A 115343-nucleotide genomic window follows, 5' to 3' on the forward strand; every position below is an offset into this window, starting at 1 on the left:
TCTTGGACATCGCAAAGGAGTAAACGGAACAGAACTGCTCGGATATATTGAGGCTCGAAAGCAGATTTATATTCCTACTTACAAGTGGGTTCTTGAACATAAGGTTCAAAGTATTATCGAAAGATTGCGAGAGGCTAGCCAGACTAAGACCATCGTACTTTTGGATTATAATACAAATTGTGATGTGGATGACCCGAAGAAGCCTCTTTCGCATGCCTTTCTAATCAAGGCATACGTAGAAGGTCTATATCCTTTTGGTGATAAAAAGTGGAAACCGCAGACAATAGAACCAAAGCAACTAACGTTATTCTAACATACATATATTATTGGAGGATAAAAACAATGAATAGAAGAAGTAACTGGGAGGATTTTAAGAATATTCTCGAACAAAATCATATCACCAAGCTCTATCACTTCACAGACCGTGATAACTTGGAGAATATTATCAAGAATGGAGGACTCTATTCTTGGAAGGATTGTGAGGAACGTGGCATCAATATTCCTAAACCAGGAGGTGGAGGACCAGGTTCTCCATCCTGGTCGTTGGATAAGCGTGATAATCTGGAACATTATGTTCGTGTCAGCTTTACCATGAACCATCCAATGATGTATGTGGCAATGAATGAGGATAGAATTTCTAACCCTGTCATTCTGGAGATAGACCCTGAGGTGATTTATGATGAGAATACTAAATATGCAGACAGGAATGCTGTGCGAAATGGTGCTCATGTGGGTGGAAGTCTGGAGGATTTCAAGAAGATTCACTTCCAAACTGTCAAGGCTCGTAATCACTTCGATTTCGATGTGGATGAGCAGCCATTCTATCAGGCGGAGATATTGGTAAAGAACACCATTCCTCTGAAGTATATCAAGAACATTGGCAACTTTGGTATTCCAATTCCAAGCCAACCACAGATGTTGCAGAGCAAGAATGCATATACGGCTCGTGTTGACCGTGAGCATCCTACGGCATTCATCTTCTTGGTGGACCAGAGTGTTTCTATGCGTAGAATTACCACCTTTAATGGTGAGGATATGACTTTATCTGAGGCCGTAGCCCGTATCGTAAATGCCCAAATCAACGAGTTGGTGGAGCGATGTGTGAAGAATAATGAGACTCGCCATTACTTTGATATTGCCATGATAGGTTATGGCACTGAGGCTTATAGCGCTTGGAATGGTAGCTTGGAGGGAAAAGACTTCGTTACTCCAGAAGAGATTCGTGATAATCCTTACCAAAAGAAAATGGTGAAGGAAGAGGTGCGTACTCGTAAAGGTATAACCGTCAAAGAAGTAGAGAAGAAACAATGGATGGTAGCTCGCCATGATGGTAGTTGGACACACATGGATAAAGCTTTCAAACGTGCAGAAGGTTTGCTCGAAAGCTGGATGAAAGACCATCACGACAAGGATTGTTATCCTCCTACAATTATCAATATCACAGATGGTGAGTATAATGGCACCTCACATGATGAAATGCAACAACTTGCTAATCAGTTGAAGTCGATGTTTACCAATGATGGTAATGTATTATTCTTCAATATTCACGTTATACCTGGACATGCAGAATCAGTAGTGTTCCCTGCAACTGTAGATGAACTGAACGGAAATGGATATGGTGAGAAACTTTATAATATGTCGAGTCTCTTGCCACTAAATTATAATGAGCAGATTCGTGCCATCTTTGGTGATAAGCAAACGGACATCCGTTATCATGCCATGGGTGTGAATACCGGTATGGAGCGATTGGTCAAGATGATGAAGATTGGTACGTTGTCGAGTATGCTTGTTAATCAAAACCTATAATATATATGAATAGAGGCGTAAGCATAGCAAAATGGAATGACCATGTAGCAAACGAAGATTCCTTCTTCTCATCTGATACTTGCATAGCGGTATCGGATGGGGCAGGAGGCTGTGGCTTGTTTGCTGATGAATGGTCGCAATATCTCATAGAGCAGTTACCAAAGAATAAACCTATCACGTCTTTTACAGAACTTGACGAATGGGTGGATAGCATCTGGGAATCATTTTATAATGAGCATGAGGAAAAGGCAAAGCAAGGGGATGGCATTCTTCTGAATAAGTTCTATAACGAAGGTTCGTGCGCTACTATTGCTGCAGCATGGAAGATTCAGGAAAAGGTCGCAAAATGGATGGCTTATGGTGATAGTGTTGTTTTCCATTATAGTTTTCAAACTGGTATTTTGGAACATAGTTTTACGAAATTGGCAGATTTCTGTAATCCTCCAAGATTGGTTAGTTGTAAAGACCCGTTGGAAGAAGAAGGCTTTAAACATGGTGAATTTGTGTTAGATGATTCGTCTGTAGTCTTTGCTGCCAGCGATGCTTTATCTCATTATATTTTAATGATGTATGAGTTAGCTCATTGTAAGGAATTTTGCGAAGAACTTGCAGAGGAATATCTAAAGCAGTCTGGTAATTCTCAATTACTAAAAACGGCAGAAACATTGAGATTTAATTTTAAGAACGACGTTATCGAAAAAATACTTCAAGCATCAGATAATCAATTAACTTTTGAGGAATATCTAAAAGGATTATATCACCAAGGAGTGATTGATATGGATGATTTTACGATTTGTTGGTTGTGTAAACAATAAAATATGGAAAATGAAATTATAAATGAACGATTCCTTGGCACAATCTTCGGGCAAGCTGTAGGAGATGCCTTGGGACTGAGCACGGAGTTTATGTCCAAGCAAGAGATGGATCGTTTTTATCCTAATGGGATAGAGGACTATTCACAAATCGTGCAGGATGATCATCGTCGTCGTTGGCAAAGAGGCGATTGGACTGATGATACCGACATGATGCTATGCATCTTAGATTCTTTTGTGGCTTGTCAAAAGGTAGATATTCTTGATATTGCCAGAAGGTTTAAGGAATGGATGATGAATGGAGGCATGGGAATTGGCCGGCATACTTATAATGTAATGGCTCTTGGTGATTATACTTCGAATCCACAGAAGGCTGCAGAGATTATCTGGAAGATGGGAAAGAAAAAAGCTGCAGCTAATGGAGCCGTCATGAGAACTTCGGTGGTAGGACTTTTGAAGGACAATGTAGCTAATAATGCAGAGAATATCTGTAAGCTAACTCATTATGATCCTCGCTGTGTGGGCTCTTGCGTTATCGTTTCTTCTATCATACATGCTCTTGTCTTTGAAGACAGAATATTGGATTATGAAGATGTGATTGGCATTGCCAAACAATATGATGAACGAATCGTTCCATTTATTGACTTGGCATATCATGAAGGTCTGGATTCTTTGTGCCTGGATGATGAAAAGAGTATGGGATATACGCTCAGAACTTTAGGGGCAGCCCTATGGGCTTATTGGCATGCAACCTCGTATAAGGAGGGTATCCTGAAGATTGTTTTATCAGGAGGAGATGCGGATACAAATGCAGCTGTAGCTGGTGCTATCCTGGGTGCTAAATTTGGAATAAACCAAATTCCTGAAGAATGGAAAAGTGGTCTTCTCCATGCTTCTATGCTTCATGATAAGGTGCAGAATTTATATGCAATGCTCCGATGAGAATTTCATCTCTGCTGTTCATAAAATATAATAGCGCTGTATCGGTGTTCGGTACAGCGCCATCAAAAAGTTCGTTTGTTGATTTAGTTTCTATAGTTGTACTCATATCAATAACTCTAGAATAAATCAGCCAATACTATGGAGATGATTCCTGATGCAACAGCACTTAAAATCCATAGTAAGACTTGTAAAGCACGTCTTACTGTAAAATGTACACGAGCCCAGTGAACATCGGGAGCTGTTGTATCTATGAGAAGTTCCAATTCACTATATTTATTGTAGGCCTGCTGATAGATATCTAACGCTTCGCTAGTATTGATACTTTCTAAAATCTTAGCTTTACGTACAGCTCTTACTGCATCAGAGCGTAGAGATTTATATTTTGGATAAAAAGTGCCGTTTTGCAGCACAGTCAAATCCACATGTCTTGTTTGTTTTTCAAATAATAAAACCGAATCGTGAATAGATAAGTTCAAACACTTATAGCAGTCAAGTATAATTCTAAGTACATGACGTTCTGCTTTATGAATTTCGGCAATTCTTTGCTCTGAAGTTAATCTTTAAAGTAGCATCGGGCAATATGGTCATGCAATGCACGTATTTCATTAAATAATGGTAACGGGAACTGTTCAGTCCTCGCTTCTACTTCTGCAATAAGCGGTTTGATAATCGTATTGTAGTCGTCATATAGTGTTATAATTTGCTTGCTATTATCCATTTTAAATTCGTGCTAAACGTTTGTCTATATCATTTTTTGAAACTAAACGTTTGAAAAACAAATAGACAGATCCTCTATTAACCATATTTTTGAGAGAGAATGCTGGAGTTAGTTTTTTGCCAATACGAGCCTCGACAAGTGCATCTAGCTCTTCCGCACTCATCTGCAATATCTCATCGTAAGTTTTTCCTAACTTCCGACTTAATGTTTCTCGTGTCTGTTCATTCAGTATATGCATAAAACTCATTCTTACATTAATTAATACAAAGGTAATCATTTTTCAGTTATCTTCCAAGTATTTTTTACGAATTTAACACAAAAATTTATCAATGCGTAATAATAACGCAGAATCCTGCTGGTATTACAGCCAGCAGGATTCTACGCTTTTCTTATATGTCGATTGCAAAATGAACTCAATTGAACTTAATAGAACTTTCTTGTGAATTCTTATTCAGCATTTGCCTGCTGCTCTGTCTCTGTAGACTCCTGCTGCTGAGTTGTCTCCTCTTGAGTATTCTCCTGTGGAGTCTCCTGAACAGTAGCTGGCTGCTCTGCTTGGGTGTTCTCTTCTGTTACTACAGGAGTATCTGTAGTAGTTTCGGCTGGTGTCTCCTGCTGGATAGAATCCTCAGTGGTAGCCTGTGGCTGGATAGGAGTACCTGTTGTCAATGTATCTGAAGGTGCTTCTGGAGCTACGGTATCAACTGGTGCTACCTCTGCGTTACTTACCATTCTGCTTGATGCAAAAACGTTGCTTACTGAAACCATTACCATAGCTGCGATAGCTGCAAACTACCCAAATATAACAAGTTTAAGTATTAATGTATTTATTTTAGGTACAAAGATACGATTTTTTAGGCTCAATCATCCTAAAAGTATAAGATTTAAGAAAGTTTTAGGATGAATCGTCCTAAAACTTTTTATCTATCCCCATATTTAGGTATTTCTGCGAAACCATCATTTTTAGGTATTGCAGATGATGGAAAAAGGATGTATCTTTGCACCCGAAAATAAATGTAACTAAAAGTAAGATAGACAAATGAAAACAACAATCGTAATTTATGGCTCTTCCACTGGCTCATGCCAGTCGATTGCCGAAACCATCGCCTCTAAGTTGGGCGTGGAAGCTGTAGATGTAGCTAACATCGATGACGCTACTATCGCAAGTCATGAGAATCTTCTTCTCGGTACTTCTACATGGGGTGCCGGCGAGATGCAGGATGACTGGTATGATGGCGTGAAGACATTGAAGAGTGCCGGCTTGGCTGGCAAGACCGTAGCCTTGTTTGGTTGTGGCGACAGCGAGTCTTACCCTGATACATTCTGTGGCGGCATGAAGGAACTCTACGATGCTGCCGTAGAGGCTGGTGCTACCGTATTGCCTGGTGTTTCTACAGACGGATACACCTATGATGACAGTGAGGCAATTGATGGCGAAAAGTTCCTGGGACTCGCACTCGACGAGGTGAACGAGGACGACAAGACAGAGGAGCGTATCGATGCCTGGCTCGAGGACATCAAGCCAGCGTTATAATTTTTTCTAAAATATATCTTTCAAGAATTAGAGAATGATGGAATTCTCTGATTCTTGGTTTAAAAACAGATAAATTCGGATAGTATGCAGCAGGAAATCGCAACACCAGTAGATTTGAAGGTTCTGATGAATCATATATATGAATATAAGAAGGGCGTGCGCTGCCTGGTGCTCTACACCTTCAACAAGAAATATGAGTCTTTTGCCATAACTAGATTAGAGCGTCAGAACATTGATTATATCATCCAGCCGGTTGGCAACGACCGTCTGAATCTCTTCTTTGGTAAGAAAGAATGTCTGGATGCTATCCGCATGATAATCACCAAACCGTTGTGCCAGCTTACGCCTGAGGAGGATTTCATCTTGGGTGCCATGCTGGGATATGACATCTGTGCCCAATGCGAACGCTATTGTGAGCGGAAGAAGAAGGTTTGCTAAGCTTTTCTTTCATCTTCGTAATGTTTTATGTTTATAAGTAGAAAGAGCGTGATTGCCGTAATGGTGATTACGCTCTTTCTGCATATTTCGGAATAATTCCTCTTTTTGATGCCTGTTCTGACGGAATAATTCCTCTTTTTGAGGGCTGAAATGAAAGAAAAGGTCTGAAAACGCTACTTATTTATTAGTACTGACTATATCAATGCGTTTAACCTGATACCTATTTTTAAGTATAAAAAATGTGAAAATCACAATTTCTCGGTATTGTACAATTTCTAAATAAGTCTTACCTTTGCAGCCCGAAAAAAGGAATAGATATGAAAAAAGGATTAGGAAAAATTAGAAAGATTAAAAAGAAACACATCTTCCTGGCCTTATTGGCTGTGATTGTTCTGGGAGGTTTGGCGAAGGCTTACTCTGCCTGGGTGGGTACTACCCGCATCGCTTTCCTCAACTATCAGGCTATTGCGCTGGGACAGATTTCGCATGCCAACGACAATGCGATGATTAAACTGAGTGAGATCACAACCGATGATTTCGATCATCTGGATGATTACGATATGATTATCGTGAATGGTATGGGACTCCGAATTGACGAGAACCAGCGCAAGCAGTTGGAAGAGGCTTCCTACAAGGTGCCAACCCTGACTCATGCTGCTACCAACCCAGCCAACAATATCGTATCGGTAGATAACTTCGATGCAGATTATCTGATGCAGTACATCGAGAATGGCAACAAGAAGAATTATCACAGTATGCTCGCTTACATCCGTAAGTTTATCGACGGAAAGAAGTTCATGGCTCCAGAACCGGAACGTGTGGATGAGCGACCAAACTATCTCCTGACTCATTTTGACCCGAAAGATGAGAAGGGTGATGAACTGGGTTTCAACAGCATCCGTGAGTACAATGCCTTCCTGGCGAAGAACGGATTATATAAGAAAGGTGCTCCTACCATCTTGCTCACCGGTTTTATGGGTGCGGCTCCTGATATGGAGAAGGCTTTCGAGAAGAAGGGATTCATGGTGTATCGCATCAACCAGCTGCAGAGCTTTATCGCCGGTCATCATGCCGACAGTATTCAGGCGAATGCCGTAGTAAATATGGCGCATGGCAGACTGGGCGATTACTTCGTAGAGTTCCTGAAGCAGAAGAATATTCCATTGTTCTCACCTCTTAATATCAACCGCTTGACCACCGATTGGGAGAACGACAAGCAGGGAATGAACGGCGGTTTCATGTCGCAGAGCATCGTGACTCCGGAGATTGATGGTGCCATCCGTCCATACGTAGTTTTCGGACAGCGCATCAACAAGGAGGGCTTGCAGGAGGTTTACGGCATCCCTGACAGAATGGAGAGCTTCGTGGAGAGCGTGCAGGGCTATGTGAATCTGAAGAACAAGAAGAACAGCAACAAGCGCATCGCCATCTTCTACTTCAAGGGTCCCGGTCAGAATGCACTCACCGCTTCGGGAATGGAAGTGGTTCCATCGCTCTACAATCTCCTGGTTCGCTTGAAGAATGAGGGATACAATGTAGGCAAGTTGCCAGCCAATCCTCAGGAACTGGCAAAGATGATCCAGGCTCAGGGTGCCGTCTTCGGAACCTATGCCGAGGGTGCCTATACCCAATTCCTGAAGTCTGGACATCCAGCCCTGGTTACCGCCCAGCAGTTTGCCGGATGGACACAGAAGGCTTTGTCTAAGAAGATGATTAAGGAGATGAACCAGCTCTATGGTTCCTTCCCTGGCAAATATATGGCTACCGATGATGGTAAGCTGGCGGTGGCAAGACTGCAGTTTGGCAATGTGGCTCTGCTTCCACAGGTGATGGCAGGTGTGGGAGGCGATTCTTTCAAGATAGTGCATGGCACCGACCAGGCACCTCCTTACACCTATGTTGCCTCTTACCTCTGGGCTCGTTATGGTTTCAGTGCCGATGCGCTCATCCATTTCGGAACCCACGGCTCGCTGGAATATACCCCGAGAAAGCAGGTGGCACTCGACAGCAACGACTGGAGTGACCGATTGGTTGGCGTGGTTCCACATCTTTATATATATACCATCGGCAATGTGGGCGAGGCGATGATTGCCAAGCGCCGTACCTACGCTCAGACCCAGAGCTATCTCACTCCTCCTTTCAAGGAGAGCGAGTTGCGACAGACTTATAAGAAACTGAGTGATGCCATTCAGGCATACGAGAAGAAGCCGTCTAATGAGCAGTCGCTGAAAGTAAAGGCGCTGACCGTGAAGATGGGAATCGCCCGTGAATTGGGACTCGATGCCAAGCTCATGACTAAGCCTTATTCTGCAGATGAAATTGCGAGAGTAGAGAACTTTGCGGAAGAGTTGGCAAACGAGAAGATTACCGGCAAGCTCTATACTCTGGGTGTGCCATACGATAATGATGATGTCCGCACCAGTGTCTATGCGATGGCTACAGATCCTATTGCCTACGGAATGCTGGCAGTAGATAAGTTGAAAGGTCGTGCCCAGGAGGGTGTGGAGAAGCACAAGCAGCTTTTCGACCGTCTCTATCTGAGCAAGGCTCGCAACACCGTGACCCAGCTTCTGGGTTCAGCCTCGGTTTCTGATGAATACATCTGCCGTTATGTAGGAATCACTCCTGCCGAACTCCAGATGGCCCGTAAGGTAGAGGCGATGCAGGCAGCTCCGGATCCTATCCAGATGATGATGCAGATGGCAGACCAGATGGGTGGAGCGAAGGAGGCGAAGCCAAAGAAGGTGGATCATCGTACAGTAAGCGAGCTCCGTGCCGCCAAGGTTTCTCATAAGAAGAAGATTCCGCAGATGAGTCGTGAGGCTTTCGAGAAGATGGAGCAGACCGGTCGCTTCCCTGACAAGATGATGGAAGCCATCAAGAAGGGACAGAAATGGTATCAGGAGGATTTGAAGAAGGCGAAGATGGCGAAAGCCGGCAAGGGCAAAGCATCTCAGAAATCTTCTAAAGATAAGGGTATGATGATGTCGAAAGCACCTAAATATACCCGTCAGCAGATTCATCTGGCTCAGGCGATTACTACCGTAGAGCATGCCTTGCAGAATGTGGGCAAGTATTCGGAGGCGCTCCGTCAGAGTCCGCTCAACGAGATGTCTTCTCTGATGAATGCCCTGAATGGCGGCTTTACCGCTCCATCTCCTGGTGGTGATCTGATTGTGAATCCGAACACCCTGCCTACCGGTAGAAATCTCTTCTCCATCAATGTGGAAAATACACCTTCGGAGGATGCCTGGGAGAAGGCAAAGGAACTTTGCGACAATACCATCAAGATGTATTGCGAGCGACATAAGGGTGAATATCCTCGTAAGGTGAGCTACACTCTCTGGAGCAGTGAGTTTATCGAAACAGAGGGTGCTACCATCGCTCAGATTCTCTATATGCTCGGTGTAGAACCGGTAAGAGATGCCTTCGGTCGTGTTACCGATCTGCGTCTCATCCCATCCAAGCAGTTGGGCCGTCCTCGCATCGATGTCGTGGTTCAGACTTCCGGTCAGCTCCGCGACCTGGCAGCATCCCGTCTCTTCCTCATCAACAAGGCGATAGAGATGGCGGCAAATGCCAAGGGTGATAAGTATGACAACCTTGTGAAAGCCGGTGTTACCGAATCGGAACGAGTGCTCGTAGAGAAGGGCATGTCGCCAAAGGAGGCACGCGAGGTAAGTATGTATCGAGTGTTTGGAGGCGTAAACGGCAACTATGGCACTGGTATCCAGGAGATGGTAACCGCAGGTGACCGCTGGGATAAGGAAAGTCAGATTGCTGAGGTCTATCTGAACAATATGGGTGCCTTCTATGGTGATGAGAAGAACTGGGAGACCGTTCGCAAGGCTGCTTTCGAGGCAGCGCTGACCCGTACCGATGTAGTGGTTCAGCCACGACAGAGCAACACTTGGGGTGCTTTGAGTCTGGACCACGTATATGAATTCATGGGAGGTATGAACCTCGCAGTGCGCAACGTAACCGGTAAGGATCCGGATGCTTATCTCGCCGACTATCGCAACCATAGCAATATGAGAATGCAGGAGGTGAAGGAGGCAATTGGCATCGAGGGCAGAACCACCATCTTCAATCCAGCCTATATCAAGGAGAAGATGAAGGGTGGAGCCAGCAGTGCCAGCACATTCGCCGAAATCGTAACCAATACCTACGGCTGGAATGTGATGAAGCCAAAGGCAATCGACAAGGAGATGTGGGACGAGATCTATAATGTATATGTCAAGGACAAGTACAATCTCGGCACCAAGGAGTTCTTCGACAAGCAGAATCCGGCAGCGCTGATGGAGATGACCGCCGTGATGATGGAGAGTGCCCGCAAGGGAATGTGGAAGGCTACTCCTCAGCAGCTCAAGGACATCGCCAAGCTTCATACCGAGACCGTGAACAAGTATAAGCCTTCATGCTCCGGTTTTGTCTGCGACAATGCCAAGCTGCGTAACTATATCGCCAGCAAGACCGATGCTGCTTCTGCCAAGGAATATCAGCAGAATGTAGAGCAGATCCGCGATGCTGAGGCTGCGAAGAACAGCAGCGACAAGGGTATGGTGATGGAGAAGGAGACGCTGAATGAGGATGCTCAGAAAACCACCACTGTGGTGAGCGGCATCGTAGTAGGTGTCATCGTCATTGTAGCTTTCGTGATGTTGGCTATCCTCATTCGCCGCAGACGGAGTCAAAGTGAAGAGTGAAGAACGAAGAGTGAAGAATTAAATAGTATTTATAAATAAAAATAGGTGAAGAATTATGAGTGATGAAGAATAACAATATAGCCAAAAGGACTATATGATTTTTCGCTCTTCACTCTTCGTTCTTCACTTTCAAAAATGGAGACATTAGTTTTAGTAATGATGATATTGGTTTGCTTCAGTTTTGTGCTGAAGCAGACCTTCCACGGAGTGAAGGAGATTATGATCATCTCGGTGCTTGTAGCCTTCTTCGTGGGAATGACCTGGCCATTCGCCATTGAGCAGTCGAAGATGCAGATTGCGGCTTGGATAGCCGACCAGAAGCTGATGCTCGATATGGCGGTGCTGCTGAGTATCGACGTGGCACTCACGATGCTTTTCTGTGTGCACCACGTAGATCTGAAGACTTCGGAACATGTGAGCCGCCGCAAATGGGTGTTCTTCATCTTCCTGAAGTATTTCCCGGGTTTGCTGGTTTTCCCAGTGCTGTTCAGTGTTCTGGTGATGACCATCTTCCTGCTTCCCGGCGTATCGTTCCAGGTAGTGGCATGGGTGCTTGCCGTAGTGCTGCTGGTCTTGATACCGGTATTCATCTACGGTTTGAGATGGCTCTTGCCGGAGCGACCAATCCGCTTGGAACTGCTTTTCCTGGTAGAGGTGCTGCTCGGATTGATGGGCATCATCGGTACGGTGAATGGCAGGACAGCGGTGGCAGGATTCAACAGTTTCGATGCCCTCTCGCTTCTCGGCGTCATCGCCATCGTCATCGTAGGAATGGCGATAGGATGGGCAATTTACAATTATCAAATTAAAAAATATAGAGTATAATGAATTACATATCAGACGTATTGTTTTGGATTTCCACAGGCATGCTGGTTCCTGTGATTATTTTGTTGATTTTCTTCTTCCTCATAGCCTTGTTGCTCCTCGGAGGTTTCTTCGGACAGTATCTTGTAAAACGCAAGTCGGGTGCGGAGATTCGTGAACAGATGAACACCCTGACACTCGATAACATCGATACCCTGGGCGATCGCTTGCCAAAGAACAAGCAGGCAGTCATCGTTTCCTATATGAAGAAACTCGTGGACAACCGTCAGAGCAAGGCGCAGATGAACCGCATCCTCGACCAGTATGCCCAGTTTGTTGAGAAGGATCTTTCTCTTCCTTCTACACTCCTGAAGATGGGTCCGATGCTCGGTTTGATGGGTACCTTGATTCCGATGGGTCCTGCCCTGGTTGGTCTTTCTACCGGTGATATTGCTTCGATGGCTTACAATATGCAGGTGGCTTTCGCTACTACCGTAGTGGGATTGTTCTCTGCAGCCATCGGTTTCGTAACCAAGCAGACCAAGAACCGCTGGTACACTGAGGATATGAGCAACCTCGAGTTTATGGCAGACCTTGTAAGTGAAGAGTGAATAACGAAGAGTGAAGAATTCAATAGTAATAATTTATGAGACAAAGACGTAGAAGTCGTCTCTCGCATGATGGCGAGGATGATGATCCGATGAGCGTAGTGAGCAACCTCTTCGATGTGGCGATGGTGTTTGCCCTTGCCCTGATGGTGGCACTCGTTTCGCGCTATAATATGACGGAAATGTTCAGCAAGGATAACTTCACGATGGTGAAGAACCCTGGCAAGGAGAATATGGAAATCATTACCAAGGATGGACAGAAGATCAATCGCTATACTCCTTCTGAAGACCAAAGTAAGAAGTCGGGCAACAAGGGAAAGAAGGTAGGCATTGCTTACCAGTTGGAGAATGGCGAAATCATCTATGTTCCGGAAGATAAATAATCGGGGATTGCAAATCCCCTCAAACAGAAAATATTATTGTAACTAAAAGAAAAATAAAGAAAAATGAAAAAGTTTAAGACAATGATGGCCATGATGTTGGCTTTGGTTTCTATGTGTGTAGCATTCAGCTCTTGCAGCAGTGATGATGATGACAATAATGGTGTTGGCTCTTCAGCAACAGCAGAACAGGTTGTTGGTACTTACGTTGGTGAAACAATGTCTATTGCTTTGGCAGGTCAGGGTGATATGGACCCATTGGAGAATGCAACTTTTAAGTTGGAAAAAGTTGATGATAGTCATGTAAATATCATCCTTCCTGCATTTGGATCTGCACCTATGGCTTTACCTTCAATTACAGTGAAGAATCTTGCTGTAACAGAGTCAAATGGTACTTATTCTATTCCTGAAACCAGTTTTGATCAAACATTGGAAAATGGCAAAGGTCTTTCTAAAACTGCTATAAAAGCAACTATAAAAGATGGTAAAATGCAGATTACTTTTGTTTTGAAGTATGGTAATATGCCTTTTGTTATGAACTGTTCTTCGAATGCAACAAAGAAGTAATTGTCGATGAAACAAAAGATATTCGCACTATTCCTGATCCTTTGCGGATTGTGCCTGAATCTGAAAGCCGAAACCCAGGGCGATGTCGTGGGTAGGGTGCTCGATGATTCGGGCGCACCTCTGGCGGGTGCTACCGTCCAGATTTTGCATGCAAAGAGTGGGGTAACAACTGATGAAGACGGATATTTCCGCATTCCTTACAGCAAGGATGGAGCGGTGAGAGTGAAGGTGAGCTTTGTGGGCTATCAGACTCAGACTTTCGTACTGAAAGCGGATGAGAGAAAAGGTGAGCAGCATGTGCTTCGCCTTCAGCCGGATGCTACTGCCCTCAATCAGGTGGTAGTTACCGCAACCCGAACTCCGAAGGCTTTGAAGGATGCTCCTGTGGTAACCCGTCTGATTACCGCCAATGATATCAAGATAGCTGATGCTACCAATATCCAGGACCTCCTCACCGAGCAGATGCCGGGTCTGGAATTCGGCTATGCCATGAATCAGGAGACTTCTCTCAACATGAATGGTTTCGGTGGAAACGCCGTGCTCTTCCTCGTAGATGGCGAGCGATTGGCTGGTGAAACCATGGATAATGTAGATTATAGTCGTCTGAACTTGGATAATGTAGGACGTATCGAGATAGTAAAGGGTGCTGCTTCGGCGCTCTATGGCGCCAATGCCGTAGCCGGAGTTGTCAACATCATCTCCCGTGAAAACAGCGAACCTTGGACTGCCAATGTCAATACCCGCTACAACGACTTCAACAAGGAGTGGCGCCACGGTGGAAGCTTCAGCTTCAATGCCGGAAAATGGAATTCGCAGACCAGCACCCAGCGCACTACATCGGATGAGGTTCAGCTCACCAGTCCTTTCGATACAGAATCCAACATCCTTCATATCTATGGTGGAGAGACCTTCAATGTGAAGGAGCGTCTTACCTACAAGCTTTCTGATAAGATAAAACTGATAGGTCGTGGCGGTTATTTCAATCGTATCAGCAAGCGCAGCAACTATGATGATCATTACATGGATTATTCTGCCGGACTGAAGACCGTAATGAATCTTTCGGAGAATGATAATCTGGAGATTTCTTACGGCTTCGACCAGTATGACAAGGCTCGATATGTGAATGATGAGCGTACTCACGACCACGATTATACCAACCGTCAGAACACCGTCCGTGCCCTCTATTCCCATATCTTCGGCAAGAATACATTGACGGTAGGTGCAGATTTCCTGAACGATTATCTTACCACCTATCAGTTTGAGGATAATGAATCAAAGAATCAGAATTCATGTGATGCCTTCGCCCAGTTCGATTACAATCCTTTGCAGTGGTTGAACATCGTGGCAAGTCTTCGTCATGATTACTTCTCTGCATCCAGCCAGCATGCCACTACCGGTCGTCTGGCTCTGATGACCAAGTGGAAGGGTTTCTCCATCCGTGCCAACTATGCTGGCGGATTCCGTGCCCCAACGCTCAAGGAGATGTATATGAACTTTGATATGGCGGGTATGCAGATGATTTATGGTAACCCGGATCTGAAGCCGGAGAAGAGCAACAACTACAACCTGGCGCTGGAGCATGCCGGAAGGGTGAAGAATGCTAGCTTCTTTACCGGTCAGTATAGTCTTACTCTCATGGGTTATTATAATAAGTATGATAAGCGTATCACTACCGAGGATTATGCCGATTATATCCCAGGAACCGGTCAGCCGGATGTGGCTTCGCGTTATTGCAACGAGGATGGAGTAGAGGTGAGCGGCATCGACTTCAGTGCCCAGTACCGTTCGGATATGGGTCTAGGTGTGAAACTCGACTACAGCTATCTCCATGTGGGTGGCAGAAGTGTAGATTCCCAGTTCTCCCAGCCTCGTCCGCATTCAGCAACCTGGCGTTTCGACTACGACCGTCAGCTCTGTTCGTTCTATCGCATCAATGCCGCTCTGTCAGGCAGATACCTGTCTGCTCCTGATACGAACATCAAGAAGCATGACAGCAGTTATCAGTTATGGAAGTTCACGCTTCAGCAGCGATTCCTGGATGCCGTCAATCTGAATTTCACGGTAGATAATCTTTTCGGTTATACGCCAAAGAACTATTATTGGAGTTCTGCGATGACCACCGGCCGCACCTTCTCAGTAGGCCTTTCCATTGACATCGACCGTTTCGTAAAGGTATTCTAATAAAATAGCAGGGTGGACCAGTCTTCCATCCTGCTTCTTTTCTGATAGCACCGCCCTAACTATATAAAAATAGGTAGTTAGGGCGGTGTTATCGTTTATAGGTTCGCCCTAACTATGTTAAAAAAGATAGTTAGGGCGGTACTATCCTTGCAGATTTCATTTTTTTTGTTTATCTTTGCACCGGTAAGATTTAGTATAAAAGAAATAAAATCAGAAAGTTATGGATGCAAACGGAATAATAGGACGTGAATATGAGCAGAAACTCATTCAGGAACGTTGTAAAAGCAACAAGGCAGAACTGATAGCTATCTATGGTCGTAGGCGTGTAGGAAAGACTTTTCTGGTTCGAAAAATGTTCAACGACCAGTTTGCCTTTTCGTTTATAGGTATGTATGAAGTGAGCCGTGCGGTACAGCTGGAGCAGTTTCGGATGGCGTTGGCACAGTATGCTAAGCAGACCGTGCCCAAGCTGAAAACCTGGTTTGAGGCTTTTGCTGCTTTGCGTGAATATCTGTCGGGCTTATCTCAGCAGGAACCGATTGTTCTGTTCTTCGATGAGTTGCCTTGGATGGATACGCCCAAAAGCAATTTTATCGCAGCTTTCAGTTATTTCTGGAATTCATGGGCGTCTATGGTCCCTCAACTGAAGCTTATCGTCTGTGGTTCTTCCACCACGTGGATGTTGTCTAAGTTTATAGGCGATAAGGGCGGATTGTATGGTCGCGTTACCCGCCAGATCTATCTGGCTCCATTCTCTCTGGGCGAGACAGAGCAGTTCTTAAACGAATTGAAAGGCCTTGCTCTTACCCGCCAGCAGGTATTGGATGTGTATATGATATTGGGTGGTATTCCTTATTATCTTGATATGCTGGAGCGTGGTGTGCCGTTAGACGTGTGCATCGACAGATTGTTTTTCTCGCAGGATTCGCCATTACGTGGAGAATTCGATTTCCTCTTCCGTTCCCTCTTTAATGACTCCAAGCATTATCGCAAGATAGTAGAGGTGCTTTCTGAAAAAATGAAGGGGATGACCCGTAAGGAATTGATGGATGAGTTGAAAATGAAAGGCGGTGGACTGTTATCTGAAATCCTGGAGAATCTGAAGAAATGCGATTTTATCAGGAAATATGCTACCATAGGAAAGAGTGAAAGGGATGCCCTATATCAGTTGACTGACTTATACTCATTGTTCTATACCCGTTTTGTGGCAAATAACAGTGGGCAGGATAAGAACTTCTGGAGTAATATGTGCAATTCGGGAAGTAGAACAGCCTGGAGCGGTTATGCTTTCGAACAGGTATGCCTACATCATATCCCACAGATCAAGAAGGCATTGGGTATTTCTGGTGTTTTGGCGAATGTTTATTCCTGGTCCTGCCGTCCTTTTGTAGATCCTACCGGTGCAGAATGGCGGGGAGGTCAGATAGATATGCTGATAGACCGTGCTGATGGAGCTATCAATATCTGTGAGATGAAATATGCCAAGGATGAGTTTGTGATAGATGCCAGCTATGAGCAGCGGCTGCGTGACAGGATGGCTTCCTTCTCTGTGGCGACGAAGACGAAGAAGGCATTGCTGCATACTTTCATCACGACTTATGGGGTGAAGCAGAATATGCATAGTGGATTGGTGAATAGTGAGGTAAGGATGAATGATCTCTTTGGATAAATGGTATTTTAATGTCCGTTTTCAAAACTGATACTGCCCCCATGAGATAGGGGGCAGGTCGGTGAAAAACGTTGAAAAATCGCCTAGAACCATCTCTTCTTCATTTTCTTCAAGAAATCCTTGGTGATAGGGAAGCCGGAGGCTTCACCTATTACGGAGTCGGTATGGCAGAAGGGACATTCGGCTGTAGGCGGCTCATCAGGAAGGTAATCCGTGATTTCGGATGGCGAGAAGATTTCGCCGCAGAAGAAACAGCCGCACTTTTCAGACTTTTCTATCTGTTCCTTGTTGCTGAAGCTGCAATCGTGAGCTTGGCGGAAGATCCTGTCTTTCTCCTCCTCTTCTTTCTGCTTTTTCTCAGCCTTCTCCAGATACCCCTTGAATCGTCTCTGAAGATAGAGCGGCACATGATAGTGAGGGGCGAAGACATACAGCGACGGAACGTGGTCGTGGTATTCGATCAGTTTTCCCTCACCGTCATACACTCTTTCAGAAAGACATTCGCGGTCGTAGTGCAACAGTCCCATCGGAATCTCCGAGATATAATAGCAGAAGGTATCCAGCGGATAGTCGTCTTCCTCCTTCATCTTCTTGCGGTAAAGGACATCCTGGTGCATCAGACTCTCAGCCTCCTCCAGAGTTGTGGTGAAGGCTTGTGGACAATAGGTGTTCACCTTATATTTCGGATAATGTGAACGCTTTTTCTCCTCCAGCTCTTCTGTTTCTAATACTTCGAGCAAGAAGATGGCAGGAACATCCCGAAGCTGTGGATGTTCAGCCAATTGCTTGAATTCTTCGTATGTCATGGGATGGTTATTTTAAGAATTGGTGTGTCTTCTTGTATTTTGTACCATCGCAGTTGGTGATGTCGATTTCCAAGACCAATCCTTCCAGCTGAAAGTCGAGCGGGATGTTGATGGCACGTCTTTGGATATCCATTTCGTAGAAAATGCTTCCGTCCTTTTTGCAGAGCACGATGTCCAGATAGTCTGGCATATCAGGTATAGTTCCAGGCTCTGACATTTGTGGTTGAAACTCCCCAAACTCTTCCTTCACATACTCGAATAGTCCCCGAGTATATTTTTCGATATCCACCCCTACATATCGAGTATAGGTGTATTTGATAATACATATAGACATTTTATTTGCCATTTTATTCTTTCTTTTTGGTTATACCTTTATAATATAGTAATATGAAGGGAAAATTTCAAGCTTGATTATTTAAATGATGTCAACCATTAGAATTTGGTAAGTTGTTCCACCTTGCCGAATTTGATGGTTGTTCCATCTATGATGACCTTTACTTTGTTTTGAGCCTTGTTACCCCTGTCGTAAATATTGATACCAGGAATTGCCGAGAGGTTTGATACTGATGATACCATGTTTTTTACTAGGTCCTTCTAGCGCACTACTTTGGAACAGCCAAGTGGCATAACCTTCTTCAACTAATTCAGAACTGCTCAGATACTCGAGAAGAAACTGCCCCCATGAGATAGGGGAGGAAGATAGATGAAAACGTTGAAAAATCGCCTAATCCCAAAAATCACTATGTTTTTTGGGATTGTAATCCTCAAAATAGGTATAAATTTAGGGATTAGGGCGATTTTCCTTATTTTGCCTAGAACCATCTCTTCTTCATTTTCTTCAAGAAATCCTTGGTGATAGGGAAGCTGAAGGCATCACCTATTACGGAGTCGGTATGGCAGAAGGGACATTCGGCAGTAGGGGGATTATCAGGCAGGTAGTCTGTGATTTCGGATGGCGTGAAGATTTCGCAGCAGAAGAGATTGTCCTATACAATACACAAAAGCCCAAATGCGACAATATCTTCATACTTTCTACCTCAAAAATTGAAAAGTAAAGTTCCATGTCTATGACTTTTGAAGAATGATAAATGTGATATTATAAGTGTTTTTGGTCCGAAACTATCATTCGGTCTAAAAACACTTTTCTTATTAATATTAAGTATTAGTGTTCCAATTTTAACTAGATACTAATGTCTTTATTTATTAATACCCTTCACCCAATCATCAGAATTCCCTATATATAGGTGATTGAAAAAATGTGGGTGAAGGGTAATTAGAATCGATTATCTTGCGTTCTTATTCGTTGGCTTAGAAGTTGAATCTCAGACCCGCATAGATGTTTAATCCATTTCGTTTGTAGCCTGTAGGATCAAAGAAGAAACGCTCTGCATTGCTCTTCGTGTTGTCATCATCCTTAATCTTGTTAAGATTGAAATTAAGGATGTATTCTGCACCAAGGGTCAACTGTAAAGGATAGACAATATTGACATTAAATTTTGCACCTATAGGAACTCGTACGGCATGATTCCATACATCCTTTCCATAGTTTGAAGAGTGATAATCCTTTGTCCCATCATTGTATGTTGCATTTGGTGACTCATACTTGTTGGCAAAGTAGAGACCTTCCCATTGTGCCATAAAATAAGGTACGAATTCCAAGCAATGAGCAAACTCGAATCCCAATCCATATCCTAATCCTGCGTTCATGTAGATTGGACTCTTTACGACATCGCCAGTGTTTGTGGCATAAAGGCGTTTATTATGATTCTCATAAATACCAGTACCAGCTTTCAGCATTATGTATTGTGAAATTCCACTACGGCTTAAGCCTATACGTTTGTCATAAGTAAGGCCAATGCCATAAGAGTGATCCATATATTCACCTGTTATGTAAATGCTCGTGTTTGAGCTAGGCTGATATACAGCTACGTCACCTTTCTTATATGAGGCTTGACCACCGGCAAAGGTGTAAAGATTTGCAGTGCTATCTGCCACATTGCAAGCTCTTGTGGTACTAACCTTTGAAGAATACATTTTACCATTTTTCTCTTTTGTGCGATAGATAGCCACCTTATCACAGTTTTTTAGTCCGTAGATTGTTCCAATGTTTGTAGCGAATGGATTTCTTCCTGTCACTTGTCCACGGATAGCGAAAGCTGGAACTTTAATGGCCATTTTTCTTTTGGTTTTGTTCTTCAGAATTTCTTGCTTGGTGTCTATATCTTTAATTAGCTTTGCTTTGTCAGATGAGACGAAGGATATAGGAACTTTTATTTGGTTATATTTGTCCATGTCATTCCAACTATTGAATACTTGATCAAGGACATCTTTGTTTATCATGACCTTATACACATTCCAACGTTTTTTTCCTTTCTTGGTATTAACGATAAATATGTAGTTGTTCTCTAAGATTGGCAGATAGTCCTCTTTGAGAATGTCGTCTTTTGATATAACTCCGATGGAGGCACGCTCGTCATCAGACTTCAGAACATTTTGCAGTGCTAAGTCTTTTAGACGGTCTTCTGACAATGATGAACCATTGTAGCTAAACAAATAATCAAGTATTTTCTTACCATAATTCTCGCTATTCAAAGTCTCCTCTATTTGCTTAGCCGTATATGTGCTATACGACTGTGGTATTGAGACTTCAACCTTTCTAAATTTGTTACCATATTCCAGCAACTCGTAATTTCCTGCAATACATACGATGTTGCTCTTAGAATCATAAAAAGTTTTCTCTTTTGCAGATAGTGGTGCCGCTAAAAGACAAGAGACAGTGGTAGCGAATATAAAACTTTTGATATTCATGTTATTTTTATTTTTTGATATTCGAGAATGTTATTTTGTATGGACGGCACGGATGTAGAATAAGTCCCTAAACCCACCGACTTTAAATTCCTTGGTATCATAGAGGGAGAAATTATAAACTTCTCTTCCTGTCTGTTCTGATGTATGATACCAAGCTGTAGGCAGAACAATTTGTTTTCCCGAAGGACCAGTCACAATATAATAGTTGTCATGCTTTTCCCATTTACATTTATCCATGAGTTCTTGCCATTGTGCCTTTGTTGGAATGCTCCATCCTTCACCCAAGATATGTGTTGCCACATCAAACTCAGCATTACCTGCAATATTCATAGGTGCTTCTTTTGTTCCGAGGTAGTCCCACATGCCCAGTCCTCCCCATGGATATCCGTCTCCATTAGCAAAAAGATACTGGTGATTCTCATATTGGGTGTTATTGTATCTTGTTATGGCGTTGTTGTGGGCGCTTGTCTTGTCAGAGCAATATTTGCTATATTTATTGTATGCGGAATAGAGTTCTTTGATATCCATGCTCTTTAGATATTCATCATATGTCATAATTGCAGGATAAGTACTATTCTCTTTGTTTGTGAATGAAGGCTTTTCCATAGGCTGCAGGTTCATCTCTTGTTCTAATTCCTGTAGCATTTCGTCAAGTGAAGTCTGTTTGTTCACGGGACTAACGGATCCGATATTAGATGCTGCCCATTTTACAGATAATCCTAAATCTACGTAGCCATAGTATCCTTCTAAACCTTTTCCTTCTGTCCTTTGTTTGCTAGAGTAGGTCTCGGGATCCATTTTCTTGTATTCTGGATGCTTGTCATCTGATTCTGTAAAACTTGTTGGAAAGTTTAGTGCATTTAATTCGTCAATAATTTTTTGTCTGTCAGTTGAAAAATTGTCTCCGACAAACACCTCCATGTCTTTATCTTCACTACAGGAAGACAAAGTTAAGATGCCTCCTAACATAAGGAGAGCGAATGTAAATCTCTTGTTCATAAAATGTTTTTTTTATTATTGAATTGTCTTTAATTACGATATAACCTATAAAGAGTCTTACCACCAATAGTAATGATACACAACCTTAGGGCGGCTTGCGACGTATGCTTTGGCTACCGATTCGGCTGCGCGGATGCCAGCCAACTTGACATCTTTCTCGTTTTGCTCTTTTTGGGCTTCTAACTTAAATTCTCTGTCGCTTATGGCTTTGATTCTAGCTCCCATCTCATTTTGCAAGCTCTTGGCTTCAGTTTGTACTTTGGTGGATGGAGCGTCAAGTTTTTCTAGAATTTCATTGGCTGCTGTGGCTCCTTCTTCTGTAGGATTGGCACTCCATGCCGCACGTGCTTGTCTGACAATTTCTAAGTTCTTGTTGTCAAGTGAAGTACTACCATACTGTGCGATGAGCGCTTGGGCGGTTTGGAAGTCCTTATTGTTCATCGGTATAGCAAAGAGCATGTTGATTGCATCGTCATACTTACCTGCTGCTGCCGTAGCTTTGGCTGTTTGGATGATGCTGCCCGACATCTTTTCGTAGTATTTCAATATCTGTTCTTTGCCTTTTAATATGGCTCTCTGCAAGTCTTCCTGGTTAGGATTCACCTTTCTGACTGCATTGGCTATGGCTTGATCTTCTGAGTCACCAATGCCCTTGGCTTCATAACTATAACTGGAGTAAAGCGTTCCGTCTAGCCCGTCCCCCACGTAGATGCCGATATTCACTTGCACAGCATTTTTCTGTGGAAAGGTTTGTGTTTGGCTGCTATTCAGTTTTTGTACATGCGCTGTAATGATAAAGCGATTGTCGAAACCTGCACCTGACATACCATTGGCGGTCGCTATTTGTTGCAACTTGGTAGTGAGCATTGAAGTGGCTTTTTTGCCAAGACCTTCAGTCTCAGAAATGTAAGGGTTCAAGCAAATCAACCCGATGTCCTTGGACGACTGAGCCATTGCCATAGCTGGAAAAGTAATGGCTACGGCAAGGTTGATCAGTATATGTTTGATTTTCATGTGATGAAACTTTTATTAAAACTTGTTTTGTATCGATTCGCCGATTGGCATTATTTTCCTCCTAACACTACGTATGCTTTGCCGATACCGACAGGTGTGGTAGATACGGAAAGTCCAAACTGGGATAGAAACTGGGTGATAGGCTTGATGAAACCATCCATGTTGATGGCTTTTGGCTTACCGCCAAACTTACCCTTACCGAAGAGAGGAAAACGTACCTGCTCATAAGAGAGACGATTGCGGGTCTTGCCATTTTGGGTAAAGGAGCCGTTCACGGTATGCTCGTTCATCCAATAGTCAATTACTTCATTCAGCTCGCCTGTATCTCCATTCAAGTTTACTTCCGACTCGAATGTGAGAGGACAGTCATTAGCAATCTTGAAGATAACAGAACCTTCACGACCATTTGCTACCAAATCTTCAAAGTGTCGCTGTATGCTACCTGTGAAATTGTCGATGAATCCCAAGACTGATTCTTCTAAAAGTGCAGATATCGGAGCTCCCGAGGCTGAGCTTCTTCCTGTCTCACCACCAATTTGCTTGCTGGTAGCCGCGTCTATGGATGTGACACGAAACTCTACCATATTGCGTGGACCGTATGTTGTACGTGTAAAGGCGATGTTAACCAAAATGTCGGCCTGTGCGACACGAGTCAGTTGGTCGAGCTCGTCCTCCACGATTTCACCGTCAGCCTTAGATACCAATGCCAAGTCCATGGCACTCTCATTTTTTAATTGATCGAGGGCACTCTGTAGGTTTTTCAGAGGATAACCACGTTCTTGCATGATGCCACCCATCTTGGTGATAACATTGAGAACATCGTTGTTGAGCAAGGCCTTCTCGTAATCTGGCGATTTCGGGTCGCCATCTTTGACAAACCCTTGGTTGATGCACCAAGCTTTTTCTGGAACCACCATGATGATAGGCTTCATTGCCTTAGGTTGGTTGATATTTTCCGCAGTCGACTGTGCAAAGGCACCTAATGTGCATAGCAATGCCATGAAAGAGATAAATAACTTTTTCATTCTGTTTGTTAATTTAATGATATTTACTAATAACTATAGAACTATGTTGGGAAAACGATTAAAAATAGCTGTTGAGTTTTTTAACAATACCTTCGTCTTCTAGACGCTTACGCAAGTTGTCATACATGACAACAACATAGATTCCCACTTTCCTTCCCTTATCTGTTTTAATGTTGTTCTCGCCTGTAGGGTAGCCTGTGTTGGCATTTTTTACATACTGCAAGAATTCACCTTTCTTGAAGAAGGTGTCAAAGAACTGTTTGTGTTGCTCGTATGCTTCTTTGCTAGGAACAAGTGCAGGTATCTTTCCGGCAATTTCATTTCCTTCCACTCCAGTGAAGATGCAAGCGGCTACAGCGTCTTGCATAGCCCTATCAATCGCCTTGTCGGGAGAACCGGCTATCCCCCATGCTTTCAAAAACTTGGAACCCTGTTGGGCAACTCTAACAATTTGTACTTCGTAACTATGTGTCATGTCGAAAGGATAACTTTTGGCATGGATAGATAGCATACACATAGCCATCATTGCAATTAATAATGTAATTCTCTTCATATTTTTGATTTCCTATTTTATTATTCTTGTTACGAAAACTACTGAAGCTTTAGTTTTCTTGCCCCCATCCATCCAAGTTTATTAATAGACTCGGAGGATAGACTGGAAGATTTGTAATCTTCAGTAACTTTACCTTGTAGTACTAAGTCTTTGGTGTAAATGGTAACATCGTAACCATTTGCTTCCCATTCACCACTCCAGACACAATCATCTTGTGCGACTTCCTTGATGTTGACTTTACCATTACTGTTAAAGGTAATGCGCAATGACTCAGTAAATGTGCTCTTATCCAAGTCTCTTTCGTCATCATATACGATGTCGTCTTCTACTTGGCGAGTTACCTTATATACCATTTTCCCTCTTAGTGCAACTGTGTCGCTAAAGATTTTTGTAGAGTCTACTTGTGGCTCTACTTTTTCGGAAACGATGGTGTCTTTTATAGCCGTACTGTCTACGGCTTTTGCATCTTTAGTCTGTTTGTTGCCACAGGCGGTAAATGATGCGACTAGGCAAACGCCTAATGCTGTGATAATAGAATGTCTCATGAGGCTTGTTATTTGATTTCCTTTACAATTTTTGCGGATGCAGCACAGTCCTTAGCTCTAACCAGAGTGATGTCACCTTCATAACTGTCTGGCAAAAGGTCAAAGTTGAGATGATCACATTCAGCAAAGCCGTTCTTCATGTGATAACTAACATTTGTGAGAAACTTCTTGCCGTTTTGTATCAAAACTAAGGCATCTCCTTGGTGTTGACCATCAAATGCATCTGCGCAATCTTTCTTGACGCCAGACTTCTGTAATGCCTCCTTTACAGACATTCCTACTGCCAAATTGTTTGATTTAGCAATACTGTCTGCTCTTGCAATACTATCAGCACGAACTATGCTGTCAACCCTCGCGATACTGTCAGCTTTAGCTTGTGCTATGGCAGCTGAATCAATTCCATTCTCCTCCTTGTTATTCTTGTTGTTTGAGCAACTTGTGATGCTTGTTGTGAAACATACAAACATCATGATTAAAAAATGTTTCTTTTTCATTGTCTTGTAATTTGAAATTTACACTTTATAGAAGCTACTTTCCCGTTTTGGGTATAGATCCTTATTGTAATCTAAAAACGACAGGTGTTGTACATTTGGTTCGTACAGGTATTCCTTTTAGTTTTGCTGGTGTCCATTTCGGCATAGCCTTAACAACACGCAGGGCTTCCCTGTCAAGTGACGGGTCAACACTTCTAATAACCTTAACGTCAGACATGGAGCCGTCTTTCTCTATGATACTCTCTACGATTACACGTCCTTGTACGCCATTTTCCTGTGCTACATCAGGATATTTTACATTGCTGTTCAGATAAGACTTCATTGCACTTTCACCACCAGGAAAAGATGGCTTTTCATCAACACTATCAATATTTTTGATAGTGTTGTCATTTGTAGTAGGGACAATCTCTGGCTCTTCGTTTGGATTCCAATTTACAAGTTCATCGTATTTAAGTGAGTCGCTCTGCAATTGGAAAAATAGATCTTCTAAAATGACCCCATCGGGATTAGTTTGCCATGTTATCTTCTCCTCCTTCATCTTGACGTTGTCAATCTTGATATAGATACTTCCGTTTGCAGTGATGTTGTATGAGAATGAGAGACCAAGTTTAGATATAGGTATCACGATATTTCCACCGCCTTTTCCTTCAGTATTAGCAGGTTTGAATACTATGTCCCACTCATTATTGTTCGACTTATTGTTGAAGAAATAATGGTTTTTGATTTTTTTGTTAAAGTCGTTCACCAAATTTGGGCTTGGCTTAGTGACAGTTGTTGTATTGGCTTTTTGTGTAGTGCCTCGTCTTGCTTGTCCGAAGGTTGGGCTTCCTGTTAGCATAACGAATATTGCTAAAATGATACTTTTTCCGATTTTAGAGGAAAAAGTGGTGCTTAATGTTTGTAAAAATGAATGCTTCATAATAAATGTAATGCTTTTATGAGTCCACTTAATAATGTTATTAATATATGACATTTGTAACCTTTCCATTTCTAACCTTTACGATTCTAGGGAATACCTGCCCAAGAAGATTGACCAGTCGGAGTGCATAGGAAGGGATATATTGTTTGTAAGTACCAACTAAGTCTCTGTAAGGACCATTGTACTTGTACATTTGATATCTGCTACCATCAGTCTCAAAAGTCTTGTATGCGGTAAGGATACCTTCTGGCATACCTATATAAACCTTTCCTTTTTTGATGTTGTCGTATGCTCTCTGTCCATATTTCGCTACAAGACTTTTTTCTTGTGCTATCATTGATTTTAAATTTGGTAAATTGGTCAGAAAAGTTTTCATGTTTTGATCTCCTTCTTCTGCGCCAATTTTTATATACTTAACAAAGTCAGCGTAAGAAAGATATTTGCTAATACCAAAATCATTCTCACCTGTCATTTTCGAGTAATAGGCACCAACCAATGAGTTTATTGCATCAAGGTTTTTTAGATCTGCTGCCTTGCGCAAATATTTGACACCTTCAGGTATGTTTTTTGTTATACCCTTTTGTTTGTTACCCTCTAAGAGCATTGCACCATAATAATAGGCTGCTTGTGGGTAATTGTTTTTTACCGCTTTGAGATACCATTTCATAGCTTCTGAATCATTCTTAGCTACACCTTCGCCTTTATCATAGGAAAGTGCCAGATTGTATTGAGCCTGCGCATATTCTTGGTTGGCTGCTTTTGTATACCATTTCACGGCTTCTTCAAAGTTCTTTTCTACCCCGTTGCCATATTTATAGCAGATTCCCAAGTTGCATTGTGCCATTGGTAGTCCTTGTTCTGCCGCTTTTGTATACCACTCTACGGCTTTTTTAGGGTTCAATTCGTTAATTTCATAATAGTATCCTAAGCTGTTTTGTGCTTCTGCATATCCTTGCTCTGCTGCTCTTGTATACCATTTTACGGCTTCTCTACGGTCCCTGTATTGTACTCCATAGCCATAGTAATAGCAGATGCCTAAGTTGTATTGTGCTTTAGCATTTTCTTGTTCTGCAGCTTTTGTGAACCATTTTACAGCTTCAGTTAAATTTTCCGTAACCCCTTTCCCATCATAATATGCTTCGCCCAGAGCATTCTGTGCTTCTGCTTCACCAGACTTGGCTTTTAGCGTGAGGGTGACAATGTTGGCAGTTTGTGCAAATACTCCCGATGCTGTCGCAAAGAAGAGTATCATGATTAGATAAATCTTTTTCATATTCTTCTTGTTTTTAATTGTTATTATTCCCAATATTGTTTACAAGTGTAAATGTATCATATCTAATAGCTGGTTTGCAAAAATTGCGTTCCAATAGTTTGCAATAGGTGAACCCTTAGTCAAAACAGGCATCTCTTGAAAATATGGATGCGTTACAACCATTGTATATTGATGAGTCATTGCAAATTTTTTGAGATAGGCGAATGTCCCATGTTTTGTACGACAACATCCAACAATGATTTTGATAGTTGGAATGCTTGCTACAATATTATACCAATCTTCAAATCTGCGACCTACTCCATCACCAATGGTAATATCTGCAATTTCTGCCGTTCCATTACGTTGTAGAATAGCCAGTTGCTCTTTCTTGAGAATGATGGAACGGCTATCATAAAGCCATCCTTCACGATGTGAAATTAAAAGTTCTATCAATCTGGTAGCACTTAGTGTCTTGCCATGATTGCCTAATGCGCTGATGGCTATCAGTAGCTTTTCTGGCTTTGTATTTTCTAATTTTTCCATAAGCTAATCATTTACTTTTTTGTTATTTCGTTCTTGGCATAAAAAAGGTGCGAACCAATTTCATTCTGTTCTGAAGGTTCTGGACTACCTGTACACAAAGAATGAAAATCAGCTCACACCAATGGGTATATGTTAATACCCATCCCGCCGAAGCGGAATGGATACAATAATACACGGTTGGGTGAACAACTTTTGTCTTCGTTCTTGTGTACAATGAATTGTCCAGATTCTCAGTACGAACCAAGCATGGTTGTTTCCTTAACATGTCTGCTGCTTGTTTAGAACAGCACTGCAAATATACCATTTTTTTTCTAAAGTTGTTCATTGTGAGCTGATTTTTTTGCAAAAATAGGTGTTTTTTCTGCTTTTTCAGCGTTCCATTCCGTTCCAAGTTCAAAATATAGGGCGTTTTTAGTCGAAATATTGGCTTTTTTGTGTGTGGGTTGGATTTGTTTCAGTATCTTTGCAGCATGGAACAGATATTACGTGAAATGATAGAAAAAATGGTGGGGCGCAAGATGGTTGTGCCCCGCGACTTCGCTTGGTTGAGCGAAAAGGTGGAGGAACGTACCCAGCAAAGGGTGAGTGCCTCTACGCTGCGACGGTTTTGGGGATACGTGAGCGAAGGGGTTTCTGCCAGTAAGTTTACCAAGAATGTGCTGGCTAATTTTCTCGGTTATGCAGACTTTGAGGAGTTCGGATTGTCGCAAGGGACGGGAGAACGGCAGAGCCAGATGGTTATCGGCAAGGAAATCTCATGCGATGATCTTTATGAGGGACAGATGCTCAAACTTTCCTGGCTGCCCGACAGAACCTGCATCATCAGGTATCAGGGAAACGGAAGATTCAGGGTCCTGGCATCAGAAAATACCAGATTGGCGAAAGATGATACTTTTGAGTGCCATCATTTTATCAATCATGAGCCTGCTTATCTTCATGCCTGGAAGCATGGAGTTGATGAACCGGTTACTTACGTCATAGGTAAGAAGAACGGTATCATCGTAGAGCATTATTTGGAAGATTGAAATCTCGACAAGGTGGGCTTCACATATCTTTCAGAGGTATAAGAGGACAGCTCATAGATGATATCTGTCTTCTTGCTGCCGGCGATGTCTTTAGAGAATGTCTGCGGATAAGTGGTCGTGATGAAATCATTGCTCTTATCTATAAACCGATAGAATGCCTCGCTCTTTTTCTCAACAGACCGGATGGTGTCTATGCCGGATTCCTTCCACATCTTGTCGATAGTCTTCTTTCCCTTGGATATGAGTTCGGCGCTTTGTAAATGGGATGCAGAAGATGGCTCGGTAGCTGTTGGCTGCAGGGATTTCCGGCCATTGGAAAGTGGGGCTGGATTCTTGGCTTGCTGGCGGATGACAGTATCCTTCTTGGCTTCGTGATGTGCCGGGGTGATGCTAATGCTCTTTTCCTGCTGATGCAGTAAAGGATAACTGATGAAACCTAATAAGATGATACAGACCAAAGCTGCGATTCCGATACGCTTGATACCGGATAGATGCCTGTTTCTGTGAGCCATGAAATCGGCTTTGAGTTCGTCAACATTGGCATATCGCTGGGCTATGGGAGCCTTACATCGTTTGATGATGGCAGTATACGGTTTGCTTGGCAGTATCTTTTCCAGGATACAACCGATGCTGAAGATGTCGTTGCGGATGTCTGCCTGTTGGGATACAATCTGTTCTGGTGAGATGTAGCCCTGTGTGCCGGCAGGCTGTTTGAGGATAGCAAAGTCATCGGTATCTGAAAGTCCGAAATCGATGAGTTTTACATGATTGCCGTTATGGGTAATCATGATATTTGAAGGTTTTAAGTCTCTGTGTACTACCTGCTTGGCGTGAATGTAATGCACGGCATCAAGCAACTGGAGGAAGATGCCTTCTCCCTCAGTCTTCCTACCGCTCCAGTGTTCCAGCGTGATACCATCTATCCATTCCATCACGATACAGGTACCCATTTCCGGTATTTCTTCCATACTGTAGGCTGACACGATGTTGGGATGCTGCAGGGATATGAGGATATCGAACTCTTTGTGCAGCAGGTTCTTGTAGTTTTCGTCTTGGCGATATGGCTTCTTCAGGCCTTTGAGCACCCACCATCTGCCATAGCGCTTTGCCTTGCAAAGAATGTTGAATCCTTTGCAAGGTATGGGAGTAAAGTCTGAAAATTGCTCAGACCTTCTGCTTTCTTCTATGATGATTCCAGAATATGAATCCATGTTACTCAGACTGGGTTGATAATTCGGTTGCAAAATTAACTAAATAGAGATACCCATCCCACAGAAGCGGGATGGATATGAGTATACATATTGGGGCAAACAACTGGAACTGTCATTCTTGTGTACTGCGAACTGTCCAGATTCTCAGTCCGAACTAAGCGTAGTTGCTACCTCTTTATGTCTGCCGCCATTACTAACGGCATTGCAAATATAGGCATTTTAAAAGAAATTTTCAAGCGGAAACGAAACTTTTAGTATTCTTTAAACTTTTACGATTGGTTCAAACTCATTCCTCCCCGAGCTTATATCTTATTTTATATAGGAACTGGTTGTCGCAAATCCACTCTCTTTTTAATACCTGGCTGGTTAGCTATCAAATCACTTCAAAGCGGTCTTTGCCATGGCTGTGCGGGATGGGACCGCCTGGGGATAGCTTGCTATGGGGACGCCTTACTATAGCTTGCTGATTGGAACCGCTGAGTATCTCTGAATCACAATGCAAAGATACGAAATCGGTGAGGAGGCAACTCACAGTTGCTCATACTTGCTCACAGTTGCTCATACTTTTTCATAGATTCTCTTTGCTCTGGTGTTTGTAAGCCCTTTTACATGCCTTGCTTGGTATCACTTCTAAATGCCTGGCTTGTTTGATTTTTAAGGGCTTTATGATTGGATTGCGGTTCGTAAGTCAGGGGATTACTGGGCGTAAGTCCCTGACTTTTGCGTCGTAAGTGACTGACTTTTGCACCGTAAGTCTTTGACTTTTGATTCGGAAGTAACCTGCTTCTGGATGACAGGGTGACACTTATGACAGTGATTTCTGAAGATTTACTCTCGCGCGGGCAGGCAGGAAAAATCAAGCCGAAAGTTCCTGCCTGCCCGCGTGCGAGGCGAAAAGTTGAAAAACTAGTGTCATCGTGTCACCGTGTCACCGTGAACAGAGCAGAAGATGTTTGGTATCGCTCTTTGGCTTCAGACACAAATTCCCCTGTCTCCGCCTCCGTTGGCTTTCGGAAGTAGAGATCCACAAATTACTGTTTTTGTCGTGGCGCCTCCAAAGTGGTAATCTTTTGCAAAAATAGAAAAAATAAAATAAATGAGAGTTCCCACTATGGGAACTCGTAATAATATTTATTGATTTTTAGAATTTTTTAAATAATAAAGGCTAGAATTTATACTCGATTCTCGCAAGTTGCAGAAGGAATTGGGGTGGTATCGCATTTGCAAATATATATGAAGTTTCGAAAAATGAAAATCCCCAACCTGCTATGGGAAAGCTGGTTGGGGAAATTATGATAGATTTTGCTTTCATCAGAAAATATCCGATTGTGAATTACAAAGGATACTCCTCGAAAGCGTAGAGTACAGTGCTTAAATAACGCTCACCAGTATCTGGCAAGAGGGCTACAATCTTCTTGCCCTTGTTCTCAGGACGCTTCGCAATCTCGGTGGCTGCAAAGGCGGCAGCACCTGATGAGATTCCTACCAAGAGGCCCTCGGTCTGAGCCAGGTCACGACCCGCCTTGATAGCATCATCGTTCTGAATATCCAATACCTCATCGATATATTCTGAAGAGTAAGTCTCTGGAATGAAACCGGCACCGATGCCCTGAATCTTGTGAGGACCGCTCTGTCCGCCGTTCAATACAGGCGATGTGGCAGGTTCTACGGCAATCACCTTCACGTTAGGATTCTGCTCCTTCAAGTACTTGGCGATACCCGAAATGGTTCCACCTGTTCCTACACCGGCTACGAAGATGTCAATCTCGCCATCGGTATCTGCCCAGATTTCTGGTCCAGTTGTGGCATAGTGCTTGGCAGGATTGGCTGGGTTGGTAAACTGTCCCAGAATCACAGAGCCTGGGATGGAATCGCGGAGTTCCTCGGCAGCCTTGATGGCACCAGGCATTCCGTCCTTACCGCTGGTCAATCTCACTTCAGCGCCGTAAGCCTTCACCAGGTTTCTGCGCTCCACGCTCATGGTTTCAGGCATGGTGAGGATGAGGTGGTAGCCCTTAACGGCTGATACCAGAGCCAAACCTACACCCGTGTTACCGCTGGTTGGTTCAATGATGGTGGCACCTGGTTTCAGGATGCCCTTCTGCTCAGCGTCTTCGATCATCGCAAGTGCGATACGATCCTTTACGCTTCCTCCAGGATTGAAGAATTCTACCTTAGCAATTACAGGAGTCTTCAAACCCTTGGATGCTGAATACTTACCCAATTCTACCAATGGGGTCTTACCGATTAAATCAGTAATCTGTTTATATATCTTTGCCATAACTGTACTCTAATTTAAATCATTAATATATTTTACTTTACGTAGGTAAATGCCTCATCGAGTGCCTCAATCAGGTCGTCGATGTTCTCGATACCGATGCTCAATCGAACAGTAGAAGGATAGATGTGCTGCTCCTCCAATTCCTCTGGGCTCAACTGAGAGTGGGTGGTTGTTGCTGGGTGGATAACCAGTGACTTCACGTCGGCTACGTTAGCCAGCAAAGAGAAGATGCGCAGGTGGTCGATGAACTCCCATGCCTCTTTCTCGCCGCCCTTGATATCGAAGGTGAAGATAGAACCACCGCCGTTAGGGAAAAGCTTCTTGTAAAGCTCGTGGTCTGGGTGAGAAGGAACGGCTGGGTGATTAACCTTAGCCACCTTAGGATTGTTCTCCAGATACTCTACTACCTTCAATGCATTCTGTACGTGACGCTCTACACGGAGGCTCAATGTCTCCAAGCCCTGAAGAAGAATCCAGGCATTGAATGGAGAGATGGTTGCACCGGTATCACGAAGGATGACCGCACGGATTCGGGTTACGAAGGCTGCTGCTCCGGCTACATCTGCAAATACCGCACCATGATATGATGGGTCTGGCTTAGCGAGAGTAGGGAACTTGTCGGCATTTGCCTTCCAGTCGAACTTACCGCCATCTACGATGACACCACCGAGAGATGAACCGTGACCGCCGATGAACTTGGTAGCAGAGTGAACCACGATATCTGCTCCGTGCTCGATAGGGCGGATGAGGTATGGAGTGCCGAAGGTGTTATCGATAATCAATGGGATGTTGTGGCGATGAGCAATCTCTGCCAATTTATCGATATCGGTTACATCAGAGTTAGGATTTCCGAAGGTCTCTGCATAGAGAGCCTTGGTATTGTCCTGGATAGCAGCCTCTACCTGCTCGAAGTTGCGAGGATCCACGATGGTGTAGCTGACACCCTGTGTGGATAATGTATGAGTGATGAGGTTATAAGTACCACCATAGATGTTGTCGGCAGCTACGATGTGGTCGCCATTCTGAAGAATGTTCTGCAGAGCGTAGGTAACGGCGGCAGCACCAGAAGCGACAGCCAAACCTGCTACACCACCCTCGAGGGCAGCCACACGGTCTTCGAATACACCCTGAGTAGAGTTGGTCAAGCGACCATAGATATTACCTGCGTCACGGAGTCCGAATCTATCGGCAGCGTGCTGAGAGTTGCGGAACACATAACTTGTGGTCTGGTAGATTGGCACCGCACGGGCGTCGGTAGCTGGATCTGGATTTTCCTGACCTACATGCAACTGAAGTGTCTCAAAGCGAAGTTTCTTTTCTGTACTCATAATCTATGTCCTTTCTTTAATTTTACGTTAATATTCAATCTTATTCATTTATATAAATTTGTCGCCCAGTTATCCAGTCATGATTGGCATCAGACTGTTTGTTCTGATTGACGCTGCAAAGGTACGGCGATTTTTTGGATTCTGAAATAGCATATGAGTAGTATTCCTGCTACCACGTTTGTGGTATTCGGGCATTTTTTTCGATTTTTTGAGAGAAATTACAGTCTAAATCCTAAGCCGATGGTCATCGGGTAACACTCGGGAGCCTTGGTCTTATTGAGCAGCGGGGTTATTCCGGCACGGGCGTAGAGCATTACTCCTGAGTAGCCGGCACGGGCCTCGAGGTTCAAGCCGATAGGGTTGAGGTTGATATCGCCCGTTTCGGTATGCTTGTGCTTTCCGATGAAGTAGCGGGAATGCTCGTGCCAGCGGTATTCTACTGATGGACCTAAAGCCAGGAAAGCATCATGGCATCCTATGCGCTTCTGCCACTCCAGCATGATAGGCAGGCGGAGCACATTGTAGCTGATATAGCTTTTCTTCAGCGTCTCGCCTTCTATCGGAGTCATTGCCGATACCCCGTTTTCGGTACTTAATACATAATTGTCCTTGAAATGGTGGTGTACCTGTCCGATGGAGAGAGAGGAGGTGAGCGCCATTTCGTTGGAAAGGCGGAAGCAGAGACTGGTGAGGGTGATGCCCCATTCCCACGACTTGGAGTCGCGACTGTGCATCTCGTTGTTGCCTCCCATGCTTCCCCTGCTGCCTGGCAACTGGCTGCAGCCGAAGAAGAAGGTTGGATAATGACTCTCCAGACTGCGCTTGCGCTTGCTCAAGGTCTGAGGGATGAAAGGCGAGGTGACAAATACCTTTTCTACTTCCTGACCATCTACGAATTGGGTTTCGGAAATCTTGGTCATCTCGTTGCCGTTCATCTTATATATCTTCACAGAAGTCTGTTCACCATCCTGCTTGATGACGATGTTCTGGTCGTTCACTCTGATTGTGGTGTCGTTAGCCTCTACCGAGGCTGGTGCACTGTTGCTGTTGGTTTCAGCAAGGGCGAAGGCTGGCATCATGGCAGCCATCATCATTACGTTTTTGATATTCATAATACAATATTTTATGTTGTTTCTTATTCTTATTGAGAGGATTCCTGTAGGAAAATGTTGTTTCTATCTTCTGGAATAGCAGAGTTTCATGATGTCTTCGGGCGACAGGTCGCCTTCTATATAAATCACGGTTCCCTTGCTTTCACTCGGATTGCTGAAGAGGATAAAGCGGTTGTTGCCATTACTCAAGGGTGCCATCATGTAATAGCCGCTCACCATCTTGCCATTCTCCACCACCTCTCTGATCTTTTTCGCAGCTTTGCGGTCGGACTTCAGATAGTGGGCTATTTCCGTGGCATGGTTCTTATATACCAGGCTCTTGTATATCTTGAGCTTGTAACCTTTGAGTTGCGCATTCTGCATCGTAACCATCTTGCATCCCTTGGCGTGCCCGAATCGTTGGAATATACTTTTTACGTATAGTCCCTCCTGGGCATTAGCCGAAATCGAGGCTACCACGATAAGAAGCAGTCCGATGAAGAAGCGTTTTATCAAGTTGCATCGTTTCATATTCTATACCTTATTATATATATATTATACTTTATAGTTTGATTGATTGTTTCATCTAAAAGATGAATTTATTGTTTCATCATATCCAGGGCACTGAATGGATCTTCGGAATCTGCCGAAACATCTTCCAGAGCATCCAGGGCTTCGTTATGAACGAACTCCTGGTCGGTATAAACCTTTCCATCGATAACCGCATAACATTCAGGCTGAGGCTGGGCTATCTTCTGGATGCCCACAATCAGGAATGCGATGATAGCGGCGGCTGCCACAGAAGTGCCGAAATATTTGAGCCATCTGCTGCGAGAAGCTTCCTCTTTCTTTTCTTCTTTCTTTGGGATATTCTTTTCTTCATCTTCTAGAATATCCTCCTTTTCTATCTCCTTCTCTTCTTCTTTTAGAATTTGAGAAAGATTCATCTGTTCGAATCCTATATAGCTGAAGAGGGCGCGATAGGATTCCCATTCTTCCGGAATATCATTGGCATGCTCTTCGAAATATTTTCTGAGCGTTGCCTCTTCCTCATTGGATGTGGCACCATCCATATACTTGTCGAGCAAGTCCTGTATTCTTTTTATTTCATCATTCATAACTTTTCCTCCTTCTTTATTTTGTTCTGTTTCACGATATTCATATAGGTCTCTCTGATTTTGAGTCGGGCTCTGGAGAGATTCTTTCGGAGATTATCGGCAGTGCATCCCGTTATCTGCATGATTTCATCGGCAGTATAGCCTTCTATCTCCTTCATGCGGAATATCTGCTGCTGCAAGGGCGGGAGCTGTGCCACTATCTGTCTGATGAGGTTTACCTCGTCCCGTTGCTCTGCCCGCCGGTCTTCTATGGGAACTTCCATCACCTTGTCGGTGGTGAAGTTCCGTTCCTCATGTCGGCACTGGTCATAAAACTTGTTGCGCATGATAGTGATGGCTAGCGCCTTGAGGTTGTCTTCTGCCTGGATGTTCTGGCGCATGTCCCACAGCCTGAGCATGACTTCCTGCACGAGGTCTTCGGCATTGTCGTCACTCTCAGTCAACCTTAGCGCATACGCTTTCAAGTTGCTGCGCATCGGTAGGATGATATGGTTGAATTCTTCTGTTCTCATAACCTTTACATTCTATAGACGTATGAAATTGAAAAATCGGACATCTAAGAAGAGATTTTTTTCAAAAAATGCTTTCTTTTTTCAAAGAAAAATGTTATTTTTGCAGTCATAAACATAAAATTTAGCAATCGAAAACATTAAAAAACTGAATGGCTTATGGCATCTGTAGTTTCTATTATTCCCATCGTGTTGCTGTTCATCCTGATGCTCGGCTTCAAGATGGCAGGTCATAAAAGCGCCTTGCTGACGCTCGTAATTACCGTGTTGCTTGCTCTCTTCGCTGCTTCGCCGCTGGGCATGATTGCCCCGGAACATGCGGAGGACAGCGTGATCGCCCTGACGGGATGGGCGGTGGTGGAAGGCATCCTGAAGGCGGTATTCCCGATTCTCATCATCATCCTGATGGCTATCTACAGCTATAATATCCTCGTGGAAAGCAAGCAGATAGAGGTGATCAAGAGGCAGTTTACATCGATTACCGATGATAAGGGACTGCTCGTGTTGCTCCTCGTATGGGGATTCGGCGGACTGCTCGAAGGTATGGCGGGCTTCGGAACGGCGGTGGCGATACCTGCTGCCATCCTCATCGGACTCGGCTTCAAACCGATGTTCTCGGCTCTGGTTTCCTTGATTGGTAATACCGTGGCTACAGGATTTGGTGCCGTGGGCGTGCCGGTTACTACGCTCTGTAACGAGGTGGCGGAAAGCGGATCGGCTTCGGCGGCACAGATTTGCGAGACTTCGGCCTTCGCCATTATCCAGCTGGCACCTCTCTTTATCATCCTGCCTTTCATCATCCTGACGCTTACCGATAAGCACAATCTTATCAAGAATCTCATCATCGCCCTCTGGGTGGGAGTGATTTCCGTGGTAGTGCAGTTTGTCTGCGGCTATTATCTCGGTTCGGAGACTCCAGCCATCATCGGTTCGCTGGCTGCCATTATCGCCATCATCGCATACGCCAAGGTATTTGCCAGAAAGAGCAAGGTGCAGGATAAGGAAACCTTTACGCTTGCCGAGAGTATGAAGGCATGGAGCGTTTACCTTTTTATATTGATATTTATCCTGGTTTCCGGAGCACTCTGTCCTCCGGTCAATGCTTTCCTCAAAAGTCATCTGGTGAGTGCGGTTCATCTGCCAGTGCTCGACAGCACTTTTAAGTTTGGCTGGATATCCAATGCGGGCCTGATGCTCTTCCTGGGTGCTACGATTGGTGGATTGATTCAGGGATTGAGCCTTAAGAGATTGATGGTGATTCTTGCCCGTACCACGGTGAATCTGCGTAAGACGGTGGTGACCATCTGTTCGCTGATAGCCCTGGCAAGTGTGATGAACTATTCGGGAATGATTACTGCCATCGCCTCCGGACTGGTGGCAGTAACGGGAGATTTCTATCCTCTGGTTGCGCCGATGATTGGTGCCATCGGAACCTTCGTAACGGGTTCTGATACCTCTTCGAATATCCTCTTTGCCAAGCTTCAGGCTCATGTTGCCAACCAGTTGGGTATGACGGGGCAGAGCACATTCTTCGGTATGGAGGGCGGTCAGGAAAACTGGCTGGTTGCTGCCAATACCACGGGAGCCACGGGTGGCAAGATGATCAGTCCGCAGAGTATCGCCATTGCTACTGCAGCCTGCGATATGGAGGGAAAGGATGGAGAGATTCTCCGTTCGGCCATCCCATACGCCCTGCTTTATATCGTATTGGGCGGACTGATGGTTTATTTCGGTTGCTGATCTTCTTTTCTTATATAAAAAAGAGGGTGTGTCATAAGTCTGTGACGCACCCTTTTTTTGTGTGTGTTTCTATATATTCTAGTTGAATCGTAGTCTTTCTTCACAAAGGGAATCTTATTATATTGTATAGAAACTTTACTTTTCTTGTTTTATCGATAACAAAACAGCCCCAAAGCCCACAAAAGGGCATAGTTATCCCTGACGATAAAACAACCAAAATTGAGTTTTATCGTTTTATACCCAAATATTTCTTCAAATTGAATCCCATTCCGAACAATCCTAGATCCATGTAAACCTTGTCCATTCCAAAATGCCTGAATCGCTTATAATGCATATCTGCCTTCATCTGCCCAAATACAGCTTCCGGCTCTATCGGTCGCTGGCTTCTGTGTTTCAAGCCCTCTTCAGACGTTAGTAGCAGGAAGGCTTCCTTTTTATATGCATTCAGTTTATGGTTGACATATATGGTTCTGTTGCCTTTGGATTTCTTGCAGAGACTTCCAAGCGGACATCCATCACATCGTTGTGCTCTATATAATGTAATGACAGACACATAGCCGGAGTCACTTTTCGTTTGCCGTTGTCCACAAGGTTCCATGTGTTGTCCCATGGGGCAGACATAATAGTCATCATCCCTGTTGTAGTAGAAGTTCGCTTGGTTGAAGGCATCCTCCTTGAAAGGCTTATGCTGTTCCTTGTGAAACCAGTTGTACTTTACATAACCCATCATTTCTTCCATCTCTAGGTACTCGTAGTTCTCCTCCGAGCCATACCCTGAGTCTGCGGTGACGCTCTTGGATTGCTTTCCATATCTTTTCTTGTACTTATCCAAAAAAGGCTTGAAGGTCAGGGTGTCTGTTGGATTGGGATAAAGGGCGAAATTCGTCCAATATTGATTCTCTGTCGCAATTTGAAGGTTATAGGCAGGCTTTGTCTGCCCATTGTTCATGGCATCTTCCTTGAGGCGCATGAAGGTCGCATCGGGATCAGTCTTGGAGTAACTGTTTCTCTCGCCCAGTATATCCAGTGATTTTTCATACTCGCACAGTTTGTCCGAGGCTTTGAACAAGTGATCTATCTGAGTATTTAGCTTTTGCTTCTCTCTTCCTGTAAGCTTTGCCTTAGGAAGGTTCTTAGCTTGCCTCTCACACAAACGTGCACTTCTCTCTACATCCTTGGCGGAAGTGGCTGGCTCGCTGTCTTCTTCCTTAATGTCACTCCCGCCATTCAGGCGAATTTGTTCTTTTATCTGAGCCAATGCAGCAGAGGTCTTTTCCAAGAGCTTAGCCCTGTTCTTTTCCACAGTCTTCTTCCATACAAACGTGTACTTGTTTGCTTTCGACTCTATCTTAGTGCCATCAACATATTGTTCCTCCAGACTAATCACGCCCTTTTCAACCAATATGGAGACGACTGCATCAAAATAAAAGTCGATGCATTTAATCATATGATTGGATCTAAAGCGGTTGATTGTTGCGAAAGATAATTGCTTACCTCCACAAATCCACATATAGCGAACATCGTATTTAAGTGCGTCCGCTATGCCACGACAGGAATAAACGCCATTGATATAGGCAAAAACAACTAAACTTAGAAGCATCTTCGGACTGTAAGGAGGAGCACCAATCCCATCATAGGTATCCATGAGAGGGTTGATGTCCATACTGCGAACAATACGATCCACCATACGAACTTTGCTGTCTTTTGGCACATAATCATCGAAAGAGTTAGGAAAAAAGCTCAATTCGTGCCGAGTTTCAGATTTTATTTGTATCTTTGCCATACTTAAAGAAGTTTTCTGCAAAGATACAAATCTTTTGCGGAAAGGCAAAGCCCGAGCTTGTGAAAGTTTGGGCTTTGTTGTAAATAAAAATGTTTTTTAAAGATTTCGTATCTGTGAAAAGGCAAAAAATAAAAAGGGGTGCGTCACAGACTTATGACACACCCTCTTTCAGTTTTATAAATCGACATTAATAAAGCTTTTGCCCTTTCTATTATATTTGCACTTGGAAAAATAAAGAGGTAAAAATCTTTATATCTGCAAACTTTTGTTAACTTTGCAGAAAATTAGATAAGTACAATAAAAAAAGAAGAATACTCCATATCCAGCGTTAACCCTGTGCCCTTTCTAGCATAGTAAAGGCTTAGCCCTGTTTGGGGAACTGGATATTTTCTGAACAGAAGCTTGAGAGTAAATTAGCCTGCTTGTGTAGAACAAGACAGGACTCGTAGTATAGTTGTAGCCGCTCAGAACGGAGCACCCTTCTTATTAAAAACTTTATTCAATATGCAAATATACGGAATAGATTTGGCAAAAGAGAAATTTGACGTAAGTTTTTTCGACTTGACATCAAAAAAAGTATCAAACCAACCTTCACATAAGGTTGTAAAGAACAATTTTAAGAGTATCGGAAGGTTTTTAGAAACCCTTCCAAGCGATGCTGTATTGGTTGCTGAGCATACCGGAGTTTATGGTGATACTCTCTTGAAGTGCTGCATGGATAGCAATGTGAAGATTGCCTTTGTGGGTGGATATGTCATCCATAGATACAGAGCTACACCTGACCGTGCCAAGACGGATGTCCTGGATTGTGCACTGCTCAGAGATTTTGGAGAGAGATATCCTGATAAGCTGAAATACAAGACGTTTCCAGAAGAGGCTCTATATGAGCTTCGTCAATTGGCACGCCACCGAGAAATGCTCGTAGAACAGCGTAAGCAGCTAATAACAGCCGACAAGAGCGAGGATTGTCGTCCTATCAGAAGTCTTGCCGTCAAGCGAAGCATGGACCGCATCAAAGAGATGTTGGACACGGAAATTGCAGAGACGGAAAAAGAAATGTTGAAAGTCATAAATGGACATGAGAGCATTCGCCACAACTATGAGCTTGTTAAAAGTGTCGATGGAGTTGGGCTGATTACCGCAGTAGAACTATTGGTAAAAACAGAGAATTTCACAAAAATAACTACAGCGCGCCAATATGCTGCTTATGCAGGAACTGCGCCATACGAAAAATCATCGGGGAAAATGGACAAGGGAGCACATATATCCAAGATTGGTAATAGACGGTCAAAGACCTTGTTGTACATCTGCGCAGAAAGCGCCAGATTGCACAACAAGGAGATTAAACTGTACTACGAGAGACGTACTTTAATAGATAAAAAGCCGCGTCATTATGTGCTAAATGCCATAGCAAACAAGTTGCTAAGGATCATATTCACCCTCGTGGAAAAAGGTGAATACTATGACGCAAACTTCATTAGGCAAGACCCAAGGGTCGTTAAATATAATTAACGTTAAAAAATACGCTCAAAGCTTGCTCAATTAGAGTAAAACAGGGCGTGTAGCGAATATGATAAGCTTTTTATCTTTTAAGCATGCCTTTTCTCGTAGGCCAGACTGTGATCGTGCTGGTCGATATCTCTCTTTGACTTGCTCTTTACCACGAGCCATACACCAGAGAAGATGAGGATGGCAGCAATCGCCTGCATACCCTTGAATACGGCGAGACCCACGATAACACTCACGGTGACTGATACCAACGGCTGCACATAATTATATACACTTACCACGGTAGGGCGCAACGTCTTCTGACCAATCATCATGCAGATGTACCCCAGATACGTACCGAAGAGAACCACGTAGCCCGTTTCCCACCAGGTGCTCATCGGAACATGGGCAAAGTCGATGCTCATCACGTGGCTGATGGTGAAAGGCCATATAATGATGGTGGCCCAGAGGAACATCCACTTGTTGATGGTGAAGAGCGAATACTTAGACAGCAGGTTCTTGAAGAGCGACAGGTAGAGGGCGAAGGAAAGCTGCGCCGACATACAGAGCAGGTCGCCCCAGATGTTTCCCACCTTGGCATTGCCAGCCGTAGCACTCGTCATGATGATGATGACGGCACCTGCGCATCCCATCAATACACCGAGTGCCTTCTTCCAGGTGATAGGCTCCTTCAATATCAGGAAGGAGAGAACCATGGCGAAGATAGGCATCGAGGTGGTCATAATGCTGGAATTGCTAGGCGAGGTCATATTCAGACCGATGGTGTAAGAACACTGGTTGAACACGAGGGCGAAGAGCCCGGCAGCAGCAAACTTGAAGATGTCTTTTACTGGAACATGCTCTTTCTTGGTGAAGAGCGAGGTGAGCCAGAAGAGGAGGGCACCACCCAATACACGGAAGCTCACCAGGTCGATGCCGTCGATGCCGTGAAGCATGGCATCCTTGCCTACGGGAGCCATCAGTCCCCAGAATGCGCCGGAACAGAAAAGGCACAGGTGGGCGATAAGAGGTCGTTTGTTATCCATTTTTTCCTTATTTCTATTTAAATCTTCCTATTTTTGAATAAAATCGAGTGCAAAGGTACAAAAATTCGAGGAATTTTGCTATATTTGCGGTATATTTTTTGAAACTTAAAGGAGTTAAGAAGTTAAGACCATAGTCTTTTTCCGTTCTTGACTATTAAAGATAGGAGATTATTCTTATGCAGAAATATGCTGATTATATCAAACAGATAGAGATTGAATCTCTCTGGAGCGGTACCAAACATATTCTTTGGAACCTCGACCGCCGTGTCAATATCCTGAGTGGTGTAAACGGCGTGGGCAAGAGTACTATATTAAATAAGGTGATAAAGGGTCTGGCGGCTGGCGGCGAATTCCCTAGTCACATGATCAAAGGTGTGCATCTGAAGGTGGAGCCGGAGGAGGCAAAGTGGATTAGATATGATGTAATCCGCTCGGTAGATAGACCATTGATGAATGCCGAGATGATCAACAAGATAGACCTTACCCTGGTTACCGAACTCGACTGGCAGCTCTTCCAGCTGCAGCGCAAGTATCTGGATTACCAGGTGAACATCGGCAACCGCATCATCGCTGTGCTTCAGAGCGGCGAACCGGATGCAGCCTTCAAGGCTCAGAAGCTGAGTGAACCGAAGAAGATGTTCCAGGATATGGTAGATAATCTTTTCAAGGATACCGGCAAGACCATCATCCGTACTGCCAACGAAATCCGCTTCAACCAGATAGGTGAGCAGCTCTCGCCTTATCAGCTCTCGGCTGGTGAGAAGCAGATTCTCGCCATCCTCCTTACCGTGCTGGTGGAGGACAACCAATCTTATGTCCTCTTTATGGATGAGCCGGAAATCAGCCTTCATTTTGAATGGCAGAAGCAGCTCATCGGTCTGGTGCTGCAGCTTAATCCGAATATCCAGATCATCATGACCACCCACAGTCCTGCTGTGGTCATGGATGGATGGACCGATAGGGTGACGGATGTGAGCGACATCACGATATAAGTGAAAAACGAATATTATGGCTAAACGTTTAACTGATAATATCAATTCCCAGTTCTTCGAGGCAGCCAACAGGATGACCTCGAAGAAGGCTCGGCGCAAGATTGTGGCTTACGTCGAGAGCTATGATGATGTCTTCTTCTGGCGTTCTGTACTGGGAAAGTTTGAGAATGAAAAACGCTATTTTGATATCATGCTGCCTACCCGTAACCAGCATTTAGACCGAGGCAAGAAGGCTGCTATCTCCAGTATGCTGAAGGGAGTAGGTAGGGATATGATAGCCTGTGTAGATGCCGATTACGATTATCTGCGTCAGGGCTCAACCGAGTCTTCCCAGCAGATGTTGGAGAATCCTTACATCTTCCATACCTATGCCTATGCCATTGAAAACTTCCAATGTTATGCCAGAGGATTGCACGAAACCTGTGTGATGGTGACGCTCAACGACCGTCGCATCTTCGATTTCGAGCGTTTCCTTGAGTCCTATTCCCGTACTATCTGGCCCCTCTTCTTATGGCACATGCTGTTCTATGTGCGTCATCGCAAGATGTCGATGCATTTTGATATGGCGGAGTTTGATAAGGTCATCATGCTGCCTTCTGTCCGAATCCAGGATCCTAAATGGGCGATAGATTATTTGGGAAAGAAGGTGCGGGCAAAGCTGTTCCAGCTGGAGCGCCGCTTCAAGAAGTTTAAGGATGAGTTGGATGAAATGGCTCTTTACCTCAACAATCTGGGTGTAAACGAGAGCAATACCTATTTATATATACAGGGTCATCATCTCTTCGACCTGGTAGTTAGTCCTATCGTCCAGAGCGTCTGCGATGCTTTGCGCAACGATAGGGAGAATGAAATCCGCGACCGTGCCCTCCATTCCGAGCAGGCCCGCACCGAAATGGCATGTTATGAGAATAGTCTGGGCAAGGTGAAGATGATGATGAAGAAGAACACCTTCTACCAGTTCTCTCCCGAATTCCAGAAGATTCAGGCGGATGTGGAAAAGTATTTGGAAAATTGATATGAGGAAGATTGCTAATATCGGTAGATGTTAACTGAATCAGGGCGAACGCATTTTGATGCGTCCGCCCTGGCTATATTGTCAACGACACATATTGCTTCTTCAACCGACTTCTGATGCTTGTTTCAAAGACTTCTAGCCTTTATTCGAAGAGGCTAAATATGGCTTGGATGATCCAGCCTATAATCATAAAGACAATTTGGAGGAGACTAATAATGATAAAGCCTCCAAGAATGATTATAATGAAACCTATTAAAAACCAAAACATGTCTTGTCTTATTTGTAAGGTTAACGATATTTGTTCGCCTTATACATTCGCTGTATCTCACATTGCTTTTTGATGTAGTCGGAAAATAATTCCATCTCAGCAGATACTTCCTGGATTTTCTTCATGATGTTGTGTTCGAAGTTGTCTTGGAAGTTGTCGTAGTTGTCATCATTCCATACACTGTTTACAGTTTGGAGCTGCTGTCCCAGTCGGGAGAAAATCTCTAATGTTTGTGCGCTCACGTTGGCGATGTTCTTACCGAATTGGTCAACCATGTCAATGTTGAGCATAGAACTGTCATTTGCCATAATTTCTTGTATTTTAATTGATTAATATTGCATTGAATAGATACTGTGCGTCAGGTAAGAGGAATGGTGTGAAGAGCATCGGTTGTTCGCCATCTGGATAATAGTAGGCACGTAAGTGCTCATTGTCATCGCTCAACGACTGTACGTCGATGTCTTCCCCGAAACGGAGTGGTGCAAGATGCTTGTTTTCACTCTTTAGGATAACTCTATGTTTGAACAATCCTATTGCCTCTTTTCCGAACTCATCGAAGAGAATGTTGCCTGGCTTGTCTACTTGCATCAACACGTGAACATGATGCTTCGGTCCTTCGTCTAAGATGTACTTCAGTGCCTCTTGGTATTTCTTGACCTTGCTTCCATCAGTTATGTTGTTTGCTCCCAAATCAGGTAATGGGTCGAAAGAAAGCATTTCCAAGCCGCCTACAGCCGGTTTAATCTCCGTGGCTTTCTTTTCTTCCACCAGCAAGCTGTTTCTCTTCATTTCACTGAAACGATCTTGTCCAAGAATGGTGAGAATCAAATTGGGTGCTGTGTCGCGGTAGATGTCGTCTGCTATCATTTTCAGATACTTGCCTCCTTCCGACTGCTGGATTATCTTGCAATATGCTCGCTTTTCGAGTTTTGCCAGCAATGGCTTGCATTGTGACATGGGATTGTTGGTGCAATCTAATACGATGAAATTGCAAGGTGCGTTGGACTGCTCATAATATGCCATGAGGGATACGAGCGCATTGATGGCTGTAGCGGTGGCTTGCTCCTGGCGATTTGCACCCCAAACAATGATGTTCTCGCTGAAGTCTTGTGTCAGTGTGATAGCTGTGCTTTGCTGGTTGAGCCCGATGCTGCGACCTATGGTTGCAACTGGTGCGCCATAACTCTGTGTCTTGGCAGACTGCAAATCTTCTGTTTGCAGGTGATAGATAGAAGAACCACTGAAATATGCCTCTCCATTGCTTTGCTTGGTAGTTGATTTCTCGCGAGCTTTCTCTATGGCATCGGCGAGTTCTTCGTCTGTGGCATAGAAGGTTTGTACCTTGCTCTGCAACTCACGCTTGTGGTAATAGCAGGCTTGACCTGTTGGTTGCTTATTGGTTAGCTTATCACTGTCTGGGACAAGTTTGTTTGAGTCGGATGCTGCACTCATCAGCAAGAAACATTCTGTGAGGTTCTTCAATATTTGTCCAGATATATCTGTCTCGTCGAGTTGTTGGGTCGCAAGAAGCATGTGGATACCTTGGCTACGTCCTTGTGTGGCGATGACATTGAGAATCTCGGAGATTTCTCTTTGGATAGCCATTCCATAGGAATTGGATGTTGGCTTGGCAAACATCACTTGGCATTCGTCTGCCACAAATAGAATCTGTGGAAGTCTGGATGTCGGATTTTTCTTGTTGTAACCATCGATGTTGTTGACTGCATTGTCTCGCCATAGTTTTACACGTCTTTTGTTCTCTTCCTGCAACTCTCGTAGAACTTCTAAAGTCATCTGAGGGTCAGAATTGTCAACCAGTAACGCCTTTACATGCTTTATACCACGATAGCGGTTGAATTCTACTCCCTTGAAGTCCATCAAGTAGAGCATCAAGTCTTCTGGTGCATATTTCAGAATGGCGGCACTGATGATGTTGTTCAGTAAGACAGACTTACCAGAACCTGACTGTCCAAGAATGAATCCATGGATATAGTCACCAGAGTTGAATCGCAAGGTAACAGGATGTTTGTCTTCTGTGTCGAGTCCTACGGTTATGCTGATTTCTGATGTTACATCCGTATATTCGCTATGAGATATAGAGGCATAGTCTGCCTTTAGCACCTGTCGTGTACCCTTTTCGTTGATACGTTTGTTGAAATCAACACGAAATGCATCTGCCAGTGCAGGATGCTCGGCGATAGGAGTGTGGCTTACCATCAGGTTGTTTCGAATTCCACGGAGAGTCTGTAAACTGATATTTGTTACAGTTTCACTGGTGAGAATGTCTACTGCATCCTCTTTTAATTTCGGAGCATCAGAGTTGTGCATCACAATAAAGTAGATGCCACCCTTTGCTCCATTTTCAAACAGAGGTTGTAGTTCTGCAGTCACATTTTCATAGCGTGCAGGATAGTCGTTCAATACGACAACTTCGTATGGCATGACGATTTCTTGGTGCTTTTCGTTATACCTTGCGATGTCACCATATTTGCCCATCACCATCTGCATACGTTCTCTTAGACGCTTGATGCAATCTCGTGCGGCAGCTTCGTCCATAATGACATTACCATTATAGACTGTTTCATCGTAGCCAACTGTAACAAAGTCTGCCATGCCACTCATCATCTGGTCGAAGATGTTGAATCTGATTTTTCCAGGAGCGAAGCATAGCAGCATATTCTGCATCAGTGCGGTCAGTTGTCTTTTAGCAACAGACTGTAGTTCACCGTTATAGTTGATGACAAAGTTTTGCTTTCTATATCCGTCGTTCTGCCACTTTACATAAGTTGGAGTAACAAATGGTTCTCCATTGATATAATCAATGGCAGCGATATTGTCTGGAATGATAGGGGCGGTATATCGTTTATTGGCATCTAATGCTATTCGGTTGATGGTTCTTCTTACCTCTTCGTCCGACATACTATCAGCAAAGTTGTATTGCAGAAGTTCTGGGGCAGAATCACGCATAGCATTAAATAAGGAAACTGTGCGTACTCTAACGGCTTTGGCACGCTCGTTGTATTCCGCCTCATTTTCAGTATCAATGCTTGAGAGGTCAAGAGCATAAGCTCCCATCAAAGCTTGTATGTAATTTAATGTCTCCATTGGGTCTTTCGTTATCTGTTCTTTACTGGTCGTATGACCATCTGCATAGCCTTGGCTATGCTATACAGGTTTCCTGTATATTGGCTAAACTCCAAATACATGGCACGGTCGGCATATTGTGCATCCGAAGTGTCGCTCCAATAGCGTCCAGCCATTCCATAAGAATCATATTGCTGAGCAACACACGAACCACCAGCTGGTAGGAATATGTTGTTGCCGTTGGCTGCCACTATTTGGAAACCTGGCATACCATTGATTACTGTCCATGTCCATTGGCAATTCTGCATCAGTTCGGTCATTTCCTGTTGGGTAGGAAGTCTCCAATCTTCCCCCCACATATTGATAGCTTCTTTCTTGCTTGTCCATGCAGCATAAACACCTGGTTGCTCACTGCTGCGAGCACCTATGTTGTGGGAAGCCCAGAGTACAGACAATCCGAGGTCTACAGGTTCTGCGGTTCCTCGTCTTATTCTTTCTTCTGCAAGTTCTTTGGCTTTACGTTCGGCTTCCTGTTGAAGTCTTGTGCGTTCGGTCTCTTCCTTAGCCTTTCGCTCTGCTTCTTGTTTTCGGATAAGCCACAATGGTGTTATGTTGACCTCTTTGTCAAAGACGCTTTTTTCGGTAGCGCAAGGCTTCAAGGCGAAGGACAATGATTGTCCCCCGCTTTGAGCATTGATGATTATGTTTTCTAAATCTGATAAATAGCTATTCATATCCTTGTATGTTTATAGCGTTGGTGGTACTCCTGGAGGTGTTGGTGGGGTAGGAGGTACGGCCGATGTTGGTGGAGGTGGTGTTTGGGGAGCATTCAAGATGGATGCTACCTCTGGAACTTGAATTGCAGGTGTCCAGTTGATACCTTCCTTCCACACCAAAGTCTGTGCGGTAAGTCCTCCTGTTCTCACCATTTCTTTCAGCATATTGTAGTCGAATGGTCCTTGTGTCTGACCACCGATGGCTACATAGATGCTCACCTGTGGTATCTGTGGTGGGACTTGTGGGGCAGGTGAAGGAGTAGGGGTGCCTGAGTTGATGCCACCACCCATGTTGATGCCAGAAGGTTGACCGATTTGTGTGGCAGGTTTAGGTCCGCCAATGCCATTGATTCCCGAAGGATTAAAGCCTCCTACAGGTTGTCCCATGTTAGGCATGCCACCCATTGCCATTCTGCCGCTTTTCTGCATCTCATCGATTTGAGCATTGTAAGCCTTTTCGCCTAGATCGCGCTGGATGCGCATCTTCTCACCTCGGTCTTTGATGTCCTGGGCACGCATCTGTCTATCCATGTCGAGGTTTGCACCACGGTTGTACAAGTCTTGCTTTTGGGTTTCTCGCATGGCGTCGATGTTGAGTTGTGACTGAGCTTTCATCTGGTCCATGTTAATCTTATGCTGGGTCTGAGACATTTCTGCAGCTTGTCCTTGTGTTAATGCTCGGAGTTGCTTGTAGCTTTCGTCATCTGCATCATACTCGATGGCATTGAGGTCTACAGCACGCACGTTGATAGCGAAATCTATAGCCAGTCTCTGTTTGAGATACTGATTCAGAATCTCTCCTATCTCCAGTATCTTCTTTTCCATCTGTACGACAGGGATGCTGTGGTCTGTTGGAATGTTGCTTACCACAGACTTTACATATTTTATTACAGCATCCTTTATCTTCTTCTGAAATGCTTCCATGTCAAAGCCTACAAGTCGATGCATCCGAATGAATCCTTTGTAGTCTTCTATATTGAAATTGATAGAACCACGTACAGCCACAGGTACATTGAGATCTGGATAACGTGGGTCGTTAACGCCAAAGTATGGAACGGCAAAGCGTACTACGTTACTGCCAGCAAGGTTGATGAAAAACACCTCGCTGAGGTCTTCGCTGGCTGTCGTGTTAGCCGGTCCTTCTATCGTAGTTTGGGTGGAACCGATAAGGGCGGCCACCTCGCCATCTTTTACGATGATGGAAGTGCCGCTCTTTACGGCACCTCCTTGATATTTCCAGATGAGGAACTTCGCCTCATCGCAGCGGACAATAGTCTGACTATCGTTACTGCCTAGTATTTTACTAAAGAATCCCATTGTTTACCACAGATTATACCATTTATTTTTATATTGTTGTAAGTCTGACCATTTAAACTTGATAGGTGCAGTTTTTCCTTGTGTGACTGTGTTCATTTTGGAATAGACACTTTTTGATAAGCTCACAAAATCAGCAGAGGTAAGGATGTAACACTCAATGTTGTCATCATCTAGCAAATGAACAAAGACATAAGGTTGAGTAATACTACCGATTAATTTGTTGAAATTGTCGGAGTTTAACCCTGTTAAGACAGTATACTTGTTTTGACCTGTTTTAACTTGTATCTCAGTTCTTTTATTATCTGTCGGATTATATCCCAGGATGTCTATGCCAGGATAATTCTTCAAGGTCATACTTGCCGTCCAACCTTTCAAGTGCATTTGTGCGCAAACATAATATTCGCCACACAAACCTATATCAATATTTGCTAATTTCCTCATTGTTTAACAAATTTATCATTACTCAGGCATATCGCCATCCTCAGAACTCACGTCACCCTCGGAACTTGCATCACCGTCGGTGACGTCGAGCGGTACATCATATTTCTCAGCATTAATAGCATCACCTTGGTTAAGGTAATAATCATACAGAGGTTTAGTGATATACGTATTCGGTGCTGCTAGTTTTACAGCATCGCCAAGTTCTTTAGCCTCTTTTATTTTGCCTTCATTAATAAGACGCTGCATATATATTTGTATTTCACCTTTATGTTCGATAACTGTTTTCTCAAATTTTTGTCCAATAAGGTTGATTACTTTGGGCGTATTTTGTTCTTTTATTGCGTCAGAAACATCGCCCCAATTTAGAGGGGCATCATGGTTATTAATAAATGTAATAAAACCTTGCAATAATGCTAAAACAATGACAATAATAAAGATTGTTTTTTTATGTTGAATAACAAAAGCCTTAATATTATATGCATAGTAACCTTTTTCTGTTTGGGCAAGCAAAGATGTAAAATCAGTATCCCCAGCGAACAAGGTCTTTGCTTTTGTAACACATTCTTGATATTTTGCATTGTATGCTTCTTGATAGTTAGACTTACTGCGGCGTCTAGCATCAAGACTTGCAATGAACTCTAACATATCTTCCTTTCCAGTTGGCAGAGGAAAATTCTTGATGAATTCATTGACTTTGTTGATGTTTGTCTTATCGCCATCATAACTAACTTTTTGAATTCTCTGTTCCAACATGATGGCAAACTCTTTGGCGGTGTTATTAGCCTTTACATTGGTAAAGACATAGCCACACTCCTTGCACTTTATTGCACCAGCCTCAATCGGAGCTCCGCAATTAGGGCATTTCACGATGTTCCCACGTTTTTCGGTAGCTGGAATTGCAGGACTAGCCCCCTTCTGCATTTTAGCAAGGCGTCCATCTACCACAATCATGACCTCATCTGGATCCTCTCCACAAGCGAGTGCTCGCTTGCGAAGCACGGCACGTTCTTGGTCAGTAATAACACCATCAGCAAGTACGCTGTCAATAAGTTCTTCTAATTCTTTTGAATACATAGCTGCAACAATATGTCCTATGGCTCCAATTCAGACGGTTATAATTAGGTTATGTGCCAATATGCACGAAAAAGCGTGAAGCCTACTGTTGCTCGCTCCACCTTTGAGGCCTTAGGACTTGCCCTTCACGTCAGAACAAGCAACGAGACCCCACGCCGATATGTGTAGGTACACTCCCATATAGACAGCTCTTTGGGAGCTGTCTAATGGAAGGTACATATATACATACCCATAGGCATCATCGTTGCATGGCTCTTTGACGTGAGATTTGGAGTGTCCTAAGTTCCAAAGGTCAAAAACCAAGCGCAATAACGCTTTTCTTATGTTTGCCCCCAACAAAGTGTCTCTCTTTTAAGCGACTTCTGTATAGGGCTGTTTGCTGTCATATCATACCGTAAGTACGAAACGGTACTGCAAAAATAATAAAAGTTACCGAAATAACCAAAAAAAAACGGAGAAATTTTGAAAATGAAGGTAAAATACAAACTTCTATGCATGTAGATGTACTTTTTATCTCGCATGCATTATTATATAAGGTGAATTTGTTTTATAATTTGTGTTTGGGCTAAATGTGAGTCACTCGAAAACCGGTTCCAACTCAATGAAACCGGCTTTCGAGTTCTCGTTTTTATAGTGCCTTCAGCGAGAAGGCATAGTCGTAGTCTATTCGTCCATGACTGCCTATGTTGTCGAGCCATGCTGCTTCTTGATGGCTGATTTCCGATATTGTGCTTGGCGTTTCATTCTTGAATGTTTCATAGACCTTAGCGAGACAACTTAGTTCTTCTTCACTGAGACTTGCTTCGTCAAATTCCAATGCTGACACAAGTTTTGTTCCACTGTTTCCATTCTTGCTTTCAATAGGCATTTGCTCTATATCATCCACGAGACTATACACCCGGTCCCATCGCTCTGGGACTGGTCCGTAAGGTACTGCCTTAAATACTAAGCCTGTCAATCCTAATCCTCTGCTCCTGTAGGCAAGAAAGTCGGCATAGAAGAGAAGTTTGTTCATTTGTGTAACGAAGACTCCGTTAAATTTCTCTATGAAGTACAGCATCGTGTTTTTTAATTTGCTTATTGAAGGCAGGGCATAGCCATTCCATTGATTTCTCCCATCGGTAGTAAAAATCAATTGTTTGATAAGTTTCGAGGTGTTTGATTCATTTTCTAATTCCTCGATACACAACATAATCTTGTCGTATTCCTCTGTATTCAGTAAGTTTTTGGCAGCTTCAACAAATGTGGCAAACACTGCAGGTACTTGTATGGTCTTCAGTATCCTTCCGTTTGTAAGACTTGGCATATCACCATTCTCGTACAGTCGATATTGGTTCTCACCGAATCCCAATATCACTGACATCTTGGTGGCCGACAGACCATATTTTCTGCGTATACTGCGTATCTCGTCAGGGAATGGAATTCCATACTTAGTACGATATTGATTATATATCTGCATTGTATTGGCGGTATCCAATTCTGTTGTTGTAAACAGTTCGCGTGTATCTACGCACTGATAGCTAAGAAAAGTGTATTCGAACTTTTCTTTTCTGAAAACTGCTGTTCGTTTCTCCGAATGCAGTACTACATTTCCTCCTGTAAATGGACTTTTCATCATTTCTTCTTTTATTTGAATTGATAAACCAGTTTATACTCTGCGACATGGAAAGAGATGCACACGGCGCTATTGTTAGCGATGCCCATCGAAATTTTGATATAGACATCCTGCGATTTTACTTTCTTTCCAAACACCCATAAATCTGCCACTTTGTTAAGCGTGTCTTCTAAGGGACCTTCTACGAAATCATCAACTTCTAGGTTCTTGATGATTTCGAGACGTTTGAGGGCTGTAATTTCCATGTCCAATAGGGCTTGAGTATTTTTTCCTCTATCGTCACGGAAGACTATGCCAAATATTTTAGCTTTGTCCTTGAAACGCTTTAGAAATAGCGAGACTTCATCTTCTTTATTCATTGTTTGATATTTATTTCGTGCCGCAAAGATACATTAATTAGTTGAAAAATACAAATTATTTTAGCTATTTTCAACTTTTTAGTTGAAATTGTTTGTTTTGGGATTTTTAAAAGTAAAAAGGTAAAAGGGTAAAAAGGTAAAAAGAAAGCAGGCAGATGATATCCCGCCAGGCTCTTTTTACCTTTAAATTTATACGTATGTCTCCAGGAACTTCAAGGTTCCTTCTACCTTCAATGTCTGGGTAGAGGCAGGAACTACGATGCTCTCGCCGCCTTGGAACGTAATCTCGTTACCCTCGTTGTCGGTAATCTTAGCCTCACCCTTCAAGCCAATCAGAATCACGAAGCTGTCCAACTCTGAATAATCCAGCGTTATTGGTTCATCGAGATCATAAACGGCTGTGGTGAAGTAAGGGCACTGCACCATGCTTACACCCTGGTTCTTGGCAGGAGTGTAGTGCTGGCGATAGTCTGGCAATACGGTGTAGTCGATGCACTCAGCAGCTTCCTTGGTGTGGAGCTGGCGATAGTTGCCATCCTTGTCCTTGCGCTTGAAGTCGTAGATGCGATAGGTAACATCGCTGGTCTGCTGAATCTCGACAACGAAACAGCCTGTTCCGATGGTGTGGATTCTGCCGGCTGGGATAAAGAAACAGTCACCTTCCTTCACGTTATACTGAGCCAGGGCATCGGTGATGGTATCGTTCTCTACCATCTCCTTGTACTGCTCAGGAGTAATCTGCATCTTCAAGCCGTTGTAGAGCTTGGCATCCGGCTCGCATGGCAGCGCATACCACATCTCGGTCTTGCCGCGTTCCTTACCTTGCTTCTTGGCAATTTCATCATTAGGATGCACCTGGATAGAGAGGTCGCGGTTGGCATCGATAAACTTGATGAGCAGTGGAAACTCATTGCCGAAACGCTTGTAGTTCTCTTCTCCGAGGAAGCTTCCCTTCCGTTCTGCAACAACCTCGTTGAGGCTCTTGCCCTGCATCTCGCCATCGGCTACGATGCTTTCATTTCCTGGTACTCCAGAGATTTCCCAGCTTTCTCCCACATTCTCTTGCTTTACGTCGAGATGCTTGAAAGTGATAATCTTACTGCCACCCCAGATGGTGGATTTTAATAGCGGTTGAAATTTTAATGGTTTCATTTTTACCTATATTTAGTTTATAAATGTACTCTTCAGTACGGTTTCTTACTCTCCGGTAAGGCACTTGCTGAACCTATACCTTATTATATATAACGCTTTTTGTGCGAAATATACTTAGTCTAGTAAGCGTATTTCTTACTTCAAATATCAACTTCTCTTTTATTTTCTAACTCCCCCTCTGGGTATGTTAGTTCTCTCTCCAGAATGCTGGCGTTAAGATAACCAGCACACTGAATATTTCCAGACGACCGATGAGCATCATCAGCGAGCAGAACCATTTTGCCACATCCGGCAGTTCGCTCCACGACATGGTTGGTCCGATTTCCGTACCCAGCGTAGGTCCCACATTACCCACACAACTCAGGGTGATAGTGATGGCATTGGTATTGTCGATGCCCATGGCTATCATCGTGAACGATATCACCAGACAGATGATGAGATAAGTGGTGAGGAAGGCAAGCAGCGTAACACGCTTCTGCATCGGTACGTTCACACCATCAATCTTCAATGGCAGCACGGCGTTAGGATGCAGAATCTGGCGGAATTCATTCTTCACCATTCTTACCAGCATCACGCCACGGATACATTTCAAACCTCCACTCGTACTGCCCGAGCAGGCTCCGAAGAACATGCAGGCTGCCAATACCACCCAGGTAACGTGAGGCCAGAGGGCTGCATCGTCGTTAAACAGACCGGTGGTAGTGATGAAAGAAACCACCTGGAAGATAGCACTTCTGAAGGCATGTTCCACATCGTAGTTGCGCATCGCTATCAGCTCTACCATGATGAAAGCCGTGAAGGCTGTAACGAGGAGCATATAGAACTTAAACTCTGAATTCTTGAACAGATCCTTGATCTTGAACTTGATGACGGCTGCATAGAGCAGGGTGAAGTTAACACCCGACAGGAAGCAGAAGAAGGCACAGATGTATTCCAGCGCCGGCGAATGGAAAAACGAGGTACTGCTGTTATGAGTAGAGAAACCTCCTGTAGCCGTAGTGGTCATCGCATAGTTGAAACTGTCGAAGAGATTCATTCCTGCCACATAGTAGGATGCGATGCAGGCAATGGTGAGCATCAGATAGATACTCCATATCCATTTAGCCGAAGTGGAAAGCCGGGGATGCAATTTCGTTTTGATAGGTCCTGTTGCCTCGGCAGCAAACACCTTGGTCTGTCCTCCTACAAGCGATGGCAGCAGGGCGATGGTGAAGAACACGATTCCCAGACCGCCTATCCATTGGGTGAGCGAACGCCAGAAGAGTAGTCCGTGGGGGAAACATTCTACATCGTCTAATATCGTGGCTCCCGTTGTCGTAAATCCCGACATGGTTTCAAAGTAGGCATCGGTAAAGTTGTTGATGTATCCACTTATCATGAAGGGGAGGGTTCCGAAGAAACTGAATACAATCCATGAGAGCGTTACCACGAGATAGGCATCACGGCGCGACATTGAGTTATCGGCTCCGTGTCCTCGCCATTTCAGCACCAGCCCGCCTCCGATGGTGGTAAGTGTTGCCACAATGAAGGCAAAGATGTCGTCCTGCTGGTAATAGAAAGCTACCAGCAGACTGACGAAGAGCAGGAATGCTTCTATGAAAAGCAGTTGCCCTAAAATCTTATATATTAATTTGCTGTTTATCATATATGAAGTATTTCTCTATCTCCTTCACGCTTAGATGAAGTATTTCTCAATTTTCTTCATGTTGATGTTGTGGCAGAAAACCATCACCGAGTCGCCCGGTTCTATCTGGGTATTACCCGAAACGAGCATTCCTTCTTCACCGCGAACCAGTCCACCGATGGTTACACCGATAGGCATGCCGAGTTCCTTCACCGGTTTCTTGGTTACCTTCGAACCTTCTTTGGCTATAAACTCAGCCACATCGGCGTTAGCGCTCATCAGGAATCTCACGTTCATCACGTCGGCATCGAGCATCATCTGGTAGATGTAGCTGGCGGCAATCATCTTCTTGTTGATAATGGTACCGATATCCAGACTCTCTGCCATGCTCACGTAGTCTACGTTTTCTACGGCAGCCACCGTCTTGCGCACACCCATTCTCTTGGCGGTAAGACAGGCCAGGATATTGGTTTCGGCGTTACCTGTCAGTGCCACGAAGGCTTGCGTACTGCGGATACCTTCTTCTACGAGTAGCGGAATGTCGCGTCCGTCACCATGAATGATGAGCGTTTTGTTCTCATCGAGAATATCGTTGAGATATTCGCAGCGCTCCTCGCTCATCTCGATAATCTTGCATTCCATATATTCCGGCATCTTCTTTACGGCTCTTACGGCTGTGCGTCCGCCACCCATGATCATCACGTTCTTCACATCCACATAGTGCTCCTTGCCCACAATCTTGCGGATATATGGAATATAGTTGCGGGTGGTCATGAAGTAGGCGAGGTCGTAGAGTTTCAGCTCGTCGTTACCGCCAGGGATGATGGTATCACTGCCTCGCTTGATGGCTACCACGTGGTATGGGTCGTTAGGACCGCTGATGTTCTTGAGCGGTTCGTTCAGTATCTCGCATCCTTCGCGCAGTTTGATGCCGAGCATGACGAGTGCGCCGTTGTGCACATCCCAGCGCTGACGTACCCAACTCATTTTCAGTCCGTTATTGATATCTACGGCTGCGAGCATCTCCGGATAAATCAGTTTGCTGATACCTAATTCTTTGAAGAATTCCTGAGCCTGCTGATCCATATATTCCGGATTATCCACGCGGGCCACCGTTCTTTTGGCACCCAGGTTCTTGGCAAGGATGCTAGCTGTGATGTTGGTACTTTCTACCGGAGTAACGGCGATGAAGAGGTTGGCATCTGCAACCCCCGCATCGCGTAAGATGTGAAGACAGGTAGGCTTGCCCAGCATGGTGAGCAGGTCGCAGTCGGAGCCAATGCTTGCCAGGCGCTCTTCGCTTTCATCGATGAGCGTAATCTCTTCATTGCTGCGTGACAGGAGTCTCGCCAGGTGAGTACCTATGGCATATGCGCCAGCTATGATTATTTTCATTTCTTAATTGCTTCTTTGATTGATTCTTTATCGAGATGCACGATTTCCCTGAGCTGTGTCACAGTTCCGTGCTCCACAAACTCATCTGGCAATCCCATTCGGGTCATCTTTGGCTGATAGTCATGGTCGTTCATCCATTCCAGTACGGCTGAGCCCATACCGCCCATACGAACGCCGTCTTCGATGGTGATGATGCGACTGAACTTTTCGCCCACCTCTTTCAGAATGTTTTCATCGAGTGGCTTGAGGAATCGCATATCGTAGTGGGCGATGCTCATTCCGGTTTCGGCTTCTACCTCAGCGATAGCCTGGGCTGCATCGTTTCCGATAGGACCGATGGTAAGAACGGCCACATCGGTGCCGTCTTTCAGCTTTCTACCGGTACCGGTCTTGATTTCCTCCATCGGGTTGCGCCAGTCTACGAGCACACCCTTGCCTCTCGGATAACGGATAACATAGCTGCCATGACCTGGCAACTGGGCTGAATACATCAGGTTGCGTAACTCATGTTCGTTCATCGGAGATGCGATGGTGAGATGCGGAATCGGACGGAGAGCCGCCATATCGAAGGCACCATGATGGGTTGGTCCGTCTTCACCTACCAGTCCGGCACGGTCAAGACACATGATAACCGGCAAGTTGAGCAGTGCCATGTCGTGGATGATGTTATCGTAGGCACGCTGTGCAAACGAACTGTAGATGTTGCAGAAAGGAATCAGTCCGTCTTTCGCCATACCTCCAGAGAAGGTGACGGCATGTCCCTCGGCAATACCTACATCGAAGGTACGGTTTTGCATCGCCTTCATCATGATGTTCATGGAGCATCCTGTAGGCATGGCTGGCGTCACACCTACAATCTTCGGGTTTTTCTGAGCCAGTTCAAGCAGCGTCTCACCGAAAACATCCTGATATTTAGGAGGCTGGTTGCTGGTATCGGCAATGATTCTCTCACCCGTTTCCGGATCGAATTTGCCTGGTGCGTGCCAGATGGTGGCACTCTTCTCGGCTGGTTCGTAACCCTTTCCCTTGGTGGTATGCAGATGTAGCAGCTTAGGACCCTTCATGTTCTTAAGCTGTTTGAGCACTCTCGCCACTTCCTTCACGTCATGACCGTCGAAAGGTCCGAAGTAGCGGATGTTCATACCCTCGAAGATGTTCTGCTGATGACTCAGTGCCGACTTCAGTGCATTGTTCAGGCGCAGGATGCCCTTCTTGCGTTCTTCGTTGAGATAACCTTTGGAGTGCAGCCACTGCGATGCCTTGAAACGGAGGCGGTTGTAGGTCTCGTTGGTATCGAGATTCAGGAGATATTTCTCCATACCTCCCACAGCCCGGTCGATGCTCATATCGTTGTCGTTCAGGATGATGAGCATGTCGTTAGGTGTACTTGATACGTTGTTCAGTCCCTCGAAAGCCAGTCCGCCGCTCATGGCTCCATCGCCAATGACGGCTACCACATGCCTGTCGGTATCTCCGTTTTCGCGTGCGGCAACGGCCATACCGAGTGCTGCGGAGATGGAATTGCTCGCATGTCCGCAGGCGAAGGTATCATATTCACTTTCTAAAGGTGTAGGGAATGGACGGATGCCGTGCAACTTGCGGTTGGTACAGAAGTTGTCGCGGCGTCCTGTTAATATCTTATGTCCGTAGGCCTGGTGTCCCACATCCCATACAATACGGTCGTATGGGGTGTTGTAGATATAATGTAGGGCTACGGTTATTTCCACCACGCCAAGAGAGGAGGCAAAATGACCGGGGTTGACGGCAACCTCGTCGATAATGTCTTCTCTTAACTCTTTGCAGACTTGTGGCAGCTGGTCAATGCTCAGCCGTCTCAAATCTTCCGGGTATTTTATACTATTTAATAGACTAAACTTGTTCTTGTCCATGTTTTCTTCGTGAAAATCTTGTGCAAAGATAATGCTTTTTTCCTATATAAAGCACTTTTGAGGCAATATTTTCGCTTTTTCCGATTATTCTTTGTATTTTTGCAAAGGAAATTTCTGAAAAAGGAATGAAATCCGGAATTAGTTATATAACAATAAGCAAATAAATACCTTTATCGTGATGAGAAAAAATGTATTACTTTTGGGAGCCATGATGATGGCTTCCATGTCTCTGATGGCGCAGACCAAGGGTGGCGGCATCAGTCAGTCTGCTCTCCAGCAGATGGAGAAAAGCCAGCAGGCAGGTGTAGCCAACAAGGCACTCTTCAATGCGATTGCCAACAACAGCATTGATGACCTTGTGAAGAATCATGCCAACGAGGCCCCGGTTGATACTCATTTCAGCATCGAGACTCCTTCGCAGAGCATTCACAACCAGAAGAGTTCGGGCCGCTGCTGGATGTTCAGCGGTTTTAACGTGCTCCGTTCCAACTTTGCTGTCAACGACAAGCAGGGTAGAGTGGTGGAGTATTCTCAGGATTATCTCTTCTTCTATGATCAGCTGGAGAAGGCTAACCTGATGCTTCAGGGTGTTATCGACCTTGGCAAGAAGAGCATCGAGGATCCTCAGGTGCAGTTCTTCTTCAAGAATCCGCTCAATGATGGTGGTACTTTCTGTGGTGTTGCCGATTTGGCAAGCAAGTATGGTCTCGTACCTATGAGTGCCCAGCCTGAGACTTACTCAAGCAACAATACTTCCAAGATGAGCCGTCTCGTAAGCAGCAAGCTCCGCGAGTATGGTCTGGAACTCCGCAAGATGGTGGCTCAGGGCAAGAAGTCGGCAGCTATCCAGGCTCGCAAGAACGAGATGCTCGGTCAGGTTTATCACATGCTGAGTCTTACTCTCGGCGAACCGGTAAAGGAATTTACCTATGCATTCCGCGACAAGGATGGCAAGCAGGTAGGCGAGGCGAAGAAGTATACTCCTAAGAGTTTCTATGAGGAAACCGTAGGCAAGGACCTGAACGGTACCTTCCTGATGGTGATGAACGATCCACGCCGTCCTTACCACAAGACATACGAGGTAGAGTACGACCGCCACACTTACGATGGTCATAACTGGAAGTATCTGAACTTGCCTATGGAGGAGATAGCCCAGCTCGCCATCGCCTCTCTGAAGGATGGTCATAAGATGTATTCAAGCTATGATGTGGGCAAGCAGCTTGATAGAAAGCGCGGCTATCTGGCACTCGACAACTTCGATTACGCCAGCCTCTTCAATACCTCATTCCCAATGAACAAGGCTGACCGCATCGCTACTTTCGATAGTGGTTCTACTCATGCCATGACGCTGACAGCTGTAGATCTCGATGCCAATGGCAAGCCTGTAAAGTGGAAGGTGGAGAACAGTTGGGGTGCCGACAATGGTTTTTCCGGTTGCTTCATCATGACCAACGATTGGTTCAACGAGTACATGTTCCGCCTGGTAGTAAACAAGAAGTATGCTTCTGAGCAGCTCTTGAAGGAATTCGACCAGAAGCCAACCATGCTGACTCCAGATGATCCTCTGTTCCAGTTGGAAGACTAATTCATCAAGAAATATAGATTTAAACCGTATTTTTCTCGAGAAAAGAGAAGAATACGGTTTATTTTTTGTATTTTTGTACCCGAAATAATGGTAAGAACGTTATTTATATAAAAGCTATATAGATTATGTTAGAGAAAAGTAAGCGTGAGCGCATCATTGCGCTCGTTAATAAAGAGGTGGTTCCAGCCATCGGCTGTACCGAACCGATGGCTGTGGCACTATGTACAGCCAAGGCTGCTACTACATTGGGCAAGCGCCCTGAACGTATTGAAGTTCTTCTGAGTCCTAATATGCTCAAGAATGCGATGGGTGTCGGCATTCCTGGCACGGGTATGATTGGTTTGCCTATCGCCGTATCGCTGGGTGCGCTCATCGGAAAGCCTGAATATCAGCTGGAAGTGTTGAAAGACCTCACTCCCGACACTCTTGAGCAGGGCAAACAATATATCAAGGATGCGGATATCAACATCAAACTGAAGCAGGGTGATGTGGATAAACTCTATATCGAAATCATCTGTCATGCCGGTGAAGACCAGGCTACGGCAATTATCTCCGGTTCTCATACCCATTTTGTGTATGTTGAGCGTAATGGTGAGGTGGTGCTCGATAAGCGTGGCGGTACTGTGGGTGATGAGGCTGATGACGACATCCAGCTCAATTTCCCGATGGTTTACGAGTTTGCAACAACAGCTCCGCTCTATGAGATTTCTTTCATTCTCAAGACCAGAGACTATAATATGAAGGCTGCCGAGTTGAGTATCAAAGGCAACTATGGCCACTGCCTGGGCAAGACGATGGACCGTCCGTTGAGTCATGGTATCTTCGGCGATAATATTTTCTCGCATATCATCTCCCGCACCGCTTCAGCCTGTGATGCCCGTATGGGTGGCGCCATGATTCCGGTGATGAGTAACAGCGGCAGCGGCAACCAGGGCATCTGTGCAACGAATCCTGTGGTGGTTTATGCGCTGGAGAACGAGAATACCGAGGAGGAAATGATCCGTGCCCTGATGCTCAGTCATCTGACTGCCATCTATATCAAGCAGAGTTTAGGCAAGCTTTCAGCTCTTTGCGGTTGTGTGGTAGCCAGTACGGGCAGCAGTTGCGGCATCACCTATCTGATGGGTGGCGATTATACCCGCATCTGCAATTCTGTCAAGAATATGATAGCCAATCTCACCGGTATGATTTGTGACGGAGCGAAACCAAGTTGTGCCCTGAAGATTTCATCAGGTGTCAGCACCGCTCTTCTTTCCGCCCTCCTTTCTATGGAAGGCAAGTGTGTCACCTCTGCCGAGGGTATCGTAGATGATGATGTGGATAAGTGCATCCACAACCTTACGAGCATCGGTGCCGATGCGATGAGAGCTACCGATGATATGGTGCTTGATATTATGACGCATAAATAATTTAGCTTTTGATAAGTTATTTAAATAGTCTTAGAAACCTGTATTATTTACCTTTTAAATATAGTTTCGTATGGTTGCCGGCAGCTGCCGGCAACCTTGCTGGCATATGCCGACAATGCTGCTGCCATATGCCAGCAACCTTGCTGGCGGCTGCCGACTATTAAATAGATCTACTTCTTCATGCCGATAGATACGGCTTCTGTAGCTAATTCACATGCTTGCAATGGATTATAAAACAAAGCATCTATGGACTTAAAGTATGATGTTTATACTATTACCAATATTATGATCTTGCGTATCGTTATCATCTTATTCTTAAAATTAAAAGATATTAAAAAACTGGCTTTTTCTTGGAGATAATCGCGGATATGTGTATAGTTGTACTGTCCGATAATCGCGGATAGGTGTAATTGTGGGGTGTTCGTATAGTTGTATATGTAAACAAAATTCCTTGTAAATCACTGTCTGGTCAACAGACGAGGATGAGTAAACTCGAAAGAAATAAATAGAAAAGGCTCGCAAGAATTCGAAACTTCTTGCGAGCCGTTTTATTATAGTGATGCAAGTGAATTCTTCACTCTTCACTCTTCGTTCTTCACTCCCAATTATACGAGTGTTGCAACGATTTCCTCACGAGTTCCTGGCAACATATCGATAACTGGAATCTCTGGCATGGTGTAGCAACCTGGCTGCAGACGGAATGAAGCACGAGCCACGTTAACCAATACCTGAGCGGTGAGGGCTGGGTTGTTGATGCTCATGTTGAACTCGAAACGCTGGTTCTGGGTCTTGCCTGATACACCCTTGCGAACGAGGTTTACACCATGACCCATATCCTTTACATCATCTACTGATGCTACGGCGAATACGTGGGTCTCATCATGAGCGAAGTATGGATCTGCCTTGATTTCGGCTGTTACATCCTCAAGCTTGGCACCTTCTTCCAACTCTACGTATACCATACGGCGGTGGATACCCTCACCCAATGGGATGGTTACAGAGAGCGCTTCCTTTACGCCCTTCTTGCCACGAACACAAACTGAGTGACCCATACTCATACCAGGACCGAAGTTGGTATATGTCAAACCCTTAGGAGCAAGGCTCTCCATCAGAACACGTACGATAGAATCAGAACCTGGGTCCCAACCAGCAGAGATAACGCTTACCTTGCCAGCTTTCTTGCAGTTTTCCATCTGCTTGGTACGGTAGTCGAGGATACTGGTGTGGATATCGAAGCTGTCTACGGTGTTGATACCGAGGGCAACGATCTTCTCTGCATACTCAGGGCAAGAGCGGGTAGGGGTTGCGAGGATAGCAACATCTACATCCTTCAACTTGGTGATGTCATCTACTACTTCATAGTTTACCAACTCAGCTGGTTTGTCCTTGGTACCCTGGCGACGTACAATACCTGCAATCTCAAAGTCAGGAGCTGCTTCGAGTGCCTCAACAGTAAACTTACCGATGTTGCCGTATCCTACTACGGCTGCTCTAAATTTCTTCATTGTCTTATTTCTTTTATTTTGTTGTTTTAATTTCTTTTATTTGTTGCGGTTTAGTCATCCAACGGATATGTTTTCCGCTCTTCATTCTATTTCCGGTTGCAAAAGTATAGCTTTTTCTTGAAATACGTGACGTTTTAATAGAATTTTAACTCATAAAAGTTGCAAAAAGTAGTAAAATCATATTTTTTAGGTATGAATAAGCGGAGATTTGTAAGGTATCTGTAGCAAGAGCCTTACAGTTTCGTTATTTTGTTGCGAAACATCATACATCCCCTTTCCGATATCTCCCGATGTGCTTTGAATTACGTCCTGACGTAGCTTTTGCTGCGTCCCGACGTCTCTGGCTCTGCGTCGGGACGTATTACATGCTACGTCGGGATGTAATTTTATGGAACTCTATTACAATAATCCCGCCCTTCGCACGTTATTAATATATTAATTTAATTAGGAGAAAAAGAAAATGATAGAATATATTCATGGCGATCTGACAGAGCTGACACCGGCGCTGGCTGTTGTTGAGACAGCGGGGGTGGGCTACGGACTCAATATTTCGCTCAATACATATACTGCCATTCAGGGCAAACAGGAAGTGAAACTCTATGTTCACGAAGTGCTGGTGGCTGGTGGAAGAGATGACTCTTTCACCCTTTTCGGCTTTGCTACCAAACAGGAACGTGAACTCTACCGCCTCCTCATCACCGTTTCAGGAGTAGGCGGAAATACGGCCCGTATGATTCTCTCTTCGCTCTCGCCACGCGAACTCTGCGAAATCATCTCTACTGGTAACGACAAGATGCTGAAAACCGTGAAGGGTATCGGTTTGAAGACAGCACAGCGAATCATCATCGACTTGAAAGATAAAATCGTGAGCCTTGGCATCGCTGACGAACTGCCAGCCAGCGGAGGCAATGTGGTGATGGTAAACAATGACGTAAAGGATGAGGCGGTAAGCGCCCTCACCATGCTCGGCTTCTCGCCGGCACCATCTGCCAAGGTAGTAGTAGATATCCTCAAGGCACAGCCTAATCTCCCCGTAGAACAGGTTGTGAAACTGGCATTGAAGCAAATCAAATAAGTTAGGAGTTTTTTGTCGATGAAACAGAAGCAAAGATTCATATCTTTTCTATTGGCTTGGCTGATGGTGGCAACCTTCGGCTATGCGATAGCTTTGCCTCAACTTCAGGACGATAAAAAGAAAACCCATACCAGCACAGCCCAGCCCGTGCAGCTCGATGAAGATACCATTCCCGATTCGCTGCTGCATACCCGTTGGCAGATTCAGCGCACCCAACCTTACTCCCTGAGCGACCTCTATCAGAGTCCGCTCGACCTGAAACGTCCTGATAATCTGCAATATCAGGTAGTCTACAACGATACCCTCGACCGCTATATCATCGGCAACCGCATGGGCTCAACCTGGCTTTCGGCTCCTATCATGCTCACTCCGAAAGAGTATCTTGCATGGACCGAACAGCAGCAGCGCAACAGCTACTTCCGCAAGCAGAACGATGAAATCTTCCAGGCAAAAGGCAAGGAGAAGTTCGATTTCTCAGATATGCACTTCGACTTGGGACCTGCCGAGAAAATCTTCGGTCCTGGTGGCATCAGAGTGAAGACACAGGGTTCTGCCGAACTCAAGTTCGGTATCAACAAGAAAAACATCGACAATCCTTCGTTGCCTATCCGCAACCGAAAGACGACGATGATGGATTTTGATGAGAAAATCAATCTCAACGTCAACGGAAAGGTGGGCGATAAGGTGAACATGAACCTGAATTACAATACCGATGCCACCTTCGATTTCGATGCACAGAACATGAAACTGAAGTACGACGGCAAGGAAGATGAAATCATCAAACTCGTTGAGGCGGGCAATGTCTCCTTCCCTTCCAACTCTTCGCTCATCAAAGGCGCCAGCAGTCTGTTTGGTGTTAGAACCGATATGCAGTTTGGCAAACTCAAGCTGCAGATGGTAGCTTCGCAGAAGAAGAGTGCATCGAAGAGCGTATCTACCAGGGGCGGTGTGCAGCTCACTCCTTTTGAGTTGAATGTAGCCGATTATGAGGAGAACCGCCACTTCTTCCTCTCCCAGTATTTCAGAAATCATTATGATGCCTGGATGCAGAAACTTCCTAATCTCACCACGGGCATCACCATTAACCGTGTGGAGGTGTGGGTTACCAACAAAACCGGCAATACCACCAATACCCGAAACATCGTAGCCCTGACCGACCTGGGCGAGAACCAGAAACTGAGCAACCCGATGTGGGTGGCGAGCGGACAGGTTCCTTCTAACCAGGCGAATACTGAGTATGCGGCGATGACGGGGCAGTATGCTGCTGCCCGTGACATCGACCAGGCTGCAACCACTCTCGATGGAGGCGGGCTGGTTGGCGGAGCCGATTATGAGAAACTGGAGAGTGCCCGCCTGCTCAATTCTTCTGAGTATACAGTCAATACAGCCTTGGGTTATATCTCATTGAAAACCAGTCTGCAGACCGACCAGGTACTTGCCGTAGCTTATGAGTATACATCGGGAGGCGTTACCTATCAGGTGGGCGAGTTTGCATCCGATCTCAGCGATACCAAGCAGGCACTCTTCGTGAAATCGCTCAAGAATACCAGTAACAATCCGCGACAGGGCAACTGGGGGCTGATGATGAAGAACGTTTATTATCTGGCTTCTACCGTAGAGAAGGAGAAGTTCCGCCTGGATGTGAAATACCAGAGCGATACCACCGGCGTATATCTCAGTTATATCCCTGAGCAGCAGGTGAAGGAGCAGCCTATCATCCGTGTGCTGGGCGCCGACCGTCTGGATAACAACAACAAGGCACACAGCAATGGATATTTCGATTATGTAGAAGGCTATACCATCTCTAACGGACGCGTGTTCATTCCGAAGGTAGAGCCTTTCGGCAGTTATATGCGTGATTATCTGGTCAAGCGGGGCGTGGCTGCCGACAAGGCAGAAAAGTATGCCTTTACCGAACTTTATGACAGTACGAAGACCGTAGCCAAGCAGATAGCCGAAAAGAACAAGTATCAGATTGTGGGACAGTTCAAGGGCTCTGCAGCCAATGTCATCTCGCTCGATGCCTACAATGTGCCACAGGGCTCGGTGGTCGTTACGGCAGGCGGTATCACCCTGAAAGAGGGCACCGACTATTCGGTAGATTACAGTGCCGGTGAGGTGACCATCCTGAACCAGAGCATCATCGATGCCGGTACGGCTGTCAACGTTTCTCTGGAGAGTAATACCGATTTCGGACAAACCCGAAAAACGATGTTCGGACTGAACTGGGAGTATGATTTTACCAAGAACTTCCAGTTGAGCGGTACTATCCAGCACCTCTCCGAACAGGCGCTTACTACCAAGGTATCCATGGGCTCCGAACCGCTGAAGAACACCCTTTGGGGCATCAATCTCAACTGGCGCAAGGAGAGTCAGTGGCTCACCAATGTGCTTGACAAGATACCATTCCTGCACCTCACCCAGCCATCGCAGATATCCTTTACAGGAGAATTTGCCCAGCTTATTGCCGGTGAGGCAGGCGGCACACAGGACAATGCATCTTATATCGATGACTTCGAGGGTACGAAGACTACCATCGATGTAACTACTCCTACCTCCTGGTTTATATCCAGTGTGCCTTCGCTCAATTTCAAGGACAATTACAGCGATAAGACCGGTCTGAGCAGCGGCTTCCACCGTTCGCGTCTAGCCTGGTATACCATCGATCCGCTGTTCACCCGCCGTGGAAGTTCGCTCACTCCGGGACATATCAAGGGCGACCTCAAGCAGTTGAGTAACCATTATGTTCGCGAGGTCTATACCAAGGAACTCTTCCCATTGCGCGACCAGAGCAGTTATCAGGGCGCTACCAATACCCTGAATGTACTCAATCTGGCTTACTATCCAAGTGAGCCGGGACCATACAACTTCAATGTAACAGATTTGCAGGCAGACGGAACCCTGCAGAATCCGCAGCGCAACTGGGGCGGAATGATGCGTAAGCTGGATACCAACGATTTCGAGCAGGCAAACATCGAATACATCGAGTTCTGGATGCTCGATCCGTTCATCTATTCCCGCGAAGAGGCTGATGCTGTCGATTACGGTGGCGATTTCTACATCAACTTGGGCGAGGTGAGCGAGGATATCCTGCGTGATGGCAAGAAATTCTATGAGAGTGGCATGCCGGTAGATGGCAGCAAGAGCTACACCTATACCCAGTGGGGTAAGATTCCTACCCAGAGCACCGTGACCTATGCCTTTGCTACCACCAGTGGCAGCAGAGCCTTGCAGGATGTGGGTTTCAACGGACTGACTGATGCCGAGGAGCAGGAATTCTACAAGAGTGCTTATCTCGACCAGATTCAGGGCAAGGTGAACCAGGCGGTGTTCGACAGTATCTTTGCCGATCCGGCACGTGATGACTACCACTATTTCCGCGGTTCCGACTGGGATGAGATGCGTGCTCCTATCTTGCAGAGATATAAGTATATCAACAATCCTCAGGGCAACTCGCCTGACAGCGACAGCCGTTCTGAGAGCTATGATACTTCTTATAAGTCAACGCCGGATGTCGAGGATATCAACCAGGATTATACGCTCAACGAATATGAGAAATACTTCCAGTATCGTGTCAGCATCCGTCCGGAAGATCTCGTGGTGGGTAACAATCATATTGTAGATAAGCGTGAATACAGCCAGACCTGGCGTGATAATACCAAGTCTACCGTTACCTGGTATCAGTTCCGCATACCTATCGATGAGTTTGAGAGCCGTCAGGGCAACATCAACGATTTCTCCAGCATCCGCTTCATGCGTATGTTCCTCACCGGTTTCAAGAAACCTATCGTGCTGCGTTTCGGTACCTTCGACCTCGTGATGGGCAAGTGGCGTACCTATGATCAGCCGCTCGGCGCAGCCAGTGGCGGAACCCTCGACGCAAGCAGCGTGAGTCTGGAAGAGAACGGCGAGAAGACACCGGTCAACTATGTCTTGCCTCCGGGTATCAGGCGCGAACAGGATCCTAGTCAGCCTCAGTTGGTTGAGGCGAACGAGCAGGCGTTGAGTCTGGTGGTCAAGAATATGAGCACAGGCGAGGCGAAGGCGGTTTATAAGAATTCTACCCTTGATCTGCGCCAGTACAAGCGCATCCAGATGTTTGCCCATGCCAATGCATTTGAGCAGAATACCACCCGTCTGCAGGATGGTGATCTCTCAGTCTTCATCCGTCTGGGTAGCGATTACAAGAATAATTACTACGAGTATGAAATCCCGCTGAAACTCACCGAGCCACGCTCCAACTACAACCGCTATGTGCTTGCCGACTGTAAGGCGGTATGGCCTGAGGAGAATATGCTCGATGTGCCGCTGAGCGTCTTTACGGCATTGAAGAAAAACCGTAACAAGGCGAAGGCACAGGGTGTGGCTTCTTATCTCGCTCCTTATTCTATGATGGACGCAGAACATCCGCAGAATAAGATTACCATCGTGGGTAATCCGAGTCTCGGCGAGGTGAAGACCATGATGCTGGGTGTGAGAAACAATTCTGCCGACATCAAGAGTGGTGAGGTATGGATAAACGAACTCCGACTCAAGGAACATAATAATTCGGGTGGTTGGGCTGCCAATGCCAACCTCAACGTACAACTCTCCGATCTGGGTAGCGTGAATGCCACCGGCAGATACATCAGCGAGGGATTCGGCGGCCTGGAAGATGGCGTGGCAAGTCGCACTACCGATAATTACGGTACCTACAGTGTGACCACATCGCTCGAAATGGGTAAGTTCTTCCCTGACAAGGCGAAGGTGAGCATACCTTTATATTATAGTATTACCAAGGAGAAGACCACTCCTAAGTATAATCCGCTGGATACCGATATGGAGTTGAAGGATGCCCTCGATGCCGCCGGCTCCAAGCACGAGCGCGATTCTATCGAGAATATCGCTGCCACCAAGATTACGCAGACCAACTTCTCCATCTCGAATGCCCGGGTGGGTATAGCTACCAAGCGACATCCGATGCCATACGATCCAGCTAACTTCTCATTCACCTACAGTCATCAGCATCAGTATACTACGGGTGAAACGACGATGTATGAGCGCAAGGACAACTGGCGCGGAGCCCTGGATTATTCGTGGAGCCCGGTTTATAAGGCATGGGAACCATTCAAGGGACTGAAGAACAAGAGCAAGTGGCTCGACATACTGAAACGTTTCGGACTGAACTGGCTGCCGCAGAACATAGCCTTCAATACCGAGATGACGCGCGACTACTATGAGTTGCAGGAGCGCGATATGGAAACCCTGATGAGTGGAGCTGCCGGAGTAGACTCCAAGTTGCCGCTCACCTTCAGTGAACAGTTCCTCTGGAACCGTGAGTTCTCCATCAACTGGGATCTGACCAAGAACCTGCATATGAACTTCCAGAGTGCTACCCATGCACAGATAGAGGAACCATATACACCGGTCAACAAGGATCTTTATGCCGACCAGTATCATGCCTGGAAGGACTCCGTATGGACCAGCATCCGCCACTGGGGTGCACCGCTCGACTACAGTCAGAATTTCCAGGCATCCTACAAGGTGCCTCTCAATCTGCTGCCTGTCTTCGACTGGGTGAACAGCGATGCCTCTTACAATGCCAACTATTCTTGGGAGCGCGGTACAGAGGATGAGGAGGACAACTCGTATGGAAACACCATCAATACCCAGCGCGAACTGACATTGAACGGAAACTTCAACCTGGTGAAACTCTACAACCATGTGCCTTTCCTGAAGAAGGTAAACGATAAGTTTGACCGTACCCAGAGTAGGGCACAGATGCAGCGCAAGAAGCAGGAAAAAAAGAAAAAGAAGCAGGAAGCAAAGGAACAGGCGGCTGATCCGAAGAAGGCGCTGCCTAAGAACAAGCGTGCCTTCGAACGGGAAATCACCCTCCTGCCTGATACTACATTCAAGATACGCCACGGCAAGAATACCAAGCGACTGATTGTGAATGCCAAGACGGAAGACGGCAAAGTGTTCCCGCTTAAATATAAAAAGGTGGATAATAACCAGATCAGAATTATCTCAAAGGTAGATACTGCCATGAAGGTGAAACTCTCCGTACTGGCTAAGGAACCGCTTGATGATAAGAAATGGTATAAGGGATTGCAGTTGGCTAGTCGTCTGGCAATGATGGTGCGCAACGTAAGCATCAACTATCGCAGCAGCTATCAGCTCACCCTGCCGGGCTTCTTGCCTAGTGTGGGTGATGCCTTCGGACAGAAGAAGGTGGGACAGATGGCACCGGGTCTTGACTTCGCCTTCGGTATGGTTGGCGACGATTATATCGAGAAGGCTAGAAACAACGACTGGCTGCTCTGCAACGACAGTATCGCAACACCTGCTACTACCAGCAGAACGGATAATCTTACGTTGCGTGCCACCCTGGAGCCTGTCAAGGATTTCAAGATAGATCTCTCTGCCACACGCACAAAGACCACGCAGAAGAGCATACAGTATATGTATGAAGGAACGCCAACCACCCAGAGTGGAGCCTTCCAGATGACTACCATCTCGCTGGGTTCGGCTTTCGAGGGAATGGGCAATGCCAATTCGGGGTATCGCAGCAAGACCTTCGAGAAGTTTGTCAACTCGCTAGCTGGTTTCAGAGATAGGGTAGAGGCGCAGTATGCCGGAACTGTTTATCCGGCTGGTTCGGCTCTGGCTGGCGGCAAGTTTGATGCTTCCCGCACGCCGGTTAACCAGTATAGCAGCGATGTCATGATTCCTGCCTTCCTCAAGGCTTATACCTCGATGGGCGGCAATTCGCTCTCGGTATTCCCGGCATTGAGCCGGATGTTGCCAAACTGGACCATCCGTTATAGTGGACTGGGACGTCTGCCTTGGTTCAACGAGCACTTCAAGAGTATCAACATCAACCACTCTTACAAAAGCGTCTTTGCGGTTGGCAGCTATAACAGTTACAGCACCTTCCAGGAGTATATGAACGGTCTCGGATTCGTGAGTGATGCCACTACGGGTAATCCGTCGCCAAGCAGCATGTTCAACATCTCGCAGGTAAGTATCAACGAGTCGTTCTCGCCATTATTGGGTATGGATGTCACATTCAACAATAATATGACGGTGAAGGCTGAATATCGCCAGACCCGTGTATTGAACCTCAGTATGACGAGTGTGCAGCTGAACGAGGCATTGAGTAAGGACTGGGTAATCGGTATGGGTTACCGCATCAACAACTTCGATGTTTTCGGCTGGGGCGCCAAAGCCTCCCGTTCCAAGTCGAAGGGCGGCAACAAGAATGCAGCCAATAAGAATGCGCCGACCACCAAGACGGTTCAGAATGGTACCAACCATGATCTGAATCTACGTCTTGACTTCAGTTTCCGCAAGCAGGCAGCCATCGTTCGTGATATTGCCTCAATGGTAAGCAGTGCCAGCAGCGGCAACAATGCTCTGAAACTGAGTTTCTCTGCCGATTATACCTTCAGCAAACTCCTTACCATGAGTTTCTATTATGACCGTCAGACTAACACACCGCTCCTGTCGAGCAGCAGTTATCCTACCACAACGCAGGATTTCGGTCTGAGCATCAAGTTCTCGCTGACGAGATAAAAAGAAAATTCACCAGAACCAATAGGTAGAAAGAAAAATTCTCTAATTCTCAAATTCTTGAAAATAAAAAAAGCTCGGATGCTTGTGATGCATCCGAGCTTTTTAATATTCTGATAATTCTTGATTACTCCTTGTCGTAAGCATGAACAGGGTAGTCGATGGTATAGTGGAGACCACGGCTCTCCTTGCGCTCTATCGCCATGCGGGTGATGAGATAACCCACGTTAATCATGTTGCGGAGCTCGCAGAGTTCCTTGCTTACCTTTACACGCTTGAAGAGATTCTCGGTCTCTTCGTAGAGAAGATCGAGACGGTCCCATGCTCGCTTCAGACGGAGGTCACTGCGCACGATGCCTACATAGTTGCTCATGCATTCGCCAACCTCTTTCACGCTCTGTGTAATCAGCACCTTCTCTTCGTTGGTCAAAGTACCTTCATCGTTCCATGCTGGTACCTTCTCGTTGAAGTCGTACTCATCTACATGTTCAATACTGTGCTTGGCAGCAGTCTCGGCATAAACCACAGCCTCTATGAGCGAGTTGCTGGCAAGACGGTTACCGCCATGCAGACCGGTGCATGAACACTCGCCGAGAGCATAGAGACGGTTGATGCTGGAGCAGCCGTTCAAATCTACCTTGATACCACCACACATGTAGTGAGCGGCAGGACGAACTGGGATGTAATCCTTGGTGATGTCGATGCCGATGCTGAGGCACTTGGCATAGATGTTAGGGAAGTGACGCTTGGTCTCCTCCGGATTCTTATGGGTTACATCCAGGCAGACATGATCCAATCCGTGAATCTTCATCTCCTTATCGATGGCACGGGCCACGATGTCGCGAGGAGCCAAACTCAGGCGCTCATCATATTTCTCCATAAAGCTCTCACCGTTAGGCAGACGCAAGATGCCACCGTATCCACGCATCGCCTCGGTGATGAGGAAGGCTGGATGAGTCTCGCCTGGATGATAGAGGGCTGTAGGGTGGAACTGAACGAACTCCATGTCGGCCACGGTACCCTTGGCGCGATAAACCATCGCCTCGCCATCACCCGTAGCGATGACAGGGTTGGTGGTAGTCTGATAAACGGCACCACATCCGCCGGTACACATCACGGTTACTTTGCTCAGATAGGTATCCACCTTCTGGGTATCAGGATTCAATACGTATGCACCGTAACAGTTGATATAAGGAGTGCGGCGAGTAACACGGGCACCCAAGTGGTGCTGAGTGATAATCTCCACGGCGAAATGATTTTCCTTGATATCGATATCCGGACAGTTGCGCACAGCCTCCATCAGACCGCGCTGGATTTCTGCACCCGTATCATCGGCATGATGAAGGATGCGGAACTCGCTGTGACCGCCCTCACGGTGTAGGTCGAACTTGCCGTCCTGCTGCTTATCGAAGTTGACGCCCCACTGCACGAGCTCTTGAATCTGCTCCGGTGCCATGGTGACAACCTGCTTCACTGCTTTATAATCGCTGATATAATCACCAGCAATCATTGTATCCTGTATGTGCTTGTCGAAGTTATCCACTTCCAAGTTGGTAACTGACGCCACACCACCTTGTGCGAATGACGTGTTAGCCTCGTCGAGCGAGGTCTTGCAAATCATACACACCTTACCTTTATGCGCTCTGGCTACTTTCAGGGCGTAACTCATACCGGCAACTCCTGAGCCGATAATCAGAAAATCATACTTATAAACCATTGAGTTTATTCTTATCTAATTTCAATTTTAAGAACAGGTGTTTTTATCTATAAAACAGCCCCATTCTCTCAGAATTAATTCTTAATTCGTTGCAAAAGTAATAATTAATCTTTAAAATGAGTAATAAGAGAGGGATTTTTTGTAATTTTGCAGCGAAATTTAAGGTTATATAGTCTTTTAGACTATCAAAAGGTCGTAAAAACGACAATAATATAAGGTAATAAATCAAAGTTATGGCAGATAGAACTTTTCATAAGCGCTTTACGCTGACGGCACGTATCGGTGTGGCGGTGTTCGCAATCCTGGCTCTCTACTTCTTCTGGGTCAAACTGGCTATCATCGGCATCTTTGTGGCTATCATCATCGTGGGCATGATAGAGCGCATACTGAATACAACCTATACCTTCAAGATGGTAAAACCGATAGACCTGGATGAGGAGATGGAATATCTTATCATCAATGAGGGCAGGTTCTCTTCCAACAGAAATGTGCCGCTATGTGATGTCACTGATGTACACATCGCCAAGACTTTCTTCGGATTAGACCATTGTGTGGTCATCGAATACGGGCATAAGAATATAGTGACCGTTCAGCCGGATAATGAAGAGGCATTTATGGAGAGAATCAAAAATAAATAATTTCTTTTAAGTTCAGGTGAACTGATTGTGATGAAAAAGATAATATATATGATGTTGGGTCTGATGATGGTATGGATATCCGTACCGGTGCAGGCCCAGAATGTGATTGAAGATGAGGGAATAGAAACGGTTGATGAGGAGGATGTTTCCGACTCTACACTCGTTGACTCCCTGGCAGCGGATACGCTGGCGCAGAAATTGCCTTGGCCAGAATCGGTGAAGGTGGGTATTGATAAACTCCTTGAGAGCAAGATGTTCGAAACATCACAGGTAGGACTGATGGTCTGGGACCTGTCTGCTGACTCTTGTATCTATCAGAGAAATGAACGACAGCTGATGCGTCCGGCAAGTACGATGAAACTCCTGACTGCCATTACGGCGCTCGATAAGTTGGGCGGTTCTTACCAGTTTAAAACCACTCTGAAATATACCGGTACTATTGAGAATGGGGTGTTGACGGGGAATATCTATTGTATAGGCGGTATGGATCCCCGTTTCAACAGCGATGATATGTCGGCATTTGTCAATAGTCTGAAGGAAATGGGTGTTGACACCATCCGTGGCAGCATCTATGCCGACCGCTCTTTGAAGGATGCCGACCTGTTGGGTGAAGGCTGGTGCTGGGATGATGACAATCCGGTGCTTTCGCCACTGGTATTCCAGCGCAAGGACATCTTTATGGATAAGTTTCTTGCCAAGCTCCGTGAGGAAGGCATCGAATATTCCTGCTTTGGGGCTTCAGAGAAGACTTGTCCTGCGAGTGCCTTTACGGTCTGTACCCGATTCCATACGATGGATCAGATTCTGCACAAGATGATGAAGGAGAGTGATAATCTCTATGCCGAGAGCATGTATTATCAGATTGCGGCTTCTACGGGCAATAAATGGGCGAGTGCCAAGAGTGCCCGAAATGTGGAAAGACAGCTTATCCGTAAGATAGGACTCAATCCGGCAAGATATAAACTGGCTGACGGCTCGGGACTTTCGCTCTATAATTATCTCAGTGCCGAACTGGAGGTGAAACTGCTGCGTTATGCTTATCTCAACGGTAATATCATGGACCATCTGAAGCATTCGCTGCCTATCGGTGGGGTAGATGGTACATTGAAGAAACGTATGAAGAACAGTTTTGTGCATGGCAATGTGAAAGCGAAGACGGGTACGCTGACGGGCATCATCTCATTGGCGGGTTACTGTACCGCAGCCAATGGTCATGAACTCTGTTTCGCAATCATCAACAATGGTATCATGCATGGCAATAATGCCAGACACTTTGCAGATAAAGTATGTACTTTGCTCTGCCAACCGTGAGCGTTAGTTGATAGTTTATAGTTGATAGTTAATAGTTTTATGGAGGAAATTCGTAAGTTTGTAGATGAAATGATTACATGGGCAGGAGTCACCGGTGATTTTGTGCCCATGCTGCGCCATATCTTGCTCACCATTACTGCCATTCTCTTGGCGATACTGAGCGATTTTCTTTGTCGCAAGATACTAGTTCCGCTCATCAGTAAGATTACTGATAAGACGGACATCACTTGGGATGATGTGCTGCTGAACAAGAAGGTGCTCACCTCGGCTTGCCATATTGTGCCGGCTGTGGTGATATGGTCGCTCATGCCACTGATTTATCTGGAATATCCGATATTCAAGGAGATATTGGAGCGGGCTACGGGCATTTATATCGTGGTGATGTCGGTGCGTACGGCTCTGGTCTTTATCGGGTCTTTCAAAGGACTGGAGGATTCTCAGGAGCGACGCTCGTCGGCTCAGCAGTATTTCCATACTTTCTGCGGTGTTCTCAGGGTATTGATGCTCTTCGTGGCTGCTGTGGTGGTAGTTGCCATCCTGTTGGGCAAGAACCCGATGACTCTCTTTGCCGGTTTGGGTGCTACCTCGGCTGTCCTGATGCTGGTCTTTAAGGATACCATCACGGGATTGGTGGCTGGTGTGCGTCTTACCAGCAATGATATGTTGCATAAAGGCGACTGGATTACGGTGAAGTCGGTAGATGCCAATGGTATCGTTGAGGATATGTCACTCACGACCGTGAAGGTGCGCAACTTTGATAACACCATCGTTACCATTTCGCCTATTACCCTGGTGAATGGTTCGTTTCAGAACTGGATTGGTATGCAGAAGAGTGGTGGACGAAGAGTGAAGCGCGTGGTTTACTTCGATTTCCGCAGTGTCCGTCTGGTAGACGAGACATTTAAATGCACTCTGCTTGCCAAGCATTTCGCCACCGAAGATTCGTTTAAGTTGAAGGAGTCGTTGCAGAAGGCGATAGATAAAGATATACAAGAAGGGAAGGATATTGAGGATTTAAAGAATCCTGCAGCCCTTGCCCCTACCAATCTCCAGCTTTACCGTAAATTCATGGAGAAGTATCTGCGCCAGCGTCCGGAGGTTAATACTGATCTCACGTTGATGGTGCGTCACATGGAAGCCACACAATGCGGTCTTCCTATCGAGTTCTATTTCTTCATCAAGGATAAGGTATGGGTAAATTACGAGCATATCCTCGCCGATATCATGGAGCATGCCTATGCCTTGGCGAATGAGTTCGGACTGAAGATTTATGAGCAATATCCGGAACAGTAATTACTTTGAACATTGAGATTTGAACATTGAATTTTATGAATAGTTTTTCGGCTGTCATTATCCGTTGGTTTCGTGAGTATGGTAGGGATTTGCCTTGGCGCGAAACCAAGGATCCTTATGCCATCTGGCTGAGCGAAATCATCCTTCAGCAAACCCGCATCGCACAGGGATGGGAATATTGGGAGCGGTTCATGAAGACCTATCCCAAGGTTGAAGACTTGGCTGCTGCCAGCGAGGATGATGTCTTGAAACTCTGGCAGGGATTGGGGTATTACTCGCGAGCCCGCAACCTTCATGCTGCTGCCAAACAGATTGTGGTGCTCGGTCATTTTCCTGATACGCTTGAAGGTATCAAAGCCCTGAAAGGGGTGGGCGATTATACTGCAGCAGCCATCGGTTCTTTTGCCTTTGATATTCCGGCGGCAGTAGTAGATGGCAATGTGTACCGGGTTCTTTCTCGTTACTTCGGAATAGATACTCCTATCAACTCAACGCAGGGGAAAAAAGAGTTTGCTGCGTTGGCTCAATCACTCTTGCCTGCTTCGTCTGCTCAGCAACTTTCTGATATTGCATTATCGCTTGTTGCTGCCTATAACCAGGGCATGATGGATTTCGGAGCTATCCAGTGTACTCCCCAATCTCCGAAGTGTCTTGTCTGTCCGCTTGCCGAAACCTGTGAGGCTTTGAGAACAGGAAGGGTAGAGGAGTTGCCGGTGAAGAACAAGACACTGAAGGTGAAAACGCGCCATCTCTCCTATATATATATAAGGTGTAAAGGCGAAGTGGCTATCCACCGTCGCGGTGAGGGTGATATCTGGCAAGGATTGTGGGAACCATATAACGCATCTGATGCTTTGCAACTGCCTGCCTTTGTCCATAGTCCTCTTCTCCTGGCTAAGGATGTGAAGCATGTACTTACCCATCGCATCCTCCTTGCCGACTTCTATCTGCAGGAAACAGAAACTCGCCCCCTGCTCCCTGATGATTATATCTGGGTGAAAGAGGACGAGATAGAACAGTATGGTGTTCCAAGGTTGATAGAAATCATGTTGGAAATGGTTCAAGCTAAATCATAAAAAAGAGGGTGTGTCATAAAGCCATGACACACCCTCTCTTATTTATATATGTTCTGTTAGATATTTCGTCTCAAGCAAGAATTAGTAATTCTGTGCTTCAATCTGGAAGTAGCTCTGTGGGTGGTTGCAGACTGGGCAAACCTCAGGAGCCTGCTTGCCTACTACGATATGTCCGCAGTTAGAGCACTGCCAGATGCAGTCGCCGTCACGAGAGAAGACGAGCTTGTCCTGTACGTTCTTCAAAAGCTTACGATAACGCTCCTCGTGGTGCTTCTCGATTTCAGCAACCATCTCAAACTTAGCTGCAATCTCTTCGAAACCTTCTTCGCGAGCCTCCTTTGCCATGCGTGGATACATATCGGTCCACTCATCGTGCTCACCATTGGCAGCAGCTTCCAGGTTCTTCTCTGTATCCTGGATAGCACCGCCCTCCAGATACTTGAACCACAACTTAGCGTGCTCCTTCTCGTTAGCAGCTGTCTCCTCAAAGATGTTGGCTATCTGTACAAAACCGTCCTTCTTTGCCTTGCTTGCAAAATAGGTATATTTGTTACGAGCCTGTGACTCACCAGCGAATGCCTCCTGGAGGTTCTTCTCTGTTTTTGTTCCTTTTAATTCCTTCATAATGTCTATTTTTTATAATGTTAATATGTTCTTTATTAAATCTTGTGCAAAGATATTGAAAATATTTCAAATATACAAATAAATTAAGAACTATTTAACTTTTTGGCGCTTATTTAAATAAAATAAAGCAAAACCGAGCATGGCAACACCGAAGATCCACGAGATAATGGCACTCGTTACCATACCCAGCGTATGAGTGAATCCCGCTACAACGAAGGTGAGGAAACTGACGGTAGCCACAGTCAAGGCGTAAGGCAACTGTGATGATACATGATGCACATGCTTGCATTCCGCTCCTGCACTCGCCATGATGGTAGTATCGCTGATAGGAGAGATATGGTCGCCACATACCGCACCAGCCATACATGCCGAGATAGAGATGATGCGCAAAGGATCTGCACCAGGGAATACGGCGATGCAGATAGGAATCAGAATACCGAAGGTTCCCCAGGAGGTGCCCGTTGCAAATGCCAGGAAGCCTGCTACCAGGAAGATGATGCCCGGAAGAAGCATCTGAAGTTCTGATGCACTGCTCGCTACAACCGATGATACATATTCTGCCGCACCCAGCGAGTCGGTCATACTCTTCAGCGTCCATGCCAAAGTAAGAATCAGAATGGCTGGCACCATCGCCTCAAAACCCTTGATGAGACTACTCATCGCCTCATCGAAAGGCAAGGTCTTGCGAATGGTAAACATCATGATGGTAAGAATCAGGGCTGCCAATGAACCGATTACCAAGCCTACAGAGGCATTGCTCGCAGCAAAGGAATCCACAAAGTTGAGATAGTTGGCATTATCGGCATCGAAGAATCCGCCCGAATATACCATGCCCGCCATGCAGAAGATAATCAGCATGATGATTGGTATCACCAGGTCGCTCACGGTTCCCTTGTTCTTGGAATCCTCTTCCTGTTTGGCTCCCACACCGTGCTCAACAATCTGCAGTTTGGTATCGCTCACCTCATCGAGTTTCCCGCCATTGGTTCGTTCGTACCATTCCTTCAGTCTCGCATCATACTTGCTCATCGCCTTGAAGTCGAAGCCCAGTATCACGATGCCAAACATAAAGAGGATGGTAAAGAATGCGTAGAAATTAAAAGGTATCGCCTTGCAGAAAAGCGCCAGTCCGTTCTCTCCGCCCGATACGAAGCCCGATACCGCAGCTGCCCAACTCGAGATAGGGGAGATGATGCAGACCGGTGCTGCAGTGGAGTCGATGAGATAAGCCAGCTTCTCCTTGGTAACACCATTGCGCACTGCGATAGGGCGCATCACCGAACCCACGGTAAGGCAGTTGAAGTAATCATCGATGAATATCAGAATGCCGAGCAGAATGGTGGCAATCTGTACGCCAACCTTCGAGTGTACGTGCTTGGAAGCCCAACGGCCGAAAGCAGCCGAACCACCCGCCTTGTTCATCAATGAAACGATGCTGCCTAATACCACCAGGAATACTAGAATGCCCACGTTCCATGGGTCAGAAAGGCAATGTATCAAACCGTATGCCTTGGCATCATCGCCTTCACCTACAGTGTGGTTTGTCAGGTGAACGAGGAATCCGTCGAAACCTGTTCCCATCGAAATGCAATATTGAACGGCACCCAGTATGATACCGATAAAAAGAGAAGAATAGACCTCCTTTGTCTTCAGCGCCAGAGCGATGGCGACGATAGGAGGCAGTAACGACCATGCGGTCCCAATCATGTTGTAATCCATTTTATTGTTTTTGGGTTAGAAATATTCAATAGGCAAAGTTAAGGCTTTTTTGTTATATATGCAAAAAAAACAGGCAGAAAAATGGTGCTTATGGGTTGATATGGGCTGTTTTAGCATATTTTATCATTATAAAGTGTCGTTTTTCTATATTTTTATTGTATCTTTGAAAACTCAAATTGCAACTCAATCTGAGATAGAATGGAAACTCAATTTTAACAACTTAATAATGGAGGACTAATTATGAACATCAATTCTGGTATTAAGCAAGCCGTGATTTTAACCATCGGCATCATCATGCTTGGATTCTGTATCAAGTCGGGACTTGAAAGTGTGATTAGTAAAGACCGAAAGGTTGTAGTGAAAGGCCTTGCCGAAAAGGAGGTGGAGGCTGATAAGGTGACGTGGCCTATCGTTTCCAAGGAAATAGGCAATGACCTGCCTGAACTCTATCAAAAAATCAATGCCACCACGAGAACCATCAGAAACTTCCTGGTGGAGAATGGCGTTAAGGCTAATGAAATCAATGTGAATGCGCCTGTGGTCATCGACCTCAATGCTGAACGGTATGGCGAAAACCGCCAGGGGTATCGTTATAACATTACTTCCATCATCACGGTTACATCGAAGAATGTGAAACTGGTCCGCAGTATCATTGCCCGTCAGGGTGATCTGCTTCAGAAGGGGGTTGCCATTGTGGATGGTGGTTACGAGAATCCGGTGAAGTATGAGTATGTTGCCTTCCGTCAGATGAAACCTAAGATGATGCAGGAGGCGATAGAGAATGCTGAGCAGACTGCTACCCAGTTTGCTGAGAACAGCAAGAGTAAGATAGACAAGATTATGAATGCCGACCAGGGCCAGTTCTCTATCGAAGACCGCGATTCCAATACCCCATATATTAAAAAGGTAAGGGTTGTTACTACCGTTACTTATTCTTTAAAGGATTAGGAGTAGTGATTAGTGAATAGTGATTATTTATTAGTGATTAATTGTAATAAGAGGGTGTGTTATAGACTAATGGCATACCTTCTCAAATTAAAACAACGAAAAACTATGAGGAAAATCATATTAGCGGCTATTTTATTTCTACCATTTCTTGTTTCTTGTTCTCAGAACAGGAAAGCACCTGATGTTTCTCCTCAAACGACTGTAGGGAAGTCTGAGAAAACTGAAACTGCCAAGGTGCAATATCTCACCACATCTGATTTCAGAAAAAAGATTATGGATTACGAGGCTCATCCGGATGAATGGGTATTCGCCGGTTCCCGTCCTGCCGTCATCGATTTCTATACCACCTGGTGTGGTCCTTGCAAGATGATGGCTCCCATGGTAGAATCTCTTGCCGGGAAATATGCCGGCAAGATAGATTTCTATAAGGTGGATATCGACCAGGAACCCGAGCTGGCTTCCGTCTTCGGCATCCGCAGCATTCCTACTTTCCTCTTCATCCCGCTGAAGGGCAATCCCAATATGCAGATGGGCGCCATGCAGAAGGAAGATTTTGAGGAGATTATCGGGAAAATGATGAAAAAGTAAAGAGGCCTTAAAGGAATATTCCATGCCTTTTCTTCTTACCTATAAGTAGGTATTTTGGTGCGAATACCTACTTCTGATGATGCCCGAAATTTGGTGGTTTGCCAGATAATAGCTAAATTTGCACTCAGAAATAAAAAATGTTTTACGTAATTAAAGGAATTATAGTATTATGATTATTGAAAATGTTCATGCAAGAGAAATCTTGGATTCTCGTGGCAATCCTACAGTAGAGGTTGAAGTTTCATTGAAGTCAGGTGTCGTAGGTCGTGCATCGGTTCCTTCTGGTGCATCCACTGGTGAGAACGAGGCTTTGGAACTTCGTGATGGCGACAAGAACCGCTATGGCGGCAAGGGTGTCTTGAAGGCCGTGGAGAATGTGAATCAGGTGATTGGTCCGGCTTTGGGTGGCTTTTCTGCCTTGGAGCAGCGTGCCATCGATTATAAGATGTTGGAGCTCGACGGTACCAAGACCAAGTCTAATCTGGGTGCCAATGCCATCCTCGGTGTTTCTCTGGCTGTGGCTCATGCTGCTGCTGAGTATCTCCACATCCCATTGTATCGCTACATTGGCGGTTGCAATACTTACACTCTTCCTGTTCCTATGATGAATATCATCAATGGTGGTGCTCACTCTGATGCGCCTATCGCCTTCCAGGAATTTATGATCCGTCCTGTGGGTGCTCCTTCCGAGAAGGAGGCTATCCGTATGGGTGCTGAGGTGTTCCATGCCTTGGCTAAGCTCCTGAAGAGTCGCGGTCTTTCTACTGCCGTAGGTGATGAGGGCGGTTTTGCTCCTGCACTCGATGGTATTGAGGATGCGCTCGACAGTATCTGTCAGGCTATCAAGAATGCTGGTTATGAGCCAGGAAAGGATGTGAAGATTGCCATGGACTGTGCTGCCAGCGAGTTTGCCGTTCAGGAAAATGGTGAGTGGTACTACGATTATCGTCAGTTGAAGGATGGTAAGAAGAAGGATCCTAATGGCAAGAAACTGACTGCTGCTGAGCAGATCAAGTTCCTGGAAGAACTGATTACCAAATATCCTATCGATTCAATCGAGGATGGCCTTGACGAGAACGATTGGGACAACTGGGTAAAGTTGACTGCTGCCATCGGCGATCGTTGCCAGTTGGTAGGTGACGACCTCTTTGTTACCAACGTGAAGTTCCTGGAGAAGGGCATCAAGATGGGTGCTGCCAACTCTATCCTCATCAAGGTGAACCAGATTGGTTCTCTCACCGAGACACTGGATGCTATCGAGATGGCTCATCGCCATGGTTACACCACCGTTACTTCCCATCGTTCTGGTGAAACCGAGGATACAACAATTGCTGATATTGCCGTAGCAACAAACTCCGGTCAGATTAAGACGGGTTCTATGAGCCGTACCGACCGTATGGCTAAGTACAACCAGCTTATCCGCATCGAAGAGCAGTTGGGCAATAACGCAGCTTATGGTTATAAGAAGTTGAAATAGGAATGATGATATGAAATTGGAAAACATCAATTTCACCATAACAAAACATAATTAGTAATAACTGAATAGATCAGATACGAAATAGATGGGCATGGATGACTGTGAGGGTTGTTCATGCTTTTTTTCTTCTATGATGTATCTGCATCTTCATGTGTTTAACTGGATAACTTCGATATATTTTATTGATTATGACAAACGTATTAATTAGTGCTGCCGGACTTTGTGGTGCCACGATTATAGGTGCCATTCTTGGTTTCTTCGTCAAGGAGTTGCCTCATAAATGGAACGATGCCGTATTGGGATATTGTGCCGGAATCATGCTGGCAGCTTCCACGTTGGGACTGATAGTGCCAGCCTTCGAGCAGACCAGTCTTTGGTGGCTGGTAGTAATCGGCGTGATGGCAGGAGCCCTGTTCCTGAATGTGCTAGACCTGGTAACTCCCCATCTTCATCATATCACGGGACTAGACCCCGAGGAGCATCGCAACAATGTCAGGCTCAGTCATGTGATGCTCTTTGTGATGGCGATAGCCCTACATAAACTGCCCGAAGGCATGGCTGCTGGAGTGAGTGTCTGTTCGGCAGAGGGAGCAACGGAGTGGGGGGTATCCTTCGGTATCGCCCTGCAGAACATCCCCGAGGGTATGGTGATTATTGCTCCTTTGATGATGGCTGGTGTTACAGCAGTCCGCACCTTTTTCATTTCCATCTTCATCGCCCTGCTCGAAGTGGTAGGCATTCTGTTGGGTTTCGGTTTGGGTTCAGCCTCTTCCACCTTCCTCCCCGTGATGTTGGGCTTTGCCGGTGGTGCCATGCTTTATGTAACGAGCGATGAGATGATTCCAGAAACCCATGCCCATGGCTTTCAGAAGCAAGCCACTTACGCTCTTCTCCTGGGATTCATCACCTTTGTGTTGATGGAGAAATATGTATAATCAAATTCTGATTCCTTTTCCAAACACATTCGTTGCCATAATGTTGCTTACATATATAATAAGGTGTAAATTACCCAAAAGCAACATGAATTACAAATAAAAAAGTTAGTATTATGGCAACAGTAAAAGTAAAATTCAGAGCATCCTCGGTCCAGGAAAGGAAGGCACATTGTATTATCACCTCATTCACCAGCGCAGCCTGCGCTGGATCAGCACCGACTATCATGTCTTTCCGGACGAGTGGAACGACAAGAAGTCGGCTATCATAGTTTCTAACCGCAACTGCAGACAGGCGCATCTGCAGCTCATCCAGTCACAGATAGATTGGGAGATGAAGCAGATGCAGCGTATCATCCGTGATAAGGATGCCGAGGGCAACCCTTATACCATTGACGACATAGACAAAGAGATACAGCAGCTGCCACTCTGCCAGAGCGTCTTTACCTTCTTCCGCCAACAGATAGCCAAGAAAGAGCAGATGCAGTGCATTGGCACCAAGAGCAACTATGTCAGTACTGCCAACAGATTTATGGAGTTTCGTCATCACGAAGACCTCACCTTCTCCCAGATGACCAGCGAGATGATGGAAATGTATCAGGTATGGCTATGGAATAGAGGTGTCGGACAAAACACCGTGTCCTTCTATCTGCGAACCCTGCGCACATTCTACAACAAGGCAGTAGAAACAGGCCATGCGCCAGCCAATGATATCTTTGCTCATGTGCAGACCGCTAACGTGAGAACTGCCAAACGAGCCATCTCTGTAAAGGATATTCGCAAGATAGAAAACCTGGACTTGCCAACAGATTCCTCTCTTGACAAGGCACGAGACCTGTTCCTGCTCAGCTTCTATCTGCGTGGTATGGCATTCGTGGATATGGCGTTCCTGAAAAAGACAGACTTGAAATGTAGTATGGTGAACTACAACCGTCGCAAGACCCACCAAAACCTCAATGTCGAGTGGATGAAGCCAATGCAAACCATCATCGACAAGTACGCCAAACAAACGAAGGACTCCCCTTACCTGCTACCCATCCTGACAGGCAAGGAATCCTCTCCATACACGGCATACCGCAAGGTGGAGCACAACACCAACTACAACCTGAAGAAAATCGGTGAGAAGGTAGGCTTGAAGATACCGCTCACTACCTATGTGGCACGCCACACATGGGCAAGCGTAGCCTTGCACATGAACATCCCGATAGCCACCATCAGCCAGGGTATGGGCCACAACTCCTATAAGACCACACAGATTTACTTGCAGTCATTAGACGTAGCAACCATCAATGAAGCCAACGCGCGGATTATAAACAAGATCTCAAAAGAGTTGTAAACAAATAGTTATGTTTACACCATTTCGGAATGATGGGGTAAAATTTTTAGCAAACTTCGCCCTTTCTTCTTAGAAGAGAGTAATTTGGTTACAAAAGTACGAAAAATAGTTGGATTACGTGTCCATTTTTTATATTTTCTGCGTCCTTCCCCAAAATTTAACACAAATGTTTAGCAAATCTGCCTAGGTGATTCCTATAAATGGCAGATTTGCACTTATTTCGGCAGTTGTTGCCCTTTTCTAAGAAGAAAGCGCAAATGATGTAAAATAAAGCTACATGTGTAGAGGCTGTATGGCTAATACTCATTTATATAAGATTATGCATAATAATAAAAAATGGACCAGGCTTCCACAACCATCATGTATGGTTGCAGCTGAGGACATAAAGTAGAACGGGAATATGACGCAGGATTGCTTGAATTCACCTTCTACAGCCGACGTAAGCAAACGCTTACCAAAGGGCATCCACGTTATCGGGGCTGAAAGACTTTCGGATCCGAGTGTAGAAGGAATATCCCGACGTAAACGGATCAGAAAGAAAGAAGACCCTTCCACCAACCCCACTTCATGGAGTTATATTTTTATTCTTCACATGGCAGCTAAAGGGATGGAGAAATGGCTTGAAAAATTTAATGCTGACGAGAAAAATACCAAACAACCTTATTTCATTCATAAAACCCTTCGTTATTCCTACAAGGATGAAGAAAAGCAACAAGGAGTGAAAAAGACTTTGGAGCAATCTGTCAGCGGACTTGTCTTCTTACAAGGTACGGTGAATGACCTACAAGAATTTCTTGCAGATTATTTTCCCCAATTTCATTTAGTCAAAGACCGCAGCTTAGGACGACCTGCATCCATCAAGGACTCCATCATGCAGCCCTTTATGAATGTGATGAAGACCCATCCGGAGCAGGTTACATTCCTTCGTGATGATTTTGAGAAGTTTGCCAAAGACCACGTGAAGTTGCGTGTTCTTTCAGGACCATTCAAAGACTATGAAGGCTACATTGTCCGCATAGACCGTGACCGCCAGCTCGTCTTCGACTTCGGTGGACGAGCTGTAGCTATCCGTGGCGTGCATAAGGAAGACTTCGAAGTTGTAGAAGAGTAGTTGAACAACAATACTGTTAATATGTTTATGTTGAACCCCGAACATTAGCCAGACGTTCTTCATCAGCAAGCAACAGTCAGGCGGTCCCATCCCGCAAAACCTGGCGAGGGCTTTGATGCCCCGCCAACCTTAGAGCGTAGCGGTTCCGAGCACCGAGTAGGGCGGTTTCCTCCCTCTCTCCTGAGGAGAGAGGGCCGGGGGTGAGAGGTGGAGCCTTCCTTAACGGTAAGGAAGGACGGGTAGGTTTTCGAACAGATAGCACTTGTAGGGCGGTTACATCCCTTGCCCTTTTGGAAAGGGCGAGGGCTTGGGAGTGGGTTAAGGACCCCCTCTTCGCAAGAGAGGGACAGGGGAGTCGAAAAATGTTATAGTGCTACGAAGCATGCAATGCTGAAAGATTTCGCTTCACCATTCGATATCACCGTAGATCTCTACAAGTAATTGGTCAGAGTTGAAAAAACTCCCCCAAAATTTGGTAGTTTCATCAAAAACCCTTATATTTGCAGCCAATAATTAGAATATTACGATTATGGCAACATTGGTACTCGATAATACATTATATCAAGGCTATGCAACGATAGCAGAGCAGAATAACATCAGTGTGACTGATGCTATGGCAGAAGCTTTGCGATTATTGAAGCAACACTTGAAAAAGAAGCCAAGCCTTTCGTTAAGGCAACGACTTGAGAAGCGAATTCTTGAACTTCGAGATTTGCCAGCGAATTGGGATTACGCAGGTTCCCCTTCCATATCATCAGAAGCATGTGATTATTCTCAGAAGGTTGTTTCTTCCTGTAGCGAATCATTGCTTCAGGGATTAGCAATATTCCCAAATACCAATGGCCATATATTAATGCAATGGAAGACTTCCAAAGGAGATGCCTGTTTATCTATTCTTAGTGATAGGATAGTGTATGATGTCAATTATGGAGAGATAGAGAAAGAGGGCATCCTCCCACTTTCGGAACTCCCTAAATTTTTGGAAGTCTTAAAGAACATAGCCTAATGGAATGTGATATAACATTTGAAAAACCAGTATTGAAAGATATGGAGGAGATTGCTCGATTGTTGTCTTCTCCAGCCTTTTATGATGAAAATACCCATCAGTTAAATTTTGCGGCATTCAATCTTCGACGTTTTACGAATGGTGAAGTAGAGTCTTATGTCTCATTGTCCAGGCTGTCTTTTATAGACCAAAAGCATTTGAATAAAAAAGGTAAGTATGTTTTTAAAAAGACAGAAAGCCATTATGTGGGTTATGCCCTTTTTACTCCAAGGTATTTAGCAAATTTACATGATAGATTAAGAATATATCCTGTTATAGCAGGTCTAAATGATCATTGTGGTATGTTTTTCTTGGGTAAGGATAAGAAGATAGTTTGTGATGACTTGACGATTCGTCCTTATACATTAAAGACATTACGTTCTCTTTGTGACTTATTGCAAGCTAATGTGGTTTTAAAATAGGGGTTCTTTGTATACAAAGCATATGTCTCCATGCACCCATTTTCTGGAATATAATAGCAACTTGTCCCCAGTAACAGTTAGGCGGTCCCATCCCGCACAACATGGCGAGGGCTTTGATGCCCCGCCAACCTTATAGCGTAGCGGTTCTGAGCACCAGAGGGCGGTTACATCCCTAATCCCTATGGTAGGGATTTAGGGCTTGGGTATAGGGTAAGGACCCTTCCGCTGGAAAAAAAGTTATTTAGTGAAGATTTTCTCTTAATTCCTTGGTATTTACGAAAGAAAGTCGTAAATTTGCAGGCAAAGATTAAAATAAAGGAGAATGTATTATGTTGACAAGTAATGTATCACAAGATAGAACCATTCCTTATTGGGATGAAATCAGGAATTTAAGCATTGAGGATAAATATTCCTTGATAGCTAAAATTGAGTCTTCTTTGGGCGATGTTGATATGAGTGTGTCGACTAATTCGATTCATGGGATACCACGCGAGGTGATGATTGCGGCTGCAGAATATGCTCTGAAGGAAAATAGAGCAGGTCGCTGCATTCCAAATTCGCAAGTTGAGTCTTTTATCAAAGCTAAAAGAGGATGGAAGTAGTTTGGTCAGACTTGGCTTTGACGCAGTTAGATGAAGTCATAGACTATGTGGAAGAACATTTTGGCTTATTAACCTCTCAAAAAGTTCTCCATAATATCTTGGAAAAGACAGATGAACTGGCTCAATATTCCACACATGGCATATATGATGCTCGCTACACTTCGTGGGTATCTGGTCAGGATATGGTTATACGCCATTTGTTGTTAGCCCCCAACCGTGTCTATTATTTGATAGATGGCGAGCAAGTTGTAATTATGGGGATTGTTCATGTCAAGCGGTCTCCGCAAGCTGTAACTTCCATGATTAAACGCTTTTTAGAAGAATATGATAAATAGGTAAGTCTTCAGAAAAATGATGCTGTCAGCAACTGTTCGGAAATTCCGAACAGTTAGTAAAGATGGCAATCGTATGGTTAAACGTAATATGGATTACTATAATCTTGATATGATTATTAATCCTCTCAAAAGTAGAATAATCTAATTTCCGCAACACTATAATTTAATATTTTTTATAAGCACCTGAGCAACAAAAAGTTGCTCAGGATTTTGCCATGTCAGAAATTTCACTTATCTTAGTGTTGCAAAATAAAAACAAACAAAATTCTGAATGACATGGCAAAAGTACAAATAAAATCTGAGAAACTCACTCCTTTTTGGGGAATTTTTTCGATTATGGAGCAATTTGATGCTCTTTTAGCTCAAACCATAGATTCCACCTTGGGATTGAGATGCACTATGTTTGGTTATCAATATAGCGAGATTCTACGCTCTCTGATGTGCGTATATCTTTGTGGTGGCTCATGTATTGAGGATGTTACAACTCACCTGATGAAACATTTGTCTCTTCATCCAACTCTTCGCACTTGCAGCGCAGACACCATATTACGTGCTATCGAAGAACTGACTTTTAAGAGCATCACCTATAAGTCTGCTTCTGGCAAATCCTATGATTTCAATACTGCAGACAAGATGAACTGCTTACTGGTCAATGCCCTGCTTGCTACTGGTCAATTGAAATCCGGTCAAGAGTATGATTTTGACTTTGACCATCAGTTCATTGAAACAGAGAAGTATGATGCAAAACCAACCTACAAGAAGTTCTTGGGCTATAGTCCAGGTGTAGCTGTCATTAACGACATGATTGTTGGTATTGAAAATAGAGACGGCAACACAAACGTGCGCTTCAACCAAAAAGAAACTTTGGAAAGAATCTTCAAGCGATTGGAGGCTTCGGAAATATATATTTCTCGTGCCCGCATGGATTGCGGCTCATGTTCGGAGGAAATCGTAGATATGGTAGAGGCTCATTGCAGGCATTTTTATATTCGTGCCAACAGATGCTCTTCTTTCTACGATTCCATGTTTGCCTTAACTGGATGGAAAACTGTTGAAATCAACGGTATTGAGTTTGAGTTGAATTCTATCCTTGTTGAGAAATGGAAAGGAAAACCGTATCGTCTTGTCATACAGAGACAAAGGCGAATAGAGGGAGACCTTGACATTTGGGAAGGCGAATATACCTACAGATGTATACTGACTAACGATTACAAGTCGAGTGTAAGAGACATCGTGGAATTCTACAATCTTCGTGGTGGCAAGGAACGCATCTTCGATGACATGAACAATGGCTTTGGCTGGAATCGATTGCCAAAATCGTTCATGGCACAGAATACTGTATTCCTGCTTATGACAGCTCTCATCAGAAACTTCTACAAAGCTATTATGCAGAGATTGAAAACCCAGGAATTTGGATTGCGTGCCACCAGCAGAATCAAGACCTTTGTTTTCAAGTTCATCTCTGTTCCTGCGAAATGGATTAAGACATCACGTAGGCATGTATTGAACATTTACTCAGACAACAATGCTTATGCCAACCTGTTCAAGACAGACTTTGGTTAAAGACCATGCTTTTCTGGTTAAACCAGCGTATTACCTCAAGTCGCTTTATGGGGTAAGGGGATTTTGTGTCTGCGACATTTCTGTTGTGCAAGAAATATGTACGATAAAATGAATTTTGTCGCTTTGCAAGCAAAATCCCACTAAACCCTATAGGTTGCGGATTTGAGGGTTATGGTAAAAACGATGCTCGAGAATTGATTGGGAAAGGAACGGATAATGAGCGACTTCTAATTCATGAGGGATTACCTGTTATCAATGAAATAGGTAAATGTCTCCTTTCTTTTAAGGAAGCTGTAGTGAATACTCCGATTGATACAAATGATTATTCATTTTTGAATAAGTTTCGTGTAGGAGGTGACAATCTTAATCATAAGCGTAATAGCTTGATAGCAGATATTGAAGAGGTTTATCAAGCTAACAAGGAACATGCGACCATTGATACTTATGCAAAGAAGTTGTATCTGACTAGGAGAACCAACGAGCCCAAACAAAGAATGTCCTTACTATGTGAACAAACGTTCATGTCGGTCTGTTTTTTGTTTATGTAATCAGAAAATAAAAAAGCGGAGCGTGATTTCACAACCACACTCCGCGCAAACTTAAACAACCAATAAAAGAAATAGATTGATCGTTCAATTGTTATATCTGATGAAGAGTAGCTCTTGTTAGAGCTTTGTGTTTCTTATCTGTCAGAAATATGTCTTATGTTGGAAGACATTGCTGATTAGCGGATGAACAGGAGTTCACGATACTTAGGCAATGTCCAGAGCTCATCGGCTACTGTCAACTCCAACTTATCAATCTGATAACGGATTTCCTCCATCTTTGGAGCTACCGTGTCATGATAAGCAATTGCCTTATCGTGCTCATTCTCAATCTTGTTGGCTACCTTGCGGGCATTTACCAACTCCTCAACACCTGTCTCGATAATCTGAGTGCGCTCGGCAATCTTCTTAATAATCTTGATGTTGCGGGCAGTCAACTTCTTGCCTTCCTCGTCACCGAAGATATCAATCATGTTCTCTACATTCTTGGCCAACTGACTCTGATAGTGAGTAGCCACAGGAATGATATGGTTCATGCTCAAGTCGCCCATTACACGAGCCTCAATCTGAATCTTCTTGGTGTAGGTCTCCCATTTCACCTCGTTACGAGCTTCCAACTCGTTCTTCTTCATGACACCCATATCCTCGAACATCTTGATAGATGCAGGGTCGAGATAACGCTCGAAAATCTTTGGACAGCTCTTCTCGCAGTCCAGACCACGCTTGGCAGCTTCCTCTACCCACTCATCTGAGTAACCATTGCCGTCGAAACGGATAGGCTTGCAGGTCTTCAAATCCTGACGAACGATATCAATGATGGCAGATGTCTTGTCCTCACCCTTGGCAATCAACTCATCTACACGCTTCTTGAAGTCGGTCAAAGCCTCGGCTACGGCTGTGTTCAATACGATCATCGCTGATGCACAGTTGGCCTCAGAACCTACGGCACGGAACTCGAAACGGTTACCGGTGAAGGCGAATGGTGATGTACGGTTACGGTCGGTGTTATCAATCATCAACTCTGGAATCTCAGGGATATCCAGCTTCATGCCCTGCTTGCCAGCTACGGTGAAGAGATCCTTCTTGTCGGCTTTCTCAATGTGCTCGAGAAGGTCGGTCAACTGCTTGCCGAGGAATGAAGAGATGATTGCTGGAGGTGCCTCGTTGGCGCCCAGACGATGTGCATTGGTAGCGCTCATGATAGAAGCCTTGAGCAAACCATTGTGCTTATATACACCCATCAAAGTCTCTGTGATGAAGACTACGAAGCGGAGGTTATCCTCTGGTGTCTTGCCAGGACCATGGAGCAGGATGCCGGTATCTGTAGCCAGACTCCAGTTGTTGTGCTTGCCGGAACCGTTGATGCCAGCGAATGGCTTCTCATGGAGAAGTACGCGGAAACCGTGATGGCGAGCCACCTTCTTCATCAAGCTCATCAGGAGCATGTTGTGGTCAACGGCAAGGTTGGTCTCCTCGAAGATAGGTGCCAACTCAAACTGGTTTGGTGCTACCTCGTTGTGGCGGGTCTTGCAAGGAATACCGAGCTCAAGAGCCTGGATTTCCAAATCCTTCATGAATGCCTGAACACGCTCTGGGATGGCTCCGAAGTAGTGGTCGTCCATCTGCTGGTTCTTGGCAGAATCATGACCCATCAGGGTGCGGCCTGTCAACATCAGGTCAGGACGTGCTGCATACAAACTTTCATCTACCAGGAAGTACTCCTGCTCCCAACCGAGATTGGAAATAACTTTCTTGACATCTGGGTTGAAGTAGTGGCAAACTTCTGTTGCTGCTACGTTTACAGCGTGCAATGAACGGAGCAATGGAGCTTTATAGTCGAGTGCCTCACCTGTGTAAGAGATGAAGACAGTAGGGATACAGAGTGTATCGTCGATGATAAATACAGGAGATGTTGGATCCCATGCAGAATAACCGCGTGCCTCGAAGGTAGAGCGGATACCGCCAGATGGGAATGAAGAAGCATCAGGCTCCTGCTGAACGAGCAACTTGCCTGAAAATTCCTCGATCATACCACCCTTGCCGTCATGCTCGATGAAGGCATCGTGCTTCTCGGCAGTACCTTCTGTCAATGGCTGGAACCAGTGAGTGTAGTGGGTTACGCCATTCTCGTCAGCCCACTGCTTGATGCCTTTGGCTACGGCGTTGGCGATGTTACGGTCGAGACGTGCTCCGTTGTCAATGACGTCTATCAGTTTCTCATAGACATCTGCAGGGAGATACTTGTACATCTTCTGTCGGTTGAATACCTTCTTTCCGAAGAATTCACTTGGTCGCTCGCTAGGAGCGGTTACCTCAATAGGCTTTCTCTTGGAAGCCTCTGAAACAGCTTCAAATCTTAAGTTGCTCATACCTTATATTATTTTTAGTGAAGAGTGAAGAACGAAGAGTGATGAATTCTCTTGCAAACGAGAGCAGAACCAAACTTGTTTGTGTTTTGCCGAGTGTAGCAGAGAATCTTCCTAGAAGAATTCATTTGCTTCTCTCTTGTTCTTTTCTTCGTTTTACATATTGTTCTTATCTTTATGTTTTATGTGAGTCACGAGAGATTCAAGCAAGAAAGCTATAGAATTCTTCACTCTTCACTCTTCGTTTTTCACTTAATCTATTTTCCTAACCATTTGGCTATTCTCTCCATGGCTTCCTTGCAGTCCTCATGCTCGCCGAAGGCGGTGAGACGGATGTAGCCTTCACCCGATGGACCGAAGCCGACACCAGGGGTGCAGACTACGCTGGCGCCATAAAGCATCTCTTCGAAGAATTTCCAGCTAGGTGTATTGTTTGGCGTCTTCACCCAAAGATAAGGTGCATTCTCACCGCCATATACTCTCAAGCCGAGTTTCTGGAGTTCTGCTCTCATGAAGTGGGCATTCTCCATATAGTAATTGATGGTTGCCTTCACCTGCTCCTTACCCTCTGGGGTGTAGATGGCTTCGGCAGCACGCTGGCTGATATAGCTTGTACCATTAAACTTGGTGCACTGGCGGCGGTCCCAAATAGGATTCAATGCCACTTCCTCACCTGCCAATGTCTTTGCCTTCAACTCCTTAGGAACGATGGTGTAACCACAACGCACACCGGTGAATCCGGCAGTCTTCGAATAACTGTGGAATTCTATCGCTACCTTTCTGGCTCCACGAATCTCGTAGATAGAATGAGGAATTGATGGGTCGGTGATATATGCCTCGTAGGCTGCATCATAGAGGATGATGCTCTCGTTCTTGATAGCATAGTTTACCCATTTTCTGAGCTCTTCTTTCGAGATAACCGTCCCCGTAGGGTTGTTTGGATAACAGAGATAAATCATGTCCACACGGTGGTCTGGAATCTGAGGGATGAAGTCATCGCTCTCATCGCAAGGCATGTAGGTTACGTTACTCCACTTGCCATTCTCGAAGATTCCCGCTCTACCTATCATCACGTTAGAGTCTATATAAACCGGATAAATCGGGTCGGTAACGCCGATGTTGTTATCCCATCTCAAAATCTCCTGGATATTTCCCGTATCGCTCTTGGCTCCATCGTTTACGAATACCTCGTTGGCGTCGAGATGAATGCCACGTGGCAGGAAGTCGTTCTTGATGATAGCCTCTCGGAGGAAGTCGTAGCCTCGCTCCGGACCGTAGCCTCTGAAAGAAGCCTGCTCAGCCATCTCGTCTACAGCCTTGTGCATCGCCTTGATGACGGCAGGGCAGAGAGGCTGGGTTACATCACCGATGCCCAGACTGATTACACGCTGCTTTGGATGTGCAATCTTGTAGGCGTTCACCTTCTTTGCGATGTCGGCAAACAAGTAGTTGTTGGTCAACTTCAGGAAATGTTCATTAACTAATGCCATATTTTATTTCTCCTTTTATTTGTGGTCATTATTGACCATTTGTTATTTAAGTTTGCTCTTATTTATAATTCAATTTCTCCTTCGAATGAGAAGGCTGCAGGCCCTGTCATGTAAACATGATCATCAGCCTCGCTATATTCTATTTCCAGCGTTCCGCCATCCATCACGATACTGCTTTTTCTGCCAGTACGCTTGGTAAGGGCTGCGGCTACGGCTGTGGCACAGGCTCCTGTTCCGCAAGCCATTGTTATTCCGCTTCCCCTTTCCCAAACTCGTGTCCTTATGGCGTCTGTGTCAGTTACTTGTGCAAATTCTATGTTGCATCTCTGGGGAAATGCCTTGTCTCTTTCCAGGATTTTACCATAGTGGGCGATGTCGATGGTGTCGATGTCATCCACGAAGGTAACGAAATGCGGATTACCCATGCAAACATAGGTGCCTTCAAATTTTCTGCCGTCAGCTTCGAGCACCGAAGGGCCTATGAATTGCTCGGGATTTTCAAGTTTGGGTTCCAGCATGTCTACTGTTACCGATTCCACAACTTCTTTATTATCCTGAAGATGAAGTTTCAATATCTTGATACCCGAAAGCGTTTCCAGTCGGATGGTGTCCTTTCGGGTCAATCCCTTTTCGTAAAGATACTTACCGATGCATCGGCTTGCATTGCCGCACATCATCGCTTCTGAACCATCGGCGTTGAAGATACGCATCGAATAATCTGCTCTTCTGCCGTCGTGCGGCTTTCCGATGAGAACCAGTCCGTCGCTTCCTATGCCCGTGTGATAAGCACTCCAGGCAATGGCCGCCTTCTCTGGGTCAGGGATGTCGTATTGTTGGGTATCTACATATATATAATCGTTACCCGCTCCCTGCATCTTTGTAAAATGAACTGTTTCTTTCATCTGCGTTGTTCTTTATGTTTGAATACTCTTCTTTTATCTCTCATGTCTTATCTCTTTTGAGATTTGACTTTTTGCTAGTCTTTCGAATATTTCGATGACTATTTGTTTGATTTCGGTTGCAAAGGTACGACGATTTGTTGAAATATGCAAGAAAATAAATGCAGAAATCTTGATTATTTTTCGCTATCTTACAATTTGTATCATAAAATTGCTTTCTGCCTTACAAATTGTAAGGAGAATAGGATAAGCCTCGATAAATTTAAAATATTCGATAAAAAGTAAAAGCGAAATGTTTTTATTTTCTTTAAAATACTGACAAAATGTATTAATTTTGCAGCCGAAAACGAACATAATGTAAAAGAAAGACTTGGTTTGAATAACACCAATGAAGGTCCGTTTTCGAAAAGAGACAATCAATAGAAGTATTAACACATTATTAATTATTAAAGGATTATGAAGAAGATTGAGGCAATTATCCGCAAGTCTAGATTCGAGGATGTCAAGAAGGCGCTTTTAGCAGCAGACATCGAGTGGTTCTCTTATTATAATGTAAGAGGTGAGGGTAAAATGCGCCAGGCTCGCATTTACCGTGGTGTGATGTATGATACCAGCAGCATCGAGCGTGTGCTCCTGAACATCGTGGTTCGTGACAAGAACGTGGAACCTACCATCGCCGCCATCCAGGGCGCTGCCCAGACCGGTGAAGTCGGAGACGGCAGAATCTTCGTGATTCCTGTACTCGATACGGTAAGAATCAGAACCGGCGAACGAGGCGACATTGCATTGTATAACGCTGAGAAAGAGGAATAATTTAAAATGTTGAATGTTAAGTGTTGAATGTTGAATTAGGCATTCTTACTTATCTTTAATAAATATTATTTAGTATTCTAATTTAACTATAAGATATTTTTATGAGCAGTTTATTATTGACGACACTTGATACGGGTAACACAGCGTGGATGATCATGGCCACCATCTTGGTGCTTTTGATGTCAATCCCGGGTATAGCACTTTTTTATGGTGGTTTGGTGCGCCAGAAGAATATTCTCAGCATCCTGATGCAGACGGTTTTCATCGTGGCAGTAGTCAGTCTGATATGGGTAGCCTTCGGTTATTCCTGGGCATTCTCTACAGAATATGCCGATTCGGGCAATCCTCTGGCTTGCGTCATCGGTGGTTTCGATAAATGTTTCCTTCACGGCATCGGCTTGGATGCCATCATGCCTACAGGCATTCCGGAACTCACCTTTGCAATGTTCCAGTGCATGTTCGCCCTCATTACTCCAGCCTTGATTCTCGGTGCTTTTGCCGAGCGCGTGAAGTTTAGCGGTTATGTACTTTTCACCATCCTCTGGGTTATCATCGCTTATCTTCCAATGGCCCACTGGGTATGGGGTGGCGGTTTCCTGCAGGAGATGGGAGCCATCGACTTTGCGGGTGGTACCGTGGTTCATATCAATGCCGGTGTAGCCGCTCTGGTCATGGCACTCTGTGTAGGCAAGCGAGATGATTACCGTGCAGGTCATCCTATCACACCTCACAACATCACCTTCGTGTTCATGGGTATGTCATTCCTCTGGTTGGGATGGTTCGGTTTCAATGCCGGTAGCGGATTGGCAGCTGATGGTCTGGCAGCCAACGCCTTCCTCGTAACTCATGTAGCCACAGCTGCAGCAGCCACTACCTGGATGCTCATCGACTGGATTGTGAACAAGAAGCCAACTACGGTAGGTGCTTGTACCGGTGCTGTAGCCGGATTGGTTGCCATCACTCCTGCAGCCGGCAGTACCGATATTTTCGGAGCTTTCTGCATCGGTATCATTTCCACCATCGTCTGCTTCTTCATGGTAGCCGTAGTGAAGGAGAAGTTCAAGTATGATGATGCCCTCGATGCCTTTGGTGTGCATGGTATGGGTGGTATTCTGGGATCTATCCTCACCGGTGTCTTCGCCACTCAGTATGTAACAGGAACCGAAGGTGTACAGGGTGCCCTCTATGGCGACTGGCATCAGCTTTGGGTTCAGGTTGTAGCCACCGTGGTAAGCATCATCTATAGCGTAGTAGTTACCTACATTATCTTCAAGGTAGTAGATAAGAGTGTAGGAGTACGTGTTGACAAGCGAGTAGAGGAGGAAGGTCTCGACATCTACGAGCATGGTGAGAGTGCTTATAGCAACTAATTGCGAAATTCGATTATCAGCATAAATTTAGGTCAATGGTGTTTCATTTTGAGGAATGAAACACCATTTTTTTATGATAAATCCTCAACTTGCACAATGAAATTGCCTCAACTTGCACAATGAAATAGCCTCAACTTGCACAATAAAAATGCCTCAACTTGCATAATTTAACGTTTAAAATGCTAGTATTCAGTAACTTTTGATTATCTTTGCAGCGGTGCTTAAAAAATATGATTATGAAGAAATATAAGGCAAGAATAGCAGATAAAATGTTAAGTCGGAGACTTTTGGGGAGTGGTGCCGTTTTGATACAAGGCCCCAAGTGGTGTGGAAAGACGACAACTGCAGAACAGCAAGCAAAGAGCGTTGTGTATATGGATGATCCTGAATACATGGAGCAGAATGTGGAACTTGCAAATCTTTCTCCCAAAAAGTTGCTTTCTGGAGAAGTGCCTCGTCTTATTGATGAATGGCAATTAGCCCCGCAACTTTGGGATGCTGCTCGTTTTGAGGTTGATCATAGAGATGAACTAGGGCAATTTATCTTTACTGGTTCTGCAGTCCCTGTTGATACAAGCAAAATTCACCATTCAGGGACTGGTCGATTTGCATGGTTGACAATGAGGACAATGAGTCTTTCTGAATCTGGCGATTCTACAAACGAAGTCAGTCTAGAAGAATTGTTTGCCAATCCCATAGCAGATGTTTTTGCAACTAATCCTCTCAATATTGATTCTTTGGCATGGTTGATATGTCGGGGTGGTTGGCCAAAGGCAACGATGGTTAGTAAGGAGGTCGCACTTGATATGGCATATAGATATTATGAAGCCGTGGTACACTCTGACATTTCTCGTGTAGATAATGTGAGCCGTGATCCGGAAAGAGCAAAAAGAATATTGCGTTCTCTAGCAAGAAACCAATGTGCTCTGGTAACGGTAAATACTATCTGTGCTGATTTGGAGAATAATGATGTTGTAGCCACCAATCGCAATACGGTGGCTTCCTATATAGAGGCTTTGAAGAAAATCTTCGTGTTGGAAGATTCCTTGGCATGGAATCCGAATTTGCGAAGTAAAACGGCTATTCGCACTTCTGATACCCGATATTTTTCTGATCCTTCTATTGGTGTTGCAGCTTTAGGTATAGGTCCAAATGATTTGGTGAATGATCTCAGTACGATGGGCTTGTTCTTTGAATCAATGTGTATCAGAGACTTGCGTATTTATGCCGATGCTATTGATGGAACAGTGTATCATTATCGTGATGGTAATGGTTTGGAGTGTGATGCTGTAGTTCATTTGCGTAATGGGAATTATGGACTGATAGAAGTTAAATTGGGTGGTGAGAAGAACATCGAAGAAGGAGCAAAGAATCTAAAGCTCTTGGCTTCTAAAATCGATGATACGAAAATGAAATCCCCATCTTTCCTTATGGTTCTAACAGGTACATCTCGTTATGCAGTTCGCAGGGACGATGGCGTCTATGTTGTGCCAATTGGTTGTTTGAAAGATTAATGTAGTTATGTCGGTGTAAACATGCGTCCCGACGGATTTGTAATCCGGCGTAAAAAATGTCCTAACTTATTTTAGCTTGCTGCGGATTTGCAATCCGCAGCAATCAAGACTGCTGTTGATAGATAAGGGGATTATCCCCCCGGTTTTAATAGGTCGAACCTTTTTGATGCCGGATTACAAATCCGTCGGGACGTCAGTGTACCCTTCAATTAATTGTTACCACTCTTTATCTTCATATGGAGTTGATTCAATACCTTCATGCTGAAGAGCATAAACAAATTTGTCCAAAATAGGTTTTAAAGTTTTCTTAAATAAAAGCGTTTTGCCAAACCATTTTACAAGAGTTGGACTTGTTGAATAATATAGCTTAATGAAAGAACGTCCAAATACAGATTCCGCCAACTTCAAATCTCTAAATCTTCTTAATGTCCAAACTTCTGGACAATCATATGAGCCATATATGCCTGTCGCAATATAGCAACCCCCACTTGTAGTTTTATTCCGTGATGTGTTTTGAATAGGCTTGAAGGTATAATTTGTCTTATCTAAATTTTCTTTCCTTCTTGACTCAGCTTGTGAAATTAATATTTGACGTGGCATCTGCAGAGTAGAACGGGGAACGGCTTCAGAGCTATATGAAGTATTTTGTATTCTCGGTTTGGATTGGTTATTAATTGGGGTTTGATTATGTTTGCTCAAAATAATACTTTCTTTGATGTTGTTAACAGAAGGAATTATAATCGTTGCAGCTAATTTAGAATGCCAACCATCATGTATTACTCCTAATGAAGCAACTATATATAAAACTCCATATCCTGATTTGTATAGAGAATTATCCAACCTTAATCGATTCAAATAATCTGGGTCTGTAATTGGAAAATCATATTCGTAACCATTGTAGTTAAATTTGATTCTCGGTTTAGGCGTATATCTTTCATCTAAATAAATCTCACTACCCTCTGTTCTAATAAGCATGAGCGAATAATCACCATTTTGAAAAGCATCTGGTGTTAAAGCACGACCTTTATTGCCAAATATAAGATTATGCCATGTATCCGTATACTTTTTAAGAAATTCATCTGAAGGGTTTAAGGTGTCTAGTAACAATAACTTCGCATAGTAGTAATCTTCGGAGTGAGAACTACTACCTGCATAATTGGCATTGACAATTTTAACAACGGAAAGAACTTTAATTCCTATAGCATCACTTAATGGAACTTCCCCAGCCGCACTATGTGAAACAGGACGAATCCAAATAGGAATTCCATAAGAAGACTTTTTTATAGAAATTCTCCCTTCTTGCAATGATACTTCTATACCTGCGATACATCTTCCACCATGTTTATAGGAATTTGCAAGGCATAAAATAAGTTTGTCCATAATATTTTAAACTAAATGAATAATTTTGACTTCCTCTGTGGAATGTTTTTTCAAATATTCCACCAATAATCTTCGATGACAGAATTCAGGTGTTTCTTCACTACATAAGAAGCAAGCATTATCAAAATTTTTAATGCCATATTTCTTTATCCTCAAATCCGCAACCTATAGGGTTTAGTGGGATTTTGCTTGTAAAACGACAAAATTCATTTTATTGTACATATTTCTTGCATAACAGAAATGTCGCAGACACAAAATCCCCTTACCCCATAAAGCGACTTGAGGTAATACGCTGGTTTAACCAGAAAAGCATGGTCTTTAACCAAAGTCTGTCTTGAACAGGTTGGCATAAGCATTGTTGTCTGAGTAAATGTTCAATACATGCCTACGTGATGTCTTAATCCATTTCGCAGGAACAGAGATGAACTTGAAAACAAAGGTCTTGATTCTGCTGGTGGCACGCAATCCAAATTCATGGGTTTTCAATCTCTGCATAATAGCTTTGTAGAAGTTTCTGATGAGAGCTGTCATAAGCAGGAATACAGTATTCTGTGCCATGAACGATTTTGGCAATCGATTCCAGCCAAAGTCATTGTTCATGTCATCGAAGATGCGTTCCTTGCCACCACGAAGATTGTAGAATTCCACGATGTCTCTTGCACTCGACTTGTAATCGTTAGTCAGTATACATCTGTAGGTATATTCGCCTTCCCAAATGTCAAGGTCTCCATCTATTCGCCTTTGTCTCTGTATGACAAGACGATACGGTTTTCCTTTCCATTTCTCAACAAGGATAGAATTCAACTCAAACTCAATACCGTTGATTTCAACAGTTTTCCATCCAGTTAAGGCAAACATGGAATCGTAGAAAGAAGAGCATCTGTTGGCACGAATATAAAAATACCTGCAATGAGCCTCTACCATATCTACGATTTCCTCCGAACATGAGCCGCAATCCATGCGGGCACGAGAAATATATATTTCCGAAGCCTCCAATCGCTTGAAGATTCTTTCCAAAGTTTCTTTTTGGTTGAAGCGCACGTTTGTGTTGCCGTCTCTATTTTCAATACCAACAATCATGTCGTTAATGACAGCTACACCTGGACTATAGCCCAAGAACTTCTTGTAGGTTGGTTTTGCATCATACTTCTCTGTTTCAATGAACTGATGGTCAAAGTCAAAATCATACTCTTGACCGGATTTCAATTGACCAGTAGCAAGCAGGGCATTGACCAGTAAGCAGTTCATCTTGTCTGCAGTATTGAAATCATAGGATTTGCCAGAAGCAGACTTATAGGTGATGCTCTTAAAGGTCAGTTCTTCGATAGCACGTAATATGGTGTCTGCGCTGCAAGTGCGAAGAGTTGGATGAAGAGATAAATGTTTCATCAGGTGAGTTGTAACATCCTCAATACATGAGCCACCACAAAGATATACGCACATCAGAGAACGTAGAATCTCGCTATATTGATAACCAAACAATGTGCATCTCAATCCCAAGGTAGAATCTATTGTTTGAGCTAAAAGAGAATCAAATTGCTCCATAATAGAAAAAATTCCTCCAAAAGGAGTGAGTTTCTCAGATTTTATTTGTACTTTTGCCATGTCATTCAGAATTTTGTTTGTTTTTATTTTGCAACACTAAGATAAGTGAAATTTCTGACATGGCAAAATCCTGAGCAACTTTTTGTTGCTCAGGTGCTTATAAAAAATATTAAATTATAGTGTTGCGGAAATTAGATTTATAACAGACCGCTCTTGAAGAAGGTTTAAATAGACATTTGTATATTGACTCCAGTCAACTTCTTCTTTGCGCCATTTGCTCAACAAATCTTTTGTTGGTGCAAAATCAACAATATGTTCATAAGGAGCATTGCAAATTTGCTTTACAAAATATTGTAAATCTTTTCCCTTTGCAAAGCCAGCAAGCTGGCTAGCATTGTTTATTCGAATATCCACAAGCTTTGAAATGTGATTATTCTTGAGCAATTCAAAAAACTGCTCGGCACTTTTTTTGGTAAAACCAATAGTGTATAATGTAATCATATCTTTTCTTTATTAATCTATTATTTTTTCTTCCATCATTGGTTTATAACCAATTTCACGATTCTTAATTCTATAAGCTTCATCTCTCAGTTTTTTTTCATCGTTTGATTCTGAGAAGAGATCGCCTTCACCCGAAAGTTTTCCTTTTCTAACATACTCATTTATCATACGAGACTCTAATTCTTTGTGCGTTTTGAGTTGTATTTCATGAGTTTCTTTATTCCTCATAATATGCATAATATCATATTTGTTATCATACAAATACCTTGAAATAAAAGAGAAACGATGACAATCCAGTGGATTAGCTTCTGTACACATTAAAGCAATTGTTCGACCTTGGCTTAACGCTTTATCTAATCGATTTATGCCAGCTTTGAAATTGTCCGTTTTGACACCCAACTCAAAATTTACTTGCATAAAGTTTTCATTGCCATTATGTACATATTGTAAGCAATCGTCACGCCTTGCACCAAATTCTTTTCCGAAATGAGCATACAAAACGTTTTTGCCCTTCAAATATATGCATAATGATTCTTTGTTAAATTGAGGGGCATGTTGACTAAAAGGCATACTTCTAACATCGATGATACAATTAACATCATAATGTTGTAGCATATCATAAAAGTCATCCAAACTTTGAATTGTATGTCCTATTGTGAAAATCATATCCAAATACTTTATTACCACAAGGCAACTTTTCCAGCAACTCCCAAATCAAGTGTTGCGGTTGCGATACCCAATGCTTGAAAAACGCGACTAAGCGTAGGAAGCGTAATTGTGCTACTTCCTTTTTCCAAACGCGAAATTTGTGCCCGTTGTACACCAATACGTTCACCAAGTTGTTCTTGTGTAAGATTCTGTGCTTTACGAGCATTACGAATTGCTTCGCCCAAATAATAGGCATTGACCTCTTCTTTGAGCAACTTTTCCATCATGTCACGCTCTTTAGTACCAGTCTTGCCCCAAACTTCATCAACCACCTCAGAAAGTGGAGTTAAATGCATCTGTGCCATATCTATTGATGTTTTAATTCAAAATATAGTTTTCTAATCTCTTCTGCCTTTGTTATTTCCTTTCGAGGAGTCTTTTGTGTCTTCTTGACTATACCATGTGTGGCGACAATCAAAGTATCCGTTTCTGTGTCCCAAAAAGAGAATAGGCGATAGCAGTTTCCATTGAATAAAGTACGAAACTCCCAAATTTCAGAATTCTCTAATTTTTTAAAGAGTTCCTTGTCCATGACACCTTGTTCTATTTTCTTGTAATTGTAGGTTATTTTTTGTTGTACCTTCAACGGCAAAGAACGAACGAATGACAAGGCTTCATCCATTAAAACCACTTTAAATTTATATTCGCTCATTATTATTTAATTTCTGGTTACAAAGATATAGTTTTGTTTCTAAACAGCAAAACAAAATAAGAAAACTTTAACTTACTTTTGCATTTGTCTCACTCCACCAATAGCAATTGGATATAAATCGTACTGTGGGAACTTCTCGCAGCCGATGTAGAGAGTATCGAAGGCATCTGTGCCGTCGGTGCGGTGTTCGAGAGGGTCTTCTTCGGACTCCGGTTGCTTCTCCATAGACTTGTTCTTGCTGAAGCCGTTGTGTCCCGCCGGATTTGTAATCCGGCGTTAAAAATGTCCTAACCTATTTTAGTTCTGCGGATTTGCAATCCGCAGCAATCAAGCCTGCTGTTGATAAATAGTGGGATTTTGCGTCCCGCCCAGAATGAAGAAGATAGGAACGTAGTTTTTGTGTTTATGATGGAAAAATCCACAACTTGCACAATGAAAATCCCACAACCTGCACAACAAAAATGCCTCAACTTGCACAATGAAAATGCCATAACTTGCACAATATAATGTTTAAAATGTTAGTATTCAATAATTTGTGTACCCTGCTCCTTGTAAGGGCAAAAGCTTTAAACGCATTCCCTTTTATGAAGAGTTTATGGGAAATGAAACCGTTACAAACTGTAACGCTTTGAAAATGCACACAGCTGATGCTAACAGGCGAGTTGTTGCCCTCTTGCGTCCCGCCGGATTTGTAATCCGGCGTTAAAAATGTCCTAACCTATTTTAGCTTGCTGCGGATTTGCAATCCGCAGCAATCAAGACTGCTGTTGATAGATAGGGGGATTACAAACCCCACTGTTTTCCCTATGTATTCCTATACTCGTTGGCGGAATTAAAATTCGCCTAAAAATTAGTATATTTTATGGAGAAAAAGTTGTGCATCTCGCTGATTTTTAGTAACTTTGTGGTGTCCAAACATAAAGTTATAATATTTCACGCTATGCACAACTTGTATGCAAATTTCGTAAAAATTCTTGAGATATGCAAGAATTTCTCCATAAATTTAGTTAATGAGCTAGGAAATATTCCTCGCCCAGGAGTCGTACCACGTTTTTCAGACCTCGAAGTTGTTGCTTTGAGCTTAACTGCTGAGCATCTAAGTATCGACAGTGAAAACAACTTGTTCGACAGACTGAAGGAGTATAAGACTGAAATGCCAAACCTGATTTCTCGACGTCAATTTAATGACCGCCGAAAATTCACAGCGGAATTATGGGCACACCAGTAAAATCCTGTGTCTTATATAATGTGGGATTATGTGACGTTAGCGCTGTATCGGTACCACACGTAGCGTTGTAATCGGTACCATGCTATCACTGCAAGCGGTACCAAGATTCCAGTTCTGCTATGGCATCTGCCAAGGTAGGATCACCTATGTAATCATACCATTTGGCAATGGGAAGCTGCGAGGCGATAATGACGGACTTTCTCTCGTATCTCTCTTCTAGGATTTGGAGCATACTTTTGCCCGACATACTGGTATGGCACGCTATAGTTGTTCAGTAGATTGTAAAACACCTCGTCATGTAGCAGAGCGTAGGCGGCATTGTATGCCTTTTGAACGAGACCCTCGACTGGACCTTTGTCCCTGGGAGTGCGAATCCTGCAGGTTTGGAGGGATGTATCGTAGTAGGCGACCCATTCCACGGCTGCATCATTGAACGCTGGCTTGTAGCGGTTCAGTACGCCACGTCCCATGTGTAGTTGCTCGCAAATGGTGCGTTGCGGTATTTTTGCCGCTAGCATTTGAAATGAACGTTTTAATTTGCTCATGTTTACATTACTTTGTGCCATATCTATATAAATTTTAAAACTCTACTGCAAAGATAGGCGGTTATTATTTTACATGAGCAGAACTTAACATCTTTTTGGTACCGATTGGTGCGCTATGATGGTACCTGTTCGCCGATATTGTCAAATGAGGACAATGAGTCTTTCAGAATCTGGCGATTCTACCAAAGAAATCAGTCTTGAAGAATTGATTGACAATTTCGTAGCTGATGATTTTTCTTCCATTATCAGTAGAGAAATTAGCAAAATCAGTCTATTTTTCTTTATTTAACTCCGAAATTGAGTGGAATATCAGAGAAAATCTTTATATTTGCATTTAAATACAATATTTTGTAAAGAATGGAAGATAGAGAACTGTTGCTGAAAAGTGACCCAGAGTTCGAACGCCTCGCCTTTACGGTGTTGGCCATCGAGGCTTCAGCACAAAAAATGGGTATATCGCCGTCTGAAATGAGAAAGCGATTGGATAAGGTGGGGCTAATCAAAAGTCTCATTCAAGATTGCTATGACACTCTACATACCGAGAGCCGGGAAGCTGTGGCAAGTGATGTGGTCGAAGCTCTTAAAAATTGGGAAAGAAAAGAATAATGGAAAAGCAAATATTATATCATGGTTCAAATGTCATTGTTGAGCATCCTTTAGTAAGCATTGGAAGAAAGGACTTGGATTTCGGTCCAGGCTTCTATCTTACGCCTTTGTTTGAACAAGCTTCCAAATGGGCTGTCCGTATCAAGACCATCAGACGAGCCAAGCAAGCTATAGTGAACACCTATGAGTTCGCTATACCACAAGACTGCAAGGTAAAACGATTTGATGCTTACGATAAGGAATGGCTCGACTTCATTGTTGACAGCAGAAAAGGAAAGCAGCCTTGGAGTGGGTATGACATCATTGAAGGAGGAGTGGCTGACGACCGTGTAATTGATGCAGTAGAAGCCTATATCAATGGCTATGCAGATGTTGAACATACTCTTCGCCAGTTGGTTTATCACAAGCCCAACTATCAGATTTGCATTTTAAGCCAGGAGATAGTTGATAAGTATTTACAATTCAAATCATATGAAAGGATATAATTATGTTGGATTTTTTATTATGGAATAAAATCGCTCGTATCATAAAGCAACTAGCTGATACGTTACATATATCAACCGACAGAGCTTTACAGATATTCTATGACTCTGATGTTTGTCGTATGTTACATGACAAAGAACTTGGCTTGCATCTAATGAGTGATACATATATTGTAAATGACTTGATAGAAGAGCTAAGGAATAAGCAATAGCAAAACGATGGATCATTAGAGGAGGAAGATTATTTGTACTGTAGCACCTTGACTGTATGTTTAGTACGGTCAAGGTGCTATCTTTATGTAATAATGTGCAAATGTGTCTCCTTCAGCTATCGCATTCGACTCCTTCAGTTATCGCATTCGACTCCTTCTGCCACTGCATTCGACTCCTTCAGCTAATGTAGTCGTCTCCTTCAGCCACCGCAGCCGTATGTGTCAACTCAATGAAGTAGATGAACTCGTGAAATGAAGTAGATGAACTCATGAAATGAAGTAGATGAACTCATGAAATGAAGTAGATGAAGTCGTGAAATGAAGTTCATGATTTCGGCACAATTGTCAATACATGCAAATGGTAAAGCAAAAAGTGGTTTACTCCTACCTTTATGATTCTTATACGAAAATGTTTTTCTGTTTTATTGCCACATCTGTCACCAATGCATTTAACTATCTGATTATAAGTGAATAATGCGTGGCAGTAAGCGGTATTTCTGTTGCCACCTAATGCCACGCATTGCCACACTCTTTTTATAAGGGAATGAGATGGAAAGTGAGCAGGTTATTTTCTAACTACCAGATACTCAGTACCAAATCTTGTTCTCCGGTTCTTCAAACCTTCTATATTCTGAAGCTCTCTGCCCAATTTCTGTATACTCGAAACCTGGAGAGAAGAGCCGAATTTCTGCTTCAAAATATCGAAAATGGCGGCTGCCATCAGATATTCGCCATTTTCCGGGGTACTTGCAGGCTCGAAAACCTGCAGAAAACATTGCTTGATAGGGGAAATCTGCTCAAATTGTCTGTTATGTTGCATGATGATGGCGGTTTCCTTGGCGTCGAAATAGGATTTTTCACCACGCTCCAGAGCTTGCATCGCCTGCGCATAAAGCTGCTCATAGTTCAGTCTGCCACTCACATCGATAGGTCCCGTCAGTTCTACTCCCAGGAAACGGCGGTTGCCGGATGGGTCGGAAAGAATATCGGTCATGTTGCTCGTGGCGATGAAGGAGGCTAGACGAGGAAATTCCTGTACATGACTTCCGTATGGCGGCTTGATTTTCACCGTAGGCAACTGCAGCAGATTCTTCAGAAATCCCTGCTGCACCTGTGGTGAAATCTGATTGAACTCATCGAGATTGATGAGCAGAAATTGTGACATCGCCTGCAATACCTGACGCTTTTCTGACAGAATCATGTTGTCGCTGAAGCCCCACGATAATTCGGTAGGGATGAGACGGCGGCAGAAGGTGCTCTTGTTGTAACCTTGCTTGGAAATGAGCAGCGGCATGGTACTGTTGCCATATTGACGGCGATACATGCCGCGCCACTGGTCAACCATTCCCAGAAACCAGGTGTAAAACCAGTCTTCCCAATGAGGATTGTTGGTGGGTACGGTTCGTGCCAGGGCACGGATGCGGTCCTTGCCGTCCCATTTTCCCAGACAGTCATAGAGATAGGACTCTATTGGACTATAGTTTCTAATGCGGTCTGACTCTAGAAAATTCCTTACATCCTTGATGCTTACGTGGATGTCGGCTATCTGAACATCCAGCGTCATGCTTTTCTGCACACGGGCATCCACCGGTCTGAAATCGCCAACCCATGAATTGTTCGGACGGTATTCGGTATATTTCATCACGGTATTGTAACGGAACTGGTACCGGCTCTCCAGGTATCTGATCATCTGCAGAATTTCGGCACGGCCTTTTCTGCCTGAGGCTGATTTCTCCGTCTTCCTGTCTTTGGAATGGGTATCGTAAGCGGTGCCCACTATCTGGCGGAGTTTCTCTTCTGTCACATGTCCCCAGTTGTTGCGGCGGATATGGATGAAAGCTTCTTCTTCGCTGAGGCCCATGTTGCAGAGCTTGATGGCGATGGCTGAGAAACCGGCAAGGAACCGGTCTTCATCGTTCTGCCATGAGATGTTGGCTTTTTTCATCTCTTCCTTCGTCTCTTCTGCTGCCTTGCGGTAAAGAAACTCATAGTCATCGTATGTCTTCAGGTCGTCTACATTCTTAGGGGCTGAGGCTACCTTCTTCATATTTTGGGAGATGCGCATCGCCACAGCCTTGCTGTTATAATAAGGAGAGGCATCCAGCGTAAGCATGAAGTTGGATGCCAATGATGGTTTTTCTGGTTTGATGGCTGCCTGTACCTGCGACTGGTAGAGCGTTTTTACCTGTTCGTAGGCAGACTGGTAGAGTAAGTCGGCGTCGGCTTCTTTTGTCGGGATTTTTCCTTCTTCGTTGCAGATGCTTACGAGCACGATGAGGCTTCTGCCGTCGGCTCCTTCGAAGGCAGCGAAGGTCATCGGCAGTAGACTGACCGTCTTCTTGACGGCATCTTTTTCCTGGTCTGACATGAGGTTGATGAAGTGGAGCATCACCAGCCCGTTTGATTTCTGGAAGACGAGATTGCCGCTTTCATCCTTGTTGAATTCTGCGGCTGGATAAACGTGCTGCCATTCCTTGATGCCTTTGTAGTACTGGTAGTCGGCCTCCATGAGCGGCACACTCATTCTGAAATTGGTGACACTCAGCTTGGCATCATCTTTAGCGATGCGCTCCAGAAACCGTTCTACGGTTTTCGAACTGACCATCAACTTGTTCTGCTTGTTGATTCTTGTAATAGTAAACTTCATATTTCTGCTAATTTGTTGATAGGGTGATACTTAGGTTTGTCGATGGCTTTGCCCAGCTTTGCCCAAGGCGTTGGGCACGGGTGCCCGACTATGCCGGGCACTCGTGCCCGTCGTCTCGGTCATCCGTGCTCATCGTGTTGGTCATCCGTACCCGTGTACATGGGTACGGATACTCATATACACGGGTACGAGTGACCATGTACGTGGGTTAAAATCTTTATCGGCGTGCGGCTGTTAATAGCTGACCTCTTCTGCATAGCGGTCGAACCTCATGTTGGTGTATCCATGTTGCTGGCACCATTTCAGCACGTACTGCTGCTGTTCAGACACGAGTCCTGTCTGTCCTAATTTATAGCGATAGTATGAAGTCTTGCTTCCGAAGTAGGAAGTCATGTGTACTCTGAAACTGGCTTCGTCTTTACGCTTCAGTTCTTCAAGAATATTCATAAAGCCGTATGCCATTTTCACCATCTGCAGCTGCAGGAAATGTTCGCACTTGTTGTCGTGGTAGGCATCGGGATAGATGGCGTAGCCTTTGGTCTGTTCCGGTTTTTTGTAGGTTACGGACAGATAGTGTGCACATTCCAGAGCCAGTGGACATTGCTGGTTGAAGCAATAGTCCCATGAGTTGTAAGCATTTTCTTTGTTAAAGTAGAGTCTGACTAAATCTGCTTGTGTCATTGGTTTTTGGGTTAAATGTGTATAAAGTGGTTTCACAGGAGTCGCAAGCTTCTAGGTGGAATCGGCAGGAATTTTTCCTGTTGGTTGCAAAAATACAAAAAAATGTTCGAAACCGCAAGCCTTTTCCTCCACTTTTTTAATGTTTTTCTGCGAAAACAATAAGTCTTCCTCTGCTTTTTCGCTGAGAATCCCCCGTTTTTCGTCCGAGTGTGGCAATAGGTGATAATAGAAAATGCCCTTGTTGCAACGCTTAAATATCTAAAAACCAATTGGTTAACTTGAAGTGTGGCAATAGTGGCAATAGTTTTAGAAAAACATTTCTCATACATAGGCTTTCCTCTTTTACTAATAAATGTTATATTCTTGTTATAACTTCTTGAAATCATTTGTTCTCTCCCGAATTTACAGTACTTTTGCAGTAAGTATCTGATTAAAGATTAAAAGTGAAATTTAAAATAAGGTATAGATTATGCAATACAAGAATATCATATTTGATTTGGGTAATGTCTTGGTGAAGCTCAATCCGGAAGGATGCATCGGGGCTTTCAAGGCGATAGGAATGGGGGAACTGGCTAATCCGAATCCCGAGAGTGAAGGGATGAAGCTGATGAGCAAACTGGGTGTGGGAATGATTACCACCGAAGCATTCTGCGATGCAGCCCGTGAGTTGACAGGAGCTGATGTGACGAATGAAGAAATCATCGATGCTGCCAACAAGATGCTGGTGGAGATTCCTGATGAGAAAAAGAAGCGACTCCTGCAGTTGAAGAAGGCTGGTTATCGTCTCTTCCTCTTGAGCAATACCATTGATATTCATTGGGATTATTGCGTGGAGCATCTCTTTCTTTATCAGAACCATGGGGTAGAGGATTATTTCGAGCACTGTTTCCTCTCTCAGCGAATGCATTTGGCAAAACCTGATGCCCACATCTATGAGGTGGTAATCAGGCAGGCGACCATCCATCCCGATGAAACCCTCTTCATCGATGATCTGAAGGAAAACTGTGAGGCTGCCGAGAAACTGGGCATCCATACCTTCCAGAACGTGAAGTTCGATGATTGGCTTTCACTTCGATTCTGACGGAAATGTCAGAATCGAAGCTTTTATTAAAAGGCATCAGAATGATTTGTCAAATGGTGTCAGGCAGGCATAGAGCGGAACGTTGATCATCCAGTCTTGATCCTTATAGGGAAGCATGGAGTAGCGAAGTCCCTTCAGTTGCGGATTGTTGGTGATGAATGTTCTGAGAGATTTCGCCTTAACGTTCACCTCTGCCTTTACTTCTATCGGTATAACCCTGTCGTGCCATTGGGTCAGGAAATCAATCTCTATTGTGGAGTTATCCACAGCATGATAGTATAATGGAATATCCTGGCTTTTCAGCTGGGTGAAGACATATAGTTCTGTAAAGGCACCTTTATATTCAGAGAAAATGCCATCGCCCACCAGCATCGATTCTGCTGAAGTCTCTGCCATCGCTCCCATCAGTCCCACATCGAGCATGAAGAGTTTGAAGGCGTTCAGGTCTTCATAGAATTTGAAAGGGAGGCGTGGGGTATTGACTCTCTGAACCTTATATGCCAGTCCTGCATCTATCAGCCATTGGATGGCCAGTTCGAAATCTGCGGCTCTGGCACTTTTCTTCACGGCTCCATAGATGAACTTCTTGTTCTCTTTGGCAAGTTGGGCAGGGATACTGTCCCACACCATATTAATGCGAGGCACTTCTCTATCTGGTGCGTGCTTCGAGAAATCTCGGCGATAGTCTTGTATAATCTGCTTTTGGATGGAACGGACTTCCTGCAGTCCCTTCTGCTCTACATGGGCGAGTACGGCGGCTGGCATTCCTCCTACATAATAATATTGTCGCAGCAGGCTGATCAATTCTGTTTCCAGTAAATTGATGACGTTCCAATTTCCTTCTTTCAGGATGCTTGCCAGTTTCGCTTTTCCCATGGCATCGAGGAATTCGATGAAGTTCATCGGGTAGAGGCGCAGCTCTTCTACTTTTCCTACTGGATATGATACCCCGCTATGGAGTGATATTCCCAGCAGGGATCCTGCCACGATGATATGAATATCAGGAGCATCCTCGCAAAAGAACTTTAAAGCTTCTAATGCTTTAGGACAATCTTGTATCTTATCGAGTACCATAAGTGTATCGTTGGGGGTAATATCTACCTGGCTGATGGCGGAGAGTGCCATCAGTATATCAGCTGTTGTGCCGCCTTTTTCAAACACTTCTGCTGCCTTCTGATTTCTGTCGAGACTGAAGAATGCAAGTTTTTTATATTCTCTTTTTCCAAATTCTTGCAGGATATAGGTCTTGCCTACTTGTCTTGCTCCGTTGAGAATCAGAGGTTTATGGTTTTGCTTGTTCTTCCATTCTACGAGTTTGTTATAGATGCTTCTTTCCATGATTTACACTTTTTCTAACGAATAATCGTATGAATTCTGCACTTTTTCTGACGAATAATCGTATGAACTTCACGCTTTTTCTGACGAATAGCGGAGCAAAGATACACTTTTTCTAACGAATAACCAAGGAAAAGGCCGACTTTTTCTCTTTTTCCTTTAAAACTTAATATTTGTTATACATTGAGGTTTATTCGCTTTTTCCAATAAAATGTTATACCTTTGTGGGCTCATAATAACTAACAAATAATATCAAAATGAATTTTTACAAGACATTAGGACTGAAAAACAGTCGTATTGACGTGGCTGATGCCTTGAGAGGATTGGCCGTAGCAGGTATTATTCTCTATCACTCTGTGGAGCATTTCAATATGTACGATGGAAGCATAGCGCATGCTTATACGCTGGGTTGTGATGATTGGATGGCAGATGTGCTGGCTTTGCTGCTGTCGGGAAAGATGTATGGCATCTTTGCTCTGCTCTTCGGATTGAGCTTCTTTATTATGAATGATAACCAGCAGCAGCGGGGAAATTGCTTTTCTGGAAGATTCGCCTGGCGAATGTTCCTCCTGGCAATGCTCGGTATCGTGAACACCGCCTTCTTTGATGGCGACATCCTCTTCTCCTATGCCATCTATGGACTGGTTCTCATCCCATTGAGTTATCTTCCTACCAAATGGCTCTGGTGGGTGGTTGCCTTTCTCTTTATCCAGCCGATAGAAATCTACTCCCTCATTACCGGATGGCAGGTAGATGCATCGTCGTTGGGAGAGGTGTATGGAAACATGTATCATGGTCATCAGCACGGCAGTTTCCTGGAGAATGCTTATGGCAACCTGCGATACGGACAGGTGGCTACCTATTACTGGTGCCTGATGAAGGGAAGACATACGCAGACCATCTGCCTTTTCGTACTCGGAATGCTGGTGGGTAGAAAGCGTTGGTTCTACAATGAGAACAACAACCTGGCTTTGTGGAAGAAGGTGCTGGCGGTTTCCATCCTGGTATTGATTGTGGGAGGCATAGCTGATGTGCGCCACATGGAAACATGGAACAATTGGCTTTATCCTATCTACAACTTCTTCATCCTCTCGTTTGTAGTATCAGGATTCGTATTGTTGTGGTACGGAAAGG

99 protein-coding genes and 2 pseudogenes (2 of these 101 running past the window's edge) are annotated in these 115343 nt (G+C 44.5%); 46 read left to right on the forward strand and 55 right to left on the reverse strand.

All coding sequences use genetic code 11. From position 1 onward, the window contains the following. The 4 genes in view from ONT08_RS12525 to ONT08_RS12540 are tightly spaced (at most 29 nt apart) and all read left to right on the forward strand, a layout consistent with a single transcriptional unit that may run on beyond the window. On the forward strand, positions 1-313 hold the 3' portion of the coding sequence (locus tag ONT08_RS12525; RefSeq protein WP_264960088.1) for a DUF6939 family protein. The gene continues 290 nt to the left of window position 1, outside the view; 313 of the gene's 603 nt are visible here — the last part of the coding sequence; its start codon lies off the left edge, out of view; its stop codon occupies positions 311-313. A 29-nt stretch (positions 314-342) separates the two neighbouring features. Further along, a complete protein-coding gene (locus ONT08_RS12530; protein WP_264960089.1) occupies positions 343-1806 on the forward strand; it encodes a DUF4433 domain-containing protein in 1464 nt (487 codons plus the stop codon). A gap of 5 nt (positions 1807-1811) precedes the next feature. Next, positions 1812-2621 (forward strand): hypothetical protein, encoded by an 810-nt coding sequence (locus tag ONT08_RS12535; protein ID WP_264960090.1) that lies wholly within the window; start codon positions 1812-1814, stop codon positions 2619-2621. 3 nt (positions 2622-2624) lie between these two features. After that, the gene (locus tag ONT08_RS12540) at positions 2625-3560 is read left to right on the forward strand and encodes an ADP-ribosylglycohydrolase family protein (protein ID WP_264960091.1); all 936 of its coding nucleotides are present in this window, start codon (positions 2625-2627) and stop codon (positions 3558-3560) included. Between the two features lie 116 nt (positions 3561-3676). Here the strand turns inward: ONT08_RS12540 and ONT08_RS12545 are convergent, their stop codons facing one another. The 3 genes from ONT08_RS12545 to ONT08_RS12555 all read right to left on the reverse strand — a co-directional run bounded on the left by ONT08_RS12545 (position 3677) and on the right by ONT08_RS12555 (position 5010). After that, positions 3677-4036 (reverse strand): hypothetical protein, encoded by a 360-nt coding sequence (locus ONT08_RS12545; RefSeq protein WP_264960092.1) that lies wholly within the window; start codon positions 4034-4036, stop codon positions 3677-3679. A 243-nt stretch (positions 4037-4279) separates the two neighbouring features. Further along, the gene (locus ONT08_RS12550) at positions 4280-4555 is read right to left on the reverse strand and encodes a hypothetical protein (RefSeq protein ID WP_022120272.1); all 276 of its coding nucleotides are present in this window, start codon (positions 4553-4555) and stop codon (positions 4280-4282) included. Between the two features lie 170 nt (positions 4556-4725). Further along, complete coding sequence (locus ONT08_RS12555; protein WP_144155778.1) at positions 4726-5010, reverse strand: hypothetical protein; 285 nt, start codon at positions 5008-5010, stop codon at positions 4726-4728. Positions 5011-5317: 307 nt separating this feature from the next. Here ONT08_RS12555 and fldA point away from each other — a divergent pair, with 307 nt between their 5' ends. The 9 genes from fldA to ONT08_RS12600 all read left to right on the forward strand — a co-directional run bounded on the left by fldA (position 5318) and on the right by ONT08_RS12600 (position 17165). Further along, positions 5318-5812 carry a flavodoxin FldA gene (gene fldA, locus ONT08_RS12560; RefSeq protein ID WP_264960093.1) on the forward strand — a complete coding sequence of 165 codons (495 nt, stop codon included), beginning with the start codon at positions 5318-5320 and terminating at the stop codon, positions 5810-5812. An 84-nt stretch (positions 5813-5896) separates the two neighbouring features. Further along, positions 5897-6250, forward strand: coding sequence for a DUF2023 family protein (locus ONT08_RS12565; protein ID WP_264960094.1), 354 nt, complete (start codon positions 5897-5899; stop codon positions 6248-6250). A gap of 347 nt (positions 6251-6597) precedes the next feature. Continuing rightward, entirely contained in the window at positions 6598-10956 is a 4359-nt protein-coding gene (locus ONT08_RS12570) for a cobaltochelatase subunit CobN (protein WP_437183614.1), read from the forward strand. Between the two features lie 135 nt (positions 10957-11091). After that, positions 11092-11781 (forward strand): hypothetical protein, encoded by a 690-nt coding sequence (locus ONT08_RS12575; RefSeq protein WP_264960096.1) that lies wholly within the window; start codon positions 11092-11094, stop codon positions 11779-11781. Further along, entirely contained in the window at positions 11781-12371 is a 591-nt protein-coding gene (locus ONT08_RS12580; RefSeq protein ID WP_264960097.1) for a MotA/TolQ/ExbB proton channel family protein, read from the forward strand. The genes ONT08_RS12575 and ONT08_RS12580 overlap by 1 nt, the downstream gene beginning before the upstream one ends. A gap of 35 nt (positions 12372-12406) precedes the next feature. Then, a complete protein-coding gene (locus tag ONT08_RS12585; protein ID WP_089543796.1) occupies positions 12407-12751 on the forward strand; it encodes a DUF2149 domain-containing protein in 345 nt (114 codons plus the stop codon). 63 nt (positions 12752-12814) lie between these two features. Then, positions 12815-13315, forward strand: a complete 501-nt coding sequence (locus ONT08_RS12590; RefSeq protein ID WP_264960098.1) for a calycin-like domain-containing protein — start codon at positions 12815-12817, stop codon at positions 13313-13315. Between the two features lie 6 nt (positions 13316-13321). Beyond that, positions 13322-15496 carry a TonB-dependent receptor gene (locus ONT08_RS12595; protein WP_264960099.1) on the forward strand — a complete coding sequence of 725 codons (2175 nt, stop codon included), beginning with the start codon at positions 13322-13324 and terminating at the stop codon, positions 15494-15496. A gap of 220 nt (positions 15497-15716) precedes the next feature. Then, complete coding sequence (locus tag ONT08_RS12600) at positions 15717-17165, forward strand: AAA family ATPase (protein WP_264960100.1); 1449 nt, start codon at positions 15717-15719, stop codon at positions 17163-17165. Positions 17166-17248: 83 nt separating this feature from the next. Here the strand turns inward: ONT08_RS12600 and ONT08_RS12605 are convergent, their stop codons facing one another. The 13 genes from ONT08_RS12605 to ONT08_RS12665 all read right to left on the reverse strand — a co-directional run bounded on the left by ONT08_RS12605 (position 17249) and on the right by ONT08_RS12665 (position 28123). Then, positions 17249-17971 (reverse strand): hypothetical protein, encoded by a 723-nt coding sequence (locus ONT08_RS12605; RefSeq protein ID WP_264960101.1) that lies wholly within the window; start codon positions 17969-17971, stop codon positions 17249-17251. A 7-nt stretch (positions 17972-17978) separates the two neighbouring features. Beyond that, positions 17979-18317, reverse strand: a complete 339-nt coding sequence (locus tag ONT08_RS12610) for a hypothetical protein (RefSeq protein WP_264960102.1) — start codon at positions 18315-18317, stop codon at positions 17979-17981. 86 nt (positions 18318-18403) lie between these two features. After that, positions 18404-18547, reverse strand: coding sequence for a hypothetical protein (locus tag ONT08_RS12615; protein WP_181985826.1), 144 nt, complete (start codon positions 18545-18547; stop codon positions 18404-18406). Between the two features lie 732 nt (positions 18548-19279). After that, positions 19280-20779: an autotransporter outer membrane beta-barrel domain-containing protein gene (locus ONT08_RS12620; protein ID WP_117586572.1), complete on the reverse strand. Its 1500-nt coding sequence runs from the start codon at positions 20777-20779 to the stop codon at positions 19280-19282. Positions 20780-20809: 30 nt separating this feature from the next. Further along, positions 20810-21778 (reverse strand): hypothetical protein, encoded by a 969-nt coding sequence (locus tag ONT08_RS12625; RefSeq protein ID WP_153082867.1) that lies wholly within the window; start codon positions 21776-21778, stop codon positions 20810-20812. A 57-nt stretch (positions 21779-21835) separates the two neighbouring features. Beyond that, on the reverse strand, positions 21836-22792 hold the full coding sequence (locus tag ONT08_RS12630; RefSeq protein ID WP_117586574.1) for a hypothetical protein: 957 nt from the start codon (positions 22790-22792) through the stop codon (positions 21836-21838). A 50-nt stretch (positions 22793-22842) separates the two neighbouring features. Then, positions 22843-23817: a DUF6175 family protein gene (locus tag ONT08_RS12635; protein ID WP_117586575.1), complete on the reverse strand. Its 975-nt coding sequence runs from the start codon at positions 23815-23817 to the stop codon at positions 22843-22845. Between the two features lie 58 nt (positions 23818-23875). Beyond that, the gene (locus ONT08_RS12640) at positions 23876-24370 is read right to left on the reverse strand and encodes a hypothetical protein (protein ID WP_117586576.1); all 495 of its coding nucleotides are present in this window, start codon (positions 24368-24370) and stop codon (positions 23876-23878) included. Between the two features lie 38 nt (positions 24371-24408). Continuing rightward, positions 24409-24915, reverse strand: coding sequence for a hypothetical protein (locus ONT08_RS12645; protein WP_264960103.1), 507 nt, complete (start codon positions 24913-24915; stop codon positions 24409-24411). An 8-nt stretch (positions 24916-24923) separates the two neighbouring features. Next, positions 24924-25409, reverse strand: a complete 486-nt coding sequence (locus ONT08_RS12650; protein WP_264960104.1) for a hypothetical protein — start codon at positions 25407-25409, stop codon at positions 24924-24926. 61 nt (positions 25410-25470) lie between these two features. Continuing rightward, on the reverse strand, positions 25471-26397 hold the full coding sequence (locus ONT08_RS12655) for an energy transducer TonB (protein WP_264960105.1): 927 nt from the start codon (positions 26395-26397) through the stop codon (positions 25471-25473). Further along, entirely contained in the window at positions 26369-27601 is a 1233-nt protein-coding gene (locus ONT08_RS12660; protein WP_264960106.1) for a tetratricopeptide repeat protein, read from the reverse strand. Before ONT08_RS12660 ends, ONT08_RS12655 begins: the two co-directional genes overlap by 29 nt. 39 nt (positions 27602-27640) lie before the next feature. Further along, positions 27641-28123, reverse strand: a complete 483-nt coding sequence (locus ONT08_RS12665) for a hypothetical protein (RefSeq protein WP_264960107.1) — start codon at positions 28121-28123, stop codon at positions 27641-27643. A 470-nt stretch (positions 28124-28593) separates the two neighbouring features. Here ONT08_RS12665 and ONT08_RS12670 point away from each other — a divergent pair, with 470 nt between their 5' ends. After that, positions 28594-29148: a hypothetical protein gene (locus ONT08_RS12670; protein ID WP_264960108.1), complete on the forward strand. Its 555-nt coding sequence runs from the start codon at positions 28594-28596 to the stop codon at positions 29146-29148. Here ONT08_RS12670 and ONT08_RS12675 read toward each other — a convergent pair. The 7 genes from ONT08_RS12675 to ONT08_RS12705 form a co-directional block, all read right to left on the reverse strand. After that, on the reverse strand, positions 29133-30359 hold the full coding sequence (locus ONT08_RS12675; RefSeq protein WP_264960109.1) for a serine/threonine-protein kinase: 1227 nt from the start codon (positions 30357-30359) through the stop codon (positions 29133-29135). The two genes, ONT08_RS12670 and ONT08_RS12675, sit on opposite strands and share 16 nt — an antisense overlap. A gap of 1333 nt (positions 30360-31692) precedes the next feature. Further along, positions 31693-32640, reverse strand: coding sequence for a cysteine synthase A (cysK, locus tag ONT08_RS12680; protein WP_264960110.1), 948 nt, complete (start codon positions 32638-32640; stop codon positions 31693-31695). A 32-nt stretch (positions 32641-32672) separates the two neighbouring features. Next, the gene (locus ONT08_RS12685) at positions 32673-33968 is read right to left on the reverse strand and encodes an O-acetylhomoserine aminocarboxypropyltransferase/cysteine synthase family protein (RefSeq protein ID WP_006849406.1); all 1296 of its coding nucleotides are present in this window, start codon (positions 33966-33968) and stop codon (positions 32673-32675) included. Positions 33969-34186: 218 nt separating this feature from the next. Then, entirely contained in the window at positions 34187-35080 is an 894-nt protein-coding gene (locus ONT08_RS12690; RefSeq protein ID WP_153089586.1) for a hypothetical protein, read from the reverse strand. Between the two features lie 63 nt (positions 35081-35143). Next, positions 35144-35590 (reverse strand): DUF6108 family protein, encoded by a 447-nt coding sequence (locus ONT08_RS12695; protein WP_264960111.1) that lies wholly within the window; start codon positions 35588-35590, stop codon positions 35144-35146. A 68-nt stretch (positions 35591-35658) separates the two neighbouring features. Next, entirely contained in the window at positions 35659-36177 is a 519-nt protein-coding gene (locus ONT08_RS12700) for a hypothetical protein (protein WP_254974831.1), read from the reverse strand. After that, on the reverse strand, positions 36174-36689 hold the full coding sequence (locus tag ONT08_RS12705; protein ID WP_218487392.1) for an RNA polymerase sigma factor: 516 nt from the start codon (positions 36687-36689) through the stop codon (positions 36174-36176). Before ONT08_RS12705 ends, ONT08_RS12700 begins: the two co-directional genes overlap by 4 nt. A gap of 156 nt (positions 36690-36845) precedes the next feature. On the opposite strand from ONT08_RS12705, the gene ONT08_RS12710 reads away from it, so the two are divergent. Next, a complete protein-coding gene (locus tag ONT08_RS12710; protein ID WP_118085563.1) occupies positions 36846-38426 on the forward strand; it encodes an L-lactate permease in 1581 nt (526 codons plus the stop codon). Positions 38427-38652: 226 nt separating this feature from the next. On the opposite strand, the gene ONT08_RS12715 is transcribed toward ONT08_RS12710, so the two are convergent. Beyond that, entirely contained in the window at positions 38653-40209 is a 1557-nt protein-coding gene (locus ONT08_RS12715) for an IS1182 family transposase (protein WP_118200255.1), read from the reverse strand. A gap of 504 nt (positions 40210-40713) precedes the next feature. Here ONT08_RS12715 and ONT08_RS12720 point away from each other — a divergent pair. Continuing rightward, positions 40714-41721, forward strand: coding sequence for an IS110 family transposase (locus tag ONT08_RS12720; protein ID WP_119235899.1), 1008 nt, complete (start codon positions 40714-40716; stop codon positions 41719-41721). A 77-nt stretch (positions 41722-41798) separates the two neighbouring features. On the opposite strand, the gene ONT08_RS12725 is transcribed toward ONT08_RS12720, so the two are convergent. After that, on the reverse strand, positions 41799-42743 hold the full coding sequence (locus tag ONT08_RS12725; protein WP_118200991.1) for a DMT family transporter: 945 nt from the start codon (positions 42741-42743) through the stop codon (positions 41799-41801). Positions 42744-42919: 176 nt separating this feature from the next. Between ONT08_RS12725 and ONT08_RS12730 the strand changes: the two genes are divergently transcribed. Both ONT08_RS12730 and ONT08_RS12735 read left to right on the forward strand, forming a co-directional pair. Further along, a complete protein-coding gene (locus ONT08_RS12730; RefSeq protein WP_117693458.1) occupies positions 42920-43735 on the forward strand; it encodes an AAA family ATPase in 816 nt (271 codons plus the stop codon). A gap of 16 nt (positions 43736-43751) precedes the next feature. Continuing rightward, entirely contained in the window at positions 43752-44750 is a 999-nt protein-coding gene (locus tag ONT08_RS12735) for a DUF4435 domain-containing protein (protein ID WP_264960112.1), read from the forward strand. 288 nt (positions 44751-45038) lie between these two features. Here the strand turns inward: ONT08_RS12735 and ONT08_RS12740 are convergent, their stop codons facing one another. From ONT08_RS12740 to dxs, 12 genes are all read right to left on the reverse strand, one after another. Next, the gene (locus tag ONT08_RS12740; RefSeq protein ID WP_119238379.1) at positions 45039-45326 is read right to left on the reverse strand and encodes a hypothetical protein; all 288 of its coding nucleotides are present in this window, start codon (positions 45324-45326) and stop codon (positions 45039-45041) included. Positions 45327-45339: 13 nt separating this feature from the next. Continuing rightward, complete coding sequence (locus tag ONT08_RS12745; RefSeq protein WP_264960113.1) at positions 45340-48123, reverse strand: FtsK/SpoIIIE domain-containing protein; 2784 nt, start codon at positions 48121-48123, stop codon at positions 45340-45342. Between the two features lie 11 nt (positions 48124-48134). Next, the gene (locus ONT08_RS12750) at positions 48135-48836 is read right to left on the reverse strand and encodes an Lcl domain-containing protein (RefSeq protein WP_264960114.1); all 702 of its coding nucleotides are present in this window, start codon (positions 48834-48836) and stop codon (positions 48135-48137) included. Between the two features lie 12 nt (positions 48837-48848). Then, positions 48849-50195, reverse strand: coding sequence for an SPFH domain-containing protein (locus tag ONT08_RS12755; protein ID WP_264960115.1), 1347 nt, complete (start codon positions 50193-50195; stop codon positions 48849-48851). Positions 50196-50198: 3 nt separating this feature from the next. Then, entirely contained in the window at positions 50199-50636 is a 438-nt protein-coding gene (locus ONT08_RS12760) for a hypothetical protein (RefSeq protein ID WP_264960116.1), read from the reverse strand. Between the two features lie 18 nt (positions 50637-50654). Next, complete coding sequence (locus ONT08_RS12765; protein WP_264960117.1) at positions 50655-51710, reverse strand: zinc ribbon domain-containing protein; 1056 nt, start codon at positions 51708-51710, stop codon at positions 50655-50657. A 628-nt stretch (positions 51711-52338) separates the two neighbouring features. Next, positions 52339-53328 (reverse strand): type II toxin-antitoxin system antitoxin SocA domain-containing protein, encoded by a 990-nt coding sequence (locus ONT08_RS12770; RefSeq protein ID WP_264960118.1) that lies wholly within the window; start codon positions 53326-53328, stop codon positions 52339-52341. A gap of 8 nt (positions 53329-53336) precedes the next feature. Further along, positions 53337-53684 (reverse strand): toxin, encoded by a 348-nt coding sequence (locus ONT08_RS12775; protein ID WP_264960119.1) that lies wholly within the window; start codon positions 53682-53684, stop codon positions 53337-53339. A 189-nt stretch (positions 53685-53873) separates the two neighbouring features. Then, a complete protein-coding gene (locus ONT08_RS12780) occupies positions 53874-54836 on the reverse strand; it encodes a type I phosphomannose isomerase catalytic subunit (protein ID WP_264960120.1) in 963 nt (320 codons plus the stop codon). Positions 54837-55023: 187 nt separating this feature from the next. Beyond that, the gene (locus ONT08_RS12785; protein ID WP_117586600.1) at positions 55024-56481 is read right to left on the reverse strand and encodes a TrkH family potassium uptake protein; all 1458 of its coding nucleotides are present in this window, start codon (positions 56479-56481) and stop codon (positions 55024-55026) included. Between the two features lie 30 nt (positions 56482-56511). Beyond that, on the reverse strand, positions 56512-57855 hold the full coding sequence (trkA, locus tag ONT08_RS12790; RefSeq protein ID WP_264960121.1) for a Trk system potassium transporter TrkA: 1344 nt from the start codon (positions 57853-57855) through the stop codon (positions 56512-56514). After that, positions 57852-59744 carry a 1-deoxy-D-xylulose-5-phosphate synthase gene (dxs, locus tag ONT08_RS12795; RefSeq protein WP_264960122.1) on the reverse strand — a complete coding sequence of 631 codons (1893 nt, stop codon included), beginning with the start codon at positions 59742-59744 and terminating at the stop codon, positions 57852-57854. Before dxs ends, trkA begins: the two co-directional genes overlap by 4 nt. 178 nt (positions 59745-59922) lie before the next feature. Between dxs and ONT08_RS12800 the strand changes: the two genes are divergently transcribed. Together ONT08_RS12800 and ONT08_RS12805 are read left to right on the forward strand one after the other, a co-directional pair. Beyond that, a complete protein-coding gene (locus ONT08_RS12800) occupies positions 59923-61329 on the forward strand; it encodes an aminopeptidase C (protein WP_264960123.1) in 1407 nt (468 codons plus the stop codon). 125 nt (positions 61330-61454) lie between these two features. Further along, positions 61455-62738 (forward strand): L-cysteine desulfidase family protein, encoded by a 1284-nt coding sequence (locus ONT08_RS12805; protein ID WP_264960124.1) that lies wholly within the window; start codon positions 61455-61457, stop codon positions 62736-62738. Positions 62739-63343: 605 nt separating this feature from the next. Here the strand turns inward: ONT08_RS12805 and ONT08_RS12810 are convergent. Beyond that, entirely contained in the window at positions 63344-64243 is a 900-nt protein-coding gene (locus ONT08_RS12810) for a diaminopimelate dehydrogenase (protein WP_264960125.1), read from the reverse strand. 460 nt (positions 64244-64703) lie between these two features. Here ONT08_RS12810 and ruvA point away from each other — a divergent pair, with 460 nt between their 5' ends. After that, complete coding sequence (gene ruvA, locus ONT08_RS12815) at positions 64704-65318, forward strand: Holliday junction branch migration protein RuvA (RefSeq protein WP_117587104.1); 615 nt, start codon at positions 64704-64706, stop codon at positions 65316-65318. A gap of 18 nt (positions 65319-65336) precedes the next feature. Then, positions 65337-72875, forward strand: coding sequence for a cell surface protein SprA (sprA, locus tag ONT08_RS12820; RefSeq protein WP_264960126.1), 7539 nt, complete (start codon positions 65337-65339; stop codon positions 72873-72875). A 124-nt stretch (positions 72876-72999) separates the two neighbouring features. Here sprA and nadB read toward each other — a convergent pair whose 3' ends face one another. Further along, positions 73000-74589 carry an L-aspartate oxidase gene (gene nadB, locus ONT08_RS12825; RefSeq protein WP_117587105.1) on the reverse strand — a complete coding sequence of 530 codons (1590 nt, stop codon included), beginning with the start codon at positions 74587-74589 and terminating at the stop codon, positions 73000-73002. A 233-nt stretch (positions 74590-74822) separates the two neighbouring features. On the opposite strand from nadB, the gene ONT08_RS12830 reads away from it, so the two are divergent. From ONT08_RS12830 to mutY, 4 genes are read left to right on the forward strand one after another with little or no spacing between them, the layout of a single operon-like run. Further along, positions 74823-75227 carry a PH domain-containing protein gene (locus ONT08_RS12830; protein WP_217326362.1) on the forward strand — a complete coding sequence of 135 codons (405 nt, stop codon included), beginning with the start codon at positions 74823-74825 and terminating at the stop codon, positions 75225-75227. A gap of 30 nt (positions 75228-75257) precedes the next feature. Then, complete coding sequence (gene dacB / locus ONT08_RS12835; RefSeq protein WP_264960127.1) at positions 75258-76538, forward strand: D-alanyl-D-alanine carboxypeptidase/D-alanyl-D-alanine endopeptidase; 1281 nt, start codon at positions 75258-75260, stop codon at positions 76536-76538. 39 nt (positions 76539-76577) lie between these two features. Further along, positions 76578-77831, forward strand: a complete 1254-nt coding sequence (locus ONT08_RS12840) for a mechanosensitive ion channel family protein (RefSeq protein ID WP_264960128.1) — start codon at positions 76578-76580, stop codon at positions 77829-77831. A 35-nt stretch (positions 77832-77866) separates the two neighbouring features. Next, positions 77867-78907 (forward strand): A/G-specific adenine glycosylase, encoded by a 1041-nt coding sequence (mutY, locus tag ONT08_RS12845; protein WP_264960129.1) that lies wholly within the window; start codon positions 77867-77869, stop codon positions 78905-78907. Between the two features lie 81 nt (positions 78908-78988). Here the strand turns inward: mutY and rbr are convergent, their stop codons facing one another. Beyond that, positions 78989-79531 carry a rubrerythrin gene (gene rbr / locus ONT08_RS12850; RefSeq protein WP_022121054.1) on the reverse strand — a complete coding sequence of 181 codons (543 nt, stop codon included), beginning with the start codon at positions 79529-79531 and terminating at the stop codon, positions 78989-78991. Between the two features lie 90 nt (positions 79532-79621). Continuing rightward, positions 79622-81238 carry a Na+/H+ antiporter NhaC family protein gene (locus ONT08_RS12855; protein ID WP_264960130.1) on the reverse strand — a complete coding sequence of 539 codons (1617 nt, stop codon included), beginning with the start codon at positions 81236-81238 and terminating at the stop codon, positions 79622-79624. Between the two features lie 252 nt (positions 81239-81490). Between ONT08_RS12855 and ONT08_RS12860 the strand changes: the two genes are divergently transcribed. The 11 genes from ONT08_RS12860 to ONT08_RS12910 all read left to right on the forward strand — a co-directional run bounded on the left by ONT08_RS12860 (position 81491) and on the right by ONT08_RS12910 (position 91609). After that, entirely contained in the window at positions 81491-82198 is a 708-nt protein-coding gene (locus ONT08_RS12860; RefSeq protein WP_118154522.1) for an SIMPL domain-containing protein, read from the forward strand. A gap of 105 nt (positions 82199-82303) precedes the next feature. Next, entirely contained in the window at positions 82304-82786 is a 483-nt protein-coding gene (trxA, locus tag ONT08_RS12865) for a thioredoxin (protein WP_118085572.1), read from the forward strand. Between the two features lie 169 nt (positions 82787-82955). Then, complete coding sequence (gene eno, locus ONT08_RS12870; RefSeq protein ID WP_118201722.1) at positions 82956-84263, forward strand: phosphopyruvate hydratase; 1308 nt, start codon at positions 82956-82958, stop codon at positions 84261-84263. Positions 84264-84451: 188 nt separating this feature from the next. Beyond that, positions 84452-85198, forward strand: a complete 747-nt coding sequence (locus ONT08_RS12875; RefSeq protein WP_118201721.1) for a ZIP family metal transporter — start codon at positions 84452-84454, stop codon at positions 85196-85198. A 169-nt stretch (positions 85199-85367) separates the two neighbouring features. Further along, positions 85368-86531, forward strand: coding sequence for a site-specific integrase (locus ONT08_RS12880; protein ID WP_118201720.1), 1164 nt, complete (start codon positions 85368-85370; stop codon positions 86529-86531). A 607-nt stretch (positions 86532-87138) separates the two neighbouring features. Beyond that, positions 87139-87642, forward strand: a complete 504-nt coding sequence (locus tag ONT08_RS12885; RefSeq protein ID WP_264960131.1) for a hypothetical protein — start codon at positions 87139-87141, stop codon at positions 87640-87642. Positions 87643-88171: 529 nt separating this feature from the next. Next, positions 88172-88648 (forward strand): hypothetical protein, encoded by a 477-nt coding sequence (locus ONT08_RS12890; RefSeq protein ID WP_118201718.1) that lies wholly within the window; start codon positions 88172-88174, stop codon positions 88646-88648. Continuing rightward, on the forward strand, positions 88648-89109 hold the full coding sequence (locus ONT08_RS12895; protein ID WP_118201717.1) for a hypothetical protein: 462 nt from the start codon (positions 88648-88650) through the stop codon (positions 89107-89109). Before ONT08_RS12890 ends, ONT08_RS12895 begins: the two co-directional genes overlap by 1 nt. A 329-nt stretch (positions 89110-89438) precedes the next feature. After that, positions 89439-89711, forward strand: coding sequence for a hypothetical protein (locus ONT08_RS12900; RefSeq protein WP_118201716.1), 273 nt, complete (start codon positions 89439-89441; stop codon positions 89709-89711). Then, positions 89702-90046 (forward strand): type II toxin-antitoxin system RelE/ParE family toxin, encoded by a 345-nt coding sequence (locus tag ONT08_RS12905; protein ID WP_218418558.1) that lies wholly within the window; start codon positions 89702-89704, stop codon positions 90044-90046. Before ONT08_RS12900 ends, ONT08_RS12905 begins: the two co-directional genes overlap by 10 nt. A 276-nt stretch (positions 90047-90322) precedes the next feature. Further along, positions 90323-91609 (forward strand): IS1380 family transposase, encoded by a 1287-nt coding sequence (locus tag ONT08_RS12910; RefSeq protein WP_264960132.1) that lies wholly within the window; start codon positions 90323-90325, stop codon positions 91607-91609. 724 nt (positions 91610-92333) lie between these two features. Here ONT08_RS12910 and ONT08_RS12915 read toward each other — a convergent pair. The 3 genes from ONT08_RS12915 to dapF all read right to left on the reverse strand — a co-directional run bounded on the left by ONT08_RS12915 (position 92334) and on the right by dapF (position 96912). Then, complete coding sequence (locus tag ONT08_RS12915) at positions 92334-94523, reverse strand: glutamine synthetase III family protein (protein WP_264960133.1); 2190 nt, start codon at positions 94521-94523, stop codon at positions 92334-92336. Between the two features lie 254 nt (positions 94524-94777). After that, positions 94778-96010 carry an LL-diaminopimelate aminotransferase gene (locus ONT08_RS12920; RefSeq protein WP_264960134.1) on the reverse strand — a complete coding sequence of 411 codons (1233 nt, stop codon included), beginning with the start codon at positions 96008-96010 and terminating at the stop codon, positions 94778-94780. Positions 96011-96072: 62 nt separating this feature from the next. Beyond that, entirely contained in the window at positions 96073-96912 is an 840-nt protein-coding gene (gene dapF / locus ONT08_RS12925; protein WP_264960135.1) for a diaminopimelate epimerase, read from the reverse strand. Positions 96913-97365: 453 nt separating this feature from the next. Between dapF and ONT08_RS12930 the strand changes: the two genes are divergently transcribed. From ONT08_RS12930 to ONT08_RS12940, 3 genes are all read left to right on the forward strand, one after another. Beyond that, positions 97366-97722: a P-II family nitrogen regulator gene (locus ONT08_RS12930; RefSeq protein ID WP_006849503.1), complete on the forward strand. Its 357-nt coding sequence runs from the start codon at positions 97366-97368 to the stop codon at positions 97720-97722. Positions 97723-97823: 101 nt separating this feature from the next. Beyond that, positions 97824-99092: an ammonium transporter gene (locus tag ONT08_RS12935; RefSeq protein ID WP_264960136.1), complete on the forward strand. Its 1269-nt coding sequence runs from the start codon at positions 97824-97826 to the stop codon at positions 99090-99092. A 236-nt stretch (positions 99093-99328) separates the two neighbouring features. Further along, the gene (locus ONT08_RS12940) at positions 99329-100606 is read left to right on the forward strand and encodes an ATP-binding protein (RefSeq protein WP_264960137.1); all 1278 of its coding nucleotides are present in this window, start codon (positions 99329-99331) and stop codon (positions 100604-100606) included. A 216-nt stretch (positions 100607-100822) separates the two neighbouring features. Here the strand turns inward: ONT08_RS12940 and ONT08_RS12945 are convergent, their stop codons facing one another. The 7 genes from ONT08_RS12945 to ONT08_RS12975 all read right to left on the reverse strand — a co-directional run bounded on the left by ONT08_RS12945 (position 100823) and on the right by ONT08_RS12975 (position 105617). Further along, positions 100823-101986: a dual OB domain-containing protein gene (locus ONT08_RS12945; RefSeq protein WP_264960138.1), complete on the reverse strand. Its 1164-nt coding sequence runs from the start codon at positions 101984-101986 to the stop codon at positions 100823-100825. Between the two features lie 318 nt (positions 101987-102304). Beyond that, entirely contained in the window at positions 102305-103591 is a 1287-nt protein-coding gene (locus tag ONT08_RS12950) for an IS1380 family transposase (protein WP_264958933.1), read from the reverse strand. A gap of 114 nt (positions 103592-103705) precedes the next feature. Continuing rightward, positions 103706-104032 (reverse strand): DUF488 domain-containing protein, encoded by a 327-nt coding sequence (locus ONT08_RS12955; RefSeq protein ID WP_264960139.1) that lies wholly within the window; start codon positions 104030-104032, stop codon positions 103706-103708. A 12-nt stretch (positions 104033-104044) separates the two neighbouring features. Continuing rightward, positions 104045-104698, reverse strand: a complete 654-nt coding sequence (locus ONT08_RS12960) for a DUF488 domain-containing protein (RefSeq protein WP_264960140.1) — start codon at positions 104696-104698, stop codon at positions 104045-104047. A gap of 14 nt (positions 104699-104712) precedes the next feature. Next, on the reverse strand, positions 104713-105045 hold the full coding sequence (locus ONT08_RS12965; protein WP_264960141.1) for a helix-turn-helix domain-containing protein: 333 nt from the start codon (positions 105043-105045) through the stop codon (positions 104713-104715). Between the two features lie 2 nt (positions 105046-105047). Continuing rightward, entirely contained in the window at positions 105048-105392 is a 345-nt protein-coding gene (locus ONT08_RS12970; RefSeq protein WP_264960142.1) for a type II toxin-antitoxin system RelE/ParE family toxin, read from the reverse strand. A gap of 72 nt (positions 105393-105464) precedes the next feature. Continuing rightward, positions 105465-105617 (reverse strand): hypothetical protein, encoded by a 153-nt coding sequence (locus ONT08_RS12975; protein ID WP_264960143.1) that lies wholly within the window; start codon positions 105615-105617, stop codon positions 105465-105467. Between the two features lie 637 nt (positions 105618-106254). Between ONT08_RS12975 and ONT08_RS12980 the strand changes: the two are divergent. Beyond that, a pseudogene (locus ONT08_RS12980) lies at positions 106255-106605 on the forward strand (IS982 family transposase); the annotation flags it as partial. Positions 106606-106732: 127 nt separating this feature from the next. On the opposite strand, the pseudogene ONT08_RS12985 reads toward ONT08_RS12980, so the two are convergent. After that, positions 106733-106855 (reverse strand): annotated as a pseudogene (locus tag ONT08_RS12985) (ATP-binding protein); the annotation flags it as partial. Positions 106856-107522: 667 nt separating this feature from the next. Between ONT08_RS12985 and ONT08_RS12990 the strand changes: the two are divergent. From ONT08_RS12990 to ONT08_RS13000, 3 genes are read left to right on the forward strand one after another with little or no spacing between them, the layout of a single operon-like run. Next, entirely contained in the window at positions 107523-107771 is a 249-nt protein-coding gene (locus ONT08_RS12990; RefSeq protein ID WP_264960144.1) for a DUF3791 domain-containing protein, read from the forward strand. Further along, a complete protein-coding gene (locus ONT08_RS12995) occupies positions 107771-108256 on the forward strand; it encodes a DUF3990 domain-containing protein (protein WP_118141023.1) in 486 nt (161 codons plus the stop codon). Before ONT08_RS12990 ends, ONT08_RS12995 begins: the two co-directional genes overlap by 1 nt. Before the next feature lie 2 nt (positions 108257-108258). Continuing rightward, the gene (locus ONT08_RS13000) at positions 108259-108465 is read left to right on the forward strand and encodes a DUF3791 domain-containing protein (protein ID WP_006848384.1); all 207 of its coding nucleotides are present in this window, start codon (positions 108259-108261) and stop codon (positions 108463-108465) included. A gap of 565 nt (positions 108466-109030) precedes the next feature. On the opposite strand, the gene ONT08_RS13005 is transcribed toward ONT08_RS13000, so the two are convergent. Both ONT08_RS13005 and ONT08_RS13010 read right to left on the reverse strand, forming a co-directional pair. Further along, positions 109031-111112, reverse strand: a complete 2082-nt coding sequence (locus ONT08_RS13005) for a VapE domain-containing protein (protein ID WP_264960145.1) — start codon at positions 111110-111112, stop codon at positions 109031-109033. A 234-nt stretch (positions 111113-111346) separates the two neighbouring features. Beyond that, positions 111347-111793, reverse strand: coding sequence for a DUF6078 family protein (locus ONT08_RS13010; RefSeq protein WP_264960146.1), 447 nt, complete (start codon positions 111791-111793; stop codon positions 111347-111349). A gap of 469 nt (positions 111794-112262) precedes the next feature. On the opposite strand from ONT08_RS13010, the gene ONT08_RS13015 reads away from it, so the two are divergent. Beyond that, complete coding sequence (locus ONT08_RS13015) at positions 112263-112874, forward strand: HAD family hydrolase (RefSeq protein WP_259301881.1); 612 nt, start codon at positions 112263-112265, stop codon at positions 112872-112874. Between the two features lie 36 nt (positions 112875-112910). On the opposite strand, the gene ONT08_RS13020 is transcribed toward ONT08_RS13015, so the two are convergent. Next, a complete protein-coding gene (locus ONT08_RS13020; protein WP_117587766.1) occupies positions 112911-114212 on the reverse strand; it encodes an ATP-binding protein in 1302 nt (433 codons plus the stop codon). A 254-nt stretch (positions 114213-114466) separates the two neighbouring features. Between ONT08_RS13020 and ONT08_RS13025 the strand changes: the two genes are divergently transcribed. Beyond that, positions 114467-115343: the 5' portion of a DUF418 domain-containing protein gene (locus ONT08_RS13025; RefSeq protein ID WP_117587765.1), read on the forward strand. It continues 263 nt past the right edge of the window; 877 of the gene's 1140 nt are visible here — the first part of the coding sequence; it begins with the start codon at positions 114467-114469; the stop codon falls past the right edge of the window.

It is taken from the genome of Segatella copri, assembly GCF_026015465.1.
GTDB classification, from domain to species: Bacteria; Bacteroidota; Bacteroidia; order Bacteroidales; family Bacteroidaceae; genus Prevotella; species Prevotella copri_E.

Excerpts from the sequence above, each read along its gene's own strand:
- ONT08_RS12905 (WP_218418558.1), top strand. The coding sequence starts at position 89,702 with ATGGAAGTAGTTTGGTCAGACTTGGCTTTGACGCAGTTAGATGAAGTC.
- ONT08_RS12610 (WP_264960102.1), bottom strand. The coding sequence starts at position 18,317 with ATGGCAAATAAAATGTCTATATGTATTATCAAATACACCTATACTCGA.
- dapF (WP_264960135.1), bottom strand. The coding sequence starts at position 96,912 with ATGAAAGAAACAGTTCATTTTACAAAGATGCAGGGAGCGGGTAACGAT.
- ONT08_RS13015 (WP_259301881.1), top strand. The coding sequence starts at position 112,263 with ATGCAATACAAGAATATCATATTTGATTTGGGTAATGTCTTGGTGAAG.
- ONT08_RS12565 (WP_264960094.1), top strand. The coding sequence starts at position 5,897 with ATGCAGCAGGAAATCGCAACACCAGTAGATTTGAAGGTTCTGATGAAT.
- ONT08_RS12765 (WP_264960117.1), bottom strand. The coding sequence starts at position 51,710 with ATGTATTCAAAAGAATTAGAAGAACTTATTGACAGCGTACTTGCTGAT.
- ONT08_RS12625 (WP_153082867.1), bottom strand. The coding sequence starts at position 21,778 with ATGAACAAGAGATTTACATTCGCTCTCCTTATGTTAGGAGGCATCTTA.
- ONT08_RS12960 (WP_264960140.1), bottom strand. The coding sequence starts at position 104,698 with ATGATTTTCACAATAGGACATACAATTCAAAGTTTGGATGACTTTTAT.
- ONT08_RS12630 (WP_117586574.1), bottom strand. The coding sequence starts at position 22,792 with ATGAAAATCAAACATATACTGATCAACCTTGCCGTAGCCATTACTTTT.
- ONT08_RS12900 (WP_118201716.1), top strand. The coding sequence starts at position 89,439 with ATGTTGACAAGTAATGTATCACAAGATAGAACCATTCCTTATTGGGAT.
- ONT08_RS12955 (WP_264960139.1), bottom strand. The coding sequence starts at position 104,032 with ATGATTACATTATACACTATTGGTTTTACCAAAAAAAGTGCCGAGCAG.
- dxs (WP_264960122.1), bottom strand. The coding sequence starts at position 59,744 with ATGGACAAGAACAAGTTTAGTCTATTAAATAGTATAAAATACCCGGAA.
- ONT08_RS12915 (WP_264960133.1), bottom strand. The coding sequence starts at position 94,523 with ATGAGCAACTTAAGATTTGAAGCTGTTTCAGAGGCTTCCAAGAGAAAG.
- ONT08_RS12935 (WP_264960136.1), top strand. The coding sequence starts at position 97,824 with ATGAGCAGTTTATTATTGACGACACTTGATACGGGTAACACAGCGTGG.
- ONT08_RS12940 (WP_264960137.1), top strand. The coding sequence starts at position 99,329 with ATGAAGAAATATAAGGCAAGAATAGCAGATAAAATGTTAAGTCGGAGA.
- ONT08_RS12995 (WP_118141023.1), top strand. The coding sequence starts at position 107,771 with ATGGAAAAGCAAATATTATATCATGGTTCAAATGTCATTGTTGAGCAT.
- rbr (WP_022121054.1), bottom strand. The coding sequence starts at position 79,531 with ATGAAGGAATTAAAAGGAACAAAAACAGAGAAGAACCTCCAGGAGGCA.
- ONT08_RS12665 (WP_264960107.1), bottom strand. The coding sequence starts at position 28,123 with ATGGAAAAATTAGAAAATACAAAGCCAGAAAAGCTACTGATAGCCATC.
- ONT08_RS12690 (WP_153089586.1), bottom strand. The coding sequence starts at position 35,080 with ATGAATATCAAAAACGTAATGATGATGGCTGCCATGATGCCAGCCTTC.
- mutY (WP_264960129.1), top strand. The coding sequence starts at position 77,867 with ATGAATAGTTTTTCGGCTGTCATTATCCGTTGGTTTCGTGAGTATGGT.
- ONT08_RS12920 (WP_264960134.1), bottom strand. The coding sequence starts at position 96,010 with ATGGCATTAGTTAATGAACATTTCCTGAAGTTGACCAACAACTACTTG.
- ONT08_RS12730 (WP_117693458.1), top strand. The coding sequence starts at position 42,920 with ATGCAGAAATATGCTGATTATATCAAACAGATAGAGATTGAATCTCTC.
- fldA (WP_264960093.1), top strand. The coding sequence starts at position 5,318 with ATGAAAACAACAATCGTAATTTATGGCTCTTCCACTGGCTCATGCCAG.
- ONT08_RS13000 (WP_006848384.1), top strand. The coding sequence starts at position 108,259 with ATGTTGGATTTTTTATTATGGAATAAAATCGCTCGTATCATAAAGCAA.
- ONT08_RS12535 (WP_264960090.1), top strand. The coding sequence starts at position 1,812 with ATGAATAGAGGCGTAAGCATAGCAAAATGGAATGACCATGTAGCAAAC.
- ONT08_RS12705 (WP_218487392.1), bottom strand. The coding sequence starts at position 36,689 with ATGAGAACAGAAGAATTCAACCATATCATCCTACCGATGCGCAGCAAC.
- cysK (WP_264960110.1), bottom strand. The coding sequence starts at position 32,640 with ATGGCAAAGATATATAAACAGATTACTGATTTAATCGGTAAGACCCCA.
- ONT08_RS12760 (WP_264960116.1), bottom strand. The coding sequence starts at position 50,636 with ATGAGGAAATTAGCAAATATTGATATAGGTTTGTGTGGCGAATATTAT.
- ONT08_RS12670 (WP_264960108.1), top strand. The coding sequence starts at position 28,594 with ATGGAACAGATATTACGTGAAATGATAGAAAAAATGGTGGGGCGCAAG.
- ONT08_RS12970 (WP_264960142.1), bottom strand. The coding sequence starts at position 105,392 with ATGAGCGAATATAAATTTAAAGTGGTTTTAATGGATGAAGCCTTGTCA.
- ONT08_RS12830 (WP_217326362.1), top strand. The coding sequence starts at position 74,823 with ATGGCAGATAGAACTTTTCATAAGCGCTTTACGCTGACGGCACGTATC.
- ONT08_RS12585 (WP_089543796.1), top strand. The coding sequence starts at position 12,407 with ATGAGACAAAGACGTAGAAGTCGTCTCTCGCATGATGGCGAGGATGAT.
- trkA (WP_264960121.1), bottom strand. The coding sequence starts at position 57,855 with ATGAAAATAATCATAGCTGGCGCATATGCCATAGGTACTCACCTGGCG.
- ONT08_RS12805 (WP_264960124.1), top strand. The coding sequence starts at position 61,455 with ATGTTAGAGAAAAGTAAGCGTGAGCGCATCATTGCGCTCGTTAATAAA.
- trxA (WP_118085572.1), top strand. The coding sequence starts at position 82,304 with ATGAGGAAAATCATATTAGCGGCTATTTTATTTCTACCATTTCTTGTT.
- ONT08_RS12810 (WP_264960125.1), bottom strand. The coding sequence starts at position 64,243 with ATGAAGAAATTTAGAGCAGCCGTAGTAGGATACGGCAACATCGGTAAG.
- ONT08_RS12975 (WP_264960143.1), bottom strand. The coding sequence starts at position 105,617 with ATGGAGAAGCAACCGGAGTCCGAAGAAGACCCTCTCGAACACCGCACC.
- sprA (WP_264960126.1), top strand. The coding sequence starts at position 65,337 with ATGAAACAGAAGCAAAGATTCATATCTTTTCTATTGGCTTGGCTGATG.
- ONT08_RS12600 (WP_264960100.1), top strand. The coding sequence starts at position 15,717 with ATGGATGCAAACGGAATAATAGGACGTGAATATGAGCAGAAACTCATT.
- ONT08_RS12620 (WP_117586572.1), bottom strand. The coding sequence starts at position 20,779 with ATGAATATCAAAAGTTTTATATTCGCTACCACTGTCTCTTGTCTTTTA.
- ONT08_RS12740 (WP_119238379.1), bottom strand. The coding sequence starts at position 45,326 with ATGGCAAATGACAGTTCTATGCTCAACATTGACATGGTTGACCAATTC.
- ONT08_RS12735 (WP_264960112.1), top strand. The coding sequence starts at position 43,752 with ATGGCTAAACGTTTAACTGATAATATCAATTCCCAGTTCTTCGAGGCA.
- ONT08_RS13005 (WP_264960145.1), bottom strand. The coding sequence starts at position 111,112 with ATGAAGTTTACTATTACAAGAATCAACAAGCAGAACAAGTTGATGGTC.
- ONT08_RS12540 (WP_264960091.1), top strand. The coding sequence starts at position 2,625 with ATGGAAAATGAAATTATAAATGAACGATTCCTTGGCACAATCTTCGGG.
- eno (WP_118201722.1), top strand. The coding sequence starts at position 82,956 with ATGATTATTGAAAATGTTCATGCAAGAGAAATCTTGGATTCTCGTGGC.
- ONT08_RS12775 (WP_264960119.1), bottom strand. The coding sequence starts at position 53,684 with ATGAATAAAGAAGATGAAGTCTCGCTATTTCTAAAGCGTTTCAAGGAC.
- ONT08_RS12785 (WP_117586600.1), bottom strand. The coding sequence starts at position 56,481 with ATGATAAACAGCAAATTAATATATAAGATTTTAGGGCAACTGCTTTTC.
- ONT08_RS12685 (WP_006849406.1), bottom strand. The coding sequence starts at position 33,968 with ATGAGTACAGAAAAGAAACTTCGCTTTGAGACACTTCAGTTGCATGTA.
- ONT08_RS12875 (WP_118201721.1), top strand. The coding sequence starts at position 84,452 with ATGACAAACGTATTAATTAGTGCTGCCGGACTTTGTGGTGCCACGATT.
- ONT08_RS12580 (WP_264960097.1), top strand. The coding sequence starts at position 11,781 with ATGAATTACATATCAGACGTATTGTTTTGGATTTCCACAGGCATGCTG.
- ONT08_RS12890 (WP_118201718.1), top strand. The coding sequence starts at position 88,172 with ATGGCAACATTGGTACTCGATAATACATTATATCAAGGCTATGCAACG.
- ONT08_RS12530 (WP_264960089.1), top strand. The coding sequence starts at position 343 with ATGAATAGAAGAAGTAACTGGGAGGATTTTAAGAATATTCTCGAACAA.
- nadB (WP_117587105.1), bottom strand. The coding sequence starts at position 74,589 with ATGGTTTATAAGTATGATTTTCTGATTATCGGCTCAGGAGTTGCCGGT.
- ONT08_RS12595 (WP_264960099.1), top strand. The coding sequence starts at position 13,322 with ATGAAACAAAAGATATTCGCACTATTCCTGATCCTTTGCGGATTGTGC.
- ONT08_RS13010 (WP_264960146.1), bottom strand. The coding sequence starts at position 111,793 with ATGACACAAGCAGATTTAGTCAGACTCTACTTTAACAAAGAAAATGCT.
- ONT08_RS12725 (WP_118200991.1), bottom strand. The coding sequence starts at position 42,743 with ATGGATAACAAACGACCTCTTATCGCCCACCTGTGCCTTTTCTGTTCC.
- ONT08_RS12780 (WP_264960120.1), bottom strand. The coding sequence starts at position 54,836 with ATGAAACCATTAAAATTTCAACCGCTATTAAAATCCACCATCTGGGGT.
- ONT08_RS12855 (WP_264960130.1), bottom strand. The coding sequence starts at position 81,238 with ATGATTGGGACCGCATGGTCGTTACTGCCTCCTATCGTCGCCATCGCT.
- ONT08_RS12615 (WP_181985826.1), bottom strand. The coding sequence starts at position 18,547 with ATGGTATCATCAGTATCAAACCTCTCGGCAATTCCTGGTATCAATATT.
- ONT08_RS12700 (WP_254974831.1), bottom strand. The coding sequence starts at position 36,177 with ATGAATGATGAAATAAAAAGAATACAGGACTTGCTCGACAAGTATATG.
- ONT08_RS12635 (WP_117586575.1), bottom strand. The coding sequence starts at position 23,817 with ATGAAAAAGTTATTTATCTCTTTCATGGCATTGCTATGCACATTAGGT.
- ONT08_RS12990 (WP_264960144.1), top strand. The coding sequence starts at position 107,523 with ATGGAAGATAGAGAACTGTTGCTGAAAAGTGACCCAGAGTTCGAACGC.
- ONT08_RS12655 (WP_264960105.1), bottom strand. The coding sequence starts at position 26,397 with ATGGAAAGGTTACAAATGTCATATATTAATAACATTATTAAGTGGACT.
- ONT08_RS12550 (WP_022120272.1), bottom strand. The coding sequence starts at position 4,555 with ATGATTACCTTTGTATTAATTAATGTAAGAATGAGTTTTATGCATATA.
- ONT08_RS12645 (WP_264960103.1), bottom strand. The coding sequence starts at position 24,915 with ATGAGACATTCTATTATCACAGCATTAGGCGTTTGCCTAGTCGCATCA.
- ONT08_RS12575 (WP_264960096.1), top strand. The coding sequence starts at position 11,092 with ATGGAGACATTAGTTTTAGTAATGATGATATTGGTTTGCTTCAGTTTT.
- ONT08_RS12800 (WP_264960123.1), top strand. The coding sequence starts at position 59,923 with ATGAGAAAAAATGTATTACTTTTGGGAGCCATGATGATGGCTTCCATG.
- ONT08_RS12910 (WP_264960132.1), top strand. The coding sequence starts at position 90,323 with ATGGCAAAAGTACAAATAAAATCTGAGAAACTCACTCCTTTTTGGGGA.
- ONT08_RS12720 (WP_119235899.1), top strand. The coding sequence starts at position 40,714 with ATGCAAATATACGGAATAGATTTGGCAAAAGAGAAATTTGACGTAAGT.
- ONT08_RS12965 (WP_264960141.1), bottom strand. The coding sequence starts at position 105,045 with ATGGCACAGATGCATTTAACTCCACTTTCTGAGGTGGTTGATGAAGTT.
- ONT08_RS12930 (WP_006849503.1), top strand. The coding sequence starts at position 97,366 with ATGAAGAAGATTGAGGCAATTATCCGCAAGTCTAGATTCGAGGATGTC.
- ONT08_RS12650 (WP_264960104.1), bottom strand. The coding sequence starts at position 25,409 with ATGAAAAAGAAACATTTTTTAATCATGATGTTTGTATGTTTCACAACA.
- dacB (WP_264960127.1), top strand. The coding sequence starts at position 75,258 with ATGAAAAAGATAATATATATGATGTTGGGTCTGATGATGGTATGGATA.
- ONT08_RS12755 (WP_264960115.1), bottom strand. The coding sequence starts at position 50,195 with ATGGGATTCTTTAGTAAAATACTAGGCAGTAACGATAGTCAGACTATT.
- ONT08_RS12950 (WP_264958933.1), bottom strand. The coding sequence starts at position 103,591 with ATGGCAAAAGTACAAATAAAATCTGAGAAACTCACTCCTTTTGGAGGA.
- ONT08_RS13020 (WP_117587766.1), bottom strand. The coding sequence starts at position 114,212 with ATGGAAAGAAGCATCTATAACAAACTCGTAGAATGGAAGAACAAGCAA.
- ONT08_RS12640 (WP_117586576.1), bottom strand. The coding sequence starts at position 24,370 with ATGAAGAGAATTACATTATTAATTGCAATGATGGCTATGTGTATGCTA.
- ONT08_RS12715 (WP_118200255.1), bottom strand. The coding sequence starts at position 40,209 with ATGGCAAAGATACAAATAAAATCTGAAACTCGGCACGAATTGAGCTTT.
- ONT08_RS12605 (WP_264960101.1), bottom strand. The coding sequence starts at position 17,971 with ATGACATACGAAGAATTCAAGCAATTGGCTGAACATCCACAGCTTCGG.
- ONT08_RS12750 (WP_264960114.1), bottom strand. The coding sequence starts at position 48,836 with ATGAATAGCTATTTATCAGATTTAGAAAACATAATCATCAATGCTCAA.
- ONT08_RS12860 (WP_118154522.1), top strand. The coding sequence starts at position 81,491 with ATGAACATCAATTCTGGTATTAAGCAAGCCGTGATTTTAACCATCGGC.
- ONT08_RS12840 (WP_264960128.1), top strand. The coding sequence starts at position 76,578 with ATGGAGGAAATTCGTAAGTTTGTAGATGAAATGATTACATGGGCAGGA.
- ONT08_RS12660 (WP_264960106.1), bottom strand. The coding sequence starts at position 27,601 with ATGAAAAAGATTTATCTAATCATGATACTCTTCTTTGCGACAGCATCG.
- ONT08_RS12885 (WP_264960131.1), top strand. The coding sequence starts at position 87,139 with ATGGAGAAATGGCTTGAAAAATTTAATGCTGACGAGAAAAATACCAAA.
- ONT08_RS12675 (WP_264960109.1), bottom strand. The coding sequence starts at position 30,359 with ATGGATTCATATTCTGGAATCATCATAGAAGAAAGCAGAAGGTCTGAG.
- ONT08_RS12770 (WP_264960118.1), bottom strand. The coding sequence starts at position 53,328 with ATGATGAAAAGTCCATTTACAGGAGGAAATGTAGTACTGCATTCGGAG.
- ruvA (WP_117587104.1), top strand. The coding sequence starts at position 64,704 with ATGATAGAATATATTCATGGCGATCTGACAGAGCTGACACCGGCGCTG.
- ONT08_RS12945 (WP_264960138.1), bottom strand. The coding sequence starts at position 101,986 with ATGGACAAACTTATTTTATGCCTTGCAAATTCCTATAAACATGGTGGA.
- ONT08_RS12895 (WP_118201717.1), top strand. The coding sequence starts at position 88,648 with ATGGAATGTGATATAACATTTGAAAAACCAGTATTGAAAGATATGGAG.
- ONT08_RS12555 (WP_144155778.1), bottom strand. The coding sequence starts at position 5,010 with ATGGTAAGTAACGCAGAGGTAGCACCAGTTGATACCGTAGCTCCAGAA.
- ONT08_RS12590 (WP_264960098.1), top strand. The coding sequence starts at position 12,815 with ATGAAAAAGTTTAAGACAATGATGGCCATGATGTTGGCTTTGGTTTCT.
- ONT08_RS12695 (WP_264960111.1), bottom strand. The coding sequence starts at position 35,590 with ATGAAACGATGCAACTTGATAAAACGCTTCTTCATCGGACTGCTTCTT.
- ONT08_RS12745 (WP_264960113.1), bottom strand. The coding sequence starts at position 48,123 with ATGGAGACATTAAATTACATACAAGCTTTGATGGGAGCTTATGCTCTT.
- ONT08_RS12710 (WP_118085563.1), top strand. The coding sequence starts at position 36,846 with ATGGCATCTGTAGTTTCTATTATTCCCATCGTGTTGCTGTTCATCCTG.